This window comes from Lactobacillus sp. W8174 (assembly GCF_016100975.1).
Classification (GTDB): domain Bacteria; phylum Bacillota; class Bacilli; order Lactobacillales; family Lactobacillaceae; genus Lactobacillus; species Lactobacillus juensis.
In genome coordinates this window covers 115,343-230,685 of the sequence record NZ_JACFRN010000004.1, presented here as the reverse complement: position 1 = coordinate 230,685, position 115,343 = coordinate 115,343, and the positions used below count along the sequence as shown (strand labels likewise).

The 115,343-nt window shown below is 35.0% G+C and carries 107 protein-coding genes, 1 tRNA gene and 2 pseudogenes (1 of these 110 cut by a window edge); 45 read left to right on the top strand and 65 right to left on the bottom strand.

Going from position 1 to position 115,343, the window contains the following annotated elements; all coding sequences use genetic code 11:
• Positions 1–117: 117 nt before the first annotated feature.
• Positions 118–2,094 carry a glucose PTS transporter subunit IIA gene (locus H3U49_RS07155; RefSeq protein ID WP_198180765.1) on the bottom strand — a complete coding sequence of 659 codons (1,977 nt, stop codon included), beginning with the start codon at positions 2,092–2,094 and terminating at the stop codon, positions 118–120.
• A 208-nt stretch (positions 2,095–2,302) separates the two neighbouring features.
• Here H3U49_RS07155 and treR point away from each other — a divergent pair, with 208 nt between their 5' ends.
• Together treR and treC are read left to right on the top strand one after the other, a co-directional pair.
• Entirely contained in the window at positions 2,303–3,034 is a 732-nt protein-coding gene (gene treR, locus H3U49_RS07150; RefSeq protein ID WP_198180764.1) for a trehalose operon repressor, read from the top strand.
• The gene (gene treC / locus H3U49_RS07145; protein ID WP_198180763.1) at positions 3,031–4,683 is read left to right on the top strand and encodes an alpha,alpha-phosphotrehalase; all 1,653 of its coding nucleotides are present in this window, start codon (positions 3,031–3,033) and stop codon (positions 4,681–4,683) included. Before treR ends, treC begins: the two co-directional genes overlap by 4 nt.
• Positions 4,684–4,737: 54 nt before the next feature.
• Here treC and H3U49_RS07140 read toward each other — a convergent pair whose 3' ends face one another.
• On the bottom strand, positions 4,738–5,631 hold the full coding sequence (locus tag H3U49_RS07140) for a LysR family transcriptional regulator (RefSeq protein WP_198180762.1): 894 nt from the start codon (positions 5,629–5,631) through the stop codon (positions 4,738–4,740).
• 116 nt (positions 5,632–5,747) lie between these two features.
• On the opposite strand from H3U49_RS07140, the gene H3U49_RS07135 reads away from it, so the two are divergent.
• Positions 5,748–6,290 (top strand): PAS domain-containing protein, encoded by a 543-nt coding sequence (locus H3U49_RS07135; protein ID WP_198180761.1) that lies wholly within the window; start codon positions 5,748–5,750, stop codon positions 6,288–6,290.
• A gap of 38 nt (positions 6,291–6,328) precedes the next feature.
• Here H3U49_RS07135 and H3U49_RS07130 read toward each other — a convergent pair whose 3' ends face one another.
• Complete coding sequence (locus H3U49_RS07130; protein ID WP_198180760.1) at positions 6,329–7,210, bottom strand: LysR family transcriptional regulator; 882 nt, start codon at positions 7,208–7,210, stop codon at positions 6,329–6,331.
• A 114-nt stretch (positions 7,211–7,324) separates the two neighbouring features.
• Between H3U49_RS07130 and H3U49_RS07125 the strand changes: the two genes are divergently transcribed.
• Genes H3U49_RS07125 through H3U49_RS07115 form a run of 3 tightly spaced genes read left to right on the top strand, consistent with a single transcriptional unit; the run spans position 7,325 to position 11,757 of the window.
• Complete coding sequence (locus H3U49_RS07125) at positions 7,325–8,110, top strand: SDR family NAD(P)-dependent oxidoreductase (RefSeq protein ID WP_198180759.1); 786 nt, start codon at positions 7,325–7,327, stop codon at positions 8,108–8,110.
• 18 nt (positions 8,111–8,128) lie between these two features.
• On the top strand, positions 8,129–9,934 hold the full coding sequence (locus H3U49_RS07120) for an FAD-dependent oxidoreductase (RefSeq protein WP_198180758.1): 1,806 nt from the start codon (positions 8,129–8,131) through the stop codon (positions 9,932–9,934).
• Between the two features lie 11 nt (positions 9,935–9,945).
• The gene (locus H3U49_RS07115) at positions 9,946–11,757 is read left to right on the top strand and encodes an FAD-binding protein (protein ID WP_198180757.1); all 1,812 of its coding nucleotides are present in this window, start codon (positions 9,946–9,948) and stop codon (positions 11,755–11,757) included.
• A gap of 372 nt (positions 11,758–12,129) precedes the next feature.
• Here the strand turns inward: H3U49_RS07115 and H3U49_RS07110 are convergent, their stop codons facing one another.
• The 3 genes from H3U49_RS07110 to H3U49_RS07100 all read right to left on the bottom strand — a co-directional run bounded on the left by H3U49_RS07110 (position 12,130) and on the right by H3U49_RS07100 (position 14,596).
• The gene (locus H3U49_RS07110; protein WP_198180756.1) at positions 12,130–12,552 is read right to left on the bottom strand and encodes a helix-turn-helix domain-containing protein; all 423 of its coding nucleotides are present in this window, start codon (positions 12,550–12,552) and stop codon (positions 12,130–12,132) included.
• Positions 12,553–12,741: 189 nt separating this feature from the next.
• Positions 12,742–13,008: a DUF2087 domain-containing protein gene (locus H3U49_RS07105; protein WP_198180755.1), complete on the bottom strand. Its 267-nt coding sequence runs from the start codon at positions 13,006–13,008 to the stop codon at positions 12,742–12,744.
• Complete coding sequence (locus H3U49_RS07100) at positions 12,998–14,596, bottom strand: ABC transporter ATP-binding protein (protein ID WP_198180754.1); 1,599 nt, start codon at positions 14,594–14,596, stop codon at positions 12,998–13,000. Before H3U49_RS07100 ends, H3U49_RS07105 begins: the two co-directional genes overlap by 11 nt.
• A 139-nt stretch (positions 14,597–14,735) precedes the next feature.
• On the opposite strand from H3U49_RS07100, the gene H3U49_RS07095 reads away from it, so the two are divergent.
• Positions 14,736–15,581, top strand: a complete 846-nt coding sequence (locus H3U49_RS07095; protein WP_198180753.1) for an Rgg/GadR/MutR family transcriptional regulator — start codon at positions 14,736–14,738, stop codon at positions 15,579–15,581.
• Here the strand turns inward: H3U49_RS07095 and H3U49_RS07090 are convergent.
• The 3 genes from H3U49_RS07090 to H3U49_RS07080 are packed head-to-tail and all read right to left on the bottom strand — an operon-like array spanning position 15,578 to position 18,826.
• Positions 15,578–16,447 carry an ABC transporter ATP-binding protein gene (locus tag H3U49_RS07090; RefSeq protein ID WP_198180752.1) on the bottom strand — a complete coding sequence of 290 codons (870 nt, stop codon included), beginning with the start codon at positions 16,445–16,447 and terminating at the stop codon, positions 15,578–15,580. The genes H3U49_RS07095 and H3U49_RS07090 overlap by 4 nt on opposite strands.
• 1 nt (position 16,448) lies before the next feature.
• Positions 16,449–17,711: a tellurium resistance protein TerC gene (locus tag H3U49_RS07085; RefSeq protein ID WP_198180751.1), complete on the bottom strand. Its 1,263-nt coding sequence runs from the start codon at positions 17,709–17,711 to the stop codon at positions 16,449–16,451.
• A complete protein-coding gene (locus H3U49_RS07080) occupies positions 17,708–18,826 on the bottom strand; it encodes an ABC transporter permease (RefSeq protein WP_198180750.1) in 1,119 nt (372 codons plus the stop codon). The genes H3U49_RS07085 and H3U49_RS07080 overlap by 4 nt, the downstream gene beginning before the upstream one ends.
• A 652-nt stretch (positions 18,827–19,478) precedes the next feature.
• Here H3U49_RS07080 and H3U49_RS07075 point away from each other — a divergent pair.
• Positions 19,479–21,716 (top strand): BspA family leucine-rich repeat surface protein, encoded by a 2,238-nt coding sequence (locus tag H3U49_RS07075; protein ID WP_198180749.1) that lies wholly within the window; start codon positions 19,479–19,481, stop codon positions 21,714–21,716.
• A gap of 158 nt (positions 21,717–21,874) precedes the next feature.
• Here the strand turns inward: H3U49_RS07075 and H3U49_RS07070 are convergent, their stop codons facing one another.
• The 5 genes from H3U49_RS07070 to H3U49_RS07050 all read right to left on the bottom strand — a co-directional run bounded on the left by H3U49_RS07070 (position 21,875) and on the right by H3U49_RS07050 (position 25,884).
• Positions 21,875–23,446: an ABC transporter ATP-binding protein gene (locus tag H3U49_RS07070; protein WP_198180748.1), complete on the bottom strand. Its 1,572-nt coding sequence runs from the start codon at positions 23,444–23,446 to the stop codon at positions 21,875–21,877.
• Positions 23,447–23,634: 188 nt separating this feature from the next.
• Positions 23,635–24,093: a hypothetical protein gene (locus tag H3U49_RS07065; RefSeq protein WP_198180747.1), complete on the bottom strand. Its 459-nt coding sequence runs from the start codon at positions 24,091–24,093 to the stop codon at positions 23,635–23,637.
• On the bottom strand, positions 24,080–24,295 hold the full coding sequence (locus H3U49_RS07060; RefSeq protein ID WP_198180789.1) for a helix-turn-helix transcriptional regulator: 216 nt from the start codon (positions 24,293–24,295) through the stop codon (positions 24,080–24,082). The genes H3U49_RS07065 and H3U49_RS07060 overlap by 14 nt, the downstream gene beginning before the upstream one ends.
• Before the next feature lie 125 nt (positions 24,296–24,420).
• Positions 24,421–25,377 (bottom strand): NAD(P)-dependent oxidoreductase, encoded by a 957-nt coding sequence (locus H3U49_RS07055; RefSeq protein WP_198180746.1) that lies wholly within the window; start codon positions 25,375–25,377, stop codon positions 24,421–24,423.
• A 291-nt stretch (positions 25,378–25,668) separates the two neighbouring features.
• Entirely contained in the window at positions 25,669–25,884 is a 216-nt protein-coding gene (locus H3U49_RS07050) for a hypothetical protein (RefSeq protein ID WP_198180745.1), read from the bottom strand.
• Positions 25,885–26,172: 288 nt separating this feature from the next.
• Between H3U49_RS07050 and H3U49_RS07045 the strand changes: the two genes are divergently transcribed.
• Together H3U49_RS07045 and H3U49_RS07040 are read left to right on the top strand one after the other, a co-directional pair.
• Positions 26,173–26,511, top strand: a complete 339-nt coding sequence (locus H3U49_RS07045) for a type II toxin-antitoxin system RelE/ParE family toxin (protein ID WP_198180744.1) — start codon at positions 26,173–26,175, stop codon at positions 26,509–26,511.
• On the top strand, positions 26,504–27,610 hold the full coding sequence (locus H3U49_RS07040) for a HigA family addiction module antitoxin (protein ID WP_198180743.1): 1,107 nt from the start codon (positions 26,504–26,506) through the stop codon (positions 27,608–27,610). Before H3U49_RS07045 ends, H3U49_RS07040 begins: the two co-directional genes overlap by 8 nt.
• Positions 27,611–28,336: 726 nt before the next feature.
• Here H3U49_RS07040 and H3U49_RS07035 read toward each other — a convergent pair.
• A complete protein-coding gene (locus tag H3U49_RS07035; RefSeq protein ID WP_198180742.1) occupies positions 28,337–28,507 on the bottom strand; it encodes a hypothetical protein in 171 nt (56 codons plus the stop codon).
• 53 nt (positions 28,508–28,560) lie between these two features.
• On the opposite strand from H3U49_RS07035, the pseudogene H3U49_RS07030 reads away from it, so the two are divergent.
• A pseudogene (locus tag H3U49_RS07030) lies at positions 28,561–28,791 on the top strand (family 1 glycosylhydrolase); the annotation flags it as partial.
• Positions 28,792–29,012: 221 nt separating this feature from the next.
• Here H3U49_RS07030 and H3U49_RS07025 read toward each other — a convergent pair.
• Positions 29,013–29,522, bottom strand: a complete 510-nt coding sequence (locus H3U49_RS07025; RefSeq protein ID WP_198180740.1) for a hypothetical protein — start codon at positions 29,520–29,522, stop codon at positions 29,013–29,015.
• Positions 29,523–29,927: 405 nt separating this feature from the next.
• Between H3U49_RS07025 and H3U49_RS07020 the strand changes: the two are divergent.
• Together H3U49_RS07020 and H3U49_RS07015 are read left to right on the top strand one after the other, a co-directional pair.
• Positions 29,928–30,269: pseudogene (locus H3U49_RS07020) on the top strand (IS30 family transposase); the annotation flags it as partial.
• Between the two features lie 636 nt (positions 30,270–30,905).
• Positions 30,906–31,463 (top strand): hypothetical protein, encoded by a 558-nt coding sequence (locus tag H3U49_RS07015; RefSeq protein WP_198180739.1) that lies wholly within the window; start codon positions 30,906–30,908, stop codon positions 31,461–31,463.
• A 95-nt stretch (positions 31,464–31,558) separates the two neighbouring features.
• Here H3U49_RS07015 and H3U49_RS07010 read toward each other — a convergent pair whose 3' ends face one another.
• The 4 genes from H3U49_RS07010 to H3U49_RS06995 all read right to left on the bottom strand — a co-directional run bounded on the left by H3U49_RS07010 (position 31,559) and on the right by H3U49_RS06995 (position 36,859).
• Positions 31,559–31,714, bottom strand: coding sequence for a hypothetical protein (locus H3U49_RS07010; protein ID WP_198180738.1), 156 nt, complete (start codon positions 31,712–31,714; stop codon positions 31,559–31,561).
• A gap of 276 nt (positions 31,715–31,990) precedes the next feature.
• Positions 31,991–32,878, bottom strand: a complete 888-nt coding sequence (locus tag H3U49_RS07005; protein ID WP_198180737.1) for a helix-turn-helix domain-containing protein — start codon at positions 32,876–32,878, stop codon at positions 31,991–31,993.
• Positions 32,879–33,540: 662 nt separating this feature from the next.
• The gene (locus H3U49_RS07000) at positions 33,541–34,593 is read right to left on the bottom strand and encodes a Fic family protein (protein ID WP_232347645.1); all 1,053 of its coding nucleotides are present in this window, start codon (positions 34,591–34,593) and stop codon (positions 33,541–33,543) included.
• Positions 34,594–35,680: 1,087 nt separating this feature from the next.
• Positions 35,681–36,859 carry an AIPR family protein gene (locus tag H3U49_RS06995; RefSeq protein ID WP_198180736.1) on the bottom strand — a complete coding sequence of 393 codons (1,179 nt, stop codon included), beginning with the start codon at positions 36,857–36,859 and terminating at the stop codon, positions 35,681–35,683.
• Between the two features lie 124 nt (positions 36,860–36,983).
• Here H3U49_RS06995 and H3U49_RS06990 point away from each other — a divergent pair, with 124 nt between their 5' ends.
• Positions 36,984–37,265, top strand: coding sequence for a helix-turn-helix domain-containing protein (locus tag H3U49_RS06990; protein WP_198180735.1), 282 nt, complete (start codon positions 36,984–36,986; stop codon positions 37,263–37,265).
• A gap of 263 nt (positions 37,266–37,528) precedes the next feature.
• Here H3U49_RS06990 and H3U49_RS06985 read toward each other — a convergent pair whose 3' ends face one another.
• From H3U49_RS06985 to H3U49_RS06935, 11 genes are all read right to left on the bottom strand, one after another.
• Positions 37,529–38,227: a DNA methyltransferase gene (locus H3U49_RS06985; RefSeq protein WP_198180734.1), complete on the bottom strand. Its 699-nt coding sequence runs from the start codon at positions 38,225–38,227 to the stop codon at positions 37,529–37,531.
• A 54-nt stretch (positions 38,228–38,281) separates the two neighbouring features.
• Positions 38,282–42,682, bottom strand: a complete 4,401-nt coding sequence (locus H3U49_RS06980; protein ID WP_198180733.1) for an Eco57I restriction-modification methylase domain-containing protein — start codon at positions 42,680–42,682, stop codon at positions 38,282–38,284.
• Positions 42,683–42,907: 225 nt separating this feature from the next.
• Positions 42,908–44,110, bottom strand: a complete 1,203-nt coding sequence (locus H3U49_RS06975) for a tyrosine-type recombinase/integrase (RefSeq protein WP_198180732.1) — start codon at positions 44,108–44,110, stop codon at positions 42,908–42,910.
• 79 nt (positions 44,111–44,189) lie between these two features.
• On the bottom strand, positions 44,190–44,384 hold the full coding sequence (locus H3U49_RS06970; RefSeq protein ID WP_198180731.1) for a hypothetical protein: 195 nt from the start codon (positions 44,382–44,384) through the stop codon (positions 44,190–44,192).
• A gap of 1 nt (position 44,385) precedes the next feature.
• The gene (locus tag H3U49_RS06965) at positions 44,386–44,730 is read right to left on the bottom strand and encodes a hypothetical protein (protein ID WP_198180730.1); all 345 of its coding nucleotides are present in this window, start codon (positions 44,728–44,730) and stop codon (positions 44,386–44,388) included.
• A gap of 78 nt (positions 44,731–44,808) precedes the next feature.
• On the bottom strand, positions 44,809–45,858 hold the full coding sequence (locus tag H3U49_RS06960; RefSeq protein WP_198180729.1) for a Rep family protein: 1,050 nt from the start codon (positions 45,856–45,858) through the stop codon (positions 44,809–44,811).
• Between the two features lie 188 nt (positions 45,859–46,046).
• Positions 46,047–46,655, bottom strand: a complete 609-nt coding sequence (locus H3U49_RS06955) for a hypothetical protein (protein WP_198180728.1) — start codon at positions 46,653–46,655, stop codon at positions 46,047–46,049.
• A complete protein-coding gene (locus H3U49_RS06950) occupies positions 46,648–47,733 on the bottom strand; it encodes an AAA family ATPase (RefSeq protein ID WP_198180727.1) in 1,086 nt (361 codons plus the stop codon). The genes H3U49_RS06955 and H3U49_RS06950 overlap by 8 nt, the downstream gene beginning before the upstream one ends.
• Positions 47,733–48,059 carry a hypothetical protein gene (locus H3U49_RS06945; RefSeq protein ID WP_198180726.1) on the bottom strand — a complete coding sequence of 109 codons (327 nt, stop codon included), beginning with the start codon at positions 48,057–48,059 and terminating at the stop codon, positions 47,733–47,735. Before H3U49_RS06945 ends, H3U49_RS06950 begins: the two co-directional genes overlap by 1 nt.
• Positions 48,060–48,283: 224 nt before the next feature.
• Positions 48,284–50,275: a hypothetical protein gene (locus H3U49_RS06940; RefSeq protein ID WP_198180725.1), complete on the bottom strand. Its 1,992-nt coding sequence runs from the start codon at positions 50,273–50,275 to the stop codon at positions 48,284–48,286.
• A 304-nt stretch (positions 50,276–50,579) separates the two neighbouring features.
• The gene (locus H3U49_RS06935; RefSeq protein WP_198180724.1) at positions 50,580–51,434 is read right to left on the bottom strand and encodes a hypothetical protein; all 855 of its coding nucleotides are present in this window, start codon (positions 51,432–51,434) and stop codon (positions 50,580–50,582) included.
• A gap of 298 nt (positions 51,435–51,732) precedes the next feature.
• Between H3U49_RS06935 and H3U49_RS06930 the strand changes: the two genes are divergently transcribed.
• The gene (locus tag H3U49_RS06930; protein WP_198180723.1) at positions 51,733–51,993 is read left to right on the top strand and encodes a hypothetical protein; all 261 of its coding nucleotides are present in this window, start codon (positions 51,733–51,735) and stop codon (positions 51,991–51,993) included.
• 3 nt (positions 51,994–51,996) lie between these two features.
• Here the strand turns inward: H3U49_RS06930 and H3U49_RS06925 are convergent, their stop codons facing one another.
• Complete coding sequence (locus tag H3U49_RS06925) at positions 51,997–52,482, bottom strand: hypothetical protein (RefSeq protein ID WP_198180722.1); 486 nt, start codon at positions 52,480–52,482, stop codon at positions 51,997–51,999.
• A 353-nt stretch (positions 52,483–52,835) separates the two neighbouring features.
• Positions 52,836–52,908 (bottom strand) — tRNA-Thr (locus H3U49_RS06920).
• Between the two features lie 154 nt (positions 52,909–53,062).
• Between H3U49_RS06920 and H3U49_RS06915 the strand changes: the two genes are divergently transcribed.
• Together H3U49_RS06915 and H3U49_RS06910 are read left to right on the top strand one after the other, a co-directional pair.
• Positions 53,063–53,764: an MgtC/SapB family protein gene (locus tag H3U49_RS06915; protein ID WP_034978650.1), complete on the top strand. Its 702-nt coding sequence runs from the start codon at positions 53,063–53,065 to the stop codon at positions 53,762–53,764.
• A 117-nt stretch (positions 53,765–53,881) separates the two neighbouring features.
• On the top strand, positions 53,882–55,081 hold the full coding sequence (locus H3U49_RS06910; RefSeq protein ID WP_198180721.1) for a DUF2974 domain-containing protein: 1,200 nt from the start codon (positions 53,882–53,884) through the stop codon (positions 55,079–55,081).
• 76 nt (positions 55,082–55,157) lie between these two features.
• Here H3U49_RS06910 and H3U49_RS06905 read toward each other — a convergent pair whose 3' ends face one another.
• The 19 genes from H3U49_RS06905 to dnaA all read right to left on the bottom strand — a co-directional run bounded on the left by H3U49_RS06905 (position 55,158) and on the right by dnaA (position 74,735).
• Positions 55,158–55,316: a CsbD family protein gene (locus H3U49_RS06905; protein WP_122051705.1), complete on the bottom strand. Its 159-nt coding sequence runs from the start codon at positions 55,314–55,316 to the stop codon at positions 55,158–55,160.
• Between the two features lie 168 nt (positions 55,317–55,484).
• Entirely contained in the window at positions 55,485–56,864 is a 1,380-nt protein-coding gene (dnaB, locus tag H3U49_RS06900; protein WP_198180720.1) for a replicative DNA helicase, read from the bottom strand.
• 36 nt (positions 56,865–56,900) lie between these two features.
• Entirely contained in the window at positions 56,901–57,356 is a 456-nt protein-coding gene (gene rplI / locus H3U49_RS06895) for a 50S ribosomal protein L9 (RefSeq protein WP_034978644.1), read from the bottom strand.
• A gap of 12 nt (positions 57,357–57,368) precedes the next feature.
• Complete coding sequence (locus tag H3U49_RS06890; RefSeq protein ID WP_198180719.1) at positions 57,369–59,390, bottom strand: DHH family phosphoesterase; 2,022 nt, start codon at positions 59,388–59,390, stop codon at positions 57,369–57,371.
• A gap of 261 nt (positions 59,391–59,651) precedes the next feature.
• On the bottom strand, positions 59,652–60,053 hold the full coding sequence (locus H3U49_RS06885) for a PTS sugar transporter subunit IIA (RefSeq protein WP_198180718.1): 402 nt from the start codon (positions 60,051–60,053) through the stop codon (positions 59,652–59,654).
• Positions 60,054–60,071: 18 nt separating this feature from the next.
• Positions 60,072–60,893 carry a PTS system mannose/fructose/sorbose family transporter subunit IID gene (locus tag H3U49_RS06880; RefSeq protein WP_198180717.1) on the bottom strand — a complete coding sequence of 274 codons (822 nt, stop codon included), beginning with the start codon at positions 60,891–60,893 and terminating at the stop codon, positions 60,072–60,074.
• Positions 60,877–61,665, bottom strand: coding sequence for a PTS sugar transporter subunit IIC (locus H3U49_RS06875; RefSeq protein WP_198180716.1), 789 nt, complete (start codon positions 61,663–61,665; stop codon positions 60,877–60,879). Before H3U49_RS06875 ends, H3U49_RS06880 begins: the two co-directional genes overlap by 17 nt.
• Positions 61,666–61,675: 10 nt before the next feature.
• Entirely contained in the window at positions 61,676–62,161 is a 486-nt protein-coding gene (locus H3U49_RS06870) for a PTS sugar transporter subunit IIB (RefSeq protein WP_198180715.1), read from the bottom strand.
• Between the two features lie 151 nt (positions 62,162–62,312).
• The gene (locus tag H3U49_RS06865; RefSeq protein ID WP_198180714.1) at positions 62,313–63,281 is read right to left on the bottom strand and encodes an SIS domain-containing protein; all 969 of its coding nucleotides are present in this window, start codon (positions 63,279–63,281) and stop codon (positions 62,313–62,315) included.
• Positions 63,282–63,514: 233 nt separating this feature from the next.
• Positions 63,515–64,231: a GntR family transcriptional regulator gene (locus tag H3U49_RS06860; protein WP_198180713.1), complete on the bottom strand. Its 717-nt coding sequence runs from the start codon at positions 64,229–64,231 to the stop codon at positions 63,515–63,517.
• A gap of 467 nt (positions 64,232–64,698) precedes the next feature.
• Positions 64,699–64,941 (bottom strand): 30S ribosomal protein S18, encoded by a 243-nt coding sequence (gene rpsR / locus H3U49_RS06855; RefSeq protein ID WP_046331327.1) that lies wholly within the window; start codon positions 64,939–64,941, stop codon positions 64,699–64,701.
• Between the two features lie 22 nt (positions 64,942–64,963).
• Positions 64,964–65,485 (bottom strand): single-stranded DNA-binding protein, encoded by a 522-nt coding sequence (gene ssb, locus H3U49_RS06850; protein WP_198180712.1) that lies wholly within the window; start codon positions 65,483–65,485, stop codon positions 64,964–64,966.
• A 54-nt stretch (positions 65,486–65,539) separates the two neighbouring features.
• Positions 65,540–65,833 carry a 30S ribosomal protein S6 gene (rpsF, locus tag H3U49_RS06845; RefSeq protein ID WP_034978626.1) on the bottom strand — a complete coding sequence of 98 codons (294 nt, stop codon included), beginning with the start codon at positions 65,831–65,833 and terminating at the stop codon, positions 65,540–65,542.
• Between the two features lie 202 nt (positions 65,834–66,035).
• Entirely contained in the window at positions 66,036–68,522 is a 2,487-nt protein-coding gene (gene gyrA / locus H3U49_RS06840) for a DNA gyrase subunit A (RefSeq protein WP_198180711.1), read from the bottom strand.
• Positions 68,523–68,531: 9 nt separating this feature from the next.
• Positions 68,532–70,496 carry a DNA topoisomerase (ATP-hydrolyzing) subunit B gene (gene gyrB / locus H3U49_RS06835; RefSeq protein ID WP_198180710.1) on the bottom strand — a complete coding sequence of 655 codons (1,965 nt, stop codon included), beginning with the start codon at positions 70,494–70,496 and terminating at the stop codon, positions 68,532–68,534.
• Positions 70,486–71,625: a DNA replication/repair protein RecF gene (gene recF / locus H3U49_RS06830; protein ID WP_198180709.1), complete on the bottom strand. Its 1,140-nt coding sequence runs from the start codon at positions 71,623–71,625 to the stop codon at positions 70,486–70,488. Before recF ends, gyrB begins: the two co-directional genes overlap by 11 nt.
• Before the next feature lie 3 nt (positions 71,626–71,628).
• Positions 71,629–71,838 (bottom strand): S4 domain-containing protein YaaA, encoded by a 210-nt coding sequence (gene yaaA, locus H3U49_RS06825; protein ID WP_198180708.1) that lies wholly within the window; start codon positions 71,836–71,838, stop codon positions 71,629–71,631.
• A 226-nt stretch (positions 71,839–72,064) separates the two neighbouring features.
• Complete coding sequence (dnaN, locus tag H3U49_RS06820) at positions 72,065–73,195, bottom strand: DNA polymerase III subunit beta (RefSeq protein ID WP_198180707.1); 1,131 nt, start codon at positions 73,193–73,195, stop codon at positions 72,065–72,067.
• Positions 73,196–73,367: 172 nt separating this feature from the next.
• Positions 73,368–74,735: a chromosomal replication initiator protein DnaA gene (dnaA, locus tag H3U49_RS06815; protein ID WP_198180706.1), complete on the bottom strand. Its 1,368-nt coding sequence runs from the start codon at positions 74,733–74,735 to the stop codon at positions 73,368–73,370.
• Between the two features lie 457 nt (positions 74,736–75,192).
• Here dnaA and H3U49_RS06810 point away from each other — a divergent pair, with 457 nt between their 5' ends.
• The 24 genes from H3U49_RS06810 (at position 75,193) to H3U49_RS06695 (ending at position 99,396) form a co-directional block, all read left to right on the top strand.
• Positions 75,193–76,842, top strand: a complete 1,650-nt coding sequence (locus H3U49_RS06810; RefSeq protein ID WP_198180705.1) for a PRD domain-containing protein — start codon at positions 75,193–75,195, stop codon at positions 76,840–76,842.
• 2 nt (positions 76,843–76,844) lie between these two features.
• Positions 76,845–77,282 (top strand): PTS sugar transporter subunit IIA, encoded by a 438-nt coding sequence (locus H3U49_RS06805; protein ID WP_370567322.1) that lies wholly within the window; start codon positions 76,845–76,847, stop codon positions 77,280–77,282.
• A 2-nt stretch (positions 77,283–77,284) separates the two neighbouring features.
• Positions 77,285–77,569: a PTS sugar transporter subunit IIB gene (locus tag H3U49_RS06800; protein ID WP_198180703.1), complete on the top strand. Its 285-nt coding sequence runs from the start codon at positions 77,285–77,287 to the stop codon at positions 77,567–77,569.
• Positions 77,570–77,571: 2 nt separating this feature from the next.
• Positions 77,572–78,831: a PTS ascorbate transporter subunit IIC gene (locus tag H3U49_RS06795; RefSeq protein WP_187154188.1), complete on the top strand. Its 1,260-nt coding sequence runs from the start codon at positions 77,572–77,574 to the stop codon at positions 78,829–78,831.
• 4 nt (positions 78,832–78,835) lie between these two features.
• Complete coding sequence (locus H3U49_RS06790; protein ID WP_109586969.1) at positions 78,836–79,573, top strand: sugar isomerase domain-containing protein; 738 nt, start codon at positions 78,836–78,838, stop codon at positions 79,571–79,573.
• A 293-nt stretch (positions 79,574–79,866) separates the two neighbouring features.
• The gene (locus H3U49_RS06785; protein ID WP_198180702.1) at positions 79,867–80,610 is read left to right on the top strand and encodes a MurR/RpiR family transcriptional regulator; all 744 of its coding nucleotides are present in this window, start codon (positions 79,867–79,869) and stop codon (positions 80,608–80,610) included.
• Positions 80,611–80,725: 115 nt separating this feature from the next.
• Complete coding sequence (locus H3U49_RS06780; RefSeq protein ID WP_198180701.1) at positions 80,726–81,046, top strand: PTS lactose/cellobiose transporter subunit IIA; 321 nt, start codon at positions 80,726–80,728, stop codon at positions 81,044–81,046.
• The gene (locus H3U49_RS06775; RefSeq protein WP_198180700.1) at positions 81,036–81,362 is read left to right on the top strand and encodes a PTS sugar transporter subunit IIB; all 327 of its coding nucleotides are present in this window, start codon (positions 81,036–81,038) and stop codon (positions 81,360–81,362) included. The genes H3U49_RS06780 and H3U49_RS06775 overlap by 11 nt, the downstream gene beginning before the upstream one ends.
• Positions 81,346–82,632, top strand: coding sequence for a PTS sugar transporter subunit IIC (locus H3U49_RS06770; RefSeq protein ID WP_198180699.1), 1,287 nt, complete (start codon positions 81,346–81,348; stop codon positions 82,630–82,632). The genes H3U49_RS06775 and H3U49_RS06770 overlap by 17 nt, the downstream gene beginning before the upstream one ends.
• 12 nt (positions 82,633–82,644) lie before the next feature.
• Positions 82,645–83,670, top strand: coding sequence for a tyrosine-protein phosphatase (locus H3U49_RS06765; RefSeq protein WP_198180698.1), 1,026 nt, complete (start codon positions 82,645–82,647; stop codon positions 83,668–83,670).
• 138 nt (positions 83,671–83,808) lie between these two features.
• Complete coding sequence (locus H3U49_RS06760; protein WP_198180697.1) at positions 83,809–84,099, top strand: hypothetical protein; 291 nt, start codon at positions 83,809–83,811, stop codon at positions 84,097–84,099.
• A gap of 229 nt (positions 84,100–84,328) precedes the next feature.
• Positions 84,329–84,469, top strand: a complete 141-nt coding sequence (rpmH, locus tag H3U49_RS06755; protein ID WP_003549412.1) for a 50S ribosomal protein L34 — start codon at positions 84,329–84,331, stop codon at positions 84,467–84,469.
• Between the two features lie 52 nt (positions 84,470–84,521).
• On the top strand, positions 84,522–84,890 hold the full coding sequence (rnpA, locus tag H3U49_RS06750) for a ribonuclease P protein component (protein ID WP_198180696.1): 369 nt from the start codon (positions 84,522–84,524) through the stop codon (positions 84,888–84,890).
• A gap of 1 nt (position 84,891) precedes the next feature.
• The gene (locus H3U49_RS06745; RefSeq protein ID WP_198180695.1) at positions 84,892–85,755 is read left to right on the top strand and encodes a membrane protein insertase YidC; all 864 of its coding nucleotides are present in this window, start codon (positions 84,892–84,894) and stop codon (positions 85,753–85,755) included.
• Positions 85,756–85,859: 104 nt separating this feature from the next.
• Positions 85,860–87,245: a tRNA uridine-5-carboxymethylaminomethyl(34) synthesis GTPase MnmE gene (gene mnmE / locus H3U49_RS06740; RefSeq protein ID WP_198180694.1), complete on the top strand. Its 1,386-nt coding sequence runs from the start codon at positions 85,860–85,862 to the stop codon at positions 87,243–87,245.
• 10 nt (positions 87,246–87,255) lie between these two features.
• Entirely contained in the window at positions 87,256–89,154 is a 1,899-nt protein-coding gene (gene mnmG, locus H3U49_RS06735) for a tRNA uridine-5-carboxymethylaminomethyl(34) synthesis enzyme MnmG (RefSeq protein ID WP_198180693.1), read from the top strand.
• A gap of 276 nt (positions 89,155–89,430) precedes the next feature.
• Entirely contained in the window at positions 89,431–91,242 is a 1,812-nt protein-coding gene (spxB, locus tag H3U49_RS06730; protein WP_198180692.1) for a pyruvate oxidase, read from the top strand.
• Between the two features lie 110 nt (positions 91,243–91,352).
• Positions 91,353–92,738, top strand: a complete 1,386-nt coding sequence (gene gndA / locus H3U49_RS06725; protein WP_198180691.1) for an NADP-dependent phosphogluconate dehydrogenase — start codon at positions 91,353–91,355, stop codon at positions 92,736–92,738.
• Between the two features lie 85 nt (positions 92,739–92,823).
• Positions 92,824–94,380 carry a ClC family H(+)/Cl(-) exchange transporter gene (locus H3U49_RS06720; RefSeq protein WP_198180690.1) on the top strand — a complete coding sequence of 519 codons (1,557 nt, stop codon included), beginning with the start codon at positions 92,824–92,826 and terminating at the stop codon, positions 94,378–94,380.
• A gap of 257 nt (positions 94,381–94,637) precedes the next feature.
• Positions 94,638–95,672, top strand: coding sequence for an SIS domain-containing protein (locus H3U49_RS06715; RefSeq protein ID WP_198180689.1), 1,035 nt, complete (start codon positions 94,638–94,640; stop codon positions 95,670–95,672).
• 17 nt (positions 95,673–95,689) lie between these two features.
• Positions 95,690–97,582 carry a PTS sugar transporter subunit IIA gene (locus H3U49_RS06710; RefSeq protein WP_198180688.1) on the top strand — a complete coding sequence of 631 codons (1,893 nt, stop codon included), beginning with the start codon at positions 95,690–95,692 and terminating at the stop codon, positions 97,580–97,582.
• Between the two features lie 2 nt (positions 97,583–97,584).
• On the top strand, positions 97,585–98,025 hold the full coding sequence (locus H3U49_RS06705) for a PTS sugar transporter subunit IIA (protein WP_198180687.1): 441 nt from the start codon (positions 97,585–97,587) through the stop codon (positions 98,023–98,025).
• Between the two features lie 4 nt (positions 98,026–98,029).
• Positions 98,030–99,064 carry a PTS fructose transporter subunit IIC gene (locus tag H3U49_RS06700; protein WP_198180686.1) on the top strand — a complete coding sequence of 345 codons (1,035 nt, stop codon included), beginning with the start codon at positions 98,030–98,032 and terminating at the stop codon, positions 99,062–99,064.
• A gap of 17 nt (positions 99,065–99,081) precedes the next feature.
• The gene (locus H3U49_RS06695; protein WP_198180685.1) at positions 99,082–99,396 is read left to right on the top strand and encodes a PTS fructose transporter subunit IIB; all 315 of its coding nucleotides are present in this window, start codon (positions 99,082–99,084) and stop codon (positions 99,394–99,396) included.
• Between the two features lie 54 nt (positions 99,397–99,450).
• Here H3U49_RS06695 and H3U49_RS06690 read toward each other — a convergent pair whose 3' ends face one another.
• The 5 genes from H3U49_RS06690 to H3U49_RS06670 all read right to left on the bottom strand — a co-directional run bounded on the left by H3U49_RS06690 (position 99,451) and on the right by H3U49_RS06670 (position 105,667).
• Positions 99,451–100,776 (bottom strand): MFS transporter, encoded by a 1,326-nt coding sequence (locus H3U49_RS06690; RefSeq protein ID WP_198180684.1) that lies wholly within the window; start codon positions 100,774–100,776, stop codon positions 99,451–99,453.
• 146 nt (positions 100,777–100,922) lie between these two features.
• On the bottom strand, positions 100,923–101,213 hold the full coding sequence (locus H3U49_RS06685; protein ID WP_198180683.1) for a hypothetical protein: 291 nt from the start codon (positions 101,211–101,213) through the stop codon (positions 100,923–100,925).
• A 143-nt stretch (positions 101,214–101,356) separates the two neighbouring features.
• A complete protein-coding gene (locus H3U49_RS06680; RefSeq protein WP_187154178.1) occupies positions 101,357–102,667 on the bottom strand; it encodes an NCS2 family permease in 1,311 nt (436 codons plus the stop codon).
• Positions 102,668–102,812: 145 nt separating this feature from the next.
• On the bottom strand, positions 102,813–104,258 hold the full coding sequence (locus tag H3U49_RS06675; RefSeq protein ID WP_198180682.1) for a DASS family sodium-coupled anion symporter: 1,446 nt from the start codon (positions 104,256–104,258) through the stop codon (positions 102,813–102,815).
• A 101-nt stretch (positions 104,259–104,359) separates the two neighbouring features.
• On the bottom strand, positions 104,360–105,667 hold the full coding sequence (locus H3U49_RS06670; protein ID WP_198180681.1) for an NCS2 family permease: 1,308 nt from the start codon (positions 105,665–105,667) through the stop codon (positions 104,360–104,362).
• Positions 105,668–105,892: 225 nt separating this feature from the next.
• On the opposite strand from H3U49_RS06670, the gene H3U49_RS06665 reads away from it, so the two are divergent.
• Positions 105,893–106,684 carry a Cof-type HAD-IIB family hydrolase gene (locus H3U49_RS06665; RefSeq protein WP_198180680.1) on the top strand — a complete coding sequence of 264 codons (792 nt, stop codon included), beginning with the start codon at positions 105,893–105,895 and terminating at the stop codon, positions 106,682–106,684.
• Here H3U49_RS06665 and H3U49_RS06660 read toward each other — a convergent pair.
• The 5 genes from H3U49_RS06660 to H3U49_RS06640 form a co-directional block, all read right to left on the bottom strand.
• Positions 106,681–107,535, bottom strand: a complete 855-nt coding sequence (locus tag H3U49_RS06660; RefSeq protein WP_198180679.1) for an amino acid ABC transporter substrate-binding protein — start codon at positions 107,533–107,535, stop codon at positions 106,681–106,683. The two genes, H3U49_RS06665 and H3U49_RS06660, sit on opposite strands and share 4 nt — an antisense overlap.
• Complete coding sequence (locus H3U49_RS06655; RefSeq protein ID WP_198180678.1) at positions 107,536–108,189, bottom strand: amino acid ABC transporter ATP-binding protein; 654 nt, start codon at positions 108,187–108,189, stop codon at positions 107,536–107,538.
• An 18-nt stretch (positions 108,190–108,207) separates the two neighbouring features.
• On the bottom strand, positions 108,208–108,849 hold the full coding sequence (locus H3U49_RS06650; RefSeq protein WP_198180677.1) for an amino acid ABC transporter permease: 642 nt from the start codon (positions 108,847–108,849) through the stop codon (positions 108,208–108,210).
• 272 nt (positions 108,850–109,121) lie between these two features.
• Entirely contained in the window at positions 109,122–109,811 is a 690-nt protein-coding gene (locus H3U49_RS06645) for a deoxynucleoside kinase (protein WP_198180676.1), read from the bottom strand.
• A gap of 12 nt (positions 109,812–109,823) precedes the next feature.
• The gene (locus tag H3U49_RS06640) at positions 109,824–110,474 is read right to left on the bottom strand and encodes a deoxynucleoside kinase (protein ID WP_198180675.1); all 651 of its coding nucleotides are present in this window, start codon (positions 110,472–110,474) and stop codon (positions 109,824–109,826) included.
• A 756-nt stretch (positions 110,475–111,230) separates the two neighbouring features.
• Between H3U49_RS06640 and H3U49_RS06635 the strand changes: the two genes are divergently transcribed.
• From H3U49_RS06635 to H3U49_RS10035, 3 genes are all read left to right on the top strand, one after another.
• Entirely contained in the window at positions 111,231–112,859 is a 1,629-nt protein-coding gene (locus H3U49_RS06635; RefSeq protein ID WP_198180674.1) for an ABC transporter ATP-binding protein, read from the top strand.
• Between the two features lie 202 nt (positions 112,860–113,061).
• Positions 113,062–113,478 carry a hypothetical protein gene (locus tag H3U49_RS06630; RefSeq protein ID WP_198180673.1) on the top strand — a complete coding sequence of 139 codons (417 nt, stop codon included), beginning with the start codon at positions 113,062–113,064 and terminating at the stop codon, positions 113,476–113,478.
• Between the two features lie 366 nt (positions 113,479–113,844).
• Positions 113,845–113,931, top strand: a complete 87-nt coding sequence (locus H3U49_RS10035; protein WP_366938454.1) for a putative holin-like toxin — start codon at positions 113,845–113,847, stop codon at positions 113,929–113,931.
• Positions 113,932–114,318: 387 nt separating this feature from the next.
• On the opposite strand, the gene H3U49_RS06625 is transcribed toward H3U49_RS10035, so the two are convergent.
• The 3 genes in view from H3U49_RS06625 to amaP are tightly spaced (at most 14 nt apart) and all read right to left on the bottom strand, a layout consistent with a single transcriptional unit that may run on beyond the window.
• A complete protein-coding gene (locus H3U49_RS06625) occupies positions 114,319–114,849 on the bottom strand; it encodes an Asp23/Gls24 family envelope stress response protein (RefSeq protein ID WP_370466810.1) in 531 nt (176 codons plus the stop codon).
• 14 nt (positions 114,850–114,863) lie between these two features.
• Complete coding sequence (locus H3U49_RS06620; RefSeq protein WP_045928847.1) at positions 114,864–115,046, bottom strand: DUF2273 domain-containing protein; 183 nt, start codon at positions 115,044–115,046, stop codon at positions 114,864–114,866.
• An 11-nt stretch (positions 115,047–115,057) separates the two neighbouring features.
• Positions 115,058–115,343, bottom strand: partial view of an alkaline shock response membrane anchor protein AmaP gene (gene amaP / locus H3U49_RS06615; RefSeq protein ID WP_198180671.1) — the 3' portion only. The gene runs 269 nt beyond the window's last position; only the last 286 of its 555 coding nucleotides appear in the window; its start codon lies beyond the right edge, outside the window; the stop codon is at positions 115,058–115,060.

Here is a 115,343-nt window from a genome sequence, read left to right as displayed (position 1 = left end):
ACCGAGTATTTCAAAAATACATTATAAAAGGGCTCTTGACTAATCACTATTAGTTTTAGAACCCTTTTATATAATTCAATATTTTTTAAAAATTAATCTATTAAACAACCCCACATATTATAAATCAGCTAAATTCTTTTTCTTGGGTGCAGTCTTAGGACTATCAGCGTCATTCTCCTTATAACCAAAGAAGTAGGTCAAAGCAAAAGCAGCAACAATAGTCACAATAGAAGCAATCCAGAAGTTTAACAGGTTATTAGGATTGCCTTGTCCGGCTTTAGGAACAAAGGATGGAAAGCCAATCAAACTGCCAGTAAAGCCGTACATATCAACTTTAAGTAGTCCGTTTACCAATCCGCCAATGGCAGCACCAAGACTTGAAGTCATAAATACACGACCGTACTTTAAGTTAACACCATACATTGCCGGCTCAGTGATACCTACAGCTGCAGAAATAGCAGCACTTAAAGATAATCCCTTTAGATCAGGATTATGCTTGGTCTTAAACCAGACAGCAAGTGCACCAGCACCTTGTGCAATCATAGTTACTGAAACAATACCGTTTAAAATACTGTGTCCTGTTGCAGCAATATCATTCGCAATAATTGGAACTACTGCCCAGTGCAGTCCGAAGATAACCAGTATTTGATAAAGACCACCGATGATTAAGCCGGAAAGTGCAGTGTTGACAGTTAACAGCCATTGCAATACTTTAGCAATTCCCGTAGAAATAAATGAAATTACTGGGCCTACGATAATTAAGACTGTCATCCCTACCAAAAAGATTTCTACTAGCGGAGTAAAAATTTGTCTTAATGTGACTGGCATCCATTTTTTAATCCACGGTTCAATTTTAGCAGCCATCCAAGCCGCAAAAATCATTGGAAAAATCGAATAAGTATATTGCGGAATATGAATTGGAATACCAAAGAAATTGGCATTAATACCTACACCGGCCAGGAAGTAACTGAATTTACCGCTGGCATATATTTTTACTAAATCAGGGTAAATCAGAAAGCCGCCAATAATAGAAACAACTACTGGATTAGAGCCTAATCTTTGAGCAGCAGTAAATCCAACAATTAAAGGCAAGAAGTAAAACGATGCATCCCCCATCGCATTAATAATAGTGTAAGTTGGAGAAGCCGTAGACATGTGGCAAAAGTTAGTTAAAATGTTAAGAATACCTTTTAACATACCACTGGCGGCCAACAAACCAATTACAGGCATCATAGAGCCGGTAATTACGCCTATTAACTGGAAGAAGCCATTTTTAATCTTGCCACCGATAGATTGGTTAGTCTCTGGAGCTGGAGCAGCAGGCGCAGTCTCACCCTGTCCAGCGTATTTTGGCCCAAGTAGTTTAATTAATTCATCATAAACGTCTTCTACTGTTTGACCAATTACTATCTGATATTGGTTATTTGCGCGGGTAACATCTATTACCCCTTTAATGTTGTTAACCTCGTCATCCTGCGGAATACTATTATCATTTAAGGTAAAGCGCAGACGGGTAAAGCAGTGCATAACGCTTTTAATATTATCGGCACCACCAACTGCCTTAACAATTTCGCGCGCTGTAGTTTGGTATTTATTCTCATCTTTATTAGCTGCAGGGGCAGTTTTAGTTTGCTTCAAAGTGATAGTGGCTGCAGTTTCACCAGCAGACTTAGTGCCAAGAGCAACATCAATACCAGCTAAAACATCAGCGGTATTAGTAACCGCCAAGATCACTGTATCATCTTTTTGGGCATCTTTAATCGCTTGCAGATCCATTGTCCCCAATTGTTGACCTGCTTTTACTTTAGAGCCCGCTGCTACTTGCCAGTCAAATGGTTTACCATCAAGTTCAACGGTATCTATACCCAGGTGAATCATCACTTCCACACCCTCTGCTGTTTGCAAGCCGAGTGCATGTTTAGTTTCAGCAACCATTACTACCTTACCAGCTACCGGCGAAACTATTTCCCCAGAGCTAGGTTTAACGGCAAAACCTTCACCTAGCTTTTTCTGGGAAAAAACCGGATCATTAACATCACTGAGATTAATGACCTGACCAGCAACAGGTGCCAGTATTTTAATCGTACTACTCATAATTAAGCCTCCAGAAAATTACAACATAAAAGCTCGTCATATATATTGATAACGCTTTCCTTAAAATTATAGTTCTTGTATAGACAGGTGTCAACATATTGCATATTATGCTGGTGTAATAAATTTTTATTTATTTTTTATCGGTCTAGACAGGTTTAAAAAATAACGTAAGGTGGTATGATTATTGTTAAAAGGTGGCTAACTAATAATGAGAGCTAAATATCTACAAATAGCAGAAGATCTATCAAACAAAATAAAGCACAAACAATATGCTGCAGGTGATTTCTTACCTAGTGAGCCGGCACTATCAGAGCTTTATAACGTTTCACGTGAAACAATTAGAAAAGCTTTAAACGTACTCTTAGATGCTGGCTTAATTCAAAAAATAAAGGGTAAGGGCTCAGTAGTTATTAATGCAGCAAGGATTGCCTTCCCTATTTCTAATATCGAATCATTTGATGAGCTAAACAAGCAAAAACAAATGCATGCTGCAACTAAAATATTGGCCTTAAAAGATGCCCAGATGCCTTTTGTAATCCGCAAGCACTTATCCTTAACAGAAACTGCTGCAACCTACGTAGAACGTTTACGGTTAATCAATCAGGAGCCAATAGTAGTTGACGAAGATTATATTTTAAAAAAATATGTGCCTGTCATATCAGCTAGTCAGGCAAAAAGTTCCTTATACTACTACTTTGAACATGATTTAGGCCTTGAAATCGATTATGCCACTAAAACTATTACCGTAGAGCCGGCAAGTAAAGATATAATGGAGCAGCTGCACCTTACCGATACTAACTTAGTGGTAGTCGTACGCAGTTTAACTTATTTAAAAGATACATCTTTTTTTCAATACACTATTTCTCAACACCGGCCTGATAAATTCAAATTCGTAGACTTCGCACATAGAAAAGCTAAAAATGGAGGACTTATATTATGAGTTTAGCTGACAAAGTGATTTATCAAATTTATCCTAAATCTTTTTACGATAGTGATGGTGACGGCATCGGAGATTTAAGAGGAATTATCGCAAAAATACCCTACTTAAAAAAACTAAATATCGACATGATCTGGTTTAATCCGTTTTTTGTATCTCCTCAAAACGATAATGGCTATGACATCGCAAATTATTACGAAATTGATCCCTTATTTGGCACAATGGCCGATTTTGAAGAATTAGTCGCGAAGCTGGCGCAAAATCACATTGGTGTGATGCTCGACATGGTTTTAAATCATTGTTCCACTGATCACATTTGGTTTAAAAAGGCGTTGGCCGGAGACGAATATTATCAAAAATTTTTCTACATTAGAGAGCCTAAGCCAGATGGCAGCTTACCTAACAATTGGACATCTAAGTTTGGTGGTCCAGCCTGGGCCCCATTTGGCAAGACCGGCAAGTTTTACCTTCATTTATATGACAAAACTCAAGCTGACCTCGACTGGCATAATCCCGCGGTTAGAAAGGAACTATTTAAGGTCGTTAATTTTTGGCGTGACAAAGGAGTTAAAGGTTTTCGCTTTGACGTGATTAATGTTATTGGTAAAGATGAAAAACTCACTGATGCACCTAAAAACACTGCCAGCAAGTTAATGTATACAGACCAGCCGATAGTGCACCAATACCTAAAAGAATTAAATCAAAAAACGTTTGGTCAGGAGCCAGATGCGATTACTGTGGGAGAAATGTCCTCAACAACTGTTGCTAATTCTGTTGCTTATACTAAAAAAAGTAATCACGAATTATCAATGGTTTTCACATTTCATCACCTAAAGGTTGATTATCAAAATGGTCAGAAATGGACCAAAATACCTTTTAACTTTTCCGCTTTAAAAAATGCTCTTAATAAATGGCAGATTGGAATGAGTCAAGGTGGTGGCTGGAATGCCCTGTTTTGGAATAATCACGACCAGCCATGGGCGCTGAGCCGTTTTGGTGATCCCATTCATTTTCGGGAAAAATCCGCTGAAATGCTGGCTACCGTAATGCACTTATTACGCGGCACCCCTTATATTTATCAGGGCGAAGAAATCGGCATGATCAATCCCAATTACCAGAAGATCACGGATTATGTCGATGTCGAAACACTCAATGCTTATGATGAACTTAAAAAGGAGGGCTTAGATGACCCCGAAGCTCTGGCAATTATTCAGGCAAAGTCTCGTGATAATAGCAGAACGCCAATGCATTGGGATAACACCGTTAACGCAGGCTTTACTACTGGAACTCCCTGGCTAAAGCCAAAAGATCAAGAACAAATTAACGTTGCGGCTGAACTTGATCATGGTGAAATTTTCCCATATTATCAAAAGCTGATTTACTTAAGAAAACATTACCCAATTATTGCTAAGGGAAGCTATGAACCCATTGACTTGGATCACCCACAAGTTTTTGCTTATTGCCGACTTTACCAGGGACAAACCTTACTAGTAATTAACAATTTTTATGGACAAAAAGTGGCGTACGGTTTACCCGCTTCTTATCAAGGGCAAAAAGCACAAACTCTAATTAGCAACTACGATAAAAATTTACAAGAGGTGCCTAAAACTTTAGCTTTACAACCATATGAATCACTGGCTTTATTAATATAGCTTAATGCAAAAAGAAAGACTGACCTGTCAGCCTTTCTTTTTATATTTTCTGTACTAGTTAAAGTCAAAGTTGAATTCTTGAATAAACTTGATAAACTGGTAAACAATTCTTTTTTCATTATTTTTCTGCGTAATGGCTACTAAATCAACTTGCGGCTCCCAATCAAGAGGAACATAAATCAAGCCGTGATCAAGTTCAGAATAAATACAATATAGTCCTAATCCTATTCCTTGTTGAGCCTTAATTAAAACATTTAAAGAAGATATTTCATCCGCATAAGTAATGGTCAGATTTTTATTCGAATGAATAATTTTGTTTTGAAGATTAATAATATCCTGTGCTGCCCATCTGTTATCTAAAAATAGCAATTTTTCATCTTGTAAATCAGTCAGTTTGACCATTGCTCTTTTACTCAAAGGGTTATTTCGAGGTACGATTGCTTTAAAGAACTCTGATTTTATCGGATAAATTTTAACGTTACTTAAATCTTTTGCTTCTAACCCTGTTGTTAACATAATATCCAAATCGTTAGAAACTAACTGCTGTTTTAATTCGTTACGGTTTAAATTTACCAATTCAAATTTAACTTGTGGAAACTTTATTTGAAATTGTTTTATCCACAGGGGAATATATTTATCATTAAATGGATTATATGAATAGCCAAAATTTATTTGCAAGCTTTCTTCTTTATCTTTTTTTTGAATCTCTTGTACCACAGAATAATAGTTATTAATTAATGGCCTAATTTTCTGATAAAAGTCTTTACCATTCTTCGTCACATTAACGTAGCGCTTATTACGATTAAAAAGCTTAACACCGATCTCATCTTCAATAGCATTTATATCATGCGTAACGGTTGGCTGCGTAGCATGAATTGCTTTAGCCGTTTTAGTGAAATTTTTTGTTTCTACTAAATTAACAAAAGTAACTAATTTTTTAATATCCATATATATATCTCTTATAATCTATTTCTATTATTAATAACTGATATTAATTTCACTTATAAGTATAAATAAAATATACTATTTTTGTAAACGGTTTATACAAAAATAAGGAGATTAAAATGGTTAAACATACAGAAGAAGCTACAAGTACCTGGGTTAAAGAAACTGCTACAAAAGTTAAGGCTGCTAAAGGTTCAGATTATGTAGAATTAGATCAAGGGCTACTAACAGTTGATCAATTAGATGCACTACTCAACTGCCTGCCACTTGAATTGATTACTATTGACAAAGATGATCGCTATGTATATTGCAATAACGAAATTCCTAAAAAAATGCTGCTTTCACCACGGTGGCCAGAAAAATTAGGACAAACTTTATCAGAAGTTCACAAAAAAACTTCAATGCCTCATGTTCAAGAAATAATGGATTACGCCAAGACTGGAAAAACCTATAAGCTTATCAAGCCAAGTGCTGATGAGTACATGGTTGCTTCATTTAAAAATATGACTGATAAAAATGACCAATATGCTGGAGTTACTGAATGGATTGTTGATTTACTGCCAATCATTAATTGGTACTTAAAGCAAACAGGTCAAAAATTAGTACCTGACGAGAATAAAAAAGCTACAGATGCTGATTCTGGAGCTTCAATGCAAGCATAAATTATTAACTCCTCCAATAGTATTTTGGAGGAGTTTTTCTATAATTCATTTTGCAGAAAATCAATAAATTGTTTTACCACCTGCCTTTTATTATTTTTTTTAACGACAGCTCCATAGCTGATAATTGGACTTAGGGCCAATGGCACTTTTCTTAGTTGTTCATCAAAATCTGTATAAATAAATTTCAAACCTATTGTTATTCCTTGTAAAGCACTAACTAAAATCAGAGCACCAGCCAAATCATTTGTAAATGTTACGTTTAGGTTTGCATTTGCATTAATAATTTTATTCTGTAAATTAATCATTTCAATTCCGGTTAAGTCATTGTCAACAAAAATCAGATTCTGCTTAGTAAAGTCTGTAATAGAAAGCTCAGATTTATTGGACAGAGAATTACTATATGGCACAATGGCAAAAAATTTATCTTTAAGTAAAGGGTAAAATCGTATATTTTTAAGATCTGATGCATCCCCTTTGCTTGTCAAAAACAAGTCAATATTTTCATTTTCCAAATATTGTTTTAACTTATTATGATCTAAAATCGTTATATTAAATTTGGTTTTAGGATATTGTATATTAAATTTTTTTATCCATTTTGGGATATTATTTAGATTATAAGGAGTTACTGTACAACCAATATTAATAATATCTGCTTCTTTTTCTTCATTAGATCTTATACTTTGAAGGGCTAAATAATACTTATTTATTAATGGCTTAACTTGATTATAAAAAATAAGACCATTTTTTGTTGGTACTACATGTCGTTTATTTCGTACAAACAATTTTTGACCTGTTTCATCTTCTATCGACTTAATAATATAACTAACACTTGGCTGAGTGAGATTTAAATTTTGGGCAGTTCGTGTGAAATTTTCAGTTTCAACCAAATTTACGAAAATTTTCAGTTTATTAATATCCATAATCAATTTTCCTTATTTACCATAAAAGATTTCTATTTCTATTATAGAATTAATTCCATATAATTAATACTGTAAGCGCTACTTTTGGTTTTTTGCGAAAGGAAGTAGATAATTATGGATTTTGGTTTAAAGAATAAAGTTGTTGTAATTACGGGAGCAACCGGTGGAGTTGGTCAATCACTGGTAAAAGAGTTTGCAAAAGAAGGGGCAAAACTTTCCATTTCTTCAACTAGTCAAGAAAAATTAGATAGATTTTTGCCTACTTTAGATATTGATTCAGATCATTTGTTAACGTCAATAGTTGACGTGACCAAAGAAGATCAGGTTAAACAGTTCATTTCAAAAACAATTAAGCATTATGGTAGTTTAGATATTTTAGTACCAAATGCTGGTGATGAAGGCAAATCCTTGCCAATTGAAAAACAAACTTATGAAAATTTTGAGCATACTTTTGCAGTTAATGTCTTTGGAGTCATGTATTGTATGAAATATGCAGCACCACAAATGATTAAACAAAATTCAGGACATATCGTTGTAATAGCGTCAAACGGATCAATGGTTGGAGCGCCGGAAATGTCACAATATTGTTCTTCTAAGCATGCAACACTTGGTCTAGTTAAAAGCGTCGCGTTAGAACTTGGTTCCCATGGCATTAACGTTAATGCAGTGTCACCTGGTGCTATTGACACGGATATGATGAAAAGAATCGAAAAAATGGCTTTTCCTAATCTTACCCATGAAGAAGTATACAAGAAATATGCAGCTGCTTATCTTGACAATCGTTACGCTACTCCAAAAGAAGTGGCTGATGTAGCGGTCTTTCTCGCATCTGATCAAGCAAGTCATATTAATGGCGGTGCAGTACGAATCGATAATGGCATGGAAAGTACAAGCAGATAAATTTAAGGAGGTAAAACTATGAGTCAATATAGTGCAGAAGAAAAAGGTTTTCACAGCATAATTAAAGCTGTGATTGACGTTGATGAAAATAAAAACAAAATTAAGCAGATTTGGGCTGAAAATGTTACGCCCAATACAGTAGGAGCAGCAGGAATTGCAACTTGGCTGAAAAAAGCCAATGAAGAAAATTCTGTTGAAGTTGACGCAATTTCAGGCGCTTCAATTTCAACTGGTGCTTTAAGAAAGGCTGCTATCAAGGCTGCTAATGAAGCAGGAATAAAGACAAAAACTAATGTAGATGCTGTATCAGGTGCCTCGCAACCTGATTCTCACACAAAAGAAAACGGGATTCCCGAGATTGCAAATTATCCGTTACTTAAAGAAACAGTTACCGATTATGATGTAGACGAATATGACGGTGAATATGATTTAATTGTCGTAGGCTCCGGTGGTGCCGGTCTAGCCGCTGCTGCTACGGCTGCAGAAAATCACGCTTCTGTGATGGTAATTGAAAAACAAGGCATCGCTGGTGGTACAACTAACTATTCCGGAGGTGTCATTCAAGCAGCGGGTACGAAATTACAAAAAGAATCTACTAAATATCAAAACGATACCCCTGAAAATCATGAGCAGGAATATTTAAAAGCAGGTGAAGGTCGTGTTTACCAAGATTTAGTACATGATTTTACCCAAAATTCTCCGAAAAATATTGAGTGGCTGGCCAATATGGGCATTAAATGGACGAATGTCTACGGACACACTGAGATTCCTTATGCTAAAGATCATTTTGCGGATCGGATTCATGTTTATGAAAATGGCGGTGCCAGTGGCAACGGTATTATTTTAACCCAACATCTCCTCAAATATGCTTTAAAACAAGGAGCAGAAATTACTTATAATACTGCTGTAATAGGATTAATTACGGCTGGAGATGGTACCGAGCGCAAGGTTATTGGTGTTGTTAGTGAAGGAAAAGACCATCAACTTAAATATTTAAAAGCACGCCGTGGAGTCATTCTGGCCACAGCCTCGATTGATCAAAATGTAGCATTAGCTAAGGACTTGAGTCCTCAACATTATGAAGATGTTAAAGCTCATCATTGCTGGTCTGTCTTAACGGATCAAGGTGATGGCATTGTGATGGGCATGGCAATTGGCGCAGCGGTTACCGGCTTTGGCGGAACAATTGATTTTGATGCCAGAACTGGCAATGGTACTGATGACCGTGTTCCTACAATCCCTTCAATTTTTGTTAATGGCAATGGCTTAAGATTTGTTAACGAAGATGCAACTTATGCTTATGAATTCCGGGCAATTTTCAACCAGGAAAAGCAACTAGACAAACCAACTTATCAGATTTTTGGTGCAGATTCTATTAATGAAAAAACTAGTCCATGGAACCCAGAATCATTAGAGAGCGATGTAAAAAGCGGTTTAGTAGTTAAAGCCGATTCACTCGAAGAATTAGCAGACAAAATTAATGTTCCTAAAGCAAACCTTGTTAACAGCGTTAATACTTGGAATAAAAATGCCGCTAATGGCGCGGATCCAGAATACAACAGAACAAATGGTGTAAGACCATTTTCCGGACCTTACTACGCATACCGCAATACTCCAGGCAATTTAGGCGCTTTAGGTGGACTAAAGATTAATAAGAAATGCAACGTACTTGATGTTTATAATCAACCTATTACAGGATTATATGCAGCAGGACTAAACGCTGGCGGCTGGCTTGGCTCATACTACCCTGGTTCTGGGACAGCCATCGGTGGCATCGTTCATCAAGGCAGACGTGCAGCAAAGTCAGTATTAGGACTAGAATAAAGGATTTAAAAATGCTATCAACACAAATTAACAATTTTAAATGGCAGGCTGACTTTGATGTTATAGTTATTGGTTTTGGAGGAGCAGGCGCTACCGCCGCAAGGTTCGCTGCTGACAATCATTGCAAAGTGCTTTTAACAGATGTTGCACCCGTTGGCCACGAAGGTGGTAATACTCGTTATTGTGGACAAATGATTGCAGGTACTAAAAGCAAATCTTCTTATCAAAAATACTATTCCAAAATGACAGCACCCTTTGAGCTTAATCAAGAAATCATAGATACTTTTGTTGATGGCGTAGCTGATATGCCTAATTACTTAAAAAAATACCTTCATGTTGAACCTTTCAGCTTTTTAGCACATCCAGACAGACCAGCAGTTCAATCGGTCAAAGGAGATTTCCCTGATTATCCTGACTATCCGGGAGCTTCCGACTATGACTTATACACTGTACATGATGGGCAGCAAATTGAAGACGGAGCTTTATGGAAAGTCCTCAGAAATGAGGTCATGAAACGCCTGGATCATATTACTATTTGGTACGAATCTCCGGCTATTCACTTAGTGCAAGACTCAACCGGCAAAGTTGTAGGAGCAGTAATCCACAGACATGGACAAGAAGTATATGTCCACGCCAAAAAAGGAGTTGTTCTCACAGCTGGAGGTTTTGAAAACGATCCTAAGCGAATTCAGGATTACTTAGGTGTTCCTAAAATGGTGCCAATGGGCACTCTATATAATAAGGGAGATTCTATCAATTTAAGTATTGAAGTTGGTGCTGATCAGTGGCACACAAGTGTTTACAATGGCGGTGGCTTATATCACGGTTTGACTTATGCAGTTGCAAATGGCCAGCGGGGCATTTTAGCATACACTTGGCCGGAACTATACACAGGCAGTATTTTTGTTGTAGGTAATGATGGTACACGTTACTTTGCAGAAGACCAGCATTCTAAAGCCGGCTATCTGTTTATTCATGGTTTTGGCAGACACCCATATTTGACTACACAATCTTGGATTATTTTTGATCAAAAGCAAAAAGCCAAATTGGAAAAAATACAGGATGGCGCATTACAATCTGCTTTAAATAAAGCAATTACAGCCTCCTCTATTAGTGAACTTGCCGCAAAACTTAATTTTGATTCAACCATTTTTGGCAACACAGTTAAGGACTTTAACGAACTTGCAAAATTAGGTAAGGATTATTCATTTAGCAGAAGCGGCCAAACAATGACCCCACTTGATGATGGACAAATATACGCAATTAAGTTGCAGCCTGCAGCTTTAAACACTCAGGGAGGTCCACGCAAAAACGAAAAAGCTGAGGTTTTAAAGCCAGATGGTTCGGTAATTAAGGGCTTATATAGTGCTGGCGAAGCCGGTAGTATAACCACTAATCAATATCAAGCTGGTCAAGATGTTGCAGAGCTGTTGATATTCGGTAAAATTGCTGGAGAAAATGTCACTCAAGAACCAGGAGAAAAAGCAGAAAATGTTGCCCCACTTGACCCTAAAATTCTAGCTAGTGACGAACAAGCAGAAAACTACCAGCTTGGTGCAAATCAGTTTCTTGGTAAAAGTGATCAAGGCATGGGAAATGAGTTTGTGGTCAAAGTAACCATGGATAAAAATAACCAAAATATCCAAGATATCAATGTCATCAAACAAAGTGAAACTAAGGAAATTGGCCAAAAAATCATTAAACCTTTGCTTCACAACATTATTGAATCTAATTCAACCAATGTTGACGCAGTTTCTGGGGCTTCGCTGACATCGAAAGCTGTTAAAAGCGCCGTAGATGATGCATTAGCAAAAATCAAATAATATAATTTCTTTATAAATTCTAAAAATTAAAATAACCACTTTTGCTTCAATTAAAAGTAAAGTGGTTATTTTGATATTAACTAGCATACAAAAATACCTTACAGCTAAGACCATTACCTTCTCTAAATGATTGCATGAAGTTTAAGTAATTTGGCATAGTCTGTTGCTGCTAAACCTACCTGTTTCTGTTGCTCATGAATAATGTCATTGATATTTTTCTCTGCGTAATCAAAGCGTGAGCGATCGAAAAGTTCATAGCCATTTTTTGAAAATTACCCGCACAATATTTACCTTCCAAATCGGATATACCGCCAAATAAAATTTCACTTATTTTTCATTACACCATTGTCATATAGTGTATCTTTAATCCAGTCACTCATCGCTGCCCTCCCAAATTTCCATAATTTCTTTAACCTCCTCTGGGTCTGGATTAAGAACTCCATCTAATACGCTCTCAATATCTTTTTTAGTTGGGTTCCAACCTTCTAAATGACTAGCCTCAATAACTCCTCTTAGCTCAAGATACATAGCTTTGTCAGACACATAAACACCCTGAATAGTTTGTTTTTCATCGTTAATATCAAGTTTATATTCTTTGGGTTGTAACATATTTAGTAGATCGCCCGCTCTTTCATTTAAACCAGTTGCAAAAGCATTAAGCACTCTTACCGACCAAGTTTCAAGTGGCCTAACTGCTGCTTTTCTTAAAGTACTAGCAGAAACTGCACTTTTCTTAGCAACATCTACAATATTAATATTCCTACTCTTTAATAGTCTGCTAATCGCTGTCTCCATAGTATTTTCACTCGTAAGACTCTCAGAGCTATTATACGATATAAAGGCTATTTTATTGTCATTTATGGTAAAGTGCTTGCAGTTTTGAAATTAAAATCTATATTTGATTTTGCAGCCACTTGAACTATCTTTAGCGCAATAATACCTTCAAATTTTGCTAAATTTGGAGGTATATTAATATTCTATTTCTTAATTTTTCTCATTTAGCCAGTAAATTCGACCATCATCCGTTCTCTTTAAAAGATGATTTTCAATCAAATCTCGCCTTCTGGTAACATAATCTGACACAAAGTGCATTAAAATCAGGTTCACTTCCTGTTCAGAATATTTTTTTGCTGGTTCAAATTTAGTTGCCAAATATTGTAAAATCAACAGCCGGTTTTTAGCCTTACCAGGCCAAACTTTAACAACTCCATCATTATCAACATAGCGCATTAATACTTCTTTATTCTTCATTTTCTCCATTTAAATTAATTATTCGATCAAACAACGATTTTTCAGCGGTAGAAATTTTATGAGCCACTTCAATTACTGCCAAATTAGGCTTTTTTAATAACGTTTTATGAATTGCAAGTGACAGCTCTGGATCAAGGGCACTAGTAGCTTCATCTGCCAGCAATACGGGCCGTTCAGAGAGAAAAGCACGCGCAATTTCAATTCTTTGGATTTGTCCCCCAGATAAGTTTGCTCCTTTTTCACCAACCTGATAATCCCAGCCTTTTTCATCCACGAGTTCAGTTAGTCCCGCCGATTCAACTGCTTTAGCCAAACTTGCTGGAGAAGCCTTCCGCCCTAATAGAATATTAAACTTAATTGTATCATCAAAGATAAACGGCTTTTGGTTAACGTAACTGAAATTATCGTGGACTTTGGTCCAGTTGCCAGTGACGTCTTCACCATCAATATAAACATGACCTTCACTAGGTTTAATTTTACCTAACATTAAATTTAACAACGTAGTCTTACCCCAACCACTTGGTGCCATGAGCAAGATTTTTTCGTTCGGAGCAACTGTCAAATTAAGGTGAGTAAAAATCGCTCTGCCACCTTGACTGTAAGTTGCATCTTCAACTTTCAAACCAGTAAATTTACCAGTTTTTGCATTTTTAGTACTGTTAGCTGAAAAAGACAGAGCCTGCTCTACTTTATCCCACATCGGCTTAGTAGACTTGATTGCATTTAATTGTTCAAAAATATTAACTATCGGGTTAATAAATTCATTAGATAGTTGCACTATCATAATTAAAGTACCAACACCGATCTGTCCTTGCAGCATTAAGATGGCTCCTACTAGAAACGGCAATATAAAGCTAAAAATATCTGCAAAAGCCATAATGACTTCTCCCGCTGCAGCTTGTGTGAAGTTTAAGTTCTTTAATGCTTCTTCCATTCTTTTGGCACTATTAACTACTTTACTAATAGTCGAACTTTGGGCATCGTATAAGCCGACAGTCTGCGCTCCGTTTAACCCGTCATTTACACTCTGAGTGTATGCGACGTTATTTGTCTCCCAAACTTTTGCTTTGGCTTGAATTGTTTTGGTAAAAGCCCTTTGCACTAGTCCAGGAATTAAAGTAGTTACCATAAAAATTAATGTTAAAATCCAGGAATTGATTAAACCAACTACTACTGATAGCAAAAAAGATACTAATTCTGCAATGATCATTAATTCATTTGTAGTCTTAGACGTCTCAATCTGTTTAAGATCGTTCGTCATCAGACTTAAACCATCCTTTTGTGAGTCACTGCGTTGTTCAATCAGGTAGCTCATCGTTTTGTCTTTAAGATAAACATTGACATCCTGAATAATAGCGTACTTGATATAACGGTACACAAAATTAGACAGCATAATAATTAAGATTGTTGCAGCACCAATGCCGGCAATTCTAATTAAATTGCCACTATCGCCTTGACGATATTGCGCTGCATTTAACATGATCTTAGTGACATATGCAATTACCACATTGCCAAATGCCATTACTACTGCTAAAAGTGTGTAGGCAACGAGTTTCCATTTAGGTGCAAATTTTAATGAAGATTGCATTTTTCTACTCCTTCTTTATTATTAAAACGGTTAAGATATTTTTTGATTAAACATATTAAAGCATGAATTATTTTTCTGGTTTTTTTATTTCTCATATATGAGAAAAAAGTGCATAATATCTTAAAAAGGACGAAATAACATGCAGTCAGGAATTGAATTTAAACAATTAAGGAAAAAACAGCATATTACGCTTAAAGAAGCTGCCGCAGGCATTTGTTCTATTCAAATGCTTTCTCGCTGGGAAAATAATCAAGGCCATATGGATTTTAACCGGGTATTAAAACTGTGCGAAAGAATTAGTTTATCGGCAACTGAATATATTGCGCTTGCTAAACTCGACCCACAGGATCACATTGCCCAAATTTTAGAAGAATCTTGGAATAACCACGACAGAGATTATTTGGAAAAACTGGCTCAAGCGGCATTAAATAAATACGAGTCAAGTCAAGATCCTTTTGACCTCGATTATGCGGCAATCGCCTGTAGTTTGTATTATAAAACTTCACAGCATAATATTTTTCCTATAGCCCAGCAAAATGAATTAAACCACCAATTAAGTAAGATAACTGTTTGGGGCCATGAATTTCTTTCACTGTTTGCCAATGTTATACCTATTATTAATCCTAGAATTATTTACCAAATCTCTGTTCAGGTTATCAGCAATATTTCTTTTATTAAAAAAGCAGGAGAAGGTACATTTCATTTTAGTATAGCAGCATTATTTGAAGCTGTAATTGGCTTAATTACAAAAAGTCAGTTTAAATTTGCAGACCAACTACTTACACGAATAAACCAGATTGACTTACCAGATAACGAAATGTTGTTAATTGTTGGGCGCAAATTTTTAAATGCAATTCTTACATTCCACAATACTGCCAATGATGAAGCAGCTGTCTCAATCATTCATTTTTTAACTAATATGGACATGCAAACTACGGCTGCTTATTTTCTGCAAATATTAAATCAGGTTAAAGCTTTAAACTAATCATAAAATTTATTAAATAAGTCTTCGATATCAATTCTTTCAACTGCGTATTGAATATCAGCTCTAACTAAGCTGGCTATAAGTTGCGTCAGCTTATCCTGCTCAATTTTTTCTAGAGGAACTAATATCAGGTTATTAGGCAAGGTTTCGTAATCATAATCGGCTAGCAACTTAGTCGTTTCAGGGGTAGACTGCATCTTTAAATACCGTTTATTTTGCTTTTTATTGTCTAAATCTTCAATGATGTGTCCCTTACCCATAAACAAGACCCTGTCAGCATATTGCTGCAAGTTAGACAAAAGGTGTGAAGCCATAATGATCAACTTGTTTTCATCCTTTAGTTTAAGAAGCATCTGTGAAATTAAAGCCACATTCTGCGGATCGAGTCCATTCATTACTTCATCTAACAGCATTACAGGAGAATCAGTTGCTACTACCATTGCAAAACAAAGTCGCTGTTTCATCCCTAAAGAATAAGTCTGTACTTTCTTTTCCACGTAATTTTCCATTTGCAAGTCAGTAATTATTTGCTCAACGGGCTTTTCAGAATTGTGCCAAAGATCAGCGTATAAATTAAGATGATCTCGTCCAGTCATAAAGGGAAACAGGTCGCTTTGTTCAGGAAACGAGCAGATTTCCTGGTGTAATTTTATCGTATCTTTTTGGCTTTGATAACGTGTATTTTCATATTCAACAAACCCTTTTTGCGGCGTCAGATTATGCAAAATAACGTTGATCAAGGTCGACTTCCCCGTACCGTTAGGCGCTACGAGACCAACGATCTCGCCCTGCTTAAATTCCAAGTTAACGTCATCTAAAACAACGTTCTTTCCAAATGCCAATGTGACATCTTTTATTTTTAACATTTTAATCACCTCGTCTAACTAAAGGGATGCTTTTAATTTGCGTGAACAAAAACAGTAAAATTTCAATGACAAGTGCCAGACAAATGAGTGGCCCTAAGCCAGCAGTAAAGCCCCATCCGGGTGCATCCATCAAATAAGCCAAGTTACCGGTAATACTGTCACCGATAGAAAAATAAGTCATAGGCCATTTTTCCAAAAACGGGTAAACAAAACCCATGCCCAATGAGAAGTAAAGCATCTTCGCACTGATAGCAAACAAACTGCTAAGCATGCCGGCAACATATTCGTTACGCAAAAGGATTGCTAGCAGAATTGTCAACCTGATAAAGATAAACGAAATAATGATTGCAAAAATGATAAACTGCAAATAATACATACCTAGTGTTTCAGTCCTAAAGGTTGCTTTGAAGTTTATTTTGCCTAAATAATCAACAGTATTTAGTCTTAATGATCCCAAACCATATCTAGGTGCTATACAAAGAAGAGCAATTATCCCAGCTACTACAAAGTCAAGCAAAACCCCTACTTCAACAACTCCAGTTTTCAACCATAAAATGGTACGTTTACTTAAAGGAATATTTTCCAAGACCGTATAATATTTCCTGTCATTAGTCACAATGTCTGCAGCAAAGAAACAAACTATCACTACCATGATTAAGACTGTCCAGCCAGAAAGTGAGTTTTGAATTACTTGTAATGCTGTGCGCTCTTCCAAAATGTTTTTATTCAGCCCTGTTTGCTTATCCTTTTTACCGGCTAAAAGTGCGTTATACAAGTGATACGTCCGTTGATAGCCAAAATGACCATCTTGTTTAAAATTATCATTTTGATTATACGCAGCTGGATACAAAAAGTTTTGGTTACCTTCTACAAAGATTAACTCGTCAATATATTGATAACGAGCACTGGCGTATTTAGCATAAGCATCCCAGTCTTTTTTCTTTATAGCACGCAATATTTTTTTATCATAAGATAAGACCTGCGGGTAAGTACTGACAGCGTCCACCGCCCCTTTGCTAGGAATATAATCATAACCTGGCTTTTTGGAATAAGCAATCTCTTGCCTCGCCACTTTCAGAAAGGCTGTATCGTCAATATATTCCTTTCTGATAGGTTTGGCATCGACCTGTTCAATTACTTGGCGGTTAGGCACACTGACCAGACTAAAATATAAAGACATAATCACAGTAGCAATAAACAGTCCAATATTTTTGGGATTAACCAAAAAAGCCTTCAACTGAAAGAGGAAATAACGCCATTTCATCGTGCAATACCTCCTTTATTAACCAGGTGTCTGAACCACATGATCAAAATAAATGACCAAACTAATAGGATACAGCCGCTGGTGACAAGGTTTAGCCCTGCAAATCCTGTTTTACTTGCCACAGTGCCATTAAGCGCATCATTAACATTTAAATATGCAGATGGCAGCCAAGCAATAAATTTAAGCATTTTGGCAGGCAAATACGTTAATACATATAGAGCAATACCAATAAAGGTAGAGAGATATACATTTTTAGTCAACTGGTTAAGAAGTAAAGTTAAACTGGTCACAAATACTACCAATACTGCGGTATAAAGTAAAAAGAGCAAACAATCCAGCCAGACAGGGATTGCTATTATTTTATTAAAGTAAAAAACGTTAGGATAATTTAAACTGCGAAAGCCATTTCGTAAGCCGGCAAAAAGATATGCACCGACTAGTCCAATAAATAAAGGACCCAAGGCTAAAGCTAAATTGATCATGGTTTTGCCTTTAACCTCATCTTCTACACGATAAGGGATATTGCGTAAAACCGTATCATGATCCAACTTAACCATCCACACATCATTAGAAATAAGCAAAATATAAAAGAAAATAAAAATAGCCACAAAATTGAGAATATAGATTAGATACGTTGCTGATGCCTTTGAATTCATAGCTGCTGGTATATGATGACGATATAGATATTTATACGTAACTAATCTTTGATGCAATTGATATTTGGGTGGAACATTCAATGTGCTGGCACCCAGATAATTATTGCGGTAGCCATCTAACATGGTTTGAAATAACGTGATCGATCCGTCTAGATAAGTTTGCGGATCACTTAAAACTTCTCCATTTTGCAAACTGGCAATGCTGCCTTCCTGGGCGTTTAAATTGTCATAAGTCTCTTTATATTCTTGTTTGCGTAATAGACTGCTGTCAAAATAACTGATATTAACCTCAAGAGAATCATAGTATGAGCGCCACTGACGGTAGTTATCTCCCAAGTTTTGAGCTTCAACCACTAGTACAAAGAGAACCATGAATAAAACCAAAGCGCCCATTAACAGAATATTTTTCTTTGATTTGCGTGCAATATTAAAATTTGCCTTAAAATAAGTTCGCTTCATGGAAATGCCTACCTGATTTATTAAAAATGAAAAGTAATTAACAATGATTTTATCATATTTTATTCAGCTTTATTATAGCTAAAAGCAAAGTTAGTTTCTTGAGCACCATTTATAATAAATTCGGCACAATTGCATCAACAATAATTGGGATTAAGAAAGTGGTTAGCAACTTCATTGGTTCAAGAGACAGCAATCCTCAATAGTAAAAGTAAACCATATTGTAAGTCAATACCTGGCTGATCATAAGGCTGCAATTAAAACTCCGGTTTTAAAAAAGTTACTAAAAATACCAATGCTGCTACTGTATTTGTTTAAAACTGTAGAAAAGCAAAAAGAAAGTCTATTTGTTATGTTTGCTAGACTATTACTAACAGCTATAGCAATTTTAACTAGTTAGCTTAACCATATGTGCAACGAAAAATGACGAAAGAGTGTTTCATTCAATACTTAAACATTAAAATAATTGTATTAATATATAATATATATAAATAGTTAGTAATTAAAAACACTCTAACTATTTTTCTTTGTTTTAAGTATTCTTACAACTGTTAAAACATATAAGTGCGTTTAATTATTAATTAATATAATAAATATGATAAACTCCATTTAGGTACATAATATACTGTTTTTTAATACATGAAGGTTAAGTATAATGAATAAAAACAAGGAAAAATTGCTGCTGGGTGGGCTTGTGGTCAGTCTCGGCTTACTAGGTAACAGTCCACAAATAGTTAAGGCAGACCATCTTGCTGCTTCTCATCTTGTATCTGGAAATGATACAAAATCTAATATAGATTCACAAAATCCTATTGCTACAAATGAGGGTAATGACCAAAAAAATATTGCTGCTGATAGTAACTCGAAAGATCAGACAACTTCATTAATTAGTGTGCCGGTAATTTCTACGAAAAATATTGAGAATTCTGATGCAGATGCTAAAGCAGCCAATCAAAAAGATGTGCCTCCTGCAGTTACATATGGTGAAAATGAACAACAAAAGATTGCTACAAAAGCCAACTTAATATCATCTGATAGTAATGGTGCTCATCTTACATATGATCCTGATCAAGAAGTTGCTACTATTTCTGGTAATATAACATCTGATAGTAATGATGTACCTAGAACAATTAGCCAATTCTTTCTCACTAATAAACCCAAAAAGATTGTTATCGACGGACCTCTAGCTATCAAGGGATCTGCGGCTGGTCTCTTCAGTGATTTAAACAACTTAGAAGAGTTTGAGGGCTTATCTAACTTTGACACAAGCCAAGTTACGAATATGGCCTCTATGTTCTCTAATGATAAAAATTTAAAAAGTCTAGATTTGAGTAGCTTTAATACGAGTAATGTAACTGATATGAACAAGCTTTTTAAGTCTTGTTCTGCCTTAACAAATCTTGATGTTAGCTCGTTTAATACAGCAAAAGTTAAAGACATGAGTACTATGTTTAATCTTTGCACAAGCTTAACCAACTTAAATCTGAATAATTTTGACACTAAAAATGTTGAAAACATGAATTCTATGTTTTATGCCTGCCGAAACTTGACGGCACTAAACATTAGTAGCTTCAATACAGCAAAAGTAACGGATATGTCTGCTATGTTTGGCATGTGCCTTAAGTTATCAAACTTAAATGTTGCTAGCTTTGATACCAGCAGCGCTGAACAAACTGTAGGCATGTTTTTATACTGTATGAGTCTGGATCAATTAGATGTCAGCCACTTCAACACTAGTAATGTTACCAGCATGAACGGAATGTTTGCCTTTTGCACTAATTTAACAAAGATAGATGTTAGTCACTTTAACACGGACAAGGTAACTGACATGATGGAAATGTTTTCAGGAGATAGTGGCTTAACCAGCCTTGATATCAGTAATTTCAATATGGACTCGGTTACCAGTAGCGATAATATGCTAAATGGACTGACAGGTTTAAATTACTTAAAGCTAGGTGCTAAAAATTCTCTACCAAGTACTGGCTTAGACACGCCAGGAATTTGGGTTAATGTCGGTGATGGCTCAACAGGACATCCTCAAGCACTTAAAGACAAGCGCTGGACATCTCCACAACTTTTAACTAACTATAATCCAGCTAAAGACGCCGATACTTACGTGAGATACAATGCGGCTGTTATTACACATTATCAAGACCAAGACAGTAACCAACTAGCACCTAATGATGTACAAACTGGTGGATTAAACACTCCATATACCACAAAGCCTAAAGATATTACTGGCTACACTCTAGCAGAAACTCCTGCCAACGCCAGTGGTAGCTTTGCTGATAATACTATAACTGATGTTGTTTATCTCTACAAAAAAGCTCCTACTAAGATGCCAGTAAATCCTAATTTTCCAAGTAAAGCTGCTGATGTTATTGTTCACTACCAAGATGAAAATGGTAACGAACTTACTTCCGACATTGTTTTAAGCGGTAACGTTGGTGACGGGTATACTACTGGAGCCAAAGATTTTGCAGGCTATACTTTAAAGTCCAGACCGACAAATGCGACTGGATTCTTTAGTACACAGACTCAAGATGTCACCTATATTTACACCAAAAATAATAATAATCTGAGTGTTAATAACCCGATTAATTCTTCTACCAAACCAGAAAAACCAAATAAACAGAAAAAGCCAACCAGGCCAATGCCACAAAAAGCAGTTTCAAAACAGCATCATGTAAAGAAAACGGGTCGGCGATCCCAGATTATTCGGCATTCTACTATTAAAAGCCATAACTTAAGTAGTACTTCTAAGCGCACTAATGTATTGGCCAAGACTGGTGAAAGTAAAGAAAGCAATTTCATAATAATGTTCACTGGCATAATTGTCACAGGAACAGTTGCTGTAATTGGCTGGTTTACACGTAAACGGAAAGAAAAATAAATATATTTAGTCAGTGGCAATACTACTAAAGCCACTGTATTAAAAATAGCTGGAAATAATTTAGATACATACTTGGTGTCATAAAAAAGCTTACTTTATTTTTACAAAAAGTAAGCTTTTTATTTACCATACATTTATTTTTTATTTGAAACCATGTTTTAAATATAATTATTAAAGTCAATTACAGCATCATAACGCTTTAACTCTGCTGGCTCATAATGGTGAATAACCTCAATGAAAGTGAAGTTAGACGCAAACAAGTAATCATGAATCGCCTGAGAAGTTGCCTTATCCAATGAGGCATTAACTTCGTCCAGTAATAAAATTGGTCGTTTGGCTAAGATAGCCCTTGCCAGTTCAATTCGTGCTAACTGACCACCGGATAATTGATCCGCATTATCACCTAATTGGTAGTCAAAACCTTTTTCTTTAACCAGCTGTCCCAGTTCTAAATGTTCACACACATCTGTAACTTCTTCTTGCGGGATGTCGGCACCTAACGTAAGGTTAAACCACAATGAGTCGGCAAAGATGACTGCGCTTTGGCTTGAATATGCAAACAAATTAGTAAAAGTACCAGGTTTAACGGCCTTTTGATTAAGCAACTCTTCTTGTGCCTGACCATAATCGCCATACATTAAATATTGGAGCATGGTGGATTTACCAGAGCCAGATGGTCCAATTACCGCAACCTTTTGTCCTTTTGCAACTGCAAAATTAATTTGACTAGCTAATTCTTTATCCTGCCGTTTTAAAGTCAGATTTTTCACTTCTAATTGTTTAAAGTCAGCAGTAGCAACACCGTTTTGCGGTTTTTGCTCACCTTTAGCAATAAACTGATTGATCTTGTTAACGATACCCTTAGTGGTAGATAAATTGTTTCGTTCATTTAAAATTTGCAGGATAGGGTTAACAAAAGAATTAGAAAGCTGGGTGATGGCAAATAATGCTCCTAATGTTATCTGACCATTGACTACCAATAATGTCCCAAAAGCAAATGGTAGTAAAAATGCACTGGCAATCGCGATAATGTTAAGGTAGGTATTAGTATTATTATTCAGCACATTCATTTTGGCCAGTTTTTCTTCCAGACGTTCAACTGCACGCTTATTTTGCTTAACAGCATTGTCTTGCTTGCCGTATAAATTAAAAGTTCCAGTACCAGCTAAAATATTTTTGGTTTGGCTGACATACTTGTCGTTAGCCTTAGTCCAATCACCTGAAGCTTTTTGAATTGGTTTTTGGAAAAAGTTGGAGACGATTGTAGGGATTGCTGAGCCCACGAAATAAATCAAGGTAACAAACCAGTTTAAATATAAAGCATAACCCAGCGCCAAAATAACGGTATAGGCATAGATCAGAATTTCAATTTCAGCTTCATAACGATTAGTTTCTAATAACTTAAAGTCGTTAGTTAAAAAACCTAAATCAGAGCTGTCTTCTTCTTTATTTAGCAGCATTCCTTTCAGTACTTTAGATCTCAACTTAGTGTTAATTTGCTTAACGGCATCGGTTTTTAAGTAATTAAATAGTAAGCCTGAAATTAAGATTATAGTTAGCGCTACTATGATCTGCAGTATTAAAGAAGGTAAGACTGAAAATTGTCTCTTAGTTGCCATATTGATCAAATTACTAAGCATATAAGCAGCAAAGATATTTAAAGTACTGTATATCAAACCGAAAACATTGAGCCAAAAGAATTTTAAATGTGAATAGTTATGGTAAATCATTATTTTTCTCCCTCAGTTTTGTTAATAATTTTTTTCATTCATTAAAGATGATAAATTAATTAAACTTGAGAAGAACCGTGATTACAATACTATTTGACTAAGAGGTCATTATCAGTAAAGCAAGTGGAAAAAATTTTGTACTAAAATGCAAAGTCGCTTGGATATTATTTAGCAGTATTTATGTCTCATCAGTTTCTAAATTCATTGGTAATACCTATAATCATTTCAATTAATAATAATAAGTTCCATAAGACGCTTAAAGTAGCGGCAATGGTTGTCAATATTATGACCGGTGTCGTAAAGCCTTGAGATTCATACATGAACGCCGCCCCAGTCATAAAGACCAGGCTCAGAATATAAATTAACCAGTTAGCTATTTTATACATTTGGTGATCAGTTTTTACTACAATAAACTCATCACGCTCGTCTTCATCATCTTTATCTGTACCCACAGTTTTGGCTTTATAATAAAGATAAAAAGCAAAACTAATAGCAAAAACTGCATAAATAATATTTTTCGGTATATCGGTTTGCCTGCGGTGCTGCATAACCTCTAAGCTGATCAGCACTAACTCAAGAAGTGCTAATAATACAAAAAAGCACGCTGCGAAATAATATTTGATCTTTCTTTTCTTATTCTTCTTCATTTTCTACATATTCCTGTAAACAAAATAAGGTTTCAATATCGGTCCTAAAAACTTGCGCTAGTTTATACGCCAAGATGAGTGAGGGCTTGTATTTACCGTTTTCTACTGAGATAATCGTTCGTTCAGTGACATCCACTTTAGCGGCAAGTTCACGTTGCGTTAAGTGCAGCTTTTTTCTATTTTCTTTAACTAAATTTGTGATAATCTCACCTTCTTAGCAATGTGAAGTATACTTCATGTAGTTAGCTTCATATTATATTACAGTAAAAGAAAAAAGCCAAGTAAAAGCTTGGCTTTTATTCATGGTTATTTTTACTAATTAAAAGATCACTTATTAACTTGGTTTAATGACTTATGATCCCGTAAATATGAAATGAGATTTTGTGAAGCCTCAGCAGCAATATTCGTGCGAGCAGACAGTGTTCCTGAACCTGCATGAGGTGACAAAATCACATTATCTAGTTCACATAAAGCTTGTGGCACTTCTGGTTCAGTTTCATATACGTCTAAACCAGCTCCGGCAATGTCACCGTTCTGCAATGCAGCAATTAAATCATTTTGTTTAATCAGCTTACCTCGAGCAACATTGATAATATAAGCTGTCTTTTTCATTTGCTTAAATACTTGAGCATCGAAAACGCCTGTTGTAGAAGGAGTTGCCGGAGCGTGCAGGGTAATCACATCTGCTGTTTTAACAAGAGTATCAAAATCTACATAATGAACATTCTTTTTTGCTTCTTCTTGAGAACTTAACTGATGTCTGTTATGGTAAATGACTTTCATGCCAAAGACTTGGGCATACTTGGCTACTTCAGAGCCGATACGCCCCATACCGTATATACCAAGCGTTTTTCCCTGGAGTCCCGTCCCCATATTTTCCGGTTTAGAAACATCAACCCATTTTTCAGTGCGAATGGATTTATCATAAAAATGCAAACGTCTCATAGTTGCTAAAATTAGGGCAAATGTCATTTCAGCGGTGGGAATAAGAACGCTTTTAGGACAATTGGCAACAACAATTCCTTTTTGCTTTGCATAGTCAATGTCAATTTTGTCATAGCCAACGCCACTAGCAGAAATAATTTTCAAGTTAGTGCCGGCATCAATTAATTCACGGTCAGCCTGTGTTCCCATGAGTATCAGACCTTCATACTCAGATAGATGTGCTAAAACCCAGGCTCTACCTTCTTTTTCTGGTTTACGGGTCACAGCAAAGTTTTTTCTTAACTCCGTCAAACCAGCTTCTGGCATTCTTCCTGTTACCAAAACTTTTATATTACTCATATTCTAACCCTCCCTTAGTTTGTAAGCTTTTTTCTCTTACTTAATCATTATCTAAAAAACTTAAATTGAACTATCTTAGTACGGTTCACGTTAATGCTAATTATACTTTAGTATTTGTCGTTCATCAAAAAAGCCTGACAATATTTAACTCTTGTCAGGTATGTTTTCTGTTATATTTATTACTTGCCGTGGCACTCTTTTTTGGAAATGTGCGCAAGATTTTTAAAAAGACTAACAGTAACTACATATATAATTTGACCTATTTTAATGGTGCAATAATCTTTTTTAATTTTATTTATCTTGCGTCAACTTAAGAATTACACTGACCGCTGTTGTCGCAATAGCAGCTACAATTAACCAGCCAAGAGTATTCTGAGGTCGATTATATGCAATAACCGGGCCCATACTCCACAACTGATTGTTAGAGATAGCAACTGCAAAAATACCGATCACAACAAGCCACAAAACAATTGCTAACACAGTAGTTAGTCTTTGAACATTTTTCATTATTATTTTCTCCTGCCTAAAAAATTATTTTGACTATTTTTCTGAATAAATCATTAGGTTATATCCGTTTTATCACAAATTAGTAGCAATTTCCTTTAAAAATTTTTCTTGCTTATAATGGCGGGTTTAGTACTTTCATTTTAAATGAGTTAAATAATTAAGCAAAAATAATTTTAACTAAAAAAGGGTTCAAAACATAAATCATGCTTTGAAAAATTTGACTCTTATACAGTAATGTAATATCATAAAATTACCAAAAAGGTAATTTCGCGACATTGAGGATAGTACATGGAGATTTTGTATAAAAATAAAAAAGTTAAAAAGCAATGTACTTCAATAATGCGTGCTAAGAGAGACTTTCCTGAAAAAGATGCCAAAAAATTGATTCAGAGAATAGAGTTTATTAAAAATGTAGAAACTCTAGAAGATGTTATAAATAGTCCTAGATGTAATTTTCATAAATTAAAAGGAAATCTAGCTGATAACTACGCTATTGATATAAACGGAAGAAAAAGTCCATATAGACTAATAATTTGTATAGAAGGATATAATATTGAAGAAATATTTAAAAAATCAGATTGCATAACTCAAATTAGGATAATGGAGGTCAGCAAACATTATGAGTAATATAATAGAATATAAAGACTTAATTGCTTTTCATCCGGGTTCATATATAGAAGAAATCGTAGAAGATTTAAATATTACACAAGCAGAATTTGCCAATAGATTGGGTGTATCCGCTAAGTTGGTAAGCAAATTGATTAATGGGGAGGAAAACATAAGTGATTCCACGGCTAATAAATTAGCCAAACTAACAGGTATTTCTATGCAAAGCTGGTTGAATATTCAAGCAAGCTATTCTGCCAAAATGGCCGATATTGAAAATCAAAAGAACATTGATGAACAGAACATTGAAGAACAGAAAGTTTGTAATTATATTGACTTTTCGTATTTAAAGAAAAATAATTTCATAGAAAATAAAAGATATAGTATTCAAGATAAAATAAAAGAATTAAGAAAATTACTAAACTATTCCAATTTGTCTAAATTATTTGAATTCAATTCTTCAGTTAGCTATCGTAGATCTGAATCAAAAAATGAAGAAAAATCTATTGTATGTTCAAATGTCATGCTTGAGTTAGCTGCTAATAAGGCTAGAAACAAGACTAGTAATAAATTTAACAAATCAAAATTAGATCAAAAGCTTGATACTATTAAAAGCATGACTGTACAAGATCCAAAAGATTTTTATCCTAAATTAAAAGATACATTATTGGATTGTGGTATTGTTTTAGAAGCATTTCCAAATCTTCCGGGCGCAAGACTTAATGGTGCTATTAAAAAATTCAAAAATGGTAGTATACTTTTACTAATTACTGATAAAAATAAATATTCAGATATATTTTGGTTTTCTTTTGTTCATGAGTTAGGTCATATTTATCATGAGGATTTTTATTCAAATTATAAAGATATGGAAAAATATAATTTAAAGGAAAAGCAAGCTGATAAATTTGCAGAAAACTTCTTTATTCCAAAAAATAAATACCATAAGTTTCTTCAGAAAAAAACGTTTAATGTGGACTCAATTAAAAATTTTTCTGAAGAGTTGAATATTAGCCCTGGAATAATTGTGGGACGACTGCAATCTGATGGGTATATAGAGCATTGTTACTTTAATGAACTAAAAACTGAATACAAGATTTCGTTGAATAAAGCCACTTCATAATTCTCATAAGGTCATGTTTAATCCAAAAATAAGTAAATCAGTTGTTGTGCCAATACGCTATGCTATAAGGAACTTAGAAAAGGAATGGAGCAGGGCGCTACTTGGACTTAAGGGGGAGAAAATATAGCCGATGCTATTAGTATAGCTAATGATGCCATTGGCTCACTAGTTGTTAAATCTATTTATCATAAATCTTCAAAATTAGAAGATGTTAAGACTAATTCTAACGCGGTAAAAACTATTGCCATTGTGGACATAATTAAATATCGCAAATTGAACGAAAAAACAGTTTGCAAGAATGTATCTGTTTCTGAATATTTAGTCGAAATGGGTAAAAAAGAAAAGATTAATTTCTCGTAAGTTCTAATTGAAGCGTTAAAAGAGTATAGAAGCATCAGCTAAAACGCAAGTGACTTTTTATTTTTATGCAAAAAATCAATCCGAGAAGATCATTTTTACAGTTACAAATATCAAATTTAATGTGTGCACTATATGACAATTGTATTAATTAAAATCGGTATAACATAAAATTTATGTATAAAAAGCCCCAACGGACTTTAATATTTGCGTAAGAAAGCATTAGCCAATAATAAAACTTTCTATTTTATAAAACGTCTTAAATTTAAAGCTTTGAATTCCGTTGCTAACTGACTTATCAAAGTACTTGTTTTTGTTGAAAACTGCAATTTTAAGTTGAACGCCTTAATTGGCTTGATAGATACAATCCTATCTTCTTTCATATAACTCTTCAGATGTGTGGTAGGCTAAGTTTTTGCGGGGCAGGTTATTGCAACATTTCTCAATGCCATATCCTTTGCTTAAGCCAGTCAAAGGGTTTTGGCGTGCTAGATACTTATAAACAATTTCAGTTTTCAAAGTAATCGAATATTTAGTCATTAAAAAGTGCTTCTAATAGTCTGATTATTGTCTAACTATTATGAAGCACTTCAGCAATGAGGGATGCTATAAATATAGACAAAGTTCCATGTATTGGTTATACAATGTGGGCACCTATTGATCTTGTTTCTTTATCAACAGGTGAAATGAAAAAAAGATATGGTTTCATTTATGTTGACATGGATGATCTGGGCCACGGTACTCTAAAGCGAAGACCAAAAAAGTCTTATAAATGGATAAAACATGTTATAGAAACTAATGGAGAAGCCTTAGACGAAAAATAAGGATTTTAAGTTAAATTGAGTAAAAAATAAGTGTCTGGGAAAAAAGTGCTCTTTGAAGTTAAATTAAAAAATTTACAATTTAAAAAGACCGACAAATAAACGTTTTATTGACGTGATTTGTCAGCCTTTTTAGTTAGGTTAGAGTTTTTTCCCAGACTCTTTTAATGTTGTTAATTTTTTTGAGTTACTAACTGATTTTTATAAGTCGAACTTAATAGTTGTTATGCTTTGATTTCGAATATTTTTTCATAATCATCAAGTAAATCATCCCTAATTTTATTTAATTGGGAATCGATAAATAGATTTAGACTATTAAAGTCTTCATAATATTTTGCTTCATATAACAGCTTTAATAGTTTTTTGCGAGGTACCCTAGGATCTATTTTGTTCTTTACAAGTAATGGATGTGATTTTTGCCATGCTTTCTCTTCTTCCTCGGGGGTTTGAATCTTTAATTTTTTTAGCAATAACTCTTTAAACATAAACCTCGCCATTTCATCATCTTGTGGATTGCCCTTAGCTTTTATACCATGCATTTTATCTTTTTCTATCGTTTCTAGGAAGCACGTAGTCTGTTTTTTATTTAAATAAGCTCTTTCATATACTTTTTGCATCCACATTGGCTTAGGCACCATATCTGTTGTATACCATTGTATAGCCATATTACCAAGAAAATCATAACCATTTCTTCCATAATGACCATCACTGTCAATAAATATTAAAGCATGCAAAGCTATATGTTCAAATAAATCGCAATAAACCAGCCTATCTTTAGCTTGATATTTAAAATCATACTTAAGTGACCAATATAGTTTCGATTCGCTAAATTTGGATGATTAATTTCCGTAATATGATGAATATACAATCCTTCATTTTCACGGCTGTATTTCCCTCGACTTATCGACTTTATTTCTCCATTTAAAAATCTGTAATAAGATTCTTTGGTAAATTGTAAAATAAAGTTGAACACTTGCCCTGATTAGAAAATGAAAAAAGTCCATTGGACTTCTCTGATAGAATGTAATTACCAACCTAATTCTAGAAAGAAGTTACCAATGAACTCCCTTAATTCTACCATATCTAGTCACCAAAAGGGCCAACATCTTGCTTTGCAAGACCGCATAATTATCCAAGTTTTACGCAGCCAATACCAGGAACACTGGCACGAAGTCTTTAAGACCATTACCACCGATAATGGTTCTGAGTTTGCGGATCTAGCCCAGTTAGAAGAAGCAGCGCAGACGCTGGTCTACTACGCGCACCCCTATACTTCTTGTGAGAAGGGCGGGGTTGAGCGGCACAACCGGTTAATTCGGCGCTTCATTCCTAAAGGCAAGTACATCAAGGATTATGACTTAAGGCAAATCTATGGCATTGAGGAATGGTGCAATAACCTGCCCCGCAGGATCTTAGCCTACCACACCACCCGCGATGAATTATATGAAAGAAGATTAGATTGCATCTATCAGATCAAGTAGGGTGTTCAACTTAAAATTGCAATTTTCGAAATATTTTCCTTTCAATAAATAATTATTAAAAATAAAAAGTGTGTACACAACACATAATAACCTTTTTGTTTTATTTTTCATGATTACTCTTGCTATTATATAATTGTATATTATATTGTAAATGCTTTTTATATATAAATTTTATTACGTTATACCATAAAAAATTTTAGCTATATATCTTTAAAGTGTATGAAATTTAAGAACTAATTTTTATCAAAAAATAACATATAAAATACGGTTTATTCTTATAATTATCAAAATATAGTTTATGCTTAATATGTTACTTAAATAAATTTTTGTTGAACGCTGAAACAGCAACTGAAGTTATGTTATTACCAGAAAGTCCTAGAATTGTAACATTAAAATTTTTGATTGGACTGACAGGCTTGAAAAATAACCATACTCCTTGCAATTTATACTCCCACTTTTTTATTATTTCAATCACCCCTTTCTGGGAACCGACAACAGCATTTTAAGTAAAAATGCTATAAAAATTGCCTAGAAAGCCTGTAGAGCACTGTTAGTAACAGCTTTAATGTGCTATAGTAATTTATAAGAATTTATTAAGGCCTTAAGGCTTTTTTATAATTAATTTAGGAGGAAAATATGCCAGAAATAATAAAAGAAACAGGAGAAAAGAAAGTAGCAGTGGATAAGTCACGTAATAAGACATGGTTTAAAAAAGAATTTTCTGCTAGTACATTACTTTTTTGGATTAAGGGTTCAGTGGCAGTTGACTATAGATTTGTTAGAATAGTGGAGCAAAATACAGTATTGGGGCTCCTTCCGGCTGGTAAACATAAACAAAATATTCCCTTAAAAAACATATCTGATGCTTCAATTGACACATCTTACTCCATTAAAGACTTCATTTTTGGTGTGATTATAGCAATGATTGGATTAGGAATGTTCAACTCTGATACAGCAATCGGTATTATTGTCTTATTAATTGGTATCGGCATCTTTTTAAATGGTATTATGACTAAATTATCAATTGAAAAGGGTGGCTCAGCATACGAAATATCCGTACCATTTTACAACAAGCAAAACATGATTGATATTCAACATGCTATTGAGGAAGCTTTAACAACAGACATAGATAAAACAGACCAAAGCTTATACCATCACCGTTTAACTGAAGATGATATGGACGAAGTAAAATAACAATTTAAAAGTTTTAAAATATAAAATAGATAAAATCTGCGTTTATCACTAAAGTAAACATAGGTTTTATCTATTTTTGTTATATCTATTTATACCTAGACATAAGCCTCTTTTTGTAAATTGTACATCTTACGATAATCAGCATTAGTTCTGATTAATTTTTCGTATGTATCAAAGCCTAAGATACTAATATTTTCACTCACTACAGCGATTTTTTTACCTTGATTAATTTGAAAATTCAAATCATGCAAAAATTCATTTTAGGAAACGGATAAACAAATGAAACGTGCTCCAGTTTAATTTACATATTCCACTCTAAATGATGTGAAAAAGGAAGAAATCTCGCCATTTAGCAGTTATTCTTACTTCCTAAACCAAACAATCACCAAATGATTATTTGGTTTTTAGATGTTGATTTATCAACGTTTTTAAAAATATGTATGCAAATTTTTTAAATAAACCAAACGATTATCAAACGATTTTAATTCTCAAAATATATTACAATCCATTTCGTCATAAACTTACTTTTATGCACTTTTACCCCAAGGCAAATTCCTCGATATCATATATTTTGTTCCTGGTCCTTTTCCAGATCTTTCAATTAAGCCTTTGTTTATCATATCATTTAATATTTGGTGTCCTTTCCATTTACTAGAATATAGGTGTCCCAAATCTTTATATGTTACAACAACCTTATCATTTAAGAGACTATACGTTTCTTGACAATCCTTAGGAAGGGGTTTAATTACATCATCAAACGTAGTCCTCCATAGTGCTCTTGTTATTTTGAATTTTTTATCTTTTCTGTCTTTTCGGTAAAGACCGATTCTTTTGAAAAAGTGTTTATTATCCTCTTCAATTACCTCAGGTTCTTCATTTTGCTCCGCATAAAAAGCTTTATAATTTTGGATATCTACCAAGTTTAAATCTGTGAAATCAAATCCATCTAATGTTTCTGCACTATCATCGCCATAAGCGTCTCTTAGTATTGCTTTAAGATCTTCAGAATTTACTCGTTTATCACCAGTTCCTACACGTTTGAAAGAATTCTTTTGGTCTCCGTTTATATATATAGGCCGTTCCTTAAAAGGAGCTCTTGGTATATAAACCTCTATAATTTTTACTTTCGAAGTAACTTCTTTAACTTGAACATTTTTTTCTTCAATAACATTCGGATAAAGCTTTCTAGGATTATTAGAAGTATCAAGAATATCCTTAATCATGGTTTCAGGATTCATTACTCCAGTAGCTTTATATCCCTTTACATTTCCATTTTCCTTTATTTCAGTGAATCCCAAATAGATAGTCCCGCCATCAGTATTAGCAAAAGCAGATACAGTCGGCCACATATCTTTTGGAACACTTTTCTTAGCCCTTTTAAATTCAGTATGCAAGTCTTCTTTTTTATTTTTCATAAAGCCCTCAAATAAACTAACAAATTTATTTAATAGATACTAACCTTTGATGTGTTTTATCAGAACTATAAAAGCACAACTATTTCTTACTTAGTGTATCATATAAAATAACCCTGTAATAAATTCTATTAATAGTTATTTGGTTTCTATGCTATTCCAGTGACTACATCTTTCTTACAGAACAAAAGAAAACTTATCCTTTTATTGGTATATTCAGATGTATCTAGTAGTTTGCTTTTGACATATTCATTAAACTATATCTTAACTTATAAACTATCAGATAAAATTTCTAATGGGGCTTTACTATTGCACTTCAGGCTATATGTCTGCCCCAGATTGACACTCTCTACAGTCTGGCACAATAAGCAATGCTCATATTAAAATGAGATACTTAAATAGAAATACCAATGAATCCGTGATACCCAAACTACTAAAGAGCGCTAAAGATAGTTGTCAACCATTCTTCACTCGGATCAGTGTTTAATTAAATTTATAATATTACCTAGTTATTTTGTTAATTTTAACAAACTTGTTGTTTTTAGAAATAGATCGTCAACGATAATATGCTAATATATAGAACAATTTTCTTAGTTCTTCTGTTACTAAAATTATCGGTGCAAAATAATTAAATTTTGCACCGATAATTTATTTATTACACTGCTTTAGTCATTGGCAATATAGCGACTTGCCTTTCCTTTGCCTACTAAACCTATTTTTCTTTCTTTGCGCAACCTAGCTAAAGCATGCTTAATGGTACTTTCACCATATTGAGGCACTAAATTCATTAGTTCCTGTCTAGATAACGGCTTTAAACTATTAATAATTTTATTCAATAGCAATGATTCCGGATTCTTTTCCATATCACTAGTGATGTCAATTCGTGAATCTAATTCACGGTAAGCTTTCAAAACGATACTCAAAAAGTAGTCAACATATGGTTCATAATCGTTTTCATTATTAATCCATGCTTTACCTGAACTTTCTAGCAAAGTCCGGTAATATTGCGCCTTAGTTTTTTCAATTAAACGTTCCAAACTAATATACTTACCAACTTCGAAACCTAATTGTTGTAATTCAAGTAGCATTAACAAGCGTGACATTCTGCCATTGCCATCTCTAAATGGATGAATTGATACAAAGTCCAACATAAATGCTGCCGCCAGTATTAATGGCGGAAGAGAATTATCACAAATTGCATCATTATAAGTTTCACATAAACTTTGGACTAATTTGGGTGTCATCCAAGCTGGTGGTGGAGTAAAGCGAGTTTCTTTATGACCATCTGCAAAGGTAGTAATAATTTCATTATCAATGTCCTTAAATTGACCGCCCCAGTTGCTTTCAGTAAAATCGAACAATTGTTTATGCAATGCCAATATATTATTGGGTGTAATCTTGATATATTTATAATTATCATGAATTACTGCTAAAACATCACGATAGCCAGAGATCTCTTCTTCACTCCGATTTTTCGGAGTCGTTTTTTGATCCATTAATTTCTTAAGCCGTGCATTACTTGTTGCAATTCCTTCAATTCGATTGGATGAGTCTGTACTCTCAATCTTTGCGACCATCAATAACTTATCCATTGTGTCTTTCGACTTTAAGGAGATATGATCCGTTTTACCTTTAAGCTCATAGATCAGATTTAGTTTTTCAATCATTTTCGTGGTTACTTTCAAACCATTTAAAGTTTGATAATCAAAAACTTTCAAAGTATTACGTCTCCTTTATAAACTAGTTTCTTCTTACATATTTTATACTAAGTATCAGTGCATTTAACAGTTTATCAGTGCAAAATTTAATTATTTTGCACCGTAAATTTGTTTATTGCACCGAAAAATATTTATTACTACACAAAAAATTAGCCTTAACTTATCTGCGTAAAATGCTAATAAGTCAAGGCTAATCAGATCAAATGATTCTTCTGAATAAGACTATTACTCTAACTGACATTGCCATATAGTCATCTGGTTTTTATCTTTTTAAAGAAATGAAAGGCGGACATAAAAAATAAGATAAATACTAAATACGAAATTAATATTCCCCATGTTAATGAAAAAGTAGTGTTTAAGGAATGCTCATTCATATTTGTAATTATTTTCAGTCCTAATGCGGTAGTCTTGATACCTGAACTGTTAATACTAAACAGCTCTATAATATAATCAATCATAAATGCAACCAGATATATACTACTTCCAGCATCAAAGGCTTTATAATAATTCATGATTTTTCACATCCCTTTTTTAAAACGAAGATTAAAATAATTAACAAAAAGAAAGTTTATGTATAGTAACCTGATTTTTACTATAAAAGATGTCAGAAGAACTACAGCATTTGCTATAAGCTAAAAAATATAGTTTCATCACACTACCATAAGCTTTCGTTACAAAAATCCTAAAATAAATAAAATGAAAGCCCATTGGCATTATTAACCCATATAACACGTTACTAGTTATAAAATTTGTACCAACTATTATTTATAAATTTATATTTATTTAATAACAGCATTAAACAATTCTTAAATCAACAAAATTGCAATTTTCGGCAAAAAATAAAAATGCTAAAAAAGGCTAAAACAAAATACTTGTCTTAAATGGTCTAATTTTCCCACTAGTCAAGGTTTTTAACATCAAAATGTCTATTTTAAGACTATAATAAAAACTTTAATGTACAAAAATGTTATTGTATAAGTAATACGCTTAGTTTTAATTTAAAAATAGCATTTCTTTACTACCTTCAATTAAAAAGACTATCTTCCAATTAAAATCAGAAGATAGTCTTTTTTCTAAATCTTAAATACTAATTATTTTGCTTTGTTAATTTTTGAATTAACAAATCTTTTCTAGCCCCATCAACTATACGGTAATTTGATTGCCATAATGTTTTACTCTTACCAATTTGTTGAGGATTTGTATCTGTATCAAAGGTATTTTGAACTAATCTAGTTCCTACTTTTTCCCATACTTCAACTGGATCTGCCGCCCACTGAACATCTTTTTTGCCCATAGAAAGCAATGCCCGGAATGCTCCAAAAATAGGCATTAAAAATCCAGAAGAAATATCATATTTTATTGGTTCTCCAGTAAAGTCAGTTTTCAGATTGCCCTTATTATCAACACCACGAACTGCCCCAAATTTAGACTTTTTCCCATCCTCTTCTTTAAATTGATTATATTTATCACTCATTTCTTTTTGTATAGTTTCATATAATCGAACAAGTGTTGGAATTTCTTTCGCTAGTTGCTTATAAATATTAGGATTGTTATCGTACTCATTTTTGTAGTCTTTAAATACTGCAGCCTTCCCCGAATATGAAGAAATAGGAACTTGACTATCATCCGGGTACCTTTTTATATTAAAAGCAAACATTAGTTTCAGAATATTAGCTATTGGAATCGGTTTATTATCATTGTCTTTATATGCTACTTTATCTGCATATGGCTCATTTTGTATGGCGTCTTTAATAAAACCAAATTTATTATCTAATTCAAATAGAGAAATATCGCTAACCTGAATAGATGTATTTCTAGCATCGGCTAAGGCTGAAACATCCAAATTATCTCCAACAACTATTTCGAGTCTAACAAATTTATCTATATCATTAGGCACATATTCTCTATTTTCAATAATAGCAGTATAAGTATGTCCTCCATCTAATAAGCCATAACGATGTATGTCGTCATCAAAGTCAACAGTAAGCATACCCGTAGAATTATTGAATACGACACTCTTAGCTGTCATTACAATTCCTCGATTATTTATATCAAAGCTACTATCGGGATCTTTGACTGCCTTAATCAATTGCTTTGCAACAGACGTTGTCATTTTAGGCTTTCTTGGATTGACTTCTAATGAAAAATCATCAGGCAGATCTTTGAAATTTACCCAAGCAAAGTAAGTCCGAATATCTGGATCTGATGGGGATTTAATTGTTCTAACAGATTCAACCTTGAATCTACTCATATTATTTTTAGTCATTTTTATGACCTCCTTTTTTATTAGGTTTGAGCATATTTGCTAAACCTTGATTATTAGTATATCATTAGTTAGCAAAAAGACAAGGAACCATGGTTCCAAATTATAGAAATGTGTATGGCTAATTATGACTGCAAAGAAAAAGCTTCAAGAAAATATAATTGAAATTGGGAAAATAATAAAATCCCATAGAAAATCTCTTACAACAAAAAATACTTCTCGTGATTACTTTATTAGTGATCGTATCTCAATGGGACTACTGCCAGACGGTTGGATATCAGAAAAAACTCTATCAAATATTGAAAATGGTAGGAATCTTCCTAGTTTAATTACCTTAAAAAAATTATCAATTGCATTAGAAATTGATTTTATAGACTTAGTAAAAGAAATCGAAAAATATTTATATTAGTAAATAAACGCATAATTTCAAAAGTTGTGTTTATTACTGAATTTTATGTAGCCTCTAAAATTAGCAGTGTACTTTATTAAATTATTGCTAAAGATTCATATCCATTCTCCTTCACGGAGTTAAAAAGCAAACCAAATACTTTCTTTGGACAATCTATTATTTACTTTTACAGAAAAAATGGTCACTCACCTAGAACATATAAAATGATTACGAACGCTTATGAAATTTAACTCATAAATAAAATAGAGTTCACATCATTAATCTCAATTGTCTGTTTGAACTATTTCCGTTAATTGTTTGTATATATCTTCCCATTTAACAGAGATGTACTTCTTAGTTTTAGGATTCTTTGGCACAATTTCATGATCTGCAAACAAATTTAACTGTTCGCTATGTTCTCGCGCTACCCCAATTGGCTCACTATTTTCTACAATGGAATCAAAGGTATATTCTGTTCTCTGAACTTTATTTTTACCTACTGGTTCCCATTCACTAAAAATAATAGGACTGCCAGTCGCAGTTTTACGTGTCAACGCATCCCCTTGCACCATATTAGCAGAAATAATTACATTAGCACTTCTTAACACTTTTTGATTCTGTTGCTCTAGCTTAACTGTGCTGAAGTAAATGTCTCTAAAAGTATTAGTCATATTAATAACTAACATTTTTACATTGTCTTCCATTAATTCAATTCCATATAATGTAGATAAAACTTGCAAAAATCTATTTTGCAAATCTTTTTCGGTGTTAGCCAGTGATTTTGCATACAATAATTTACGCTTGAGTATTTCAACTAAAAATGCTCCCTCACCTGCTGAGGGTTCAAGGAAAGTAGCAGTTAATGAATTCACTTTTTCTTTTACTTCTGGTTGATCAAGCATGAAGTCTACAGTCTTTTTTGGTGTAAAAACTTCACCTATATCTTTTACCCGATCAACAGATTTAATGATTTTTTCTGGCATATTCAATACCCTGAGAGCTTTTTTCACCATTCATATATCTGAACTCTTCTTTCATCATTTCATCGCCTGAACTTTAGTTTCAATAAAGTTAATTTCATCCTTTGTAAGACTGTATTTTTTATATAGTTGTTGATCAATTTCAGGGATTTTTCCTGACCAATCAATATCAGATTTTGAAGTAAAGTCTTGCATTGGAACTAAACGCCATTTATCAGCATTATTATCTTGTGTAACTTTCAAAACTCCTAACATTGTTCTAGCAAATTTAGATTTAATATACTTCATTAAGTTTTCTGCTTCAATCCGTTTCGAAAATGCACCAATACCAATAAAGCTTCTAGTATATCCAATTAGGGGTGCTCCAATTAGGGGTGTGCTTAAAACCTCACCAAGTGCACCTGAACCATTTGATTTTGGAACTAATACTTTATATTTATATAAATTTTCATGATCAAGATTTAAGTATTTCTGATCAACATATCTAAACAAACGCTTATTATTAATTAGACCAATTATCTTTATCTGATTTTCATTTTCCCTATTTTTAGTAAATATTGAATACTTACTAAAAATATTACTTTCTAATCTTTTGTCTTTCCTAGGTTTATCAGGGAAAACCGAATTTAACATGTCTAAATTAAATTTGTTCTGAACATAGATTATGCTAGCCAATCCATTATCTTTAACATATGGTACTACCTTTTTTAAAATATCATTTAATTCTGAATACGCGGTAAAGGTTCCAATAGGCCCTAATTCAGTGGTTTTATCATGTAAAACTATTGCTACCCCGCCTTTTATATCCGTATGTGGAAATATTTCATTACTATTTTGCTTATATAAAACAATTCGATTGTGAACATCGGTTAGCATCTTTTTATTCCATTCTTTAGGAGTACTGCCAGCATTAAATAAATATCTTCCCGGAGTAATTAAAGTAAATATGTCAGCTAATTTATATGATAAATTTACAAATAGATGGTATATAGGTTCATCTCTAGTGCTACTACCATTAGACTCTTGCTGATAAGGTGGATTACCAATCACAACATCAAATTTCATATTCCCAAATAGTCCCCTTATTTTCTTTGCTTCATCATTAACATTTTCTTTAGCATCTTGTACAATATTTTCTACATATTCTACATTAACATACCAATCATCATGATAGCCGATTAATGTTCTTTTTGCTATTTCCTTAGCCATTGGAGTTTTCGCTACCAAGAATATATTTTCTCTTAAGATTCTTTGCCATAACAGCAACTCATCTTCAAAGTTAAATTTACCAGCATTTTGGTCATTCATTTTTTTGAACTCACGCCAATATATGGAAGTAACCATATAGAGTGGGTATAAACCAGTTTTAGAGTTAATTTCCAAAATATGTGCATCTCTATTTAAGACTTTATCTGTGTACTCAGTATCAATCCATCTTCTAACTGATTCACCATTTTCGTACGAGTATTGATAATTGTTATCATAGAATGATAAACCACCAATAGTCTTACCCAAGTGCATATTAACAACACGCCATGGGGTCAAAACAGTTTCTTTATCAGGATTTCTAAAGGTGCTAAATATATCCGCAATCTTTTCAACCCGTTCTAATGGATCTTCTTTATCTAATTCCTTAACTTGACGACGAATAATTTTACCTGCTTCAATAAAAACATCTGCATCATAGTACTTAATGAACTTATTGAAGAGTTCCTTGGTAATACCTTTAGGCATGAATTCTTTCCAAGAGACATCGTCAATATTGTTAACAAATTTTCTAATTGAAACGTCTTCATCAAACTTTATATTCATTCCATAGATCATCATGGGAATTCTGATTGATATTCCACGTAGAATAGAGATCATTGTTCGACGTTGTTTCTTTAACTCTTTAACCTTATCAATAGCAGCTTGTTCTTCTTCTGAACGCTCACCAATTTTTTTCTTCTTAGCCTTTTCAGCCTTATCATACTCTTCTTCATCTAATCCTTGATGATTAACATCAAACGTTAATGGCTTTTTTTCTTTCTTTGTAGTGCCAATAATTCCTTTAAGATTATTGAAATTTTTTAAGTCAGCATCCTTAATTAAAAGTAATTCATCACTATAGATAGAATCATCATCGAAGCCTGTTCTAACTGCCTTTTCTGCATAAGCGCGCTTAATCTTAGATAGCAGACTATCGACCTTAAATGGTTTCATTTGTTGATTACTTTCACCAATAATTGGTAAAAAATGCATCAACTTTTCCATCTGCTCTCTTTGTTCTTTCTTTTGAATTTTTCCAGCTCCAGTAGCTAAACTAGTTGATTCTGCCATAACCGTTAAAGCTCTCTCTGGTGCGAAATCAAAGATATAGCAATTTTCTTTTTTCCCAAATTCAGGTGATGAATATGGTGTTTGTGCTCTAAAGGCAGCTTGAAGATATTGCATAGCACTGCTAGTATTGGACAAGAATAATACTCCTGTCCATTCAGGAATAGTAGCACCTGTAGTAAGTTTCCTAACAGTAAGAGTTATAGTCTTCTTACCTTCTTTATCAGCCTTAGCAATAGCTTCATTTTCGGATTTTGCATCAATATCAGTACCCATTTCAGTATCTGACTTATCGTTTCTAACTATGTTAAGAATGTTGTATTCCGTACCAAAAATGGGATGTTGCTTTAGTAAATTTTCTAGAGCATTAGCTTCTTTAATTCCCGGCATAATCCACAAAGTATGACGCAACCTATTTCTAAATTTACGTGATGAAAATGGATAGTTAGTTATCCCTGGATTAGTAATATTGTCTAAAAAATGCTTAACATCATTTTCGTAAACAAAGTTACCTTGTTTATTAGTTCTAAAAAATTCCTTAAAGTTGAAAAAGCATTTATCAAAACCTTCACCAGTGAAACGGGGGTCCCTAAAGTGCTCATTCATTTCAAAGGTATACATTGAAACTTTAGGTAAATTCGCATATGGGTTTTCTTTCCCTGGATTATCCTTATCCCAATTATCTTTGGCTTCCTGCTCCATAGTATAGTCCCAAGTGAAAATATGATCTTCATCATAATCAGAAATAATATTGAACGGCGTACCTGACAAATCTAATTCCTTTGTATGCTTTTTAACAAGCAGGCTTAAAATATTTTTTGTTAGTTCAGTCTGAGTTCCTTCATGGGCTTCATCTACAATAACTAAATCCCAATCTACAGCAAATAGGTCTTGATTCTTATCAGATACTTTACCACCTATAGCTTTTGAGCCTGCTAAATCTTGAATACTGGCAAAATATATGTACGAATTACCTGATTTTTCTAAATCAGAAATATTTTTATGTCCTTTTTTCTTAGAGCCATAAATATAGCCAGCTTCTGGCATTCCTATCTTATTAAAGTCATCAAACCAGCCATCATCAACAACAGGACGATGAGTAATAATCAAAACTTTTTTATACTTTTCTTCTTTGACTAGCTCTAAAGCGGTCAAAGTCTTGCCAAAGCGCATCTTGGCATTCCAAAGCATCTTTCTCCCAGAATTAAAGCCTTTTATAGTCTTTTTAACTGCTCTATTTTGTTCAGGACGTAATACTATTTTTATTTTAGCTTGTGAATCTACCCCATCAAGACTATCTTTATTTTCTTTAACAGCTTTAATAGCCTTTTTAGCTGTTTCTAAATCTGTTTCAAACCATTCATTTCCAGCTAAATCCTTGCTATGTTTAATTCCTGATCGTTCAAGTACATGGTGAACATCATGATCAGAGAACCACCAACCATCAGACTTTCGGTAAGCTAATTCAGCCCATTCTAAATTAGCGTGAATACCTGAAGTCTTCATATATTGATTAATTCTTTTCTTAGCCCATGAGCGTAAATAGGGACTGTTGTCAGAATTATCTTCTGCAAGATCACCTACACCAGTTTTTCCGATCTTTTGACTATTTGCATAAACCTGAAACTTACCAGATGAATTATCTGCCGTTTGAATATAAATTAAATTCTTTTCAGCATTGGATGGTTGTAATGTTGTAGTTTGATACAGGTATTTTGACTTTTCAGGCTCGTTAAAATTTGTTGGGTCAATTTTTTCATCATAAAATGAATCAACAAACCATACACTTAATGCATATAATTGCTTCAAACCTTTCAAAGCTTCCTTTTGAGAAACATTATCTAAAGTATGAGCTGCCAGATTACCCGGCCCCTTTATATCATAAAAAATTCGTAATGCATAGTCATCAATATATGCACCCTGTCTAAGCCTTTTAAGAAGACTGTCAAAAGTTTCACGATCACCTATTTTAAGAAACTTTTGATCAGCAACATCCCTGGCCATATTTTCTGCAATTACTCGAACTGAAGTAAGCACACCTGGATAAATTCCCATGGCATAACTCAATTCTGCTTGAGTTGCTCTTGTATAATATTGCCTTGTTAATGCATCCTGATTAAGAAATTCAAAATTACTTTCCATATCTATATCCTGTACTCTTCTTGATCTAATAACTTAATTATACAAGACACACAATACAAATTCACTCAAATACACAAAAAAGCCTTTCAATAAAATTTTTTTGAAAGACTTCTCATCTCTTCTGAATGCTGACTAGAGGATCAGAGTTTTTGGTAAACAAAACCTTTTATATCAATGATTAAGCCAACTTAATAACTAGATCGTGTTCCGTAATCTGTTCGTAAATCAGCTTACCCATAACTGATTCATCTTTTGCTCTATATCCTGAGACAAACCAACATAGGTTTTCATAAACATATTTAATGAGTGTCCCATTTTTTCAGCTGCCCAAGGATATGACATTTCGGGTGTGCTTGCTAATTGGGTACAAACTGTGTGCCGAAAAGAATATAGACTCATTTGCTTACCCTCATCTTCAATTGAAAGCTTAGTGCAAATTTCTTTTAGCATATCGTTAATACTCTTCTGACGTACAGGTTGATAATTACTAGATCGTTTATAATCATGCAAGCTTAAGAAAATTAAATCAAGCGGATTACTTAGATTGTATTCTGTTAAGAATTTTTTTTGCGCAACTTGATATTTTTTTACTTGTATAATTACACTTTCGGGGACAGGCAACAATTTCCTACAATAACCTTTTGGTCGAGCTTTCAATGAACCATTAAACGATTCTGTGTAATCTGACCAACTATCATTTATACTAAAAGTCCAATAACCATTTTCGTGCACAATATCAGAGAATTTTAAAGCCTGCAGTTCACCAACACGCATGCCAGTGTAACTCTCAATTAGTATTGCTAATTTACTGCCATTCAACTGAACTGGGTTATTTTGCAAATCCGTCATTATCAAGTTCCTAATTTGCTGTAATTCAGACTTCGTAAAAATACGCCATTCTTGTGGTACCGTAAAATCACTTTGTTTGAAAAATACTTTTAAAGCATTTTCCGGAACAGGATTTTCTTTAATAATTTTGCCTTCAAGTGATTTAAAATAGTTCCGCAGATGAACCAGGATTTTGGCAATATTTGAGGAACGGCTGACTGTGGCATGGTGTTGTTTAACATAATCATGAGCATAACTTTCGATCAATTGGGTAGTTATTTGTTTAATTTGAGCATTTTTAAAATACTTTTTAACAGAGTTAGCAGTATTTTGCCATGAGCTCAAGGTAACTGGACTAATTGACTTAGCACGCTGATCAACATACCGCTGGAAATCTTTAGCAAAAACTACCGTAGAATCACTGGGATTGAGTCCATCTTCGTATTCCTGCCACATTTGACGTTCAATTTTAACTGCGGCTTTCTTAGAACCTGCATATTGGACAGGCCAACTAATACGTTTACCCGTGACACTATCGGTAGGTTGGATTCTTATTTGATACTTGTTACGATTTTTGCCTTTCATTACTTTTTTAATCATAGATATCTACCTTTCCAAATCAAAAGGTAGACACACGGCATGGGTATTTATTCCCCACACATAGTCTACCCTTTTTTTGCTATTTAAACCAAGTTTTTTCTTGGTGATATCCCGCTTTTAGCAACCAACTAGTAACTTCATCTAAATTGTAATATGCTCGCCCGTGGGGCAGTTGATGATAGGGCATCCCTGACCTACGCAGTTTATACAATAAGGGAGCACTAATATTTAATTCCTGACATAATTGCTTGCCATTTAATAACAATTTTCCCATATCAATCATCTGCCTTTCTTAGATTATTTACACAATAAGTTGGTATTTCCAGACCTAAAGGGCAATAGAATAGCCCATTATCAGCAATTACTTTCTTGCCAACTAATTTTTGATAATCGATTTTTTGATATTCATCTGATTCAAAAATTACTATTTTGAGTGGATTACAATTTTCATCGATGCAATCCTTAACTAAACATAACAATCCTGTATTTTCGTAGTACCAATTGTCGTCATCATCTACATTAAGTACCCTACCAATACCCTGAGCATATAGTTCATGCTCGGCTAGGTAGTCATAGGGAATGCCGTGATTAAAATCATCGTAAGTTATGATACATTTCATAATTTAAGCTACCTTTCTAGCAGTCTTTCTTTTTCTTTGACACTGCACTATAATTAGATTGAATTTATTATTTGAAAGTTAGGCAAATTTTTGTGGTTTTTGCTTAGCTTTTTTTCTTTGCTTTATTTTTCTTCTGATTTGTGAAATCAACTCAGGAGTAACCTTAATGGGCTTAATTCTCCGTAACAGTTGGTCAATCGTATCAACCCGAGTATCTTTCACTGAATCGATATTTCGGTAAAAAGTCAACGGATCATACGGGGTAGTAATGATAATTTTCTCTGCATTGAGTTTCTTATCGTGGTATCTACTAGGTGCTGCCTTATCGTGCTGGTAAGGATCAAGCATTCGGAGAAGGTCGCTAAACTCGAAATCATTTGGTCGCAAGTCATTAATAATAATGAAATGTTCGCCTTTATATTCTTGGAAATGGTCTCTTGAACTACCCAGCGTGACATATTTTTTATCTTTAAAAATGTACTCAGCCAAGCGGGTTTTCCCGACACCTGACTTACCGTGAAGCCAGAGAGTTGTCATTTTATGATTTTTGAAGTCATGTAGCCATTGCTGGTGTGTTTGATTGGCTAGTTCGGAGTCAATTCGATCGATAAGTTGTTGATGACTAGCAACACCATAGACCCCAAGCTCTTCGGTTAATTGCTCGCGGGTAATCTGTTGTTCGGAATAGCGCCTAATCTGTTCCTTTTCATATTTGGGACTGAGTTTGATTTTCTTCCTTATTTTTTCCATCCTGGCTGGAAAGTCAAAGGAAGCGACTACTTCAGAATCAGGATAATGATACTTGCCATCACTATCAGCGTCTTCAGTTTCATGAATCAGGTAAGAATAAGCGTTATTAATGCGACCGCGCCATACCTGCACATATTGGGGATTATCATTAAATAAGCTGGCTACACTAGCAATGGTCTGAGGATTCTCATACTTAAGAATCACATGATAATGTGCTCTTATCGGTTGCCCCCTATTATCCACGTCCTTATTATGATTAATGTAAGCCCACTCTAGCGCACCTGACTTGTCCAATATCTTAGATAATCTGGATTCTTTAACTTGCAAATGTTGCGAGTCTTGGACAAACATGAATTGACGGTATCTTCTATCGACCATAGGCATCAACTTCTTTCTTATTGTATGCAGGTAGTGCACAGTTGCACACATTAAGCCATTTAGATAACAAGCCCGTAAAATGGCTTAATGGTAGAGGCTAAGCAGCCCCTGCACAGTTTGATTCTGTAGTTTTTCATCAGGCAGCTCTCTGCCGCCCCTTCGCTGACGCGAAAGCGGCAGAGCTGCCATTAAGCAGTAAATTTGGTTGCATGCAGGCAATAGAAACTACTGTTTTCCATTGGTTCGACACTGGAAAATGTATAGTCAGGATTGGCCTGCTTAATCCACTCAGCAATATCGTTCATTTCATTATTCAGGATTTGCTTGGCTTCCTGCCTATCTGGTATAAGGATCCATACAGTTATGCTATCTTTTCTGATGTCTACAAACAGTTCTTTAAGACTCTCATTAAAAGACCCTATTACGGAATTTTTTTGTTTTGTTTGTTTTTCATCATTTAATATGGTCAAAGGTTCTCTTCTGCAAAATTGCCTTAAATTATAGGTTTGATCAATCGAATCAAAATAGTTGCTCAAACTATTACCTTTTTGGTAATTAAAAATCATTATTATAATTATAACTAGACAAAGTGTTGCTAACTCGCCAATAGGACACATCTTAGGCTGCAAATTATTAAAAAAAGGATATAGCAAATTTAAAAATAATGTGTTTTTAATGAGTCTAAGTAATGAAGAAAATTTAAGCACAATTGCCATAATTACTACATATCCCAGAATTAATACTGGTAGAAAGTATCCTAATTTTAAACTGAACCTTGGTTGATTCTTGTTAAACATAATTTTTCTCTTCTTTCTTCTGATAATAAGTAGGTGCTAGGAATGGAAGCACATTGTATGGATGTTGGTCATCTATTACTTGGATTATACCTGTACCTTTTTCTACCGGGATCACAATTCCCGTTGGGTCAAGATCAGGGAAAAGGAATTGAGTCGTCTTGCTATTAATGTTTCCTAATTGCACCAAAACGTTAAACTGTTCTCTGACCGATGTTGGGATAGCAGTATGGTCAAGGCGTTGACCACAGACGATCAGATGAACATTAGTTGCACGACCCAGCAAAGCAATTTGCGATAATAATGCAAAGAACGAATCCTTAATTTGCCGGTTAACGCCCTCGGTTAGCGCTAGAACCTCATCTACCACAATCGTGACGGGGCGAAAGTGCTTGCTAGCATCGCTGTATAATTCGGCTTGCCTGTGATAGATAGTGTTCAAAGCTCCTTCTAAATGCTCATTCACGTTAGACACATAATCGGATTTAGAAGAATTAGAATTAGGGAAAACTGCCCTAATCGAGTGATCCCTAGCCCAGCGACTGGGCTGGTCCCGCTTAGGATCGATCACAATTAGATCAGAAATCCACAACAATGCAGATAATAGATAGGAAAGGAAATAGCTTTTTCCTGCTCCAGAGTTGCCCGCAATTGCGATACTGGTAACATTCTGATAATTAAGCGAGAAATCTTTCATTAATGGGATGACGTTCCCCTTCTTACTTTCATCACGATCAGAAAAGTAATCATCCAGTCCTGCAATAATAAGTCGTGTGGATGTTCCCTTCATCCACGGGAAAAACAGGCCTCGTTTAATTTCCAACGGCTGTCCATATAATGGTACGAAGTAGATACCATTTTGCTTTAACACCGTGTAATTAGGGTACAGCGCCGCATTTGCAATCTGATAGATACGTTGATAGAGACTATCATCGAGCACGAAGCCCGCGGGCATCCTAGGGACGAAGATGAAGCCATTTTCTTTAATTAAGATATCAAAGCTGTTGGTATAGGTGGTTTCCCCTTCAACTCCAAGTGCCATGTTGAGACAACGCGTTAAGTATTGTTTTAATTGAGCCATTATTTTTCTACCTCCTTTAAATCAGTAGCACGAAAGTAAACTTTGTGGTGTACTTCACAAGCCTCTAATCCTTCTAGCTTAACCTTAGATAAATAAGGTGGCAGGCTAACCTTACTTAAAAATTTAACTTGAAATGGTTGTTCGCCTTTAATACTAAACCAGGCTCTATAGCCGACAATTTCATTTGTCGGTTTGCTAGTTGTGCCTTTATCTTCCCATTTATATTGCGGTTCTAACTCCGGGCTGAGACTGATAACATCTTTCTTTTCGTTAATATAAAAATTAGCTAAAACTGTGGAATAGCCATTTTTTAATTTTGATCTCATAATGAGACTCCTTTCTGGCAATTTCTGCCATTAATTAAAAAATATTTAGTGCAAACTGGATTTCAGTTTGTAATTTTAGTTTAGCTTCTTGACCTAAAATTAGTGTGGACACTTTTGGTTCCGGCCATTTTCGTTGTTATATCAGCATTTCTTAGTCCATATTTTTACGCAAAAAAAAGCGCCAGCATGAATTTGCTGACGCTTAAATTTACTATTTTAAAGTTTTATAAAGACAGATTCGTTGTTACCTGCTTCAGTAGATCACCAATTGTTTGTTTTGCTTGCGGTCGATTTTTTTCTGATATTTTTGGATAATCAAAGTTTTGCAATTCCTCTTGCAAATCTTCCCAGACTAGTTTGATACCTTCGACCTCATTCGTTAATTGATCAAGAATATCTTTAATTGTTTTTACCTTAAGTCTTATATCTTCAATTATATTATCTACTTTTTCTTTAAGATAGTCATCAATATCTCGAATAGCCTTCACAGGGATGTTCACTCCTGCTTGATAATCGAGTTTCCTATCCTCAGTTTTAATTTCTTGAACATAGAAAGAATTAATTTCATTTATTTTTTTCAGGGCAATTGACCTAAGATTAATTTGATCAAGCTCAGAATTAAAAGATTCAATTTCACTGAGGTTGTCATCAACTAATGAAATTAGTTCTAAAAGATTTCTTGCATCTGTTTCTGTAGTCTCTAACTCGAATCCTGGCAAATAAGTACTTTGAGGTTGTAATTCAAAAATAAACTTATTTCTCCTTGAAGCTTTTTTAATCCAAGACGAAAAAACATCTTCGGAAATACCTTTAAGTTGTATTATTTCTCGCCAGAGTGAATAATTTGGGCTTGTATTTTGCCAGCCAGCCTTTATTTTACTTTTAAGTTTTATATCTGCTGTTACTTTAGCCTTGACTCCAGCCTTTTTGATCTCTAACCAAGCTATTTCAGCTTTAACATAATCATTAATTTTACTTTTAAAACGATTAAACTTCTTGTTAGCTGCATTAATATCATTAATAGTTATATTAACTTCATTTTTATCCTGAGGGTTACTTGTAACCATCAAAAAATCACTTAACAATGGGATGCTATATTCCAACTGTGGCTCAGGCTTAGGATAACTTGAAGTCTTTCTAGAGTAATAATATTCTTCAAGTTCGCTTAAGATAGCATAATTAACATAGGTTTCCTTATGACCTCCCTTATTGGAGAGATCTAATAGTTGTCGACTATTCTTAGCGATATCGTTGTCAGCAATTAATTTCTTCTGGTAAAAGTCTGGATTAGTCTCAATTAGTTTATTGACTTGTTTTTCAACTGCTTTTTTTGTTATATCAATATGTTCTTTAGAATTATTTTTTTGAATATGTTCAAGTACCTTTTGTATACTATACCAATCTTTTTTAAAATCAAGCCACGCGTCGTGCTGATCTTTTTTATATATAATACCAGGTTCTGACTGTTGATAATGACATGATTCATTATTTGATGGTCTTTTAATATTCTTTGTAAGCTGATAAAGCTGCAACAATCCTTCGCCATTAATAACTTTTATATTCGAACTTTTGGCATCATTAATATTGATAGGCTGATATTTAGAATCATCATGTTGTCTTTGAGAAATACCAACGCATGATTTTTGAATTTGCGCAAATTCAATTTTTGCGGTTTCAAGATGATAAATAGGGATATTATTTTCTATAGCAAATTGCTCAAATTCATGGTGAGTAACTTTAAAGCTAAATTTCCGATCATAATGAGGTCGATTAAGAAAATTATCAACTACATTTTCACAATTGAAGTAAAATTTCCCAGTTTTTAAATCCAAATAAAAGCCTTCAAACATTAATTCTTTAAGTTCCTTGCCTTTTGCAAGTGATAAAGGATTCTCTTGCTGGATTAATTTAACGAGCTTTAAAATAGATCTTGAGTCAAGAAAAGATAATTTTTTTGCTTTATTAGCTGCTTCATCAATTATTTCGCCCTTTAGATTGCGAGCGAGTAAACAATCATTTCGGTCAATCTTACTAATAGAAAAATTTTTTTCATGTAAAAATTTTATAAGCTGATCAATGTCCCAATCCTTAGTTGTGTCAGTAAAAGAAATGCTTGATTTAACAATAAATTCGAGTATTCCCTCTAGGCGTACGAAAATATCGCCATTATCTAAGCTAAGGTATGTTTCTGGAGCAAATTCTTTATATCTTGTCATTATGCAACCTTCTTCTTTTTTAAAAGAAAAAAGACGGTTGATTTTTCTAACCGTCTAATTGCTGATCAAACAAGTTAACAAATATCATAGTTATATTATAATTTTGATTCCTTGTTCTTTTTTGTTTAATCCGTTTATTCAACGGATGCTTACCACATCCACATTCAAACTTGAGTTTAAATGTGGATACTAGATGATTAAAATTGTTATTTGAAAATTAACATTACTAATTTTCATGTGATTAACATCCTTTCAAAATTACGCGAATAATTTATTTTAAATGTATATTTTATTTAATTGTTTACTAGAAATCTAATGATTTCTTATATGCTCTAAAGGCATGATTCTTATAGATAGTACCAATGTAGTTATAAGTTACAGTGGCTCTCTTAAATTGACTTAGGTCTTTTGTTTTAATGTAACTCATCGTCAATTGACCACTTGGTTCATAGTTATAAAGTGGATAGTAATCTTCATAAGTATCAGTACCATCGACTCTAAATTTAATTGGTGTTTTGCTAATCCAAAATCCTTGATTCTTACCAGAAGACTTACCAACTCGGCTTAAAGTGACTTTTTTAGCTGAGTTTCGTTTGTTATCACCACTATAAATAATGTTTTCTTTTGTGAATGTTTCACCATAGTCTTTTAAATAAGGGTCATAACCATTCCAAGCATTTGCCAACGAGCCAATGTAATCATGAACTACGGCATGGCCTTTTTTAAGCCTATAACCATAAGGTACATAATTATGATTTGCTGGAATTAAATATTTTTTACTTTCATTTTTTGTATTACTTGCAATAAAATATCTAGTTCCATTGAATGTTCCAGCTCCGATATAACAAGTCCAATCATCGGCCCCGGGACTAGCCTTATCACCTGTTAATTTAAAAGAGTTGAAATAATATGTATCTTCAACATTATCACCGGGAGTAAAACCGGCATACCATTTTTTAGTTTTAACATAATGCGCACCGGGCTTTTTAGATAGTGTTTGCAATTTGTTATAGTCTTTGGTTGTTGCTGTTTTTAATGGTGGTAATGATGTTGCATCAACAGTTTGTGGATTGGAATAAACTAATGCCGCAGCTCCAACAGTTAGCAATGTTCCAGTAATTGCTACTTTCTTAAATAAATTAGCGTTTTTCATAATCATAATCTTCTTTCCTGTAAAATTTTCTTTTTAAAACTTCACTGAAGATTATGAGAAACAGCAATAATTACTTTTTGAATTCTTAATTTATTTCCTATTATAATAGGGGACTTTTTATAGTCAAGTTAATGATAATAACTAGTACTTTTATCTATTAGTATCACTTATAACAGTTGGTTGTAGGTCACTTCCTTTCTGTGCTGTAATTAAAAATAACAATATTTTAATTTTTAACAAAAATCCCATTGTCTTGTAAAATGCACGATCTCTAAAAGTGCAGTGTACTAAAAATCTAATGCTAATGTTTGGTAGTGTAGGCTCACCTGCTAGTGTAGTAGGTTTGCAATTCGCTCAAGCAAAAACAGCCAAAGTAAAAACTAAGGCTGTTTGGAAAGTAAAGACTAAGAGTGCTAGGCTGAATGAAGATAAATATGGTGGTTTGCAAAGAATTCGTGACTTTAACGAAAAATATGCAGAAAAAGGTAAGCAGATCTATCAAGAAGATACGGCAAACAAATCCACCACAAAATTAGGCAAAGACGTAGACTGTTATTTTACTTAAATTTTAATTAGACAGACTTTTTTGCCAATCATTATATTGATCTACATACCAAGAATCATAAGGGCGATTATTAGCTTGGTAAAATTCTTTGTTCTTTTCCATAATATAACCAATAAGTGCCTTATTGTTATCTACTGGCATTGGTTTACCACTAGACCCCTTATCAACTCGACTAATTTTTCTTGGGTAAGATAGTTTATAGTCTGTTTTTTTAGAGGTGCTATAGTTATTTACACGAGCAGTAAATTTAATCAAATCACCTTCATGCAATTCACCTAATTTAAGGAATCCTTTAGTATAGTTAAACCAAAGATGATCAGAGACTTGTTCATTACTAGAAGCAAGTACAACATCAGTTAGCACCAAAGTTGGCTTATAAACGGTAACCCCAGTAGTAGCGATGAAATCGCTTTTGAACCCACTTCTAGAAAACTTTCCAACAAATTCATGGCGAGACTCACTGGTTAAATCCTTCAATTCTTCACGCATTTTTTACATCCCTTTCTTCAATATTTAATTATCACTGCTTCCAAGATCTAAAGAGATTTTAAAAAGATAAACTTAAATATTTTATTTTATCTCTATACATACATATAAAATAAACCATAAATGCTTTAGAGTAAACCAAAAAGCAAAAAGTTTTGTCAATGCACACAAAAAAGGGGTTATAAATACCGTTATATCAGCCATAGTGCCTACCTAAAAATTTTTGCTCGGAACACAGCTAAAAATGTGTTCCGTATTGTGTGCATAATTATCTTTAATAAACAAAAAATAACCTTAACTTACCAACAGAAAATGCTGATATATCAAGGTTATTTTACTAATTTTACTCTTCCGAATGCTGACTAGAGGATTCGAACCTCCGACCTCATCATTACTAATGACGTGCTCTGCCAACTGAGCTAAGTCAGCATTGTCATATCTCGACAACGATATTAATTAAAACATATTCTAAAAGTTTACGCAAGCATTTTTTGACTTTTTCCCAGTTTTTGTCATAACTGTCATTTGGCGCGCTTTTTTAAGAGTATAATATAAGAATAGATTTAGAAATGGAGTGGATGTAATGGCAAATTTAGCATCGATCAACGCAGAACTCCCATGGCTATTAAGAATTGTAGTAGCTTCTTTGTGCGGAGCGTTGATCGGTTATGAACGTGCGATTCAAAGAAAAAGTGCCGGAGTGCGGACACATATTGTAGTTGCCTTTTCTTCCGCGCTATTTATGATAGTTTCAAAGTATGGTTTTGGCGATTTATTAAAAATGTCAGACGTTGCTTTGGACCCTTCCAGAATTGCTGCGCAAATAGTTTCAGGTATTTCATTTATTGGTGCCGGTACAATTTTAATTAAAAAGCAACAGATTTCCGGTTTGACAACTGCTGCTGGTATCTGGGCAACAGCTGCTATCGGGATGGCAATTGGTTCTGGTTTATACTTTATTGGTATTTTAGCAACTGCCTTGCTCTTTGTCATCCAGATGATGTTTCACGATGATGCCATAATTGATAAAATCATCATGCATATCAGGTTCAACATTCAGATAGAAGCCGTTAATAAGCCTGACATCCTGCACATAATTGAGCAGGAACTGGAAACAAATCATGTTGAAAATGTTTCCGTTAAGATACTTTTTGTCAGCGATGAAAGAATTATCTTTTTCGTAGACGGCATTATTAACAATAATATTGATGAAAATGATATTATTATGGCCTTACGCAAGTATCCTGACATCAAGCGCATCAGTTATGCCAGTATAGATAAATAAAGCAAGTTACTTTTTAAACAATAGTTAATTCTATTGTTTTTTTTGCATAATTTTTATCTTAACTGAGCAAACTCACTACAATATTGATATAAACTTTTTTGTGAAAGGAGAATTTATATGGCTGGACCACTTGATTATTTACGTTGGCGCGGTGACTTAAGCTTTTCAGAAAAAGCATTTAACAGTGTTGATGCTTCGCTATTGTCATCCATTGCCTATTTGCCAGCTGATAGTTCTGCCACTGGTCATACTTTAGGGGAAGTAGCAGAAAAACTGCATAAGTTGCCTTCTTTTCAACATCAAATGTATGCCGAAACAGCAACTGAAGTCATGTTATTACCAGAAAGTCCTAGAATCGGTAATATTAAAATTTTGGATTGGACTGACAGGCTGGAAAAAGAACCGCATCCCTTGCAATTTACTGCTGTCACCTTTTTTATTGATTCAAACACCATAGCCATTGCCTTTCGGGGAACCGACGGCACTATGATCGGTTTAAATGAAGATATGGGTATGAATTATTTGCCGGAAATTTATGGTCAAGAAGTGGCTGCTAAATATCTTACCGAAATTGCACACAAGTTTAATGACCAACAGATTTACCTCTTAGGTCATTCAAAAGGAGGCAACTTTGCTCAATTTGCTTTAAGTGCAGTTAGTCCTGAAATTCAAAAGCGGGTAATCAAAGCTATTAGTTTTGATGGGCCGGGCTTTTTCCATAAAGTGTATACGAGCCGTGGCTTCACTGCTTCTATGCCTAAAATGAAAACCTACATCCCTCAAGGCTCAATCTTTGGTGCAATGCTGGATCATCCTGAACAAGTACTGGTTGTTAAAAGTACGGTGCCTATGCGCAACCAACATGATCCGCGCCGCTGGTCAGTAGGGCGCGACAGTTTTACCCTGGCTGACGGGTTATCGTCAGGCAGTCGTGTTATCAGACACGCTCTTATTAATTTTAATAATTCAATCCCTGATCAAGAAAGAAGCGATGCTTTTTCTGATCTTTTCGAGGCATTTGAAAATTACGATATTGATGAATTACACCAGCTAACCAGTAATAAAATAGTAGGAACTTATCGCTTTGGCCGCGCCTTTTTATCCCTGGAATCCGAAGAAAGAAAATTGCTGACACAGGTACTAAGCAACATCTGGAATTCATATAAAAAGAATATGACTCTGCCTTTGATGAACAGCAACTATGAACTTTATCCTAAAAGTAATGATTCTAATAAGGCTCCAGTCTTTTATGAATTTTACGATCCGGAACGTCCCAATATTAAGTTACCAAAGAGCATCCAGCGTAAATTACGGTAAATTGTTTCATGTGTAACCCAAAAAAGAGGCTGAGAAAACATTTAGTTTTCCAGCCTCTTTTTAACTAATTAAATAATTATTTGTTCATTTTATCCTTAACGTCATCAACTTTGTCTTTGACGTTTTCAGTAGCTTCTTGAGCTTTGTCTTTGACATCACCGGCAGCTTGTTGCACTTTACCTTTGACTTCTTTAGCTTTACCAGCTACCTTGTCTTTAAAACCTTTATCAGCCATTTTAATCGGTCCTTTCCCAAAAAATTAGCGAAATTTTTCTATTCACACCTTAATAGTACAATTTAGTAGAAATATTGTCATTAAAAACGCCTTATTTTTCGTTAAAATATAGTATAAATCAAAAAGCCATAGCGTTTTTCTTTAAAACACTGTGGCTTTTATTAATTTCTATTCGTTAGGCTGATCATGACTATAATCGAGGTTCGAAAAGCGGTTATAGGGTTTAGAAAACATTAATTTCACTGTTCCCCTACTACCAGAACGGTTCTTTTCAATGATAACTTCCACTTCACCGTTATCATCTTCAGCTGATACCTCTTTATTTTCTTCGCCCTCTTCTTCATCACGGTAATAATCATCACGATAAAGAAAGGAGACAATATCGGCATCTTGCTCAATTGAACCTGACTCACGAATATCGGACAAAACTGGTCTTTTATCCTGTCTCTGTTCAACTGAACGTGATAATTGCGATAAGGCAATAACCGGCACATGAAGTTCTTTAGCCAGTTTCTTCAATTGCCGTGAAATAGCAGAAACTTCCTGTTGCCGTGATTCACTGTGCGGACCTTCAATCAACTGCAAGTAGTCAATGACAATTAAGCCTAAATTGCCTTTTTCTTTGGCTAAGCGGCGAGATTGTGCCCTGATTTCACTCATCTTAATACCCGGAGTGTCATCAATATAAATATTAGCTGTTGCTAAAGAACCAGATGCCGCAACCAGCTTAGGCCACTCATCTTCGTCCAGTTGTCCAGTTCGCAAGTGCTGCGAATTAATTAAACCTTCTGAAGCCAGCATTCTTTGCACTAACTGTTCTCCACTCATTTCCAAGGAAAACATTGCCACAGTTTTATCAGTATGCAAACCAACATACTGGGCAACATTAAGCGCAAAGGAAGTCTTTCCCACTCCAGGACGAGCAGCCACAATTACCAGTTCATCATCATGAAAACCCGTCGTCATTTTATCCAGTTCGACAAAGCCAGTAGGCAAACCGGTAACCATATTGCCATCTTCAGGAATATTGTTAATTTCATCAATCGTGGAATTAACAATATCCTTGATGTTACGAAAGCCATTGGCGTTATTTTCCGATGAGACATTCATAATCTCGCTTTCGGCGTTATCTAAAATGTCAGTGACATCATCGGAATCCTGCATTGCAGTCGTAATAATTTTTTGACTGGCAGAAATAAGTCGCCGCAATAATGCTTTGCGGTGTACAATTTTAGCATAATAAGTGACATGAGCAGCTGTCGGAGTCGCCAGGGCCAGCTCAGAAACATAAGCTATGCCGCCAATATCATCAAGCTGGTTTTTTTTGGTTAATTCATCCTGCAGAGTTAACGGATCAATTGCATCCTCACGGTCAGATAAATCAAGCATAGCCTGGAAAACCAACTGATTTGCTCTCTTATAAAAATCATCCGGCTGAACTTCGGCACTGGCATCAGCTATTGCTGCAGGATCTATAAAAATTGCGCCCAGAACCGCTTTTTCAGCTTCATCGTCATGCGGTATCTGCTGTGAGACAATATTATCCATTAATCACGCCCACTTTTTTCAGAATTCAACTAAAGGCTAATCCTGTTCAGTAACATGGACGCGGATCTTACCTTCTACGCCCTTAAATAACTTAACTGGTACATTGGTGTAGCCCAACGATTTAATTGGTTCAGGCAGGTTTAATTTGCGTTTATCAATCTTAATACCAAATTGCTTTTCTAAGCCCTCGACAATTTTTTTACCAGAAATCGAGCCAAACAATCTAGAATCTGAACCGGCTTTAGACTTAAAGTTAACTACCGTTTCATCCTTATCTAGTTCGGTCTTAATTTTTTCAGCTTCAGCTTTTTCAGCTTCATAAGTTGCCTTTTCGTTAGCAGCAACTCTTTCCAAAGTATGCATATTTGCTTTAGTAGCAGCTTTGGCTAAGCCCCTCTTAAATAAAAAGTTTTGGGCATAACCATCAGGAACATTTTTAACTTCACCGCGTTTGCCCCGGCCTTTAACATCTTTAGTAAAAATAACTTTCATTGTGCTCTCCTTTTATTCATTTTCTTGTTCATAAGTATCTACCGCATCCATCAATTTGGCAAGTGCCTCCTGAATAGATATTCCTTTAATTTGGGTAGCTGCATTAGACAAATGGCCACCGCCGCCAAGTTTCTCCATAATTACCTGGACATTAATATCACCCATTGAACGAGCAGATATACCAATTGTATCCTTATTCCGCCTGGTGATTGCAAAACTGGCTTCAACATTTTCTAAATCAAGAGCCGTATCTGCAGCTTGAGCCGTGATAATAGGATCAATTTCCTTATCATCTGGACCGCATAAAACAGCCATTTTGGGCTTGATCATTTTTAAGCTGCTGACCAAACGGGTACGCTCCAGAAAACTGTCTATATCTTCTTTCAGCAGTTCACTAACACCCATCGTGCTTGCACCGATCGACCGCAAGTAACTGGCAGCATCAAACGTCCGAGTACCAGTACGCAGCGAAAACTCCTTGGAATCAACCGTAATTCCCGCCAGCATTGCCGTAGCATCAAGGTCAGTTAACACGCGCTTGCCGGAACTTGGCTGCTGGTATTCAACCATTTCAGTCACCAGTTCACAGGCTGATGAGGCATAAGGTTCAACATACGTCAGCATTGGATTTTCAGGAAATTCTTCACCGCGACGGTGATGATCAATGACAATAATTCTATCTCTTAACCGATCATATAATTCTTTTGCATAAGTAATAGAGTATTTCGAGTGATCAACCATAACCAACATGGACTTGTCAGTCACTGCTTCCAAGGCATCCCCAGGAGCAATAAAAATATCATTATCTCCCTTTACCTTTTCCATTTTAGCAACTAAACGGCTGACATCATAATTGGTTTTATTAACATCTAAGACAAAATTTGCCTTCACATGGTGCAGACGAGCGATTTTAACAACGCCAATGCCACTGCCGATTGAGTCCATGTCAGGGCTGGCATGGCCAACTACAAAAACGCGGTCTGCCTCTTTAAACAGCTCACTAATCGCCTGTGAAACCATTCTGGCTCTAACTCTGGTTCTTTTCTCCATCGGATTCGATTTACCACCAAAGAAACGAGCAGCCTTGCCTGGTTGACTGAGAACAACTTGATCGCCGCCCCTGCCTAACGCGAGGTCAAGGTTTGACTGCGCTTGATCAGCTAGTTCGGTAATTAAACTGCTGCCAAAAGCAATACCAATTGACAAAGTTAGAGGCGTATTATTACGGCTGGTTTCCAAACGCATTTTATCCAAAACAGAAAACTTGTCTTTTTCCATTTTAACCAAATCTTGCATGTGCAGTAACAACAAAAAGTGATCTTCATCAATACGCTTAAGATAGGCATTAAAATTTTTAGCATAATCACTCAAAGTATTCTGAACATATGCACTAGTAGTCGTTAGCTCCTGATCATGCATTGTTTCGCTTAATTCATCGTAATTATCAATAAAAATCTGGCCAATGGCCAATAATTCATTATTGTATCTTTCTTCGATTTTGGCATAACGCGTAATATCAAGTAAATAAACAACACCGAGATTGTCCTGAATAACCATCTCAAATTGATGACCATCCCAATTTACTACATGATTTTCAGCTGTTTTGGCCTTCAATGATTCATCAATCAATTTATCTAGTTCAGGATCAACAGAGGCAATTGTATGGCCAATCAAATCTTCATTTTTTAAATAAAGCTGCAGGTAAGGATTAGCCCACTGAATTTGCCGATCCTTATCGTAAAGCAAAATGCCGAGTGGCATTTTGATCATTGCCTCTTGCTCGCTGCGCTTAATCCGATAAGACAAACTAACAGCAAAATTATTCGCATTGCCAGCTAAGATGTATGCTCCGTAAACGACGCATGCTACAGTCAAAATAAAGATCAAAACCATGGCCAAGCCAAATAATGGGTTCATGATCATTGCCACGATACTACCCAAAAGCGATAACGCTAAAATAATAATGACTGAGGCCGTGAGCCTGGAATCTTTAATAAAAGCAGGAAATTCAAGCTTACGTAAAAAATCTTTCATGTAAGGTCCTTCCTAAAATAATGTACAATACATCATTATTATTATACATTGTATTCTCTGGATAAGAAACTAGGCAACTTATACTTCAACATGCAAAAAAGGCTGTGTTAGCAGCATCTTTTAGCAATCAATCTAAGTGAAAAAGAAAAACAGATAGTTGTATTATCATACTGCTATCTGCTTGCAACGAAAAATTATCATAAACCCTGAATAAATAGTCCAAGGTTATATTTTTAATTTTTTCTTTATTTGACTATGATACTAAAATTCGTCATCTGGCGAGTCTTCATATTTTGCTTCAATAAATTTGATCCCATTTTTAGCATCGCCAACTAGGTCGGGGCTACTTGAAACAAGTTGTGCATTAACATAACTAATAATCATCGGAAGATTCATTCCTGTGTAAAGCTCAAATTTGTTTTCTGAAGAAAGCAATGACTTATAAGCCACATTATATGGGGTACCACCAAGAATATCAGTAAACACAACAAATTTTTCTAAACTACCTGTCAAATTTAAAAAGCGCGTTTGAAAATGTTCCGGACTCTCGCCTTCTTTTAGATCAATTGTATGAATATTTTTTTGAGGGCCAAGAATCATCTCGGCACCTTCTTTAATACCTTTACAAAAATTACCATGACTAAGTAAAACCAAATCAGTCACATTAGCCTCCAATTTCAATTATGCTGATAAAATATGTAACCATGTGCCAATGATACTGAAAGCAACGATAGTAACCAAAATCCAGGAAACTTTCCATTTCTTTCTAATCATCCATAAAACAATCAGAGTAGCTGCTAAAGGCAACATTGAAGGCACGATTTGGTTTAAAGTACTAACTAAAGAAACTGCCGATTTACCAGTGCCGATTTTAATCGGAGAATTAACAACCACATAACTTGGAATCATGGCACCTACGACCATCATTCCCAAAATTGATGCTTTATTAGAAATACTTTGAATTATGTTAGAATCGCTCACTCTTTGAATAAATTTGGTACCTTGTTCATACCCAATTTTCAGACCAAACCATCTTACTGCGATTGTCACAACATTGTAGGAAGCCATAAATAGAATCGGACCTAAAATATTACCGGCTTGACAAAGAGCTAGAGAAATACCCATACAAATGACTCTCCAGGTCGTCAAAAACATTGAGTCTCCAATTGCAGACAAAGGTCCCATAAGACTTACTTTGACGTTGTTAATAATAGCCGGATCAAAGTCAGGATTGGCTTTATTTTCTTCCTCCATAGCAATGGACGTTCCAAGAACTAAGGGTAGCAACACATTAGTAATGTTAAAAAATTGCATATGCCTTTGTAAAGCCTGGGCTTTACCATTCTTATCATCTTTATAAATTACCCGTAATGATGGAACCATGCTAAAAGCATATCCAGTAGCTTCTTGGCGCGTCAATTCCCAAGGAGCATTAGCTGCAAATGATCGCCAAAACGTTGACCACAGAGCCTTGCGCATCTCATTATTAGAAACTTTCATCATCGTCTGTAGCTCCTTTTCCAATCAAATCCATTTGTTGTTTTAATTTTTTCTCGTTATAGTACAAAATCATTACAATAACCAAGCCAAAGATTGCTATTCCTATAATTGGAATTTTCAGGTAGGCAGTCAATGCAAAGCCGAGAATCATGTATGGAACGATATCCTTGCGCAGCATCTGCTGAATTAACAAGGCAAACCCAAAGGCAGGTAACAAGCCACTAGCAACAACTAGTCCATCTTGAACAAATTGAGGAATGACGCTTATTATTTGCTTAGAAAAGCCTGTTCCGAAGTAATAGGCTAGCATGATAAACAATACTGATGGTAAGAAATTAACAGCAGTACCACCCCAAAAAGCCATTAAACTTAATTTGCGGTCTTCAGCTTTTTTGGCATATTCATCCATTTTGTTAACATATAACGGTGCTACAAAAATGTACATAACGTTCTGAACAATCAGTACCAGCATAGACAAAGGCAGTCCAAACGTTAAAGCTGCGGAAATCCCTTTTCCAGTTGATAATGCAAAAGTAGTTCCCAAAACTGATGCAGATACCATATCTTGAGGGGTAGAGATTCCAACTTCAACAACACCAATGTATGCTAGTTCCATCGCTGCCCCAACTTTAATTGCTTCAGGTATATTGCCTAAAACAATGCCGACTAGTGGTGCCAAAGCAATTGGTCTAAAAATCATTGATGCTCCGGTTAAAAAGTATTCACTATACCCAACTAAAGCCACTAAGCCAATTAATAGTGTTTTTATAAGCATTTTTTATCCTCTATTCTGCAGAAAGATCAGTTTCTTTAACTACTTTTATCGACGATGTTGAGACTTGCTGTACTTCAACTTTAACGCCTTGCTCAATTAATTCTTTTAGCTGCTTTTCATCCTTTGAGCTTGTATTAACAGAAGGTGCTAAAATTTTAGTTTCGCTTGTTTCTTTAGTACCGCCTAAATTAAGAATCTTTGGCTTATTATTCATTTTGCTTATGATTCTGTATGCATCATTAATGCTTTCAACTATAATCATCAAACGGTACTTATCTGTTATTCCACTATTCAAAGATTCGATGCTGCGGTCAATACTTTGCATTACCAACTTACTTCCAGAAGGCTTTGCCATTTTAATTGATGCTTTTCTAATAGGATCTTTTGGTACATCATCATTAGCAATCAGGATACAGTCAGCACCCACTGCCCCATACCATGAGACTGCTACCTGACCATGAAGCAGTCGGTGATCTACTCGAAAAAGTTTTATCATAATTTTCAGTTACTCCTTTCTTACTAGTAACTTTCATATATAGCGGTCGCTAAGCTGATTTTTGAATTAATTTAGAAAAAGTATCACTATTTTGGCCCATCATTAAGCAGTTAATTAATATTAGTTTTAAAGCGATCGTTTCAGTTTAATTTTAATATTCAACTTTTCCCATATATCTTCTTACTTCTAAAGAGTGATTACGTATATCTGCAAGTTTTGCGCGGTATTCACATAATACTGAGTAGAATAAAATTGGGTTAAAGTATTCAGCAACACTGCTGTCAATTAGGTCTAATCCTAATTCCTTAGCATCAACTATTTCTATTTTCTCAGCATACTTCTTTAGGAACTTGATCGCTCTTTCATCCAATGGGCGCGTTCTACCAATACTTTCCATTACAATGTATGGTTTATCTTTATCGGTCACTTCAAAAGGACCATGGAAGTATTCACCGGAGTGAATAGGAGCTGCATCAAGCCACTGCATTTCCATTAAACTGCAAATAGCAAAGCCATATGTATGACCAAAAGAAGCACCACTGCCCAGAATATAAAACATTGGTTCATGTTGATACTTATCAGCGAATCTCTTGGTACGATCCTGTACCTGAGCTAAGGCATTAGTAACAATTGTATCGATCTTTTTAAAGCCATCCGCAAATTCAGCCAACTTGTCGTACCCCTCTAATTGACCCAAAATTTGAGAAGTAATATCAAGCACTATTGCCATCGGGTTTTTGACAACTTCATTTTCATCGCCCCATTCGTAAATTATTTTTTCATCCGAGTATTTTAATAATTCCGCCTTTGGGTTAAAAGTTAATCCAATTGTAATTGCGCCCTTTTCTTGGGCTACTTTAGCTGCTTTCACAGATTCAGGAGTATTACCACTATGTGAGCAAACAAAAACAACGGATTGTGCTCCTATCTTTTTAGGAGTAACATGTACAAATTCATTTGCTGTGTACCACCCAGTTGATAGGTTTTCTGCTTCAGATTTTAAGAAATAATATGCTGGATACATATCTACTAAAGAGCCGCCACAAGCAGTGAAATAAACATTACTTATTTTGCCGTCATTGTGCTTTACAACATTTTTTACAATTGTTTTATTATCCATTTTTCCTCCATATTTATAACATCATATGTCGTTATATATTTTACAATTAGATTGTACACGCTTTCATAAGAAATTGTCAACGACTTTTGGGTATAATTTTGAGAATTACAGATTAATCATTAAATTAAAAAAGCAGTACAGAAGCTTTTTGGCATCTATGACTGCTTTCTATCAAAAAATTAGCTAAAGACCAAAAAGACCTTTAGCTTATTATTTTTTACACTGTAAATAACTTAAATCATGAATTCATAGCGATCGGTTGCTATAAACTCTGTACCAAATTGAATTACCTTTTTATTGTTGTCAAAAACTTGATTTCGTAAATAAAATAATGGAAATCCCACAGAGCGATTCAATAATCTTGCTTGCTCTTTATCAGCTAGAACAACACGTAGAATACTTTCCGAATCTTTCAAGTTGTCTATGCCATAATGTTCTTTTAATATTTGATATAATGAGCTACTTAAATCATAATTTGTTAATCCTGCAAATCTTGGAAGTGGGTAGTAATTACTTTCTATAACCGTTGGATCATTGTCTAAATAACAAACTCTAAGAGAATGAATTGCATAGTCATTGCTACATTTTAAACCTTCTCTTAATTTTGCATCAGTTTTAATTTTTTCCAGTTTTAAGACTTCCATCTTTGGCTTAAAGCCATTTTTGATCGCGGTTTTTGAAAAACTTTCAATAGAATTGCTTTTTAATAAACGTTTGACATGATGTAATTCTCGAACGAAGCTCCCTTTTCCTTGAACCTTTTCTACAATCCCATCCGAAACCAGTCCATTAACGGCTTCACGTACAGTAATTCGACTTACTCCATAAATCTTTTTTAATTCTTCTTCAGTTGGTAATTTTGTATCAATCGGATATGTACCTGTAAGAATTTTTTCGCGTAAATCTAGCATTACCTTTTGGTACTTGGTTCTTGCTTTATTTTCCATCATAATTCAAACTCTCAATCTAAAAAACGGCAAATCTATTAATTCATAAAACAAAAATTTATCTTAGATTAATAAAACTTACGAGTCTATTGCTATAAACTAGGAAATAACAAAATTTTTGGGTATGAAAACTGTACTATTCCGTTTTTCTATTATATTATTTATATTTTTTAGTCTAAGACCACACAATATTTATAAATTTTATCTTTATGTTGATTAAATTAACATAAAAACGAGTAAATGCATTAAAGATGACTTTATTTAAAATATCTACTCATCTATTGCTATTTTAAGTCTTACGCCCTTTAAAGACATAATTATTTTATACTATTACTAATTAAAGACAATAAGCATAAATTGTAAGATATTCATGGTCAAACAAGTCATTACATGCAAATAAACAGCTTTAAGCATAATAAAACCCTTCAGATAGGAAATAGTCCAATCTAAAGGGTACTTTAAATTTTATCTTAGTCTTCAGTAACAAATGGCAACAAGCCCATAATGCGAGCTCTTTCAATTGCCTTAGCTACCTTACGTTGATTCTTAGCGCTAGTGCCAGTGACACGACGTGGTAAGATTTTACCTCTTTCAGAGATAAAACGTTTCAACAAATCAACGTCCTTGTAGTCAACGTAATCAATATGGTTGGCAGCAATGTAGTCAACCTTACGACGACGATGAGCGCCGCCGCCTCTTCTTTGTTGAGCCATATCCTAGGTCCTTTCTGTTAATTTAGAATGGTAAATCATCATCAGAAATATCAATGGTATCACCTGAACCTGCAAATGGATCCTGAGTATTGTCCGGTCCATTATTAGCGGAATTATTCTGATTTGATGCTCCCATGTTAGGGGTATTATTAGTATTCTGATTGCCAAAATTGCCATTATTATTTGGTGTGTAACCACCATTTTGTCCACGGGCTTCACGATCTTTACGTGATTCAAGTAATGCAAAGTTGTCAACGACAACTTCAGTTACATATACTCTTTGCCCGTCTTTATTATCGTAACTTCTGGTTTGAATTCGGCCATCTATACCAACAAGTGAACCTTTAGACGTAAAATTACAGAAATTTTCTGCAGATTTGCGCCAAATGACACAACTGATAAAATCTGCACCTCTCTCACCTTGAGCGTTTGTATATTGACGATCTACAGCAAGAGTAAACGTAGCAACCGAGATTCCACTCCCAGTAGTACGCAATTCAGGATCACGTGTTAAACGGCCAACAAGTACAACTCGATTAATCATACTTCAGGTCCTTCCTTTCCTAAATCACGAAAACGATAAAGTTTTTGTTATTAATTAGCCAACTTTAACGGTCATTGAGCGTAAAACAGCAGTATCAATCTTGGACAAACGGTCAAATTCGTTAACTGCATCAGCGTTATCAGCAGTGAAAGTCATAACGTGATATAATCCCTCACGATATTTATTAATTTCATATGCGAAATGACGCTTTTCCCAGTCTTTTGACTCAACCATCGTACCACCGTTATCGGTAATAACCTTATCATAGTTTTCAACTAACGCCTTTTTTGATTCCTCGTCAATGTCAGGCTTGATAATATAAGTTATTTCGTACTTAGTAGTTGTCATACTAGTGCACCTCCTTCTGGACTAAATGGTTCTTGCTAAAAATCAAGAACAAGGAGTAATTTTATTACTCGCAATTTCTAATTCTAGCACATAAACAAAAAATTACCAAACTATCTTCACGTGATCCAATAAGAAATTTTTATTTCTTACTAGTAAGTACGTAAAATAACCTGATAATTTTTTAAATATTTTTGTTTATTAATTAATCTTGCTCTTCATCAGTTTCTGCAGAAGCTGCTACTTCCTGATCTTCTTCAGCAGGAACAATTGCCAAACTGGCAACTTTATTATTGTCATTAACTTTAATCAGGCGCACACCGAGAGTGCTGCGACCTGTTTGAGAGACATCGTTGGTCTTAAAGCGAATCATGATGCCATCATCAGTGATAACCATAATATCCTGACTGCCATCAATTACTGTTACTCCTGACAACGGACCATTTTTCTCGGTAATATTTGCGGTTTTAATACCTTTGCCGCCACGACCCTTTGTCGGATATTCGGCAGCTGCAGTTCTCTTACCATAGCCTTTTTCAGAAATGACTAACACTTCATCGTTATTTTTAATGACCCCAGAACCAACAACATAGTCATTTTCGCGTAAATTAATACCGCGAACACCGGCAGCAGTTCGACCCATTGATCTAACATTTTTTTCATTAAAACGTACTGCATAACCTAAGTGAGTACCGATTAAAATATCCTGCTTGCCATCTGTAGCCAAAACGTTATTCAACTCGTCACCATCGCGCAATGTCAATGCAATTAGGCCGCTATTGCGAATATTGCCGAATTCACTGACATGTGTCCGTTTGACTGTTCCCATCTTAGTAATAAAGAACAGGTACTGGTCATCGGCATCTTCAGGAATATTAACAATTGTCTGGATCTTTTCGCCCTTTTCCAGTTGCAACAAGTTGACTATTGGCAATCCTTTAGCGGTACGTCCAAATTCTGGAATTTCATAGGCTTTCTTAGAATAAACCTTGCCTTTGTTGGTGAAAAACAGCAACATATCATGCGTGCTTGAGTAAATCAGGTTGGCAATAAAGTCACCATCTTTAACGCCCATGCCTTTAATGCCTTTGCCACCACGATTTTGGGTCTTAAATTCATTAATTGGCATCCGCTTAATGTAGCCACTATGGGTTAAGGTTAGTAAAACATCTTGTTTTTCAATTAAATCTTCATCTTCAATTGAGACAACTTCGCTAGCACCAATCTTAGTCCGGCGAGCATCGCCAAAACGTTTTTGAATATCCAGTAATTCATTATAAATGATTTCATTAATGCGCTCTGGTTTTGCCAAAATATCTTTATAATCAGCGATCTTGGCTTGTAAATCTTTATATTCAGCCTCAACCTTGTCTCGTTCAAGACCGGTTAATCGTACCAGCCGCATATCTAAGATAGCTTGTGATTGCTTGTCATCAAGACCAAAGCGACTGATTAAAGCAGCTTTTGCAATATCGCTTGATTGACTTTGACGAATGATATGGACAATTTCGTCAATATGATCAAGAGCAATTTGCAGGCCTTCAAGAATATGAGCCCGGGCTTCAGCCTTTTCCAGTTCAAACTTAGTTCTGCGAGTAACAACATCTTCTTGGTGTTCCAAGTAGTATTGCAACATTTGCTTGAGGCTAAGAAAATGCGGTGCACCATCGACGATTGCTACCATATTCATGCCAAAATTAGCCTGCATTTGGGTCAGCTTAAACAAATTATTTAAAACTACACTGGCACTGGCATCACGGCGGATATCAATAGTGATTCTCATCCCCGTTTGATCTGATTCATCCCGCACACCAGTAATACCATCAATTGTTTTCGCCCGCGCTAAATCAGCAATTTTCTTAACCAATTCAGCCTTATTAACTAAGTAAGGTATTTCAGAAACAACTATTCTTTCGCGACCACTTTTTTCAGTTTCGATACTAGTGTTGGCACGAACAACAATATTGCCACGACCAGTTTCATAGGCGCGATAAATGCCACCGCGACCCATGATAGTACCACCTGTAGGAAAATCTGGACCCGGGATTGCCTTCATTAGTTCTTTAGTAGTGACATCAGGATTGTTCATTAGCATGTGCAGTCCCTTAATCACTTCTGATAAATTGTGCGGTGGAATGTTGGTAGTCATGCCAACCGCAATACCACTAGTACCATTAACCAAAAGATTTGGTATTCTAGCCGGCAGAACTACTGGTTCGTTTTCAGAATCATCATAATTGCGTTGCCAATCAACAGTGTTTTTATTGATATCGCGCAGCATTTCAACCGCAATTTTGCTCATACGCGCCTCAGTATAACGCATTGCGGCTGGCTCATCACCATCAACAGAACCAAAGTTGCCGTGACCGTCGACAAGCATATAGCGGTAGCTAAAATCTTGTGCCATATGGGCCATCGCTAAATAAATTGAAGAGTCACCATGGGGGTGAAACTTACCCATGACTTCCCCAACGATTCTGGCTGACTTTTTGTACGGTTTATCTGGTGTAACTCCTAGTTCACTCATACCATAAAGAATCCGGCGCTGAACCGGCTTCAAGCCATCACGTACATCGGGTAAAGCCCGTGCTACGATAACAGACATGGCATAATCCAAGAATGAACTATTCATTACGCTGGTCAAATCAACGTTTCTTATTCTGTGATCCTGACCTTGATTGTCGTTATCCATTTAAACCTCCTATGCATCCAAGTTTTCAACGTATTTAGCGTTAGTTTCAATAAAATTGCGCCGTGGTCCTACTTCATTACCCATTAGCAATTCAAATACCTCATCGGCATTTTTAGCGTATTCCGGACTGACACGGTCAAGCCTTCTATTTTCAGGATTCATGGTTGTATCCCATAGCTGTTCCGGATCCATTTCACCTAGTCCCTTATAGCGCTGTACCAGTGGCTTAGGACTTGGTTGTAAACTACCTAAATAGTCATGCAATTCTTCGTCGGTATCTAAGTATCTGACGACTTTGCCTTGGCGCACTTGATATAGAGGCGGACGTGCAATATAAACGTAGCCTTTTTCAATCATCGGACGCATGTAATTATAAAAGAGGGTTAAGAGCAAGGTCCGAATATGAGCCCCATCGACATCAGCATCTGTCATAATGATTAACTTATGATAACGGGCCTTAGAAACATCAAAGTCCGCACCAAAACCGGTACCTAAAGCTGTAAAAAGTGAACGAATTTCTTGGTTAGCCAAAATACGATCCATTGAAGCTTTTTCAACGTTCAAAATTTTACCTCTAATTGGCAAAATTGCCTGAGTTAATCTTGAACGTCCTTGTTTAGCTGAACCACCGGCAGAATTACCCTCAACTATGAATAATTCAGAAATGCTGGGGTCATTACTTGTGTTGTCAGCTAACTTACCAGGCAGATTGGCAATTTCCAGTCCTGACTTTTTACGCGTAACTTCACGGGCGCGTTTGGCAGCTGTCCGAGCACGTTCAGCTAATTGGGCCTTTTCAACAATTTTGCGCCCAACCTGCGGATTTTCCATTAAAAAACGGTTGAAGGTTTCCGAAAAAGCGTGATCAACGGCTGTTCGAGCATCTGAATTGCCTAATTTAGTCTTGGTCTGACCTTCAAATTGGGGGTTAGGATGCTTGACAGAAACTACAGCTGTCATCCCTTCCCGAATATCTTCTCCGGAAAGGTTGTCATCATTATCTTTTAACAACTTAGTCTTATGGGCATAATCATTAACTACCCGCGTTAAGGCTGTCTTGAACCCTGCCTCATGCATTCCACCTTCATAAGTATGGATGTTGTTGGCAAAGGTCATTAACGTTGTTTTATAACCTTTTGTATATTGCAAAGATACCTCAACGTTAATATCGTTGTCGTTACCTTCGACATAGATTGGCTCATCAAATAGTACCTCTGTATCACGGTTTAAGAATGACACATATTCCTGAATGCCACCTTCATAGTGGTAAACATCGGTTTCTGCGCTATCTTTTCTCTTGTCAGTAAAGGTTAATTTCAAGCCTTTGTTTAAAAAAGCCAATTCACGAATTCGATTTTTGAGAATTTTATCATCAAAAGAAGTAGTTTCAGTAAAAATATCTGGATCTGGGAAAAAGTGTACTATGGTACCATGTTCAGATAAGGGCACGCTTCCAATCATTTTCATTTCATCAACTACGCGACCACGACTAAAGTCAATAAAATACTTTTTACCGTCACGCATTGTTGTAACGTCAAGTTTTGTTGACAATGCATTGACAACAGAAGCACCAACGCCGTGCAAGCCACCGGATACTTTGTAGCCGCCACCGCCAAATTTACCGCCTGCATGCAGGACAGTAAAAACAGTTTCAAGAGCTGGCCGCCCAGTTTTCTTTTCAATATCTACCGGAATACCGCGTCCATCATCCTGAACAGTGACACTGCCATCTTCATTGATAGTGACTTCAATCTTACTGGCAAAACCGGCTAGACTTTCATCGATACCATTATCAATTATTTCCCATACTAAATGGTGCAATCCCTGAGAACTAGTTGAGCCAATATACATTCCTGGACGTTTACGAACTGCTTCAAGTCCGCCTAGGACCTGAATCTGACTGGCATTATATTTATCGGCTTCTTTTTCATATTGCTTAATTTGCTTAAGATTTTCTTTGTTGTTATCTGCCATGCAATTTCCCCTCTTCTAAATAAATTTGTCCAGATTTTATGCGGTATATTTTTGGCTTCTTAATTATTTCCCAGGAAATACCCTCAAGATCTGTTGTCGTAATAAATGTTTGCGTTTTGCCGTGAATGTAGTTAAGTAAGGCACTTTGACGGTTATGATCAAGCTCGCTCATAACATCATCAAGTAGTAATAATGGATATTCATCGGTTAATTGGTGCACAAGCTGGATCTCAGCTAATTTAATACTAAGCGCGATAGTTCTTTGTTGGCCCTGAGAGCCATACAAATGTGCATTTTTACCGTCAAGTTCAAATTCAATGTCATCCCTGTGGGGGCCACTCAATGTCGTACCTTTGAGAATTTCAAGCTTCTGATTTTTTTGAAAATTATTTAATACTTTATGATAAACTTCTTCGACGCTGTCTTTTACCGAAATTTCTTTTACCGATGGTCGGTAGATAACTTCAAGTTTTTCAGCACTGGTACTAATGTGAGCATAGGCATCACGAGCGTATTGATCTAAGTAATTTAAAAATTGAAAGCGACGAACAATAACTTCTGCAGCCACACCTGCCAGCTGATCTGATAGGACTTCTAAAAACATAGTGTCATGGGCTTCGCCTTTAGCTAACTGCTTTAAATAATTGTTTTTTTGCTGCAAGACCTGCTTGTACTTGCCGGCAAAATAAAGGTACTCGGCACTAATTTGTCCAAATTCTTGATCCATAAAACGTCGTCTTAAATTAGGTGCACCTTTAATCAGATCTAAATCTTCCGGAGAAAATAAAATAGCATTTAATTGTCCGACATACTTGGATAATTTCGCTTGTTCGACTCGATTTACCCAAACTTTTTTACCCTTAGTGGTAATTAGAACCCGCAAGGATAAATCAACTTGACTTTTATAAATGTGCCCAGAAACATTGGCATAATCTTTACCAAAAGCAATTAGTTCTTTGTCATTACTGGTCCGGTGGGACCGTGTTAAGGCCAAAAAATAAATTGCTTCAAGCAGATTAGTTTTGCCTTGCGCATTTTGTCCTATAAAAATATTGACATTAGGATCAAAATCAACTTCGAATTGCTGCAGATTGCGGTAATTTTGAGCGATAAAATGCTTGAGATACATAACCTACCGCAATTCGTAAGATTCTTGATTAACTTCAAGTTTATCGCCAGAGCGCAACTTCTTACCCCGCCGATTTTCCTTTATTCCGTTTAACAAAACTGGATTGTCCTGCAAATACCACTTAGCCTGACCACCAGAAGAAATGATACTTTCTTTTTTTAGAAATTGACCCAGAGTAATATAATCACTCGTTAACTTTATTTCTTTGATCATAACCACCTTCAACCTTTAAATACCTATAATAAGTATATTCGTTTCACAAGCAAAAAACAACTAAAAGCCCATATAAAGCCATATAAACGGATTTTTTTCAAATAAACAATTCATAGTGATTGACCTCAAAAATAAACCAGCAAGCTTTTGTGGTCGATTATAAAAATTCTGCCAGAAAAAAAGCCATCAATTGATGACTTTTTCTTTTTGTTAAGTTTGGCAATGATTAAAATGTTCTAACAGGTGTAATTAATTGAACAAAATTAATATCAGTTTTATCTGGATTGACAGTAAATGGACGCAGTGGCTGCGTGAAATCCATAATGACGGAATCTGTTACTGAAGCTTTTAGTGCGTCTCGCAGGTAATCCGGGTTGAAGGAAATCTTTAGATTGTTACCTTCAAGTTTCTTAAAACTAACGTCTTCTTCCACATTACCAATTTCCGCTGACTCACCGGACAATTTTGCACTTTGTTTTTCGGTATCTAATGTTAGGTCAACCACATTATTACGTCCCGCATGCGTCAATAGACTTGCCCGGTCTAATGCACTGGAAAGTTCCATTAAATCAAATTCTACAGTTGTTGTACTGTCAGTCGGAATTAAGCGCTCAGTATCAGGGTAACTGCCTTCAAGTAAGCGTGAATAAAACAGAATATTGCCAATCTCAAAAAGTACTTGATTTTCACCAGGACAAACTTTAATTTCAGGATCGGTTTCACCAATAATTCGTGCTAATTCAAGTAAACTTTTTCCAGGAATAATCAGATCTGTTTTCGTTTGTGGCCCATTTTCTAAAGTCAAAGCGCGGCTAGACAACCTATGCGAGTCTGTAGCCACAGCATGGATTTTGTCAGGACTAAAAGTAAAGTGTACTCCAGTCAAAACTAAGCGACTTTCCTGTGTTGCCACTGCAAATTGGGTTTCGTTGATAATTTCCCTAAAAGTTTTTCCCGAAATAACAAAAGAGGACTCGTCTGGAATTTCCGGTAATCTTGGATAGTTATTGGCATCTAAGCCATTAATAGTAAATTCACTGTTTTCAGAGATAATCTGGGTTTGAAAACTTTCTTTGACTTCTAATGAGAATTCTTTTCCGGGCAATTTTCTAATAATTTCACTAAAAAAACGAGCTGGTAAGACAATTGAACCTGTTGATTCAACAGTTAAGTCTTCACTTACCGGTATCTTTATCTCAATTGAAATATCAGTTTCACTACCAGTTAAGAGTAATTCCGTTTCCGTTAAGTTAAGCTTAATGCCACTAAGAATGGGAATTGTTGCTCTTGAAGAAATTGCATGCATTACATTGTTTAAATTGTCTAAGAAAAGATTTCTGTTTACTGTAAATTTCATTTGGTGCCTCCTGTTATTTTGTCTGTTTCCTTTATATTAATTATATATTTAATTAGTAGTATTAGTAGGTCCTGTGATTTCTGTTGAAAAGTTATATGACTCTTAAAATAACGTAATTATTACGGTTAAGAAAATGTGTACAAGTTCGTTACTTATCCACAGTTAATAACTTTTAGCGGTCAAGCATTTGCTTTAAGTCAAAAACTGCAGTTTTAATATCAGAATTCGTTTTAATTTCTCTGCTAATTTTTTCGTAAGCATGCATCACGGTTGTGTGATCTTTACCGCCAAATTCCTGACCAATTTTAGGCAGGCTGGAATCAGTCAGTTCACGGGACAAGTACATTGCAATTTGCCTAGGAACCACAATTTGCCTGACCCGCTTTTTTCCTTTCAACTCAGTTGTTGAAGTTTGGAAATAATTAGCAACAACTTCTTGAATTTTAGAAATCTGCAGTCCCTGATTCTTTTGAACTAGTTTAAGATCTGCCAATGCTTCGCGAGCCAAATTAACATTGATATCTTCATGCTCAATTGTAGCGTGGGCTTGTACTTTTACCAAAGCCCCTTCGAGTTCACGAATATTAGTATCAACTTGCGAAGCAATGTAGTCTAAAGTGCTGTCGTCGATTGTTAAATTTTCAGCCTCAGCTTTTTTGCGCAAAATCGCAATCCGTGTCTCTAGATCGGGCGGAGTAATTTCAACTTGCAAACCCCAAGTAAATCTTGATACCAGCCGTTCTGACAGATCAGGAATTTCAGTTGGAAGGCGATCACTCGTCATGACTATTTGCTTTTGATCATTATAAAGGGTCTCAAAAGTATGGAAAAATTCTTCTTGGATACCCTCTTTTTTAGCGAAAAATTGGATATCATCTACAAGTAACAAGTCGCAAGTGCGATATTTTGCACGAAATTGATCTTGAGTTTTGTTTTTGATTGAGTTTATAAAATCATTAACAAAAGTTTCACTTTGAATATAAACGACTTTGGCATTGGGCCGCTCTGCCAGCATTTGATGTCCAATAGCTTGCATCAAGTGTGTTTTTCCTAGTCCCACGCCACCAAAAATAAAAAGGGGGTTGTAAAAACTGCCCGGACTGTCTGCAACAGCTAAGGCTGCACCGGCGGCCAGCTTATTGCCTTCACCCTGAACAAAATTGTCAAAAGTGTACTTTTCATTAAGCTTAAGATTGCGCACAAACGCGTTTTCCATTTGTGGGCGTGTATTTTCCGATATTGACTCGTTTTTTGGCTTAGGTGTTACCAGTCGTTCACTACTTTTTTCACCTTCAATTTGAAAAACAGGCATGACCTCAATATTAGCGTAGCCGTAGGCAGACTGAATTAATTGCGAAGCTAAATTTTTTTCCCAATATCCTTTGGTTACAGGATTTTGCACGGCAATTTTTAGTTCGTGCGTATCCTTATTGTAGGAAATTGGTCTGGTATTTTTGAACCATGCATTATAAGCAACTTCATTAAAATGTTCACGCATCTCACTATTGAAATGATGCCAAAATTTATTAATGTCAAACAAAATAATTCCCTCCGCGTACGTTAAGCAAAACTTATTTTACCATCTATTAAAAATGTTTTCCACAAGTGCACAAAAAGAATTCAGAATTAACAAGCTGTGGATATAATTTACAGAAAAATACACAAAAAAATGAGTAAATTTGAGATGGTTTTGCTTATTTACAATTTTAACTGTGGAAATCTTTTGCTTTAATAGCAGTAAATTTCACGGAGCGTGAAACATATTATCCACATAGTGTGCAAAACTTTTTAAACAGACTGTAGATTGTGGATAAGCTTGTGCAAAATGCTGTGAGTTAGAAACATGTGGATAAGTATTTAGTAAAAACTTTAAACAAAAAAAGTGCTTCTTACGATAAGATTTTTGGGTGTTCAGTTTTTCTAGTACAAATTTGACTTTTCTTTGTTCTTCCTGGGATGAATGCAAATTTATAACATTGAATTAGAGGGTGATATTCTTGGATCCAAAAAAACTCTTAAATAGTAAAGAACGTAAATTTTATATTTTAGCCCGAATGATCAATGGAGAACATGTTAGTTATCAAAAATTATCTGATGATTATTTTGTTTCCCGCAGCAGTATTGCAAATGACATTATTAATATCAAAAAGAGACTATCTAAGGATAATATCCCTCTGCTTTTTAACAATTCTGGATCATACATTGGCGGAGGTGAAATAGAAAAGCAAAAAATAATAAAACGAGTCGTAATTGATTTGTTAGGTAATAGGGAAGGAAAGCAATTAATTAGTTTATTTATTGATAGTAGGTTGCTGAAAACCATTTTTAAATTATTTCATCAAAAATTACAAACTTGGAAACTTGAAGTTCCAGAAAATAATATAGGTGATATTTCTATTTCTACAGCAATATTAGTTTTCAGAGGTATGAATGGATATCAAATTAGTTGGAAAAAGAAGGATCAGCTTGACAGCGTATTGATGCAGTTTGATAAGTACCCTTTAGTTTACCAATTGTTGAAAACTGTGGAAGAAAGTGAAATATATCATTTTAATGATACAGAAATGCAGTACCTTTATTACATAATAATTGGTAATGGCTTTAATTTTTTCATGAACAATGGACAAATTCCTGCTGAATTTAAGTCAGAAGTGAAGCATTTAATAGCTAATGTTAGTGACAGCTTAAATATAGATTTAACAAAAGATTCATCATTATTAGAAAAATTATTAGTGCATCTTTATCAGATGAAGCTGCGGCTTGAATCAAAAACTACGGTTATTAATCCTTTATTACAAGAAATTAAAAATAATTATCCTGATTTATATGGGGTAGTTTGGTATGCATTAAGTGAATTTAGTGAAAATAATCATTTAGCTGTTTCTGATGATGAAGTTGGTTTTGTGACATTACATTTTCAAGCGGCCGTTGAACGTAATAAAGAAATAAACAGAATTCTTTTTGTTTGTCCAAATGGTATAGGAATGAGTTCCTTAATTTGTGCAAAAATGAAAAGAATATTACCGGCTGCGGCTTTGACTGAGGTTACTTCAAAGCATGATTTGGTAAAAAAAGATTTGTCGAATGTTTCACTAATTATTTCAACTATTAAATTAAGTGAACAACAAGTACCTGTGGTGAATATTTCGCCTATTATGACGATTTCAGATATGAAGAAAATTGCCAGTTCTTATATCGATGTAGTGACAAAACAAAATGCTGAAAAGAAAGACGAGCATATAGTTATTAATGATGTTGGACCTTTCTTAAAAGGGAACATATTTTTTATGGATGAAAAAGTAACCGACAACATTATTGATGTCTTATTAAAAAGTGGTACTTGGAATGATGAAAAAAGTTTTGAAAGTTATAAAAAATCACTGAAAAAGCGTGAAAAACTGCAGTCTACATATATCAGTAATGGTTTTGCCATACCTCATGGCGATCCTAAATTTATTACCAAAAGTTCTATTGCTGTCGCGATTTTAGATAAACCTGTCAACTGGGGAAATAATCGTGTTGATATTATAGCAATGTTAATGATTAAAAGAACTGATAAAAAAATAGTTGAACCATTTATGAATCTAATTATGCATGGAATAAAAAATAAAGAATGGTTTATTTCAAAAATGATGGAGGTCAAATAATAGTGACATGTTCTTTGTTTAATGAAGATAACGTTCAAATAATAGATACTGCTATGAATTGGAAGATTGCATTACAAAAAGCTAGTGAGCCTCTATTAAAAGCAAATATTATTACGCCAAAATATGTTTCAAGCATGATTGAGAGCATTAAAAAAAATGGACCCTATATGGTCCTAACTGATTATTTTGCTCTGATGCATGCCAGACCAGGTGATGGTGTTAATAAAATGGGTATGAGTTTACTGGTTTCACGTAACCCAATTGATCTTGAAGGTAAACCAGTCAAAATCTTTTTAGTAATGGCTGCAATTGATAATACTAGTCATTTACAAAGTTTGCAGAAAGTTATTTCGATTTTTATGGATACAGAATCTTATAAAACTATTTTGAGTGCAAATAAGTCGGCAATTATTTCAATGTTTAGGAAAGTAAAGGGTTAAGTATGAAAATTTTAGCAGTATGTGGTTTTGGAGTTGGTAGTTCAATGGTTTTAAAAATGACATTGGAAAAAGTAGTTAAAGAATTGGGAGTAAATGCTGAAGTAAAGAATACAGATATTGCATCAGCTAAAGCAGAACAAGCAGACGTTTACTTTACCAGTGCTGAATTGAAACCGGATCTTGAATCGTCAACCGACAAACCAGTTTATGCAATTAAACGATACATGGATAAAGATGAGGTACTTAAGGCAATGAATGCATTTTTAGCAAATAAGAAAGGTAACTAACTATGGATATTCTAAAATTTATTTCAAATAATATTCTGCAAGATCCACCTGTTTTGCTTGGACTAATTGCAATGCTGGGGCTAATTGTTCAGAAAAAGCCCATTGCAGAAATAGTGAAGGGCAGTATGTCAGCTGCCTTCGGTATGATAATTCTTACTGAAGGTGTAAATATGTTAACTGGTGTGGTATCAGCAATTAATACTGCTATTCAAACCAAAATGGGTATTACAGTTGCAAAAGGCATGACAGATATTACCTTTACAGCTCAATATGGCGGAGATGTTGGTATGGCTATGTTTTTAGCACTTGTGATTCACATTTTGATTGCCAGATTCACTCCAATAAAAACCATTTTCTTAACTGGTCATATGCTTTGGTGGGTTCCTTTTGTTATTGTAGCCGGTGGTGTAGAAGGTGGATTAAGAGGCATTAATTTAATTGTTATGAGTGCTATCCTTTCTGCACTATACTTTTCGATCGCTCCGTGGATTATGCGGAAGTACGTTTGGGCGGCTACTGGTGATGACTCTTTCTTAATTGGTCATCCGACAACAATACTTTCATTAATTTCAGGTTTTGTAGCAAAACATGTTGGTAATAAGAAACATTCTACAGAAGACTTGAATGTTCCCAAGGGGTTATCTTTTTTCCGTGATATTTCAATTACGGGTGGCATAGTAATGTTTACGGTAGATATTATCGTGGGCATAATTGCCCCTACATTGGTTCCAAAAGGCAGCAATTTGTTTACTGTTGCATTAAATGCTGGTTTAACTTTCGGCGGCGGATTATTGATTCTGCTTTATGGAGTACGCTTGCTGGTCAACCAGATTATTCCAGCCTTTCAAGGAATTTCTGAAAAGCTGGTACCAGGAGCAAAGCCCGCTTTTGATGTGCCGATTTTGTTCAACTACAAGCCTAATGCTGTGATTATAGGTTTTCTTTCTGCCTTTATTACTTCAACTATTCTGGTGCTGATTGCCAATGTAACTAATCTTTTTGGAATCTTGATTGTGCCATTGATGATCACAAGCTTCTTCGAATGTGGGGGAGCAGCCGTAATAGGTGAAGGACAAGGTGGAGTTAAGGGTGCAATTATTGGTACCGCAGTTGCATCTGTTGCCATGGTAGCCCTAGTTGGAGTCTCAGCTATGATGATGGGAAGTACAATTAGAAATTGGATCCTTATTTTTGGAGGAAATGACCTTTCTTTATGGAGCATTATTAGTAAACTTATAGGAAGTTTGTTTGGAGGTATTTAATAATATGTATCGCTATATTGATAAAGTTGAAAGCATTCTTGACGCAGTGAAGAGAGACGAAAGGGATAGTATTGAAAAAGCGATAAAAATAATTACTGAAGCAAACATCAACAAGAACTCTATTTATATATTCGGTGCCAGTCATGCAGGTATATTAGCAGATGAAATGTACTATCGTGCCGGAGGGATGATAACAATTAATGCCATATTTGGCAGAGAGGTAATGCTTGACAGGAAACCCATTACTTTTACTAGTAAAATGGAAAGACTTGAAGGCTATGGCTCTGCACTGGCTAGTACAGTGAATTTTAAACAGAATGATGTCTTAATACTACATTCTGTTTCTGGAAGAAATCCCGTTATTATTGACCTTGCACTTGCTGCCAAAAAACTGGGCGTAACAATTATTGGATTGACTAATTTAAAATATTCAAAATCAGTAACAAGCCGGCATTCATCAGGAAAAAGATTATTTGAAATTGCAGATGTAGTAATTGATAATCATGGTGATATAGGGGATGCTGCATGTTCTATAAAAGGTACGGAGCAAAAAGCAGGGCCAACTTCTACTGTGGTAGGTGCAGCTATTTTAGATAATATTGTTGTAGAAGCAAGTCAAAGATTAATAGAACATGGAAATAAAGAGGCTCCAATTTTTTATTCAGCTAATATTGATGGGGGAGATCAAAAGAACAAAAAACTAATTAATGAATATCATGATATGATTCATTATCAATTTTAGATGAAAAAAAGCATATATTTGAAATAAGTCCCAAAAGTCAGACAACTTTTGGGACTTATTTTGTCTCTTTTAATGGGTATGCGTTTTATTTTACGAAGAATATATTATTTATCTAATAACTATTGTTTTGATTATAAACACTCAATATTAGAAAATGTAATTTTAGCTTGATATTGCTAAGACAATTATTAAAGTAAAAAGTAATATGAGCACGCTTTCATAGCTTGTTTACATATTAATTAAGTTTACAGTCATCTTAAGTAAAATTTTGATATGTAAAGAAGGTAAATTTAATGAATTTTGAAGAACGAGTTATTAGTCAATCAATCAATTTGACAGATTTAGAAGATAAAATTGTTAAATATTTTTTTAATAACAGGGAACATATTAGTGATTTAAAGATTACTTATTTAGCCCACAAATTTTATACCTATCCTAATACTATTACCAGACTTAGTCATAAGTTAGGGTATACGGGATTTTCCGATCTAAAGAGTTCAATTAAAAATGAAAATCTTGAAGGCAGGAAAGCAGGAGATTACGAGCAAAAGGAATTACAAATAAATTTAGAATTAATCAATCAGATGAAAAGTGAGAAAGTGTTAGATAAGTTAGTAAATGCTAAGAAAATCAATTTTTATTCAATGGGCCAGACTGCTTATGCAACAAGGTTAGTCGTAGGTAATTTCTACGCACTTGATTATAAGTCGTTTTTTTATGATTATCCGAATGACCTAACTCACATAATAGGACACGAAAATGATGATGTTTTCTTTTTAATTAGCCTTTCCGGTAACAAAAAGCAACTGATTGAATTGGCTAAGGAGATTAAAAGTCATGGTAATTTCCTGATTACACTAACTCATCTTTCAATCAATCCTTTAGCGAAATTGGCTGATGAAAGGCTTTATTGCTATTCTCCTGATAAAAGGGTGGATGATTATAATGTTACTGATAAAACACCGATATTACTTGTGATGAATGATTTATTTAAAAAATACGCTGAAAAATTAAATAAGAAAATAACAAGTGTGTAATATTACACACTTGTTATTTTTTTAAGGGATTGCGAGTGTACTTTTCCAAAAAATCAAGGGTAAAAAAATGTAAGCGCTTATAATTGCACTTGAAACAACAAAGGGAGGCGTGAAGATGAGTGATGAGCAAGTAATAATGCAATTAATTTCACAAGGAGGTAGTGCCAGATCTAATAGCATTGAGGCAATTAGAAAAGCCCGCAAGCGAGATTTAAAGGCTAGTGATCTATTAATGCAAAAAGCGCACGATGATCTAGTCAAAGCACATAACTTACAGACTAAGTTGTTACAAAAAGAAGTTAATGGTGAGGGTGAAGCACCAACTTTATTAATGGTACATGCACAAGATCATTTAATGAATGCAATGACAGTAAATGATTTGGCAAAAGAAATAATTGCAATTTTAAGTTCAAAGGAGACAAAAGATGACTTATAAAATTATGTTAGCCTGTGCAGGTGGCTTTTCTACAAGTATGTTAGTGACACAAATGAAAAAGGCAGCTAAGAAAGAAAACATCGACGTAGAAATTAATGCTGTAGCTGAATCTGCTCTGAATAATTACGATGATTTAGACATTATTTTACTCGGGCCACAAGTTGGTCATATCAAGCCTGAACTAGAAAAAGAATTTTCTATCCCAATTAGGGTAATTGATCAAATGGATTACGGAATGATGAATGGTGCAAAAGTTTTAAATGACGCCATGAAAGTATTGAAACGAGAGGGGAAAGCTAATGACAGCAGCAAATAAAACCAATCTAAGTAAATTACGAGATAAGATACAAACAGGAATGGGCAAGTTCCAGCGTAACAAATACGTTTCTGCTATTGCTGGTGGTATGATGGCTATTCTGCCTGTTTTAATGGTAGGATCATTCGCTTCAATATTTTTCAGTTTAAATATAGGCCCTTATCAAGCTTTTATTACGCAAAGCGGCTTGAAAAATATCTTTAATATTATTACTGCAGTTACTACAGATATTTTGTCAATATATGTTGTCATTTCATTGTCTAATAGTTTAGCAGCAGAACTAAAAGTCGATAAGTTTATGGCTATAATCTCTTCTCTTGTGGCTTTTTTATTGGTTACTCCAATGCTAGTTCAAAAGGGAAAATTTATTGGACTTGATATGAGTTACATTGGTTCGCAAGGGATGCTTGTTGCAATGGTTGTAGCACTAACTGCAACCAGATTATTTGCACTTTTTGCGAATAACAAGCACTTAGTCATTAAAATGCCAGACAGTGTCCCAGAATTTGTTTCAAAGACTTTTGCTTCTATGCTGCCGATTTTTTTGATTACAATAATTTATGCAATCATTAATTTCTTGTTTGCTTTGACACCATACCATAATATTGATGATATGATTATGAAGTTGATCCAAATACCGCTTCAGGGCTTAGGCTCAAGTCCGTTTGCAGCTTTAGTTTTAGTTTTCTTCGCTGAATTTTGCTGGTTTTTCGGAATACATGGTACTATGGCGACAACAGCAGTACTATATACACTATTTTATCCGTTCGATGTAGCTAATTTAAATGCATTTAAGGCAGGGGTTGCTCTACCTTATATCGTAACAATGACATTTATTACTAATCAAAAGGGACCACGGGCACTAGCATATGCGATTTTATGCTTACGTTCTAAGAGTGAAAGATTACGTTCACTTGGTAAGGTAGGTTTCATTCCAGCCTTCTTTGGTATTAGTGAGCCGTTTAAGTTTGGTATTCCTATGGTCTTAAATCCATTAGCATTTATTCCCTTGACTATGGGTGGAACTATTAGTGTAGCGGCTACTTACTTAGCAACATATATAGGCTTAATTCCTAGACCTAATGGGATTCCTGTTCAAACGGCGGGAACACCAGAATTCTTTAGAGCGTTTTTATTAGGTGGCTGGCGCATGGTTATTTGGCATGTTGTTCAATTATTAATTTTGCTTGCAGTGTGGTATCCGTTTATGAAACTAATTGATAAACAATGTTGTAATGAAGAAGCAGTTAAGGCACAAACTGCCGAGTAAAGGGGAAAATAGATGATTTCACAAGTTGAAGTTAAATATCTGAATCAGAATAACTATTCATTAAAATGGAGGAGTGCTAAAAGTGTGGCAATCTATTTATTACCTCGACCTGATGAAGAAGTATCCGAATTTTTAATGGAAACAAAAGCAAACCATGCAGAATTTAAAATAACTAAATATTACCGGCCTTATTTTTTGCTAAAGGATGAGGATAACCAAATAATTTACACTAACAGAGTTTTACCACTTCAAGGAAGTAATAATTTTCGTGATTTGGGAGGCTATATTGGTGCAAATGGCAAACGTATTAAGTGGGGTAAACTTTTTCGTTCAGATCACTTGCATCGTTTAACTGAACACGATAAAAAAGTTTTAGATGATATCGGAATAAAAACAGTGATTGACTATCGCAGTGAAGATGAGTATCAGTCACAACCGAATCAAATTTGGTCAACTCTACAACAGACTGTGCATTTAGTACCTGAAGCACAAAGAGCAGTTTTAGCAGCCAAGGCAGGTAGTACTAAAGAAAAGGTACGCCAACTAGTACAGCGTGAGGTTGATAAAAATGTTAAGTTTGATAATTCTGGTAAAACAATGATTGATCAGGGGAAAGACTTTGTTCGGCTAGATGAAAATAAAAAGATTTATCGTAAGATGTTGACTGTTGTTTTAGACGAAAAGAATATACCACTTGATCAGCATTGTCGTGGTGGCAAGGATCGGACTGGTTACGGTGTAGCCTTAATTTTGTATTTACTTGGTGTAAATATGGATACTATTCTTGAAGACTATATGTTAACTAAAACTTTACGTATTCAAAGAAATAAAAGACGAATGGCGCAGTATGCAAACGAAACTAATGACCAGAATGTGTTAGATTACCTGTTTTCCATGCTTGATACTAGGTCGGAATACCTAGAAGCGTCGTTTGCTGAAATGATTAATATTTCAGGGAGCATTGATTCATATTTAAAGAATGAATTGAATATAAGTAAAAATGATGTTGTCAGACTAAGAAATATGTATTTAGAATAAGTTTTATTATCACAAAAAAATAAGTCCCGAAATTATCTTATTAATTGCGGGATTTTTTAAAAGTACCATTAAGCGTATAATTATAATAAATTAAAACATTTTTATTTTATTAAGTTTATACTGCTAAGAAGGTATTATATGAATTATCAAGATTATGTTGAGCTGGGCTTAAAAGATGATGGCAATTTAAAGCTGATCCTTAAAGGAAATGTAGAAAATAACGGTCAGAATAAGATAGGGGTCGTCAGCGTTATTTACATTACAAAAGATGTTGCTAAAGCTAAACAAAAGATAAGTGAATTAAATGCCAGTAAAAAAGGAGACTATTACATGGTTTATAGCTGCCCTTTAGATAAATATTTACCAGATCTCGGGCACTGTCCGTCAATTGAAATTACGCAAGATGACTTGTCCCAGGAAAAGTTCTAGATATTAAAGGTAAAGAATAAAAACAGATTGCATCTTTGAAAGAGGAAATAAAGATTATAAGGTTGATCAAGCACTTTAATGGAAAAGGTCAAGACCTATTAGAGTGAGACCATATATTTAGGTATAAATTCGTATTTTTTTGACTTTTTACTTGGTTTTTTACTTTAATCATGATATTCTAGATATTAAATTGTGCAGTCTGCATACAAAAAATTGGAGGTGTAGTTTAATGACAACTAAAAGAACTTACCAACCTAAAAAGCGTCACCGTTCAAGAGTTCATGGCTTTATGAAACGGATGAGTACATCTAATGGCCGTAAGGTTTTGGCTAGACGCCGTGCAAAAGGTAGAAAAGTCTTATCTGCTTAAACCACTGAAATCCCAGTGGTTTTTTTAATTTATAAGAGTGGAATGAAACGTTTTGAGAAAGTCTTATCGTGTTAAAACAGAAAATGATTTTCAAACAGTTTTTAAATCAGGTAATTCAATAGCAAATCGGGCTTTTGTTATTTATCAACTAGATAAACCGGAAAATAAGCATTTTCGCGTTGGTATTTCTGTTGGTAAAAAGGTCGGACATACTGCTGTAGTGCGTAATCGCCTCAAACGTTATATTCGTGCTGTTCTTACGGAAAATAAACCTTTAATTAAGTCGCATATTGATTTTCTAGTGATTGCTAGACCGTATGCACGCAATTTTGGATGGGATGATGTTCGTAAGAACCTCTTGCATGCACTCTTTTTAGCCAATATAATTGAAGAGATACCGAATAAAGTTGAGGAAGATTAGAGTGAAAGACATTTTAACTAAAAAGAATGTCAAGCGTCTACTTGTACTGCTGACAGTAGTTGCATTAGCAGTTGTTTTAACAGGTTGTGCATCAACTGGCACGCTAAAACCAGTTTCACATACAAGTGGCAGCTGGTGGGATCGCTGGGTCATTTATTATATGTCCACGTTTTTGTTGTGGCTGTCTAAGCTGATTGGCAATAATTACGGCTGGGCAATTATTATCTTTACGATCATTGTACGGCTAATTTTGTACCCACTTAGTGCAATTCAGATTAAGAGCACTACCAAGATGCAGAAAATTCAGCCGGAAATGGACGCTTTGCGTAAAAAATATCCGGGCAGCGATACAGAGTCACGTACTTTACTTTCGCAAGAAACGAATAAGCTCTATAAAGAAGCTGGGATTAATCCCTATGCCGGCTGTTTGCCTTTAATTATTCAGATGCCAGTTATGCTTGCATTATACGGAGCGATTGCTCAAACTCCACAACTGATGACCGGTCACTTTATGTGGATGGATTTAGGTAAGCCTGACCCATATTATATTATGCCGATTTTATCAATGGTTTTGACATTTGCGTCAACATACATCAGTCAACTTTCAATGCCAAAGGAATCACAGACTTTGTCATCAAAAATTATGACTTATGGTATGTCAATTATGGTTGGTGTAATGGGTATTTACTTCCAGTCAGCTATTGTAGTTTACTGGGTAATTTCCAATTTATTCCAAGTAGTTCAGACTTTTATTCTGCAGAATCCAATTAAATATCGGCGTGAGCAGGAAGAAAAAGAGCGCCAAGAACGCGAACGTAAACGGCAACTAAGAAGAACGTATAAACGGTTAAAACGCAGAAAATAATATTAATCTAAATTAATGATTTAGATAAAGTAGTCAAAGTGCTTTATCCATCATGATTATTCATGGTGGAATAATGCGCTTTTTTTATTGAAAAGGAGAAAATCATGGCACAAACTTTAACGGAGTTTGATACGATTGCAGCGATTTCAACGCCAATTGGTGAAGGTGGCATTTCTATTGTCCGCATGTCGGGTGAACAAGCAGTTAAAATTGCCAATCAGGTTTTCAAGGGTGCGAATTTAACTAAAGTGCCAACGCATACTATTCATTATGGGCATATAGTTGATCCTGCAAGTGAGCAGGTGATTGACGAAGTTATGGTGTCCGTGATGCTGGCACCCAAGACTTTTACTAGGGAAGATATTGTTGAGATTAATTGTCATGGCGGTATTGTTGTTACTAACCGTATTTTGCAATTATTATTAAAAACTGGAGCGCGCATGGCAGATCCTGGTGAATTTACTAAAAGGGCGTTTGTTAATGGTCGCATTGATTTAACACAAGCTGAAAGCGTGATGGATATTGTGCGCGCTAAAACTGATAAGGCCAGACAAGTGGCTGAAAATCAGCTGCAAGGCGGCCTGCTTGAGAAAATCAGGGCAATGCGGCAGGAAATTTTAGATACACTAGCCAATGTAGAAGTTAATATTGATTATCCTGAATATGATGCAGATACTGTCACAGCCAAGCAGATGATGAGTGTTTCTCAAGCGGTTATTGCTAAAATAGATAAATTGCTCAAAACGGCAGCGGAAGGAACGGCGTTACGTAACGGCTTAGCCACTGCAATCATTGGTCAGCCTAATGTTGGGAAATCTTCTTTATTAAATTATCTGACTCAAAGCGACACAGCTATTGTGACCGATGTCGCCGGCACGACCCGTGACACATTAGAAGAATATGTCTCAGTTAAAGGTGTCCCCTTAAAATTAATTGATACTGCCGGCATCAGACATACTGATAATAAGGTAGAAAAAATAGGAGTTGAACGTTCCAAAAAAGCACTGGCAAAAGCAGATCTAGTTTTGCTCTTGTTTGATTCAAGTAAGGAATTAACTCAAGAAGACTATGACTTAATTGATGCTACCAGTGGGAAAAAGCGTATTGTCATTTTAAACAAAACGGATTTGGGGCAAAATGTTTCTGCTGCTCAGGTTAAACAGTTGACCAAAAGTCCAGTAATCGCTATTTCAATTTTACAGAAACAAAATCTTGCTCAGTTAGAAGATGCAATAAAGGAACTGTTTTTCCAGGGTATCGAGAATTCTAATGATCAAGTTATGGTAACTAACCAGAGGCAAGTTGGCCTTTTGGAAAGGACCAAAAAGCAGCTTCGAGATGTCGTTCAGGCATTAAAGGACGAAGTACCTTTAGATATTGCTCAAATAGATTTCAACGGTGCTTGGGATACATTGGGTCAGATTACAGGAGAAAGTAGTCCTGATGAATTAGTTAATGAATTGTTTAGTCAATTTTGTTTAGGAAAATAGGTGTAAGTTAATGATTAAAAGTTATGACTCAAATGATTATGATGTCATTGTTGTTGGTGCTGGTCACGCTGGCAGTGAGGCAGCTTTAGCTAGTGCCAGAATGGGCCAAAAGACATTGCTTTTAACAATTAGTCTGGATATGGTAGCATTTATGCCCTGCAATCCATCAGTAGGTGGTCCTGCCAAGGGTACGGTAGTGCGGGAAATTGATGCTTTAGGTGGCCAAATGGGTAAAAATATTGATGCAACTTATATTCAGATGCGCATGTTAAATACGGGTAAAGGACCAGCTGTAAGAGCACTACGGGCACAAGCCGATAAATGGCAGTACCATGAGCAGATGAAAAAAGTGATTGAAGAAACGCCCAACTTGACTTTAAGGCAAGCGACAGTTGATGAACTGATTGTCGAAGATGGGGTCTGCCAAGGCGTAGTTACCAATACGGGAGCTAAATATCACGCTAAAAGCGTTGTTTTAACCACTGGTACTTCAGCTCGCGGGCGCATTTTTATTGGTGAATTAAATTATTCTTCCGGTCCCAATAACACAGTACCCGCAATTAAATTATCAAAGAATCTGGAAAAATTAGGATTCAAACTGCGCCGTTTTAAAACGGGCACACCGCCACGTGTTAACAGTAACACCATTGACTACTCTAAAACTGAAGAAGAACCTGGTGATAAAGTTCCGCGTCATTTTTCTTATGAAACTAAAGATGAAGACTACCTCAAAAATCAGGTTTCCTGCTGGATGACATATACTAATAAGACTACACATAAAATAATCAACCAAAACCTGACCCGGTCCCCGATGTTTTCAGGAGAAATTAAGGGAGTGGGACCGCGTTATTGTCCGTCGATTGAAACCAAAGTTGTTCGTTTTGCAGACAAGCCACGTCACCAGATTTTTCTGGAACCGGAAGGAAGAAATACTAAAGAAGTTTATGTTGGTGACTTTTCCACCTCCATGCCTGAAGAAATACAGCTAAAAATGTTGCATTCGGTAGCTGGTCTTGAGGATGCGGAATTGATGCGGCCTGGTTATGCTATAGAATACGATGTAATCGATCCCTGGCAGTTAAAACATACCTTGGAAACGAAAAATATCAAAAATTTATTCACCGCTGGACAAATGAATGGTACATCCGGCTATGAAGAAGCAGCAGGACAAGGACTGATTGCCGGTATTAATGCCGCTTTGCGAGCTGCCGGTCAGCCGGGATTTACATTAGGCCGTGATGAAGCTTATATCGGCGTTTTAATCGATGATTTAGTAACTAAGGGGACAGAAGAGCCTTATCGTTTGTTGACCTCAAGAGCGGAGTATCGCTTGATTCTGCGTCATGACAATGCTGATTTGCGGTTGACTGATTACGGTTTTCAACTGGGCTTAATCTCTGAAGAGCGCTATTCTCAGTTTTTAGCAAAGAAAGAGCAAATTGCGCAAGCTGCTAATGCTGTTAAAAAGATTACTGTTCACCCCACTAAAGAGGTACAGGACTACCTTGCAAGTATCGGAGAAGACAAGCTCAAAGCCGGTGTTAAAGCAGATGTTTTCTTGAAAAGGCCCAAAGTTAGGGTAGCGGATATTGAACGCTTGACGGGGATGCCTATTTCGAATGAACGCTATGTTAGAGAGCAGATCGAAATCAACGTTAAGTATGCTGGCTATATCAAAAAGGAACAGCAGCAAATTAATAAATTACACCGGCAGGAAGCAAAGAAAATTCCTGCAGATATTGACTATAATGCAATTGATGGCTTGGCAACGGAAGCGCGCGAGAAATTTACCAAAATCAGGCCAGAAACAATTGCGCAGGCTGAACGGATTTCTGGAGTTAATCCGGCAGACATGGCAATTCTAAGCGTTTACGTACAAAATGGTCGCTACGCTAAAATTCATAAATAAATTTAGTAAAAATTTAAAACTTATAAAAAATATTTTTCTTTAAATAATGCACACAAAAGGATACACAAATTTTGTGGTAATGATCAAATAATCACAAATATGATTATTGCTATTACCTAAAAGTTATAAATTAATTGCTTAACTTTGTGAAGATAATATTTTTACAAAGCGCTTACATCTTGCGATAATCGTAAATTTTGCTCACTTGAAATTGTGAAATTATATGTTTTAATACAATATGTAAGTAAACATGTATTTAAGGAGATGCACTTTAAAATGGCAAAAATTAATGGCGCAAATGCCATGCTCCAAGTTCTATTGGACTGGCATATTGATCATATTTATGGTTTTCCGGGTGGCTCATTTGACTCAACAATGAACGCTATCCATGACTTTAAGGGTAAGATGAAGTATATTGAAGTTCGGCATGAAGAAGCCGGTGCTTTAGCAGCTTCAGCTGAGTATAAATTTACTGGCAAGGTCGGCGTATGTTTTGGTTCAGCCGGCCCTGGTGCTGTTCACTTGATGAACGGTTTGTATGACGCAAAATACGACAAGGTTCCTATGGTTGCTATCGTAGCTAACGTTCCAACTGGTCGTCAGGATATGGATTTCTTCCAAGCTTTTGATGAAAAGCCTTGGTTTGATCCAGTCGCTGTTTGGGATCACCAAATTAAGCGCGCAGATCAAATTCCTTCAATGATGGATGAAGCAATCCGTCAAGCATATGCTAAGAAGGGTCCAGCTGTCTTAATCCTTCCTAAGGACTTTGGCTGGGACAAGATTGATGACAATTTCCGTGTAAATTACAATGCATTGCAAGCAATTCCTAATTATGCAGCTCCAAGAAAAGACGAAGTTGAAGCAGCTGTAAAGGTTCTTGAAGAAGCAAAGAACCCAGTTGTTTACTTCGGTTTAGGTATGAAGGGTCATGGCGATGTCTTAGAAAAATTTGCTGAAAAATTCAAGACTCCATTGATGTCTTCAGTTATGGCTAAGGGTGTTGTTGAAGATAAATGCCCAGCTTACATGGGTTCAATTGGTCGTGTAGCTCCTAAGCCAAGTGACGATATTCAAACTCATGCAGATGCTGTTATCTGGGTAGGTAATGACTCACCATTCTCATTGTTCTTCTTTGACCCTAAGGCTAAAGTTGTACAAATTGATGTTGACTCAGAAAAATTAGGTAAGCGTCACGCTGTTGATGTTCCAATTTTGGCTGATGGTGCTAAGACTTTACAAGCTATTATTGATGCTGGTCAAGCTCGTGAAGAATCACCACTTTATAAGGCTGCTATTGCTGACCGTCAAAACTGGGAAGAATGGGAACACAGCTTTGACGATTCAGACGAAATGCCAATTCGCCGTGAACCAATCTTTGATATTATTAACAAATACGCTGCTGATGATGCCCAATTTGCTATTGATGTTGGTAACATCAACATTGACTTCCAACGTTTAGTAAACTTGCACGATGAACAAACTTGGGCAACTTCAGGCTTGTACGCAACTATGGGCTTTGGTTCACCAGCTGCACTTGCTGCTGCAACTGCTCACCCAGAACGCGAAGTTTGGAACTTGAGTGGTGATGGTGGTTTTGCGATGATGAGCCAAGAATTGTTGACTGAAGCTCGCTACAACATGCACATCTTAAACGTTGTCTTTACAAATGAAACTTTAGGTTACATTGAAGCTGAGCAAGTTGATGAATCACACCAACCATTATCAGGTGTTATTATGCCTAATAACGACTGGGCTAAGGTTGCTGAAGGTATGAACGTGAAGGGTGTAACTGTACGTACTAAGAAGGAATTCGAAGACGCAGTTAAGGAATTCAAGCAAATGGATGGACCAATGTTGGTTGACATTAAGTTCACTCATGACATGCCTTACTCAAGTGAATTGAATACTCTTGATGATCCAGAATTCGTTAAGAAGTATCAAGCAGAAGCATTGAAACCATTTAGCTACTTTGCTGACAAGTACGGTGTGGTAGCAGATGCTGCTTCAGGTGCTTCAGAAGCAGAAGAAGAGGAACCGGAGCCAGAACCAGAGCCTGACACAACTTCAGGTGCTTCAGCTCACTAATAGCCATATATATTGGTTTGAAAAAAGCGAAACTTTTTGAAAGTTTCGCTTTTTTGCGGTCTTACAAGTATAATGATAGAGTATGAAATTTAAATGATGGAGGACTATAAATGCAACAGTTCGGAATTATAGGCTTATCAGTAATGGGTAAGAACCTTGCTTTGAATGTAAGAAATAATGGCTTTTCCGTTTCTGGCTTTTCTATTGATAAACCAGAAGTAGATGCTTTTGCCAAATATGAAGATGATAAGTTGAAACCAACATATTCATGGGGAGAATTTGTTGATTCTTTGGAAAAACCACGTAAGATTTTAATTCAAATTGCGGCTGGTAAACCAGTTGATGAAACTTTACAAAAACTTTTGCCACTTTTAGATAAAGGCGATATCTTGCTTGACGGTGGAAATTCAAATTTTCATGATACTAACCGTCGCTATCATGAAATGGAGCAACATGGTATTCACTTTATTGGTATGGGTGTTTCTGGCGGTGAAGAGGGTGCGTTAAAAGGTCCAGCTCTGATGCCAGGTGGAGATGAAGATGCTTATAAGAAAGTCGCTCCGATTTTAGAAGCAATTGCAGCTAAAAACTCTGAAGGTCATCCATGCGTCAGCTTTATTGGGCCTGAAGGCAGCGGTCACTATGTTAAGATGGTACATAATGGGATCGAATATGGCATTATGCAGGAATTCTCTGAAGTTTATGATATCCTACGTAAAGTTGCAGGCAAAACAAATGATGAAATGTCAGCTATTTTTGCTCACTGGAACGAAGGGCTGGTTAAAGCCTACCTTAGTGAGATTACGGCTGAGGTTTTAAAACAAAAAGACAACCTGACGCCTGACCATGTTGTTGACCATATTTTAAATGTGGCTTCTTATAAGGGTACTGGGAACTGGATGCTGGAAGACGGCGTTCACTTAGGCGCTCCAATTAGTGTCATTGCAGAAGCAGTTATTAGTCGCTTCATGTCTAAGGCCACTACTCGTGAAGGTAAAGAAATAAAGTGGAATGGTGAGGTTCCACAGGACCTGGTTGATAATTTGGGTAAAGCACTGCAATTAAGCCAAGCTGTTGCATATGCTCAAGGCTTTCAACAACTAAAAATGGCTGCAGATGCATATAACTGGGATTTACGGTATCCTGCAATTGCTCAATCTTGGGAAGCAGGCTGCATTATTCGCTCATCAATGCTAAAAGATATTGAAAAAGCATTTGCTGAGGGTAAAAAACTCGACAACATGTTCCAAGATCCTTACTTTAAAGACTTAATGGATAAAAATATCCCAGCATTACGAAATGTAATTGTGCTGGCAACTAAAGCTGGTATTCCAACACCAACATTAAGTGCATCATTGAACTACTTGGAATCAATTTTCAATCCTAGTCTACCTGCAAATTTAATTCAGGGCCAACGTGATTACTTTGGTGCTCACACATACTTTAGAAATGACCGTGATGGTGTTTATCACACAGAATGGTATGAAGAAAAATGATGTTACACGTGTAACAACTAAAACCAGTTAAGTCGCGACTTTAACTGGTTTTTTGCTAGTGTTAAATAAAGAAAGTGGAGGTAAAATGAGAGATAAAAAAGTACAGATAAAACTCTTAGTAGAAGCTATACTAGTAGGGCTTGCTAGTGGCTTTGTCGTGGGAATCTTTCGCTTTGGCATTGCCAAGATGACGAAATTGTGGCTTACTCTGTTTCACGTGGCACATCAAAATGCATTGTGGTTCGTCCCAATTATATTTGGTCTTATTTTAGTTGGATTAATCGCAGGTTATTTTGTTAAACAATATCCCCATGTTGGCGGGTCTGGTATTCCGGAAGTTAAATTGCAACTCGAAGGAAATTTAACTTTACAATGGTGGCCTACATTATGGCGTAAAGTTATTGGGGGCATTTTAGTGATCAGTACAGGCCTATTTTTAGGCCCTGAGGGACCTTCTTTGCAGATAGGCTCAACTATAGGTCAAGGTATTGGCGAGGGCACTAAGGAGTCGAAAACTAATGCTCGAGTACTATTAGCTACCGGAGCGGCTAGTGGATTAGCCGCAGCTTTTGGAGCACCATTAAGTGGTGCGTTGTTTGTACTTGAAGAAGTTTTTCATAATTTCTCTCCCCGCGTTTGGCTAAATGCATTGGCAGGAGCATTAGTATCAGATTTTGTCGTATCAAATATTTTTGGCCAAAAGCCATCTTTGTCTCTCATTTATCGTCATACTTTTCCCGTAAAGCTATATGGTTATTTGTTACTTTTAGGCTTAATTTTGGGCTTACTAGGTCACCTTTATAAAGTTGGTTTATTTAAAGTAAAAAAGTTATATGCTAAAATCACTTTCTTGCCTAGTTGGCTATATGGGTTAATACCTCTTGTTTTATTGATACCAATTGCTTATTTTTGGCCCTTAATTACTGGTCCGGGAAATAGATTGATTTTAGCTTTACCACAAATTATTAAACAAAGTAGCTGGAAAATAGTTGGTATGTTACTGTTTTTCTTTATTGTGAGAATTATTTTTTCCATTATTTCTTACGATTCAGGCTTGCCTAGTGGTATTTTCTTGCCCATATTGACAATGGGTGCTGTAATTGGAGCAAGCTACGGCCTTATTTTGGTTCAATTACATTTATTGCCTGCAAAGCTGGTGATAAACTTGGTTATTTTTGCAATGGCTGGGTTCTTTGCTGCTGTAATTCGAGCCCCATTTACAGCTATTATATTAATTACGGAAATGGTGGGGTCGCTGCTGCATTTAATGCCTTTGGCTGTGGTAGCTTTTGTTGCCCTGCTGGTTGATGAATTGCTCAATGGAGACCCAATTTATGGCACATTGGCGCGAGCAATGGTTGCAAATAATAAGAAGCATACTCCCGCAATATCAGGCAAAACTGATCAACTAACGGTACCAATTTATGAGGATAGTCAACTTGCAGGCAAAAAGATTATGCAGATTAAATGGCCTAAACATACATTGGTTAAGGCAGTGTATCATGATGGCCAGTATCTAATTCCCAACGGGCAAACATTAATTAAAGCCGGTGATTCATTAGTTTTAACACTAGATGCTGGCCGACGCGGAGAAGTATTTGGCCAGATAAAACAAATGCAAAGAGTAAAATATGATGGCTAAAGGGTGTAAAAAAATTATTAGATAAAAACTATAAATACTTAAGTCTGGATTGTTTCCAATATACAAAAGGAAACAATCTTTTTATTTTATTTTAGATTATAAGCCTTTGGCATGCTAACTATAGTCAAATTGTAGTGATAAATAAAAATTGTTCTATAAATGTAGAACTATTTTGGTTACTTATACTATTGAATTATAGCGCTTTCAAATATATTGTGTAATTAGGGATGCATCCATGAAAACAGAAGGGATGAAAAATGAATACAGATTTAATGTTGAGATATATTGAAGATACGCCGAATGCAATTACTGATCTTCTTGATACTTTTGAAAGAGTTTACTCAAAAGATAAACTTCCGGCTGCCAAAAATATAGTTTTTATTGGTTCAGGAAGCTCATTTAACACAGCATGTCAGGTAACATTTTTTTATGAAAATTATCTAGGACTTAATACTCAAGTTTATTATCCTGATACCTTTTTAAGTATTAGAGAGTTAAATTTAAGTAAACAAAGTACTCTAATAGTGGTAATTTCTGAAACAGGAACAAGTACTTATACAAATATGGCCTTGAGCAAAGCTAGAAAAGATGGCTATAAAACAATTGCTCTTACACAATATAAAAATTCACCATTAGCGAATAATTGTGATTATTATTTTAATTTTTGTTGTGGGGAGGAAAACTGCAATGCAAAAACAAAAGGTTATACAAATAATTTAATATTACTTTACTTATTAGGAACTATGCTTGCTAATACATCTTTTGATAGTAGCAAGTTGATTAAAGAAATTGAAGAAATAAAAAAAGAGATCAAAGATTTAATTGAAAGTTTCCCGCTTTGGTTTAGTAAGCATCATGAATTAGTTAGAATGAACAATATTTTAGTTGTTGGAGCGGAACCATATTTAGGTGCCACTAAAGAAGCAGCATTGAAAATGTCAGAAACTATGTTAGTTCAAAGTTCATTTACAAACGCTGAGGAATTTCCACATGGTTTTCATCGTCCAGTTAACCAAAATAGCAACATTTTTTTAATTAATAGTACTGCTTATCCACTAGAAAAAACCACTAATTATTTTCAAACAAAAATTAATAATATGATTCTAATTAATACCGTAGATAAGCAAAATGGAGATTTCAATATAAAGAAGCATAAATATTACTTAGAGGCAATAACTATTGGAATTGTTTTCCAATTATTTGCTTACTATATACCTACTTACTTAGGTTTAGATCCAAATCGTAATGCAAATGATGACTATGATGAGTTAATTAAGAATAGATTGACTTAGACGATTAGGTGATAGATATGGAAAGAAGAGCAAGATTATTAATTAAGTTAATAGAATCGAATAATTATCTCTCTAGTGCTCAATTATCTAATATCTTTTCAGTTTCTACTAAAACGATTTTTAATGATCTTGAAAAATTAGAGTCGGTATTGTGTAAATTTCAACTAAATATTAAGAAAAAGCCCGGAACTGGATTAAAAATTACTGGCTCTTCAGAGCAGAAAGAGAAATTAAAAAATTATATCTTTGAAAATCTTTCAAGTAACAAATTTGAAATTACAATGCGACAAATTGATATTTGCTTGTATGTGTTTATTCATGAATCTTATGTAAAAGATATAGCTGCAAATTTTTTTATTAGTCGTAGCACTGTGAGTAGAGATATTAACCAGATAAATAATAATTTTCTTTCCCAATATAATATAAAGATAATAAAAAAACATGAAATATTTAAAATTGAAGGTGATGAAGTAACAAAGCGAAAAGTATTATCAAAACTCATATTTATGAAGTCAGACTTTAATTTGGAAAATGAGATATTAAAAAATGATGTCCCACTATATATTAATAAATTGTTTAATATTGATCTAAATCCATTAATAGAATTTATTAATAAGCTTGAATATGACTTTAATATTAAATTTACAATTGAATCCAAAAAAAACCTACTAATACATTTAGCTATATCAGTGAAAAGAATAAAACTTGGGAAAAATATTACATCTGTTGGAAAGATCAAAGATAAGCTCACTAATTATGATGTATATATTCCGATATTAAAAAAAGATATTTTAAGTATCGAAAAAAGTTACAGTATAACTTTTTCTGAAGAGGAATTGTACTTAATTCTTTTGTATATTTTTAGTTCTAAAGTTTTAGACAAAAATAATTATGATGCAGACAAAGATTTTAAATTAAAAACTAAAAAATTTGTACAAAAAGTTAGTGAAGAGACAGACTATAACTTCAATGGCGATAAAGAATTGCTTAATTCATTGTGTGTGCATTTAGAAGTCGCAGAATTAAGAATAGATTTTGAATTAGAGATTTATAATCCTTTTTTAAAGTATATTCTTGAACATGATTTGTACCTGTTCATAGCTGTACAAGATAACATAAATATTATTTTTGATAAAAAGGTGCCAGATTCAGAAGTTGCTTTCATAGTTACGCACTTTATGGCTTCAAAGGAAAGATCAATCAAGAAAAAGAATGTTTTAATTGTATGTTCAAGCGGCATTGGCATTTCTTCGTTACTTAAAGAAAGAATTATAAATAATTTTCCTCAATACAATGTTATTGGCACTGCCTCTATAGGTGAAATTAAACAGTACCAAAAAGTTGATCTCATAATATCTACAGTAGATCTTAAAAAAATAACTGATAAAAAGTATGTAGTCATAAAGCCTTTTGATAACATCAAAAATATTAATAATATTATTTCTCAAATTAATGGTAAACAGCAAAAAGTATCTATTAAATTTTCCATTGATCATTGTTGGTTTTTAAGCGAAGTTAATAATAAACAACAAGTATTAGAGAAAATTTCAAAAATATTGAGTGATAATCGATTAGTTTTTCCCAATTATGTAAATGTTATAAAAAAGAGAGAAAGAATAGGCTCTACTTATATTGGCGAAAATGTAGCTTTAGTTCATGGTATATATAAAGAAAAGCATTTAGTCCCTTCTTTGAATATTTTTAAACTAAAAAAAGCAATTAATTGGTCAAAAAATGAAAAAGTAGATTTAATAATAAATTTTGTTGCAACTAAAAATTCTGAGAAAGATTTTAAATTTATTTTTCAAAGAATGGGAAAAAGCATAGATGATATCCAGTTTTGGAATAGCTTAAAAGCTATCCCTTTAAAAAAAATACCAGAAATGTTAAATGAAAGGTTTAGATTATAGAGATGATCAATACTGACATAGTATTTTTAGATTTAAATTTACAGACTAAAAAGGAAATAATTGATTTCCTGATTAAAAAACTAAAAGAGCACAACTATTTAAGTTCAAGTTCAAAAGATTTTAAAAATAAAATTCTCATAAGAGAAAGCGAAGTAACTACTTATATGGGTAATTCAATTGCTATACCCCACGCAAAGTCAAGTGATGTTAAAAAGCCATTCATTACCTTTTTAAGGTTAAAAAAACCGCTTGAGTGGAACGGGGATACAAAGAGTCTGGTGAATATGATTTTTATGCTGGGAGTGCCAAATAAAAAGAGTGATATACACTTAAAAGTATTGTCGAATTTAGCAAAAAAATTGATAAATAAAGAGATTTTGAATGCTCTAGCAAAAACAACAAGTGAAAGCGAAGTAATAAAAATTTTAGACGAAAAGGGGTAAAGAAATGAGCGTACTTAAAAGAGAAATAAATAGAATTAAAGGGGCTCTGATGACAGGAGTGGGATATATGATTCCATTTGTTATTTTCGGGGGTATTTACATTGCTCTTGCCACAGCTCTAAGTACAAGCGGGAAAGGTATCGCTATTACTAATCCGATCCTAAAAACTTTAAATTCTTTTGGCACAACTTCAATGCAATTAATGGTACCTATATTAGCAGCCTTTATTGCTTTTGGCTTTGCTGATAGAGCAGCAATTATGCCAGGTTTTTTAGGGGGTCTTATAGCATATAAAAACGGCGCAGGTTTTTTAGGTGGTATTGTAGCTGGTATTCTTGCGGGATATGTAGTTATGTGGACTAAAAGTCTTTGTAAACCCATACCAGCAAGTTTAAAGGCATTAGTACCAATTTTTATTGTTCCATTGATTGATGGTTTAATAGTAGTTGTCATAATGAAATATATTGTTGTTGCTCCGGTTGCCGGAATAATGAGTTCAATGACTGCGTTTTTAAAGTCTATGTCTAATGGTAACGCAATTTTATTAGCAGCAATCCTTGGCTTCATGACAGCGTTTGATATGGGAGGACCTGTTAATGTAGTAGCATGTTTATTTGCTTGGGCGTATTTTGATCAAGGTATTTATACACTGGCTGCTCCAGTTGCTGTGGCAATTTGTACTCCTCCTCTTGGAATGGGATTAGCAACTTTGTTTGCACCTAAATTGTGGGATGAAAGTCAAAAAAGTGCTGGAAAAGCAGCTCTTTTAATGGGAATTATTGGTATATCAGAAGGAGCCATTCCTTTTGCTGCTGAAGATCCTCTAAAAGTAATTCCTGCAAATTGTATTGGTGGAATAGTTGGAGCAATAATTGCGATGCTTGCAGGATGTGAAGAATATGCTCCTCAAGGAGGTATTATTGTAACTCCTGTTGCGACACATAAAATAATGTTCGTCATTGCAATTTTGGTCGGGTCTATAGTAACAGCTATATGTATTAATATTTTTAAAGTAGGTTTAAAAGGTAAAAATAAATAAATTTGGAGGTAATAATTATGAAAATTGTTGGTGTAACTTCTTGTTCAACTGGTATTGCTCACACGTATATGGCTGCTGAGGCTTTGAAAAAAGCCGCAAAGGGTCTTGGATGTGAAGTTAAAGTAGAAACTCAAGGAAGTGTAGGTACAGAAGACAAATTAACTGAAGACGATATTAAAAACGCTGATGTAATTATTATTGCTTCAGATGTGCCTATTTCTGGAAGAGATAGATTTGAAGGACTTGATAATGTATATGAATCGGGTTCTGAACCGTTTATTATAAATGCTGATCAAGAATTAAAAAAGGCAATTGATTGTTTAAAGAAATAATTTATTAAGAAAAGTTTTATGACAAAAAAGCGCGTTATAAATAAACGTGCTTTTTTAATTTTTTCGATATTTAGGCGAAGTTTCTGGTGCCCAGATTAAACAAATGACAAAAGCAAGAAAGAGAACGCAGGCACAAACGAGCATTGCTAAGTTAGGTCCACCAATTTCCGTTAAAATTGGTAACAGAAATGTCCCAGCAGCTGCACCAATACGACTGATTGTGATGCAAGTACCTACACCACTGGCTTGAACTTTGGTATCGAATAGTTCAGTAGGATAGGGATAATCAAGTACCAAACCGGAAGATAAGATAATGGCAAAGATTGAAAAAATAACTATTTTAACTAAAGAAGAAACATGAGGCATTAGTGCTAGCATTCCTATTAATAGTGCAGATAATAGAAAATTACTGTTTAAAAAGAGGCGACGGCTGAGGTGATTAAAAAGATAAATGCCTAAAAATATTCCCACTAACATGCTGACATTGTATAGATCTCCTGAAACTTTAGGATTACTAATGTTCATGCCTTGCAAAAGAATTGGTAAAAAGATGCTGATGCCAAAGAAAGCAAAGGTTTGGCAGGCATAAAAACTTCCTCCCACTAATGTACTGCGTAGGTATTTTTTACTGAAAAGAACTGTCCAAGAAGTTTGCCCAGCCTTTTTGGAACGCTTAAAATGACGAGAAATACCCCATTTATGGCCCAAAATCCTACCAATAAGTCTGTTAGCGGCTTTAATTTTACCTTTGCTGGCTAGCCATCCAGGGGAAGGTGGCAGTGGAAATAAGCTGCGAAAGAGTGCTGTAACTAATGCAGGGATTGCACCTGTTGCTAAAATGATCTGCCAGGTATGACTACCATAGCCTACCAGATATGTACCGGTTAAGTATGAGGCAATAAAGCCTAAAACCCAGTAGATTAACAAATGGCTCTGCCTTTTACTGTCTTCTCCTTTAGGCAGCCATTCAGTCAATAGCGCATTTCCAGCTGTATAATCAATTGCCATCATTAGTCCAATGCCGATCCTGATTAAAAACGTTAAGGAAAGACTGGTCGTAATGGGATGCAGAAGTGAAAGGATGGCCAATACATACATGTTGCTCATGAGCAGTTGACTGCGACCAATTTTATCGGATAAGCGACCAATCAGAGCACTGCTGGATAAGCCTATCAAACCACCGGCTCCAATTAATCCAGTCCACATGTTACTAATTTGAATGTACTTGGCAGCACTGTTCATAGCTACACCAGTAATTCCTAGTGAAAAGCCACAAGTAAATTGCCCTAAAGCAATGGCAGTCATTACGCGTAAATGAACTTTTGAAAGAGGTGCCTTTTTATAATCTTTTTTAATTATTTTTGTCTTTTTTTCTTTCATAATAATAGATTAAATACGAGCTACTTAATCTACTTTACAACTTCCCTTTCATTGAATGAATTAACTGCTACTTAACATAACAAATTTTTACGATCCGTGCAAAAATACCTTTCAAAAATAACCTAAAGTGAATTAAAAGCAAAAGTTCATTTTTTAAAAATTAAACTAAATATTACTAAAACTAAGGCTGCAAGGAGCCAAATACTAAAATTTACCACTGCTTTTGCAGTATTTTTATTATCAAGACTTGTGTGATTAATCAAATATTCACAGGCAAATAGCAAAAAGCTGAATGTGACCAACCACAAAATGGCACAGAGTCTTCCAGCAATTGAATAAGGGAAAAAGCCAGAATTAAAACTGGTTAATAAAGCAATAATGAAGAACGTAATAGTGCCAATATAGCGGCTGAACCATTTCTCCTTAGTGTTAGACATGATAATTACCTTCTTTCAGGAATAAAATGTAAATATTTTTATGAATTATAATAGCAAATAAATAAAAAATAAAGTGTAATTTATCAATTAAGTATAAAAAAAGGCCACTTCTAAAAGTGACCTTTGTAATTAGACAGATATTCTTACATATTTGTGATCAAGAAAAAGATAACAAATACAACTAATAAAATATACATCATTGGTGAAACTTTTTTGGCCTGTTTTGATGCAATCATAGTAATTGGATAGGCAATCATGCCAAGAGCCAAGCCATCAGAAATGCTATATGTTAAAGGCATACCAACTACTGTTAAAAACGCTGGAAAAGCAATTTCAAACTTATCCCAGTTAATTTTCTTCAGATTGCCTGCCATGAGCACCCCAACAATAATTAATGCTGGAGCAGTAACAGTAGTAGGGATAACTGCCAAAAGTGGACTAAAAATCATTGAAATCAGGAAAAAGATTCCTACAAAAATTGCTGTTAATCCTGTACGGCCACCCATGGCAATTCCCGCACTGGATTCCACAGAAGTTCCAAGTGGAGCAGTTCCTAAGACAGCTCCTTCGACCATGGCTAACGAATCCGATAGGAACGCTCTACCAATTCGAGGTATTTTACCATTTTGATCAACCATTCCCGCTTGTTCAGTCATGCCAATCAGCGTTCCTGCAGTGTCAAAGAAAGTAACCAATAAAAAGGTTAAAACTACCATGAATAGTTGGGGAGTATTAATATCTTTTAAATGAAATACGGCTTGGCCAAAGGTAGGAGCAATGCTTGGTGCGCTGGCGATAATACCTTTAGGAACAGCTACTTGGCCAATAATAACCCCAAAGACAGCTGTTACCACCATACCAATAAAAATGGAACCTGGCACATTCATTGCCATTAAAATCACAGTTAAAACTAAACCAAAAAGCGTAATCCATACAGCTGGTGAATTAAATTTACCCAAAGTAACTAAATTTGAATCACTGTTGACAATTAATTTGCCGTTTTGCAGGCCAATAAAGGCAATAAATAAACCAATACCAGCTGAAATAGCATATTTCAAATCCTGCGGTATAGCATCGACTACTATTTCACGAAGTTTCAAAACTGTTATTAAAATAAACAAAACAGATGCAACTAAAACAGCAGCTAAGGCAGTTTGCCAGTTAATGTGCATTCCTCCACAAACGTTATAGGCAAAAAATGCAGCACTGCCAAGTGTTGGAGCCAAGGCTACAGGATAATTAGCAACCAGTCCCATAATAAAACAGCCGATTGCAATTGAAACTGCGGTTACTGTAAAAGCCGCTCCCTTATTAATACCTGCTGCGTGTAAAATGTTAGGGTTAACAAAAAGGATGTAGGAGAGACTGACAAACGTGGTTAATGCAGCTATTAATTCGCGTTTAACAGTGGTATGAGCATCGTTTAAATGAAAGACTTTATCTAATGTCGTCATTTTTCCTCCAAAAATATTAAAATTATAAAGAACTAATATAACTAGTATATAACTTATTTAGTCTAAAAATCCATTTTATTCAAAATTATTTCCCGGGTAATAAAAAAAACAAATCCGTATAGATTTGCTTTAACGTTTTAACAACTTACCACATACCAATTAGTTTCATCCAAGCTAGGCCAATGATGCCATAAACTAAGATATAAAATATGCCAAAGATAAAACTAAGTTTCCACCATTCATTTTGCTTTACATATCCTGAAGAAGCTAAAACAGAAGCGGCAGGGCTGGAATAGTGAGTTGTAGAACCCATAATTGCTGAAAATAGCGCTAAAAACTGTGCTGCCAGTAACTTTGGTGCTCCTGCTGAAATAGCTACAGTTAAAAGTGGCAAATACATTGCTGAATTATGAGCTGTCGCACTGGCAAATAGATAATGAGTATAGAACAGAACAAGTGCTAATACTACTAAAACTAATAGCCAATTAAGACCTTTCATTGCACTAGAAATACTTGTTGATATCCACCCAATTAAACCAAACTGAGTTAGTTTTTCAGCCATGAATACTAAAATAGACAACCAAATCAGAATGTTCCAAGCTCCGGTTTCACTTAATAAGTCTTTAGGTGCTAATACACCTGTAAGCAGTAAAAGTGAAACAGAAATGAATGCAATTAATGTAGCATCTATTCCTAAAGTACTGGAAAGCATCCAAAGTACTAAAGTAATTGCAAAAATAACTGCCATTAATTTTTCGGATAAAGTTAGTTTACCCATTTTTGCCAGTTCACCGTCAGCCCATTCTCTAGCGTTAGGAGTTTCCTTGATTTCTGGCGGGTAAAGCTTATAAACAAAATAGGGTACAACAAGTAAACAAATTGCTGCGGGCACAATGCTGGCCGTTAACCATGGCATCCAGCTGAGAGTCACGCCTGCTTTGCCAGCAAGAGCAACAGCAATTAAGTTGGGTGCACAAGCGGTCATAAATAATGATGAAGTAATAATGTTAACTTGAAATTCTGTAAAAGTTAGATAGGCTCCCATCTTTTTACGTGATGGGTCATTTGGCCTAGAGTCAAATGTATTTGCTAATGATTGAATTAATGGATATACTACGCCGCCTGCTCTCGCACCGTTTGAAGGTGTTGCAGGAGAAACTATTAAGTCAATAGCACCAATAGCATAGCCCAAGCCTAAGGATTTATGACCAAACCATTTAACAAAATATAGAGCAATTCTCTGACCTAAGCCGGTTTTTACAATACCACGTGAAATCATAAAAGCCATAACGATTAGCCAGGCAGATGAATTAGCGAATGCGTCAATTGCACCTTTTGCGACGATCTTGCCGTTAACAACTTTGTCGGCAAGGGGTGCGAGCCCAAGGCATATTGTAAGGGTAAAGCCAATTAAAGTAACGCCACTAATTGCTATTGGTAAAGTAATACAACCAACGATTGTTCCGATGAATATTGCCAGCATATGCCAGGCTTGAACTGATACTCCAGCAGGACGAATTGGTGTGGTAAACCAGAATATAAGGCCAAATAATAATGGCAATATAAATTTTTTATAATCTATTGTTCTCATAAAGGACTCCCTTCTAAATAAAAAAGCAAATATATTAGGCGAATAAACACCTTTATATTTGCTTAGTTTAACATATTGTTCTTTTAAAACAATTAGTAAGTTTAAAAATTCAACACCCATAAGAACACGATGAATACGAAGAAAAGTATCCACATCATTGGTGTAACTTCTTTTATGCGCTTAGCAGCGACCATACATATAGGATAGGTTATTAGTCCCAAAGCTAACCCGTCTGAAATTGAATAAGTTAAAGGCATACCAATTAAAATTAAGAAAGCGGGAACTGCAATTTCCATTTTATCCCACTGAATATGAGCGGTATTTTGAGCCATCAAGACTCCAACAATAATTAGTGCTGGTGCTGTAACATGTGTAGTAAATAAGCCTAGCAAAGGACTAAAGATCATTGATATTAAAAAGAAAATTGCCACAAAGACAGCTGTTAAACCTGTTCTGCCGCCAACAGCAATACCGGCACTAGATTCAACAAATGCACCAACTGGTGAAGTTCCTAAAACGGAGCCTACCATCATGGCAGTGGAATCTGAAGCCAGTGCTTTACCTACACGGGGCATTTTGTTGTCTTTCATAAAGCCAGCTTGTTGGGCTAAGCCAATTAAAGTACCTGCAGTATCAAAGAATGTTACTAAAAGAAAAGTAAGAACAACAACCCACATTTGTAAAGTATTGATGTCTTTAACATGAAAAATTGCTTGACCAAATGATGGAGCAATACTTGGTGCAACAGATATTATTTTGGTTGGCAAAGAAATTTGCCCTGTGACTACACCAAAGATGGCCGCTAAAACCATTCCAATAAAGATAGCACCAGGTACGTTTAAGATCATTAAAATAACAGTAACAATTAAACCAAAAATGGTAATCCAGACTGCTGGATCATGAAGTGATCCTAAACCAACTAGAGTTGATTTATTTGCTACAATTAAGCCACCATCTTGCATTCCTAAGAAAGCGATGAACAAGCCAATTCCAGAAGAAATTGCAAATTTAAGATCGGAAGGAATGGCGTTAATTATCATCTCTCGCAGCTTAAACATAGTAATTAAAATAAAGATGATCGACGCGACGAAAACAGCAGCTAGGGCTGTTTCCCATGAAACATGCATGCCTACGCAAACTGTATAAGCAAAAAACGCATTGATTCCTAAGGCAGGAGCTTCCCCAATAGGGTAATTGGCAACGATACCCATAATTGCAGTACCCAGAGCACTAGCTAAAGCAGTTGCTGTAAAAACCGCACCTTTATTCATGCCACTGGCTCCCAGAACGCTAGGATTAACGAATAAAATGTATGACATACTGATAAAAGTGGTTAATCCAGCTAGAAATTCAATTTTAACACTGGTTTTATATTTATCGAGTTGAAAATAACTCTTTATAAAGTTCATCTAACCTCTCCCAAAATTATTGTTCGCGTTTTATATCAAAATTAACGCCTATAATAGTTTATCATTCATTTAAAATAATGTAAACACGAATTATATTAGCACAAACCAATAAAACAGCTATAATTTTTAACTAAGTACATTCGGCTAAGAATTGACCAACTAATAGTTTGATCGGTAAAATAAACATAGGTCAGTAGTAGATTATACATACTGTTAGGAGAAAAAATGGGAATACTAATTTTTTCGGATATAGATGGCACATTAATTAACTCAAAGCAAGAAGTTACACCGAAGACTAAACTTGCCATTCGTAAACAAATTATTAAAGGCAATGTGTTTGTACCAGTTTCTGCACGGATGCCTAAAGCAATTATGTCTGTTGTGGGAGAAATTACCAAATCATGTCCAATGGTAGCCTATAATGGTGCTTTGGTTTTAGATGAAATGGGTCATATACTTGATTCGCATTTTATGTCTGCTTCAAAAGCTGCCAAAATATGTTCTTATATTGAACGTAAAAATAATGGGGTAGTGTGGAATGTCTATAGTGACGACAACTGGTATTATTTCCCAGGTAATAATAATGGTTTGGTTGAAAATGAAGAGAAAATTGTTAAATTTAAAGCGCAACCTAGTTCAATTACTGAAATAGAGCAACTCAAAAATGTACATAAAATTTTACTCATGGGGACACCAGACCTGTTAGATGCTACTCAAAAAGAATTAAGGCGGCTCTATCCAGAACTCTATATAGTGAAATCTGCCGCGAATCTATTGGAGATAGTTGTTAAACGAGTTTCTAAAGGTCAAGGAGCAAAAGTAATAGCCCAGGCTTTCGGCATAGAACTGAAAAACTGCTGGGCTTTTGGAGATAATTATAATGATGAGAAAATGCTTCAATCAGTAGGTCATCCTGTAATAATGGGAAATGCACCACAAGACTTGAAAAAGAAATTTAGAACTACTTTAGATAACAACCATGATGGAATAGCTGCAATACTTGATAATTTAAATTAATCTTTTTTCGTTTCAAGTAAAGGAGATTCGGCTTTGTCGCCAAACCATTTGTGATTAATCTTTGTTAAAGTACCGTTTTTTGCCAGCTTTTCTAAGGCATAATTGATTTTCTTATGCAAGGTTAAGTCGCTTTTTCTCATACCTACACCAAATTCTTCTTTTGGAAAAGGACTTTCGATTTCAGTAAAGTTTTCCGGGTGTTTTTGCCGCGAAATGTAATAATTTGCATAGGTGCTGTCTATCAGCAAGCCTTGGATGCGACCTGCATTTAGATCTATAAATGCATTAGTGAAGGAATCATAAAGGATAGGGTCCTGATTTTTAATATGATTTTTAAAAACTTTCGGATATTTCATTACGTCATTATAGCCGGAAGAGCCGGTTTGAACGCCCAAAGTCTTATTTTTCATTGCGGCAATGGTATTAATTTTGTTCTTTTTAAGACTTACTAATACTTGAGAAGTGTATAGGTAAGTCTTACTAAAACTTACCTTAGCTTCACGCTCGGGATTTTTGCTAAAACCATTCCATATAAGGTCAATTGTGCCGTTTTTTAATTCAGTAGTATTCATAGACCAGTCAATTGTTTGAAAACTGACGTTAATACCATATTGTTTAAAAACAGCATTTGCGAGATCAACGTCGTAACCAATTAACTGACCATTTTTTTGCCTAAAGTCCATGGGTACAAAAGTATCATCTACACCAACTGTAACATAGCCACGTTGCTTGATATGAGACCAGTTGTCAACTGCGTTAGCTTTTCTATTAACTGATATGCCACTACAAGCAGAAATAAATAAAGTACAGATGAGCGTTATTATGAGGGTTAAGAGGCGCTTGGTTTTCACTTATATTACCTTCTTATCATCTAATGCTTTTACTTTGAATACCTGATCGGCCACTTGGCTGGCAAATTCCATGTCATGAGTGACAATAATTTGCGTCATGTTGTTATTATTTTTAAGCTTTAAAATTATTTCTCCGACTTTTGTTCTTAAAGCAGGATCTAAAGCAGAAGTGGGTTCGTCATAACATAGAATATGTGGTTCCATTGCTAGAGCACGTACAATAGCTACTCTTTGTTGCTGACCTCCAGAAAGCTGGTAGGGATAGAGCTGTTCTTTACCAGTTAAATCTAGTTGTTCAAGCAATTTTCGCGCACGGGCTTGTGCCTGATCTGCACTTTCTTTTAAAACTAGTGTTGGTGCCAAGGTAATGTTTTCGATTACAGTTAAATTGGGGAAAAGCTCATAGCTTTGAAAAACTACTCCGATAATATGACTTTTGCTATCAGGAGCGGCTGGGTCAAACTTTTGCCCATCCCACAAAAAATCACCGGAATCAATTTTTTCTAAACCACTTAAGCAGCGCAGCAAAGTAGTTTTGCCTGCTCCAGATGGTCCTACAATGGCTAAAATTTGTTTGTCAGGAATAGTTAAGTTTAACTTGTTTAAAATCGTACGAGAGCCAAATTTTTTGGTAATGTTTTTAAGTTCTAGCATAGTATTATTTCCCCTAATTTACTTCCACTTTGCAAAATTGTGTTCAATTTTTTTCAGCAAAAATGATGCGATACCTGTCATTAATAGATAAATTATACCGACTATCACTAAAGGAATTAGTGTTACGTCTCTTGCTGTAGCAACATTGCCAGCACGTAAGAGCTCACCCAAACCAATGACATACACTAAAGAAGTATCTTTAACTAAGTTGATCACTTCATTGCCAATTGAAGGTATAACTATTTTGCTGACCTGAGGAATAATAATATGGCTCAATGTTTGCCAGTAATTTAGTCTTAAAACGCGAGCACTTTCATATTGCCCTACAGGGATTGATTGAAAGCCACCGCGGAATATCTCGGCAAAATAAGCTGTGTAGTTTAAAATAAAGGCAAAAAGCGCTGCATCGTAGCGCTGAAAAATAATACCGACTATAGGCAAGCCATAGAAAATAAAAATTAATTGCAGCAGAAGAGGAGTACCTCGCATAATCCAAATGTAAAATTTTAAGATTAATCTTAAGGGTTTAAAATGTGAAAGTAAGCCTAGGCTGACTATAATTCCCAAGGGAATAGAAACAATCAAAGTCCAAAAGAATAAAATTAATGTCATCTTTGCACCCGAAATTAAAGAGGGCATAATTGAAAGGATATAGTTCATTTTTTCTCCTTTTTACTGAAATTAATTTGATTAGAGAGGCTAATAGGGCAACTCTTTTACTACCAGCTAAAATTATATAAATTGATTAAAAAAATATGTGAAAAAATATATGTTTTAATCATAACATAGTTTACGAAATTTTATCTAATTAATATGGAAATTTGTAACTTGCTGATAGTTAGGTTAATGAACATGTTAAAAACTATATGATATTTAAGCAAGATATGAAAAGGGCCACTAGCTCTAGCTAATGGCTCTTTAAAATAATGGATTTATTGTTGCTCAATTTGAATAGCTGTAGACTTGTCCCAAGATTTAGGTAATTTACCCATTTCTTTTAGCTTGGCAACAATTTGATCAAGTACAACTTCTCTAGCATGGTCATCAGTAATGAAGTCTAGTTTGTCACCATCTATTTCCATTTTAGGAGAGTAATCGTATTTTTCATACCACGGTTTGTAGTAACGCAAAAGTCTCTTATAATAATCTTCCAGCGTTGCGTCGTAGCTCAGCTGCTCATAAGGACGTCCTCGTTTTTGAATCCTTTTAATCATAGTGTCATATGAAACCTTAATATGAACCAAAAGATCAGGATTTTTCTTGGGCATGTGCTTAAGCTCACCCATCATATTATTGAGCAGTTCATAATATGTATCAACTTCTTCTTTGGTAGCCCGACCAATGTCTGCATTCATTTGAAAGAAAAGGGCATCTTCATAAATTGAACGATCAAGAACGTTATTATCATCGGTTAATGCATCCTTGATACTACGAAAACGAGTGTTTAGGAAAAACACTTGGAGTAAAAATGCGTATTTTTTAGGATCAGCATAAAAAAGTGGCAATACAGGATTGTTATCGACACTCTCATAAAAAGGTTTAGTTCCTAAATACTTAGCTAAAATACTGGTTAAACTGGATTTACCGGCTCCAATTGGCCCGCTTAAAACAATAACTGTCATCACGTTCCTTCTCTATTCTAAATTGCCTATTGCATGCAATTTGTCATCAATCTGACGTAAAACTTCTTTTTTGGCATCTTCATCGCAGATAAAATCGTATTTATCGCCATCAATTTTAATCTTGGGAGATGCATCATATTTTTCGTACCAAGGTTCGTAATACTTAATTAGCCTGGCATAGTAATCTTTTAAACTGGGATCTGTACTAATTTGCTCAAATGAACGACCCCGCTTTTTAATGCGTTTAAGCATTGTATCAAGGGAAACATGAATGTAGATTAGCAAATCGGGTTTTTTGCTAGGATTGCCCGGTGTGTCTTCCATCATATTTTCGAGTAGACTATCATATATCTTAAACTCAGTTGGATCAGCCACTTTACTATCCGCGTTCATTTTGAAAAAGAGTGCGTCTTCATAAATCGAACGGTCTGAAACACTGTTTTTCTCTCGGATTGCCTGGTTGATTTGTGCTAAACGATGGTTAAGCAAGTAGATGTTGAGCAAAAAAGTATAGCGTTTCATGTCTTGGTAATATAAAGGAAGAACAGGATTATTATCAACTCCCTCGTAAAAGGCTTGTGTACCTAAGTGCTCAGCTAAAATACTAGTTAAACTGGATTTACCGGCTCCAATTGGCCCACTTAAAACAATAACTTGGATCACGTTCTTTCATAAATACAATATATAGATTCTTATTTAGTTTAATACGAGATATAGTGGTATACAAGCAAAAAGTAAATTAAAATTTTAATCAAAAAGTCAAGTGATTTTGTATAATACAGAAGTAAAAAGTTGTAGTTATTGTCAAAATTGAAAATTTGAACTTATGATTTTAAACTGTGTTACACGTGAAACTAAAATAAAAAGCAACAAATAAATCCTCAAAATTAAACTAATAGTTATTAACTTACAATAGTGTTGAAGCATAATGGAAATATTTATTTGATATCAAGCTGTACAGCTTGCATTTAGTTTTTATCGTTAAAACAAGCGAAGCTGAAAGCAGTTGCATGCTTTAATTCAATTAAAACATGATAAGGATTTATCAACTATGAAACAAGTTTTTTAAAGAGTATAAAGAAGTCACACTATTTATATACTGTTGTGAAAAAATAATTCTAAATACAAAAATTAAAAATAGATTGCTTTTATATTATAAAAGCAATAAAATGATAAATGAATTATAAAGGTAGTAGTAAATAATTCAAATAAAAAGAGTAAACTAGTATGTTTCATGCCGTAATTGGTATTTAGGGGGATTTTTAAAAGGAATGCTAAAGCCCACAATAATAAATTATTTAAGGACCTGCAGCATTGAAATAGGTCAAAAATCATTATTATTTGCAAACTGTTTCTCTCAGGAAGATATGTCATTTTAGTATTAACACTAAAAACAGGCATTTAGTTAGGAGATAGATAATGGAAAATTCTCTAACAAAATTTTCGCTTTGGACCTACATTAAACGTAATTCAGACATGTATGTGATTCTGGCTATTTTCTATTTTGGCCGGAATTTGGCACAAACTGCTGCCAGCGTTTTTAAAGGTAATGCACTTACTGCTTTGACACAGCATAGTTTAAAGGGCTTTATTGTTGATACAGGTTTAAACTTGCTTAGCTGGGGCTTTTTCCTAATTTTCTTTTTTTGTAGTTCACGATATTCCGCTGTAATTATCAAGGCTGTCGATAATTCTATTAGGAGCGCATTAGCCCATGTAATTGGTCGTCAAGAATATGAAGGCTTTAATAAGCACACGGAAGCTGACTATGTTTCCTGGTTTACTAACGATATTAACCAAATTAATCAAGATGGCTTTTTCAGTTTAGAGCAAACATTTAGCAGTGCACTCTTAGGCATTATTGCCAGTGTCATCCTGTTTTCTTACCATCCACTCTTATTTGTAACTACTTTGGTTTTTGCTGTTATTATGATTTTATTTCCCCGTCTTTTTAAGAAAAAGTTGGAGGAGTTATCGCAAAAACAAAGCAGGCAAAATGAGGTATTAACGTCAAAAATAACCGACGTTCTTGAGGGCTTTGTCAACCTGCTCACGCTTGGTCAGCAAAAATTGCTCAATAAAATAGTTCTTGCGGCATCAGATAAGGCTGGACAGGCTCGAGTTAATTACATTACGGAAATGTCCTCTTCTAATGCACTGATTAACCTGATTAGTGTATCTGCTCAAACTATTTTAACTGTTGAATCCGGATACCTGGCCTTTCACAATCAGATTCCAATTGGAGCTATTTTAATTGTTGGTTCAATGTCCGGGAATGTTTTTGGCAGCTTGACAGAAATCAGTATTGATCTAACTTCAATTCGGGCAGTACAGCCTATTTTTGACAAGTACAATAAACTAGCTAATACGCAGAAGAAGACGGGGGACAAGGATGTTGCTCCTTTGACCCAGCAAATTGCATTTAGTGACCTTTCGTTCAGCTATCCTAATAGTGACAGACCTATTTTAACGAATGTTGCCGGCAGCATTAAGCGAGGCGAACGGGTAGCTATTGTTGGACCGTCAGGCTGCGGTAAGTCGACCCTGGTAAAATTAATTGGTGGTTTATTAACCGGCTACCAAGGATCACTTACCTGGGATAACAATGAATACCGTGAACTTAGTCTGCGGTCGCTACATAAGCAGATCGCTTATATTGACCAGTCAGCCTATATTTTTGATGGCAGCCTGCGTTATAACATCACTTTAGATCGTGAGACAACTGAAGAAGAGCTGAAGACTGCGATTAAACGTGCAGGTTTGGAAAAATTTGTCGCTGACAGCGCCAGCGGGCTTGACACTGTTTTAAAACACGCCGGTAACAACATTTCGGGTGGACAAAAGCAACGAATTGCACTGGCACGGCAATTGCTGGGTAACCCGCAGGTTATATTGGCCGATGAAATTACTTCCGCAATTGATGAAAAAGATGGCCAGAAAATCGAACAAAGTCTGCTTGATTTGGACAACATCACTTTAGTCTACATTTCTCATCACTTGCGACCGGAAATCAAAAAGCAGTTTGATCAAGTAATCGAATTGGGATGATAGAATAATACTTCTTTTATCAACCAATTAAATAAGCTGTGAAACTCTAGTCTTTTAGATTATGAGCATAGTGTTTTATGCAGTTACTCTTAAATGCAAATGTAGCTATTACCTAAGATTCTGCAGAAATAAGCGGTAAAATTGATTGTTTCTTAGGAGATATAATATTTCCAAGCACTGCCTTTTAAATGGAATGATAAAAATGAATGATGAACAATTTTCGAAATTAAGAAAGATACTAGATCTTTTTAAAAAACAAGCTCCGACAGCTATTATTGAAGAGAATGTAAATAGCGTTGAAAATTATAGGGCAGAATCTGCTGCTGAGTATAATAGAGCAAAAAGTTATCTTGGCAAAAACAATAGTTCGTTTAAATCTTTTCATGTAAGTGTGGCTTCAGCAAAAGATTTCTTGTGTTTATTGAACTTGCTAGGTGCAATACATGCAAATTTTAATATACGTTCAAAGCCTTTTATAATAGAAGGAGAAGAAAACAGTAAGTCGCTAAAAAAAGAGAACGACTATTATAACAACTGGATGGAGTGTTTTTCAAACTATGAATTTGTGATAGTTAATTTCGATGAAACTGCTTTAGACCATGATCAATATTACGGTTAATTTCATTAATTTATAAAAGGCAGTAAAGTTATGAAATGATCCCCAAATTTAGGACAAATTTGGAGGTTATTTTTATGACTAAATTATCTAAACAAGATAAAATTGAAATCAAACTAAAAGTACTAACTCCGATTGAATATCGGAGATTAGTCCTTCGCTAACAACTAATAAAGTGTCCTAATTTAGGGTTAACATCAAAAGTGGTCTAGTCTTTTAAATTAAACGATTACTGTTGCTTAGGAATAAGGCAATCTTTGCTATAATTAAATTTGAATTGATAGCAAATTGTTTTGAGGGCGGTTGGCTGTTTCACTTGAAAGGAGAGGGTGCTTATGGCACGAAATCTTTTAGAAAGGTGTTCAGCAAGTGAGCGTATTCCATGCGCTAGAATTAGCGCTGGCCTTTGCCTCGTTTATTATTGTCTTGTTGACCTATATCGACAAGCACAGGTAAACAAAAAGACCGTCCCAACAATAACTTTGGCCAGTTATGGGATTGGTCTTTTTGATTAAAAACGTAATTGAGTCAACCGCCTTTAAAGCGGCTGCTTGAAATTCAGAGAAGAAGTCTTGTTTTTACAAGGCTTCTTTTGCTCTATAGATATATTTTAGCATGATTAAACTAATCTTGCACAAGAATTTGATTAAGTTATCTGAGTTATCCCTAATTTTTCTCTATACGGTTTGAATGCTATCCGAAGTTAACAACTAATAAAGTGTCCTAATTTTAGGGTTAACACCAAAATTATGCTTTACCTTCTTTTTTTCGTAAATTCATAGTTTATTTGTTCTCAGACACGTACTTTATAAATTTTGTGTTTGCAGATTGAAATTATGTTTATTATTTAACTCTAGATTCTTTAGTTTCCTTTTTCTTTTCTTCGGCTTTATCTTGAACCTTATCTTTTTGATCGGTAATTTTATCCTTAGTATCTTGAGCAGCCCCGGTAATACGGTCTTGCAAGCTGACAGAATCTTTTTCGTGTTGCTCTTTAGTTTTAATGTCAACTACAGTAACGTTGACTTCAACTGTATCAAGACCGGTCATTTCTTTGACTTTTTCTTGGATCTTTTGCTTAATTTGATCGTATAACTTGGTAATATCAACGCCATATTCTGCAACAATTTCAATGTCAACAGCTACTTGTTTTTTACCAACTTCAACATTTACGCCTGAAGTAACATCATCACTGTTAACAATTTTATCGGCAATATTTGAGAAAAAGCCACCGTTAACAGTTAGTAAACCTTTAATATCTGATAAAGCAATACCCACGATTTTTTGAATTACTTTTGAATCGTATTTTAAGTCACCTTTAACTTCTGGTTTTGAACTACCTTGATTTGAACTTGATTGTACCATATTGCATATACTCCTTATATAAATTATTTATTTTGCAGCATTTTTTTGAACACTGGCCAGTAATGTCCAACCAAAAAGCCGCAGACTAACATCACGATGACAAAAATAGTTTTGAAAAATCCCAGTACCAAAAAGCATAATGCTAGTAAAACACCAATTACAGCACCGCTTATTTCTGGGAGGTATTTTTTGTATTCTTCTTTCATCTTAACCTCCTTTATTGAACGCGCTTTTCAGGTTTATCACCCTTGTGATAATTGATAAACTTGATTTTAATTTTTGGTTTTTGCTCAATTCCTAGCAATTGCTTCAGGCTCTTTTTTAATTCTTCAAGATAATCGTCAAGTAGGGCGGCAATGTTTTCACCTGGACCCAAGTCACCGCCAATTTTAATTTTAATCCGGTGTTTCGTAAGTTTGGAACTAACTTTTGCATTATTTAAATAAGGCAAGTCAGCAAGTGAATTCATTACATAGCTATTAATGGCTTTTGTAGTAACCTTA

Excerpts from the sequence above, each read along its gene's own strand:
- H3U49_RS07045 (WP_198180744.1), top strand. The coding sequence starts at position 26,173 with ATGGAGATTTTGTATAAAAATAAAAAAGTTAAAAAGCAATGTACTTCA.
- H3U49_RS06715 (WP_198180689.1), top strand. The coding sequence starts at position 94,638 with ATGAATACAGATTTAATGTTGAGATATATTGAAGATACGCCGAATGCA.
- H3U49_RS06890 (WP_198180719.1), bottom strand. The coding sequence starts at position 59,390 with ATGAAAGATTTTTTACGTAAGCTTGAATTTCCTGCTTTTATTAAAGAT.
- H3U49_RS06765 (WP_198180698.1), top strand. The coding sequence starts at position 82,645 with ATGATTTCACAAGTTGAAGTTAAATATCTGAATCAGAATAACTATTCA.
- H3U49_RS06865 (WP_198180714.1), bottom strand. The coding sequence starts at position 63,281 with ATGGATAATAAAACAATTGTAAAAAATGTTGTAAAGCACAATGACGGC.
- H3U49_RS07090 (WP_198180752.1), bottom strand. The coding sequence starts at position 16,447 with ATGTTAAAAATAAAAGATGTCACATTGGCATTTGGAAAGAACGTTGTT.
- H3U49_RS06700 (WP_198180686.1), top strand. The coding sequence starts at position 98,030 with ATGAGCGTACTTAAAAGAGAAATAAATAGAATTAAAGGGGCTCTGATG.
- gyrA (WP_198180711.1), bottom strand. The coding sequence starts at position 68,522 with ATGGATAACGACAATCAAGGTCAGGATCACAGAATAAGAAACGTTGAT.
- H3U49_RS06915 (WP_034978650.1), top strand. The coding sequence starts at position 53,063 with ATGGCAAATTTAGCATCGATCAACGCAGAACTCCCATGGCTATTAAGA.
- yaaA (WP_198180708.1), bottom strand. The coding sequence starts at position 71,838 with ATGATCAAAGAAATAAAGTTAACGAGTGATTATATTACTCTGGGTCAA.
- H3U49_RS06690 (WP_198180684.1), bottom strand. The coding sequence starts at position 100,776 with ATGAAAGAAAAAAAGACAAAAATAATTAAAAAAGATTATAAAAAGGCA.
- H3U49_RS06975 (WP_198180732.1), bottom strand. The coding sequence starts at position 44,110 with ATGATTAAAAAAGTAATGAAAGGCAAAAATCGTAACAAGTATCAAATA.
- H3U49_RS07080 (WP_198180750.1), bottom strand. The coding sequence starts at position 18,826 with ATGAAGCGAACTTATTTTAAGGCAAATTTTAATATTGCACGCAAATCA.
- H3U49_RS07075 (WP_198180749.1), top strand. The coding sequence starts at position 19,479 with ATGAATAAAAACAAGGAAAAATTGCTGCTGGGTGGGCTTGTGGTCAGT.
- H3U49_RS06950 (WP_198180727.1), bottom strand. The coding sequence starts at position 47,733 with ATGGCTCAATTAAAACAATACTTAACGCGTTGTCTCAACATGGCACTT.
- H3U49_RS06925 (WP_198180722.1), bottom strand. The coding sequence starts at position 52,482 with ATGCGTGAAGAATTGAAGGATTTAACCAGTGAGTCTCGCCATGAATTT.
- H3U49_RS06705 (WP_198180687.1), top strand. The coding sequence starts at position 97,585 with ATGATCAATACTGACATAGTATTTTTAGATTTAAATTTACAGACTAAA.
- H3U49_RS07105 (WP_198180755.1), bottom strand. The coding sequence starts at position 13,008 with ATGAAGAATAAAGAAGTATTAATGCGCTATGTTGATAATGATGGAGTT.
- treR (WP_198180764.1), top strand. The coding sequence starts at position 2,303 with ATGAGAGCTAAATATCTACAAATAGCAGAAGATCTATCAAACAAAATA.
- H3U49_RS06795 (WP_187154188.1), top strand. The coding sequence starts at position 77,572 with ATGGATATTCTAAAATTTATTTCAAATAATATTCTGCAAGATCCACCT.
- H3U49_RS06945 (WP_198180726.1), bottom strand. The coding sequence starts at position 48,059 with ATGAGATCAAAATTAAAAAATGGCTATTCCACAGTTTTAGCTAATTTT.
- H3U49_RS07130 (WP_198180760.1), bottom strand. The coding sequence starts at position 7,210 with ATGGATATTAATAAACTGAAAATTTTCGTAAATTTGGTTGAAACTGAA.
- H3U49_RS07095 (WP_198180753.1), top strand. The coding sequence starts at position 14,736 with ATGCAGTCAGGAATTGAATTTAAACAATTAAGGAAAAAACAGCATATT.
- recF (WP_198180709.1), bottom strand. The coding sequence starts at position 71,625 with ATGTATCTCAAGCATTTTATCGCTCAAAATTACCGCAATCTGCAGCAA.
- H3U49_RS06880 (WP_198180717.1), bottom strand. The coding sequence starts at position 60,893 with ATGATGAAAGTTTCTAATAATGAGATGCGCAAGGCTCTGTGGTCAACG.
- H3U49_RS07005 (WP_198180737.1), bottom strand. The coding sequence starts at position 32,878 with ATGAAAAATAAAAAAGAAGACTTGCATACTGAATTTAAAAGGGCTAAG.
- H3U49_RS06935 (WP_198180724.1), bottom strand. The coding sequence starts at position 51,434 with ATGATTATGAAAAACGCTAATTTATTTAAGAAAGTAGCAATTACTGGA.
- H3U49_RS06630 (WP_198180673.1), top strand. The coding sequence starts at position 113,062 with ATGAATGATGAACAATTTTCGAAATTAAGAAAGATACTAGATCTTTTT.
- H3U49_RS06775 (WP_198180700.1), top strand. The coding sequence starts at position 81,036 with ATGACTTATAAAATTATGTTAGCCTGTGCAGGTGGCTTTTCTACAAGT.
- H3U49_RS06955 (WP_198180728.1), bottom strand. The coding sequence starts at position 46,655 with ATGTTTAACAAGAATCAACCAAGGTTCAGTTTAAAATTAGGATACTTT.
- rpsF (WP_034978626.1), bottom strand. The coding sequence starts at position 65,833 with ATGACAACTACTAAGTACGAAATAACTTATATTATCAAGCCTGACATT.
- H3U49_RS07115 (WP_198180757.1), top strand. The coding sequence starts at position 9,946 with ATGCTATCAACACAAATTAACAATTTTAAATGGCAGGCTGACTTTGAT.
- ssb (WP_198180712.1), bottom strand. The coding sequence starts at position 65,485 with ATGATTAATCGAGTTGTACTTGTTGGCCGTTTAACACGTGATCCTGAA.
- H3U49_RS06635 (WP_198180674.1), top strand. The coding sequence starts at position 111,231 with ATGGAAAATTCTCTAACAAAATTTTCGCTTTGGACCTACATTAAACGT.
- H3U49_RS06695 (WP_198180685.1), top strand. The coding sequence starts at position 99,082 with ATGAAAATTGTTGGTGTAACTTCTTGTTCAACTGGTATTGCTCACACG.
- H3U49_RS06910 (WP_198180721.1), top strand. The coding sequence starts at position 53,882 with ATGGCTGGACCACTTGATTATTTACGTTGGCGCGGTGACTTAAGCTTT.
- H3U49_RS06995 (WP_198180736.1), bottom strand. The coding sequence starts at position 36,859 with ATGACTAAAAATAATATGAGTAGATTCAAGGTTGAATCTGTTAGAACA.
- H3U49_RS06960 (WP_198180729.1), bottom strand. The coding sequence starts at position 45,858 with ATGGTCGATAGAAGATACCGTCAATTCATGTTTGTCCAAGACTCGCAA.
- H3U49_RS07070 (WP_198180748.1), bottom strand. The coding sequence starts at position 23,446 with ATGATTTACCATAACTATTCACATTTAAAATTCTTTTGGCTCAATGTT.
- H3U49_RS06965 (WP_198180730.1), bottom strand. The coding sequence starts at position 44,730 with ATGAAATGTATCATAACTTACGATGATTTTAATCACGGCATTCCCTAT.
- treC (WP_198180763.1), top strand. The coding sequence starts at position 3,031 with ATGAGTTTAGCTGACAAAGTGATTTATCAAATTTATCCTAAATCTTTT.
- H3U49_RS06990 (WP_198180735.1), top strand. The coding sequence starts at position 36,984 with ATGACTGCAAAGAAAAAGCTTCAAGAAAATATAATTGAAATTGGGAAA.
- H3U49_RS06800 (WP_198180703.1), top strand. The coding sequence starts at position 77,285 with ATGAAAATTTTAGCAGTATGTGGTTTTGGAGTTGGTAGTTCAATGGTT.
- H3U49_RS07085 (WP_198180751.1), bottom strand. The coding sequence starts at position 17,711 with ATGAAATGGCGTTATTTCCTCTTTCAGTTGAAGGCTTTTTTGGTTAAT.
- H3U49_RS07100 (WP_198180754.1), bottom strand. The coding sequence starts at position 14,596 with ATGCAATCTTCATTAAAATTTGCACCTAAATGGAAACTCGTTGCCTAC.
- H3U49_RS06710 (WP_198180688.1), top strand. The coding sequence starts at position 95,690 with ATGGAAAGAAGAGCAAGATTATTAATTAAGTTAATAGAATCGAATAAT.
- gndA (WP_198180691.1), top strand. The coding sequence starts at position 91,353 with ATGCAACAGTTCGGAATTATAGGCTTATCAGTAATGGGTAAGAACCTT.
- H3U49_RS06655 (WP_198180678.1), bottom strand. The coding sequence starts at position 108,189 with ATGCTAGAACTTAAAAACATTACCAAAAAATTTGGCTCTCGTACGATT.
- mnmG (WP_198180693.1), top strand. The coding sequence starts at position 87,256 with ATGATTAAAAGTTATGACTCAAATGATTATGATGTCATTGTTGTTGGT.
- rplI (WP_034978644.1), bottom strand. The coding sequence starts at position 57,356 with ATGAAAGTTATTTTTACTAAAGATGTTAAAGGCCGGGGCAAACGCGGT.
- gyrB (WP_198180710.1), bottom strand. The coding sequence starts at position 70,496 with ATGGCAGATAACAACAAAGAAAATCTTAAGCAAATTAAGCAATATGAA.
- H3U49_RS07040 (WP_198180743.1), top strand. The coding sequence starts at position 26,504 with ATGAGTAATATAATAGAATATAAAGACTTAATTGCTTTTCATCCGGGT.
- H3U49_RS06685 (WP_198180683.1), bottom strand. The coding sequence starts at position 101,213 with ATGTCTAACACTAAGGAGAAATGGTTCAGCCGCTATATTGGCACTATT.
- H3U49_RS06875 (WP_198180716.1), bottom strand. The coding sequence starts at position 61,665 with ATGCTTATAAAAACACTATTAATTGGCTTAGTGGCTTTAGTTGGGTAT.
- H3U49_RS06785 (WP_198180702.1), top strand. The coding sequence starts at position 79,867 with ATGAATTTTGAAGAACGAGTTATTAGTCAATCAATCAATTTGACAGAT.
- H3U49_RS06620 (WP_045928847.1), bottom strand. The coding sequence starts at position 115,046 with ATGAAAGAAGAATACAAAAAATACCTCCCAGAAATAAGCGGTGCTGTA.
- H3U49_RS07035 (WP_198180742.1), bottom strand. The coding sequence starts at position 28,507 with ATGACTAAATATTCGATTACTTTGAAAACTGAAATTGTTTATAAGTAT.
- H3U49_RS07065 (WP_198180747.1), bottom strand. The coding sequence starts at position 24,093 with ATGAAGAAGAATAAGAAAAGAAAGATCAAATATTATTTCGCAGCGTGC.
- H3U49_RS06680 (WP_187154178.1), bottom strand. The coding sequence starts at position 102,667 with ATGACGACATTAGATAAAGTCTTTCATTTAAACGATGCTCATACCACT.
- H3U49_RS06790 (WP_109586969.1), top strand. The coding sequence starts at position 78,836 with ATGTATCGCTATATTGATAAAGTTGAAAGCATTCTTGACGCAGTGAAG.
- H3U49_RS07055 (WP_198180746.1), bottom strand. The coding sequence starts at position 25,377 with ATGAGTAATATAAAAGTTTTGGTAACAGGAAGAATGCCAGAAGCTGGT.
- H3U49_RS06665 (WP_198180680.1), top strand. The coding sequence starts at position 105,893 with ATGGGAATACTAATTTTTTCGGATATAGATGGCACATTAATTAACTCA.
- H3U49_RS07135 (WP_198180761.1), top strand. The coding sequence starts at position 5,748 with ATGGTTAAACATACAGAAGAAGCTACAAGTACCTGGGTTAAAGAAACT.
- H3U49_RS07155 (WP_198180765.1), bottom strand. The coding sequence starts at position 2,094 with ATGAGTAGTACGATTAAAATACTGGCACCTGTTGCTGGTCAGGTCATT.
- mnmE (WP_198180694.1), top strand. The coding sequence starts at position 85,860 with ATGGCACAAACTTTAACGGAGTTTGATACGATTGCAGCGATTTCAACG.
- H3U49_RS06720 (WP_198180690.1), top strand. The coding sequence starts at position 92,824 with ATGAGAGATAAAAAAGTACAGATAAAACTCTTAGTAGAAGCTATACTA.
- H3U49_RS06940 (WP_198180725.1), bottom strand. The coding sequence starts at position 50,275 with ATGACAAGATATAAAGAATTTGCTCCAGAAACATACCTTAGCTTAGAT.
- H3U49_RS06770 (WP_198180699.1), top strand. The coding sequence starts at position 81,346 with ATGACAGCAGCAAATAAAACCAATCTAAGTAAATTACGAGATAAGATA.
- H3U49_RS06905 (WP_122051705.1), bottom strand. The coding sequence starts at position 55,316 with ATGGCTGATAAAGGTTTTAAAGACAAGGTAGCTGGTAAAGCTAAAGAA.
- H3U49_RS06860 (WP_198180713.1), bottom strand. The coding sequence starts at position 64,231 with ATGATGGAAAATAAAGCAAGAACCAAGTACCAAAAGGTAATGCTAGAT.
- H3U49_RS06980 (WP_198180733.1), bottom strand. The coding sequence starts at position 42,682 with ATGGAAAGTAATTTTGAATTTCTTAATCAGGATGCATTAACAAGGCAA.
- H3U49_RS06760 (WP_198180697.1), top strand. The coding sequence starts at position 83,809 with ATGAATTATCAAGATTATGTTGAGCTGGGCTTAAAAGATGATGGCAAT.
- H3U49_RS06670 (WP_198180681.1), bottom strand. The coding sequence starts at position 105,667 with ATGAACTTTATAAAGAGTTATTTTCAACTCGATAAATATAAAACCAGT.
- H3U49_RS07120 (WP_198180758.1), top strand. The coding sequence starts at position 8,129 with ATGAGTCAATATAGTGCAGAAGAAAAAGGTTTTCACAGCATAATTAAA.
- H3U49_RS07015 (WP_198180739.1), top strand. The coding sequence starts at position 30,906 with ATGCCAGAAATAATAAAAGAAACAGGAGAAAAGAAAGTAGCAGTGGAT.
- rpmH (WP_003549412.1), top strand. The coding sequence starts at position 84,329 with ATGACAACTAAAAGAACTTACCAACCTAAAAAGCGTCACCGTTCAAGA.
- dnaN (WP_198180707.1), bottom strand. The coding sequence starts at position 73,195 with ATGAAATTTACAGTAAACAGAAATCTTTTCTTAGACAATTTAAACAAT.
- rpsR (WP_046331327.1), bottom strand. The coding sequence starts at position 64,941 with ATGGCTCAACAAAGAAGAGGCGGCGGCGCTCATCGTCGTCGTAAGGTT.
- H3U49_RS07125 (WP_198180759.1), top strand. The coding sequence starts at position 7,325 with ATGGATTTTGGTTTAAAGAATAAAGTTGTTGTAATTACGGGAGCAACC.
- H3U49_RS06970 (WP_198180731.1), bottom strand. The coding sequence starts at position 44,384 with ATGGGAAAATTGTTATTAAATGGCAAGCAATTATGTCAGGAATTAAAT.
- H3U49_RS06985 (WP_198180734.1), bottom strand. The coding sequence starts at position 38,227 with ATGCCAGAAAAAATCATTAAATCTGTTGATCGGGTAAAAGATATAGGT.
- H3U49_RS07110 (WP_198180756.1), bottom strand. The coding sequence starts at position 12,552 with ATGGAGACAGCGATTAGCAGACTATTAAAGAGTAGGAATATTAATATT.
- H3U49_RS06930 (WP_198180723.1), top strand. The coding sequence starts at position 51,733 with ATGTTTGGTAGTGTAGGCTCACCTGCTAGTGTAGTAGGTTTGCAATTC.
- spxB (WP_198180692.1), top strand. The coding sequence starts at position 89,431 with ATGGCAAAAATTAATGGCGCAAATGCCATGCTCCAAGTTCTATTGGAC.
- H3U49_RS06870 (WP_198180715.1), bottom strand. The coding sequence starts at position 62,161 with ATGATAAAACTTTTTCGAGTAGATCACCGACTGCTTCATGGTCAGGTA.
- H3U49_RS07050 (WP_198180745.1), bottom strand. The coding sequence starts at position 25,884 with ATGAAAAATGTTCAAAGACTAACTACTGTGTTAGCAATTGTTTTGTGG.
- dnaB (WP_198180720.1), bottom strand. The coding sequence starts at position 56,864 with ATGGATAATATTGTCTCACAGCAGATACCGCATGACGATGAAGCTGAA.
- H3U49_RS06645 (WP_198180676.1), bottom strand. The coding sequence starts at position 109,811 with ATGACAGTTATTGTTTTAAGCGGGCCAATTGGAGCCGGTAAATCCAGT.
- H3U49_RS06650 (WP_198180677.1), bottom strand. The coding sequence starts at position 108,849 with ATGAACTATATCCTTTCAATTATGCCCTCTTTAATTTCGGGTGCAAAG.
- H3U49_RS06780 (WP_198180701.1), top strand. The coding sequence starts at position 80,726 with ATGAGTGATGAGCAAGTAATAATGCAATTAATTTCACAAGGAGGTAGT.
- H3U49_RS06675 (WP_198180682.1), bottom strand. The coding sequence starts at position 104,258 with ATGAGAACAATAGATTATAAAAAATTTATATTGCCATTATTATTTGGC.
- H3U49_RS07140 (WP_198180762.1), bottom strand. The coding sequence starts at position 5,631 with ATGGATATTAAAAAATTAGTTACTTTTGTTAATTTAGTAGAAACAAAA.